At 67.3% G+C, this 112,354-nt stretch carries 106 protein-coding genes and 1 tRNA gene (1 of these 107 cut by a window edge); 52 read left to right on the top strand and 55 right to left on the bottom strand.

The annotated features are described in order from the left end of the window. Positions 1-1,116, top strand: partial view of a tetratricopeptide repeat protein gene (locus LZ005_RS18400; RefSeq protein WP_237809960.1) — the 3' portion only. It extends 501 nt beyond the left edge of the window; only the last 1,116 of its 1,617 coding nucleotides appear in the window; its start codon lies beyond the left edge, outside the window; it ends in the stop codon at positions 1,114-1,116. A 4-nt stretch (positions 1,117-1,120) separates the two neighbouring features. Here the strand turns inward: LZ005_RS18400 and LZ005_RS18395 are convergent, their stop codons facing one another. Both LZ005_RS18395 and LZ005_RS18390 read right to left on the bottom strand, forming a co-directional pair. Beyond that, positions 1,121-1,258, bottom strand: coding sequence for a hypothetical protein (locus LZ005_RS18395; protein ID WP_237809959.1), 138 nt, complete (start codon positions 1,256-1,258; stop codon positions 1,121-1,123). Positions 1,259-1,308: 50 nt separating this feature from the next. Then, entirely contained in the window at positions 1,309-1,575 is a 267-nt protein-coding gene (locus LZ005_RS18390) for a hypothetical protein (RefSeq protein ID WP_237809958.1), read from the bottom strand. A gap of 101 nt (positions 1,576-1,676) precedes the next feature. Here LZ005_RS18390 and LZ005_RS18385 point away from each other — a divergent pair, with 101 nt between their 5' ends. The 3 genes from LZ005_RS18385 (at position 1,677) to LZ005_RS18375 (ending at position 5,814) form a co-directional block, all read left to right on the top strand. Next, a complete protein-coding gene (locus LZ005_RS18385) occupies positions 1,677-3,176 on the top strand; it encodes an ATP-binding protein (protein ID WP_237809957.1) in 1,500 nt (499 codons plus the stop codon). Continuing rightward, positions 3,173-3,862 (top strand): response regulator, encoded by a 690-nt coding sequence (locus LZ005_RS18380; RefSeq protein WP_237809956.1) that lies wholly within the window; start codon positions 3,173-3,175, stop codon positions 3,860-3,862. The genes LZ005_RS18385 and LZ005_RS18380 overlap by 4 nt, the downstream gene beginning before the upstream one ends. 65 nt (positions 3,863-3,927) lie before the next feature. After that, the gene (locus LZ005_RS18375) at positions 3,928-5,814 is read left to right on the top strand and encodes a potassium transporter Kup (protein ID WP_237809955.1); all 1,887 of its coding nucleotides are present in this window, start codon (positions 3,928-3,930) and stop codon (positions 5,812-5,814) included. Positions 5,815-5,826: 12 nt separating this feature from the next. On the opposite strand, the gene LZ005_RS18370 is transcribed toward LZ005_RS18375, so the two are convergent. From LZ005_RS18370 to LZ005_RS18355, 4 genes are all read right to left on the bottom strand, one after another. Beyond that, positions 5,827-6,333 carry a hypothetical protein gene (locus tag LZ005_RS18370; RefSeq protein WP_237809954.1) on the bottom strand — a complete coding sequence of 169 codons (507 nt, stop codon included), beginning with the start codon at positions 6,331-6,333 and terminating at the stop codon, positions 5,827-5,829. A 30-nt stretch (positions 6,334-6,363) separates the two neighbouring features. Then, the gene (locus LZ005_RS18365; RefSeq protein ID WP_237809953.1) at positions 6,364-6,777 is read right to left on the bottom strand and encodes a hypothetical protein; all 414 of its coding nucleotides are present in this window, start codon (positions 6,775-6,777) and stop codon (positions 6,364-6,366) included. Between the two features lie 6 nt (positions 6,778-6,783). Continuing rightward, the gene (locus tag LZ005_RS18360) at positions 6,784-7,194 is read right to left on the bottom strand and encodes a hypothetical protein (protein ID WP_237809952.1); all 411 of its coding nucleotides are present in this window, start codon (positions 7,192-7,194) and stop codon (positions 6,784-6,786) included. Between the two features lie 220 nt (positions 7,195-7,414). Beyond that, positions 7,415-7,499, bottom strand: a tRNA-Leu gene (locus tag LZ005_RS18355). 215 nt (positions 7,500-7,714) lie between these two features. Between LZ005_RS18355 and LZ005_RS21810 the strand changes: the two genes are divergently transcribed. Both LZ005_RS21810 and LZ005_RS18340 read left to right on the top strand, forming a co-directional pair. Beyond that, a complete protein-coding gene (locus tag LZ005_RS21810) occupies positions 7,715-9,733 on the top strand; it encodes a Cache 3/Cache 2 fusion domain-containing protein (RefSeq protein ID WP_373889351.1) in 2,019 nt (672 codons plus the stop codon). A gap of 41 nt (positions 9,734-9,774) precedes the next feature. After that, on the top strand, positions 9,775-10,155 hold the full coding sequence (locus LZ005_RS18340) for a hypothetical protein (protein ID WP_237809951.1): 381 nt from the start codon (positions 9,775-9,777) through the stop codon (positions 10,153-10,155). A gap of 3 nt (positions 10,156-10,158) precedes the next feature. Here LZ005_RS18340 and LZ005_RS18335 read toward each other — a convergent pair whose 3' ends face one another. The 7 genes from LZ005_RS18335 to hutC form a co-directional block, all read right to left on the bottom strand. Continuing rightward, positions 10,159-11,883 carry a glycosyltransferase family 39 protein gene (locus tag LZ005_RS18335; protein WP_237809950.1) on the bottom strand — a complete coding sequence of 575 codons (1,725 nt, stop codon included), beginning with the start codon at positions 11,881-11,883 and terminating at the stop codon, positions 10,159-10,161. A gap of 89 nt (positions 11,884-11,972) precedes the next feature. Continuing rightward, positions 11,973-12,242 (bottom strand): type B 50S ribosomal protein L31, encoded by a 270-nt coding sequence (locus tag LZ005_RS18330; protein ID WP_237809949.1) that lies wholly within the window; start codon positions 12,240-12,242, stop codon positions 11,973-11,975. 191 nt (positions 12,243-12,433) lie between these two features. Then, on the bottom strand, positions 12,434-13,696 hold the full coding sequence (gene rho / locus LZ005_RS18325) for a transcription termination factor Rho (RefSeq protein ID WP_237809948.1): 1,263 nt from the start codon (positions 13,694-13,696) through the stop codon (positions 12,434-12,436). A gap of 77 nt (positions 13,697-13,773) precedes the next feature. Continuing rightward, positions 13,774-14,100, bottom strand: coding sequence for a thioredoxin TrxA (trxA, locus tag LZ005_RS18320; RefSeq protein ID WP_237809947.1), 327 nt, complete (start codon positions 14,098-14,100; stop codon positions 13,774-13,776). Positions 14,101-14,278: 178 nt separating this feature from the next. Beyond that, positions 14,279-14,647, bottom strand: coding sequence for a response regulator (locus LZ005_RS18315; RefSeq protein ID WP_237809946.1), 369 nt, complete (start codon positions 14,645-14,647; stop codon positions 14,279-14,281). A 44-nt stretch (positions 14,648-14,691) separates the two neighbouring features. Beyond that, positions 14,692-18,900: a PAS domain S-box protein gene (locus LZ005_RS18310; RefSeq protein ID WP_237809945.1), complete on the bottom strand. Its 4,209-nt coding sequence runs from the start codon at positions 18,898-18,900 to the stop codon at positions 14,692-14,694. Between the two features lie 78 nt (positions 18,901-18,978). Then, positions 18,979-19,692 carry a histidine utilization repressor gene (gene hutC, locus LZ005_RS18305; RefSeq protein ID WP_237809944.1) on the bottom strand — a complete coding sequence of 238 codons (714 nt, stop codon included), beginning with the start codon at positions 19,690-19,692 and terminating at the stop codon, positions 18,979-18,981. A gap of 112 nt (positions 19,693-19,804) precedes the next feature. On the opposite strand from hutC, the gene ada reads away from it, so the two are divergent. From ada to LZ005_RS18290, 3 genes are read left to right on the top strand one after another with little or no spacing between them, the layout of a single operon-like run. After that, positions 19,805-20,857 (top strand): bifunctional DNA-binding transcriptional regulator/O6-methylguanine-DNA methyltransferase Ada, encoded by a 1,053-nt coding sequence (ada, locus tag LZ005_RS18300; protein ID WP_237809943.1) that lies wholly within the window; start codon positions 19,805-19,807, stop codon positions 20,855-20,857. Continuing rightward, positions 20,857-21,534 carry a 2OG-Fe(II) oxygenase gene (locus tag LZ005_RS18295; RefSeq protein ID WP_237809942.1) on the top strand — a complete coding sequence of 226 codons (678 nt, stop codon included), beginning with the start codon at positions 20,857-20,859 and terminating at the stop codon, positions 21,532-21,534. Before ada ends, LZ005_RS18295 begins: the two co-directional genes overlap by 1 nt. Before the next feature lie 44 nt (positions 21,535-21,578). Continuing rightward, positions 21,579-23,234 carry an amidohydrolase gene (locus tag LZ005_RS18290; RefSeq protein WP_237809941.1) on the top strand — a complete coding sequence of 552 codons (1,656 nt, stop codon included), beginning with the start codon at positions 21,579-21,581 and terminating at the stop codon, positions 23,232-23,234. 6 nt (positions 23,235-23,240) lie between these two features. Here LZ005_RS18290 and LZ005_RS18285 read toward each other — a convergent pair whose 3' ends face one another. Beyond that, positions 23,241-24,257, bottom strand: a complete 1,017-nt coding sequence (locus LZ005_RS18285; RefSeq protein ID WP_237809940.1) for a LacI family DNA-binding transcriptional regulator — start codon at positions 24,255-24,257, stop codon at positions 23,241-23,243. 152 nt (positions 24,258-24,409) lie between these two features. Beyond that, complete coding sequence (locus LZ005_RS18280) at positions 24,410-25,927, bottom strand: tryptophan halogenase family protein (RefSeq protein ID WP_237809939.1); 1,518 nt, start codon at positions 25,925-25,927, stop codon at positions 24,410-24,412. A gap of 111 nt (positions 25,928-26,038) precedes the next feature. On the opposite strand from LZ005_RS18280, the gene LZ005_RS18275 reads away from it, so the two are divergent. Genes LZ005_RS18275 through LZ005_RS18255 form a run of 5 tightly spaced genes read left to right on the top strand, consistent with a single transcriptional unit; the run spans position 26,039 to position 33,750 of the window. Further along, positions 26,039-28,429, top strand: a complete 2,391-nt coding sequence (locus LZ005_RS18275; protein ID WP_237809938.1) for a TonB-dependent receptor — start codon at positions 26,039-26,041, stop codon at positions 28,427-28,429. A gap of 59 nt (positions 28,430-28,488) precedes the next feature. Next, a complete protein-coding gene (locus LZ005_RS18270; protein ID WP_237809937.1) occupies positions 28,489-29,805 on the top strand; it encodes a GH1 family beta-glucosidase in 1,317 nt (438 codons plus the stop codon). Positions 29,806-29,823: 18 nt separating this feature from the next. Then, positions 29,824-30,855, top strand: a complete 1,032-nt coding sequence (locus LZ005_RS18265) for a glucokinase (protein WP_237809936.1) — start codon at positions 29,824-29,826, stop codon at positions 30,853-30,855. After that, a complete protein-coding gene (locus tag LZ005_RS18260) occupies positions 30,836-32,146 on the top strand; it encodes an MFS transporter (RefSeq protein ID WP_237809935.1) in 1,311 nt (436 codons plus the stop codon). The genes LZ005_RS18265 and LZ005_RS18260 overlap by 20 nt, the downstream gene beginning before the upstream one ends. Beyond that, positions 32,143-33,750, top strand: a complete 1,608-nt coding sequence (locus LZ005_RS18255) for a glycoside hydrolase family 9 protein (RefSeq protein ID WP_237809934.1) — start codon at positions 32,143-32,145, stop codon at positions 33,748-33,750. Before LZ005_RS18260 ends, LZ005_RS18255 begins: the two co-directional genes overlap by 4 nt. A gap of 13 nt (positions 33,751-33,763) precedes the next feature. On the opposite strand, the gene LZ005_RS18250 is transcribed toward LZ005_RS18255, so the two are convergent. Both LZ005_RS18250 and LZ005_RS18245 read right to left on the bottom strand, forming a co-directional pair. Then, the gene (locus LZ005_RS18250) at positions 33,764-35,173 is read right to left on the bottom strand and encodes a pitrilysin family protein (RefSeq protein WP_237809933.1); all 1,410 of its coding nucleotides are present in this window, start codon (positions 35,171-35,173) and stop codon (positions 33,764-33,766) included. An 11-nt stretch (positions 35,174-35,184) separates the two neighbouring features. Then, entirely contained in the window at positions 35,185-36,555 is a 1,371-nt protein-coding gene (locus LZ005_RS18245; RefSeq protein WP_237809932.1) for a pitrilysin family protein, read from the bottom strand. A 181-nt stretch (positions 36,556-36,736) separates the two neighbouring features. Between LZ005_RS18245 and hutU the strand changes: the two genes are divergently transcribed. Genes hutU through hutI form a run of 6 tightly spaced genes read left to right on the top strand, consistent with a single transcriptional unit; the run spans position 36,737 to position 43,925 of the window. Further along, complete coding sequence (gene hutU / locus LZ005_RS18240; protein WP_237809931.1) at positions 36,737-38,431, top strand: urocanate hydratase; 1,695 nt, start codon at positions 36,737-36,739, stop codon at positions 38,429-38,431. Next, positions 38,431-39,969 carry a histidine ammonia-lyase gene (hutH, locus tag LZ005_RS18235; RefSeq protein ID WP_237809930.1) on the top strand — a complete coding sequence of 513 codons (1,539 nt, stop codon included), beginning with the start codon at positions 38,431-38,433 and terminating at the stop codon, positions 39,967-39,969. The genes hutU and hutH overlap by 1 nt, the downstream gene beginning before the upstream one ends. A gap of 17 nt (positions 39,970-39,986) precedes the next feature. Continuing rightward, the gene (hutG, locus tag LZ005_RS18230; protein WP_237809929.1) at positions 39,987-40,778 is read left to right on the top strand and encodes an N-formylglutamate deformylase; all 792 of its coding nucleotides are present in this window, start codon (positions 39,987-39,989) and stop codon (positions 40,776-40,778) included. Then, complete coding sequence (locus LZ005_RS18225; protein ID WP_237809928.1) at positions 40,775-42,133, top strand: formimidoylglutamate deiminase; 1,359 nt, start codon at positions 40,775-40,777, stop codon at positions 42,131-42,133. Before hutG ends, LZ005_RS18225 begins: the two co-directional genes overlap by 4 nt. Further along, positions 42,133-42,705 carry a HutD family protein gene (locus LZ005_RS18220; protein ID WP_237809927.1) on the top strand — a complete coding sequence of 191 codons (573 nt, stop codon included), beginning with the start codon at positions 42,133-42,135 and terminating at the stop codon, positions 42,703-42,705. Before LZ005_RS18225 ends, LZ005_RS18220 begins: the two co-directional genes overlap by 1 nt. A gap of 38 nt (positions 42,706-42,743) precedes the next feature. Beyond that, positions 42,744-43,925: an imidazolonepropionase gene (gene hutI, locus LZ005_RS18215; protein WP_237809967.1), complete on the top strand. Its 1,182-nt coding sequence runs from the start codon at positions 42,744-42,746 to the stop codon at positions 43,923-43,925. A 124-nt stretch (positions 43,926-44,049) separates the two neighbouring features. On the opposite strand, the gene LZ005_RS18210 is transcribed toward hutI, so the two are convergent. The 4 genes from LZ005_RS18210 to LZ005_RS18195 all read right to left on the bottom strand — a co-directional run bounded on the left by LZ005_RS18210 (position 44,050) and on the right by LZ005_RS18195 (position 46,566). Continuing rightward, the gene (locus tag LZ005_RS18210; RefSeq protein WP_237809926.1) at positions 44,050-44,532 is read right to left on the bottom strand and encodes a GNAT family N-acetyltransferase; all 483 of its coding nucleotides are present in this window, start codon (positions 44,530-44,532) and stop codon (positions 44,050-44,052) included. Continuing rightward, complete coding sequence (locus tag LZ005_RS18205) at positions 44,529-45,458, bottom strand: DMT family transporter (protein WP_237809925.1); 930 nt, start codon at positions 45,456-45,458, stop codon at positions 44,529-44,531. The genes LZ005_RS18210 and LZ005_RS18205 overlap by 4 nt, the downstream gene beginning before the upstream one ends. An 87-nt stretch (positions 45,459-45,545) precedes the next feature. Beyond that, a complete protein-coding gene (locus LZ005_RS18200) occupies positions 45,546-45,998 on the bottom strand; it encodes a glycine zipper 2TM domain-containing protein (RefSeq protein ID WP_237809924.1) in 453 nt (150 codons plus the stop codon). 130 nt (positions 45,999-46,128) lie between these two features. Continuing rightward, positions 46,129-46,566: a DUF962 domain-containing protein gene (locus LZ005_RS18195; RefSeq protein WP_237809923.1), complete on the bottom strand. Its 438-nt coding sequence runs from the start codon at positions 46,564-46,566 to the stop codon at positions 46,129-46,131. A gap of 123 nt (positions 46,567-46,689) precedes the next feature. On the opposite strand from LZ005_RS18195, the gene LZ005_RS18190 reads away from it, so the two are divergent. Continuing rightward, positions 46,690-47,187 carry a DNA-deoxyinosine glycosylase gene (locus tag LZ005_RS18190; RefSeq protein WP_237809922.1) on the top strand — a complete coding sequence of 166 codons (498 nt, stop codon included), beginning with the start codon at positions 46,690-46,692 and terminating at the stop codon, positions 47,185-47,187. Between the two features lie 16 nt (positions 47,188-47,203). Here the strand turns inward: LZ005_RS18190 and LZ005_RS18185 are convergent, their stop codons facing one another. The 7 genes from LZ005_RS18185 to LZ005_RS18155 form a co-directional block, all read right to left on the bottom strand. Then, a complete protein-coding gene (locus tag LZ005_RS18185; protein ID WP_237809921.1) occupies positions 47,204-47,557 on the bottom strand; it encodes a transcriptional regulator in 354 nt (117 codons plus the stop codon). Beyond that, a complete protein-coding gene (locus LZ005_RS18180) occupies positions 47,554-47,919 on the bottom strand; it encodes a DUF6516 family protein (RefSeq protein ID WP_237809920.1) in 366 nt (121 codons plus the stop codon). Before LZ005_RS18180 ends, LZ005_RS18185 begins: the two co-directional genes overlap by 4 nt. 277 nt (positions 47,920-48,196) lie before the next feature. Then, positions 48,197-48,451, bottom strand: coding sequence for a DUF3297 family protein (locus LZ005_RS18175; protein ID WP_237809919.1), 255 nt, complete (start codon positions 48,449-48,451; stop codon positions 48,197-48,199). 40 nt (positions 48,452-48,491) lie between these two features. Then, positions 48,492-49,589 (bottom strand): HAF repeat-containing protein, encoded by a 1,098-nt coding sequence (locus LZ005_RS18170; protein ID WP_237809918.1) that lies wholly within the window; start codon positions 49,587-49,589, stop codon positions 48,492-48,494. Positions 49,590-49,627: 38 nt separating this feature from the next. Beyond that, entirely contained in the window at positions 49,628-50,809 is a 1,182-nt protein-coding gene (locus LZ005_RS18165; RefSeq protein ID WP_237809917.1) for a tetratricopeptide repeat protein, read from the bottom strand. A gap of 98 nt (positions 50,810-50,907) precedes the next feature. Then, a complete protein-coding gene (locus LZ005_RS18160; protein WP_237809916.1) occupies positions 50,908-51,768 on the bottom strand; it encodes an HDOD domain-containing protein in 861 nt (286 codons plus the stop codon). Positions 51,769-51,850: 82 nt separating this feature from the next. Then, on the bottom strand, positions 51,851-52,279 hold the full coding sequence (locus LZ005_RS18155; RefSeq protein WP_237809915.1) for a cache domain-containing protein: 429 nt from the start codon (positions 52,277-52,279) through the stop codon (positions 51,851-51,853). A gap of 167 nt (positions 52,280-52,446) precedes the next feature. On the opposite strand from LZ005_RS18155, the gene LZ005_RS18150 reads away from it, so the two are divergent. Genes LZ005_RS18150 through LZ005_RS18140 form a run of 3 tightly spaced genes read left to right on the top strand, consistent with a single transcriptional unit; the run spans position 52,447 to position 55,928 of the window. Then, a complete protein-coding gene (locus LZ005_RS18150; protein ID WP_237809914.1) occupies positions 52,447-53,796 on the top strand; it encodes a KamA family radical SAM protein in 1,350 nt (449 codons plus the stop codon). A gap of 7 nt (positions 53,797-53,803) precedes the next feature. After that, positions 53,804-55,111, top strand: coding sequence for an MFS transporter (locus tag LZ005_RS18145; RefSeq protein ID WP_237809913.1), 1,308 nt, complete (start codon positions 53,804-53,806; stop codon positions 55,109-55,111). Next, positions 55,080-55,928 carry a fumarylacetoacetate hydrolase family protein gene (locus LZ005_RS18140; protein ID WP_237809912.1) on the top strand — a complete coding sequence of 283 codons (849 nt, stop codon included), beginning with the start codon at positions 55,080-55,082 and terminating at the stop codon, positions 55,926-55,928. The genes LZ005_RS18145 and LZ005_RS18140 overlap by 32 nt, the downstream gene beginning before the upstream one ends. Positions 55,929-55,931: 3 nt before the next feature. Here LZ005_RS18140 and LZ005_RS18135 read toward each other — a convergent pair whose 3' ends face one another. Continuing rightward, positions 55,932-57,245 (bottom strand): aspartate aminotransferase family protein, encoded by a 1,314-nt coding sequence (locus LZ005_RS18135; protein ID WP_237809911.1) that lies wholly within the window; start codon positions 57,243-57,245, stop codon positions 55,932-55,934. A gap of 113 nt (positions 57,246-57,358) precedes the next feature. Between LZ005_RS18135 and LZ005_RS18130 the strand changes: the two genes are divergently transcribed. Both LZ005_RS18130 and LZ005_RS18125 read left to right on the top strand, forming a co-directional pair. Next, positions 57,359-57,913, top strand: a complete 555-nt coding sequence (locus LZ005_RS18130; protein WP_237809910.1) for a carboxymuconolactone decarboxylase family protein — start codon at positions 57,359-57,361, stop codon at positions 57,911-57,913. A 33-nt stretch (positions 57,914-57,946) separates the two neighbouring features. Beyond that, a complete protein-coding gene (locus LZ005_RS18125; protein ID WP_237809909.1) occupies positions 57,947-59,482 on the top strand; it encodes a S1C family serine protease in 1,536 nt (511 codons plus the stop codon). A gap of 7 nt (positions 59,483-59,489) precedes the next feature. On the opposite strand, the gene LZ005_RS18120 is transcribed toward LZ005_RS18125, so the two are convergent. The 3 genes from LZ005_RS18120 to yjgA are packed head-to-tail and all read right to left on the bottom strand — an operon-like array spanning position 59,490 to position 61,358. Further along, positions 59,490-60,158 (bottom strand): alpha/beta hydrolase, encoded by a 669-nt coding sequence (locus LZ005_RS18120; RefSeq protein ID WP_237809908.1) that lies wholly within the window; start codon positions 60,156-60,158, stop codon positions 59,490-59,492. Continuing rightward, the gene (mog, locus tag LZ005_RS18115; protein WP_237809966.1) at positions 60,155-60,748 is read right to left on the bottom strand and encodes a molybdopterin adenylyltransferase; all 594 of its coding nucleotides are present in this window, start codon (positions 60,746-60,748) and stop codon (positions 60,155-60,157) included. Before mog ends, LZ005_RS18120 begins: the two co-directional genes overlap by 4 nt. Position 60,749: 1 nt before the next feature. Beyond that, the gene (yjgA, locus tag LZ005_RS18110) at positions 60,750-61,358 is read right to left on the bottom strand and encodes a ribosome biogenesis factor YjgA (RefSeq protein ID WP_237809907.1); all 609 of its coding nucleotides are present in this window, start codon (positions 61,356-61,358) and stop codon (positions 60,750-60,752) included. A 90-nt stretch (positions 61,359-61,448) separates the two neighbouring features. On the opposite strand from yjgA, the gene pmbA reads away from it, so the two are divergent. Continuing rightward, the gene (gene pmbA, locus LZ005_RS18105) at positions 61,449-62,801 is read left to right on the top strand and encodes a metalloprotease PmbA (RefSeq protein WP_237809906.1); all 1,353 of its coding nucleotides are present in this window, start codon (positions 61,449-61,451) and stop codon (positions 62,799-62,801) included. A 57-nt stretch (positions 62,802-62,858) separates the two neighbouring features. Beyond that, complete coding sequence (locus LZ005_RS18100) at positions 62,859-63,941, top strand: TRAP transporter substrate-binding protein (RefSeq protein WP_237809905.1); 1,083 nt, start codon at positions 62,859-62,861, stop codon at positions 63,939-63,941. 65 nt (positions 63,942-64,006) lie between these two features. Here LZ005_RS18100 and LZ005_RS18095 read toward each other — a convergent pair whose 3' ends face one another. Next, positions 64,007-65,131: a M14-type cytosolic carboxypeptidase gene (locus LZ005_RS18095; protein WP_237809904.1), complete on the bottom strand. Its 1,125-nt coding sequence runs from the start codon at positions 65,129-65,131 to the stop codon at positions 64,007-64,009. Positions 65,132-65,279: 148 nt separating this feature from the next. Here LZ005_RS18095 and LZ005_RS18090 point away from each other — a divergent pair, with 148 nt between their 5' ends. Further along, a complete protein-coding gene (locus LZ005_RS18090; protein ID WP_237809903.1) occupies positions 65,280-65,534 on the top strand; it encodes a hypothetical protein in 255 nt (84 codons plus the stop codon). Between the two features lie 31 nt (positions 65,535-65,565). After that, positions 65,566-66,342, top strand: a complete 777-nt coding sequence (locus LZ005_RS18085; RefSeq protein WP_237809902.1) for a hypothetical protein — start codon at positions 65,566-65,568, stop codon at positions 66,340-66,342. A gap of 6 nt (positions 66,343-66,348) precedes the next feature. Here the strand turns inward: LZ005_RS18085 and LZ005_RS18080 are convergent, their stop codons facing one another. Then, complete coding sequence (locus LZ005_RS18080; RefSeq protein ID WP_237809901.1) at positions 66,349-67,260, bottom strand: PaaX family transcriptional regulator C-terminal domain-containing protein; 912 nt, start codon at positions 67,258-67,260, stop codon at positions 66,349-66,351. Positions 67,261-67,391: 131 nt separating this feature from the next. On the opposite strand from LZ005_RS18080, the gene paaA reads away from it, so the two are divergent. From paaA to LZ005_RS18015, 13 genes are all read left to right on the top strand, one after another. Then, positions 67,392-68,378, top strand: coding sequence for a 1,2-phenylacetyl-CoA epoxidase subunit PaaA (gene paaA / locus LZ005_RS18075; RefSeq protein WP_237809900.1), 987 nt, complete (start codon positions 67,392-67,394; stop codon positions 68,376-68,378). Positions 68,379-68,532: 154 nt separating this feature from the next. Next, positions 68,533-68,817, top strand: coding sequence for a 1,2-phenylacetyl-CoA epoxidase subunit PaaB (gene paaB / locus LZ005_RS18070; RefSeq protein ID WP_237809899.1), 285 nt, complete (start codon positions 68,533-68,535; stop codon positions 68,815-68,817). Between the two features lie 8 nt (positions 68,818-68,825). Then, positions 68,826-69,578 (top strand): 1,2-phenylacetyl-CoA epoxidase subunit PaaC, encoded by a 753-nt coding sequence (gene paaC / locus LZ005_RS18065; RefSeq protein WP_237809898.1) that lies wholly within the window; start codon positions 68,826-68,828, stop codon positions 69,576-69,578. Then, complete coding sequence (gene paaD, locus LZ005_RS18060; protein ID WP_237809897.1) at positions 69,578-70,081, top strand: 1,2-phenylacetyl-CoA epoxidase subunit PaaD; 504 nt, start codon at positions 69,578-69,580, stop codon at positions 70,079-70,081. The genes paaC and paaD overlap by 1 nt, the downstream gene beginning before the upstream one ends. Before the next feature lies 1 nt (position 70,082). Next, positions 70,083-71,159: a 1,2-phenylacetyl-CoA epoxidase subunit PaaE gene (gene paaE / locus LZ005_RS18055; RefSeq protein ID WP_237809896.1), complete on the top strand. Its 1,077-nt coding sequence runs from the start codon at positions 70,083-70,085 to the stop codon at positions 71,157-71,159. Between the two features lie 11 nt (positions 71,160-71,170). Then, on the top strand, positions 71,171-71,962 hold the full coding sequence (gene paaG / locus LZ005_RS18050) for a 2-(1,2-epoxy-1,2-dihydrophenyl)acetyl-CoA isomerase PaaG (protein WP_237809895.1): 792 nt from the start codon (positions 71,171-71,173) through the stop codon (positions 71,960-71,962). A gap of 1 nt (position 71,963) precedes the next feature. Next, entirely contained in the window at positions 71,964-73,520 is a 1,557-nt protein-coding gene (gene paaH, locus LZ005_RS18045; RefSeq protein WP_237809894.1) for a 3-hydroxyacyl-CoA dehydrogenase PaaH, read from the top strand. After that, positions 73,513-73,947 carry a hydroxyphenylacetyl-CoA thioesterase PaaI gene (paaI, locus tag LZ005_RS18040; protein ID WP_237809893.1) on the top strand — a complete coding sequence of 145 codons (435 nt, stop codon included), beginning with the start codon at positions 73,513-73,515 and terminating at the stop codon, positions 73,945-73,947. The genes paaH and paaI overlap by 8 nt, the downstream gene beginning before the upstream one ends. A gap of 15 nt (positions 73,948-73,962) precedes the next feature. Next, positions 73,963-75,171 carry a 3-oxoadipyl-CoA thiolase gene (gene pcaF, locus LZ005_RS18035; protein ID WP_269106783.1) on the top strand — a complete coding sequence of 403 codons (1,209 nt, stop codon included), beginning with the start codon at positions 73,963-73,965 and terminating at the stop codon, positions 75,169-75,171. Further along, entirely contained in the window at positions 75,171-75,767 is a 597-nt protein-coding gene (gene paaY, locus LZ005_RS18030; RefSeq protein WP_237809892.1) for a phenylacetic acid degradation protein PaaY, read from the top strand. The genes pcaF and paaY overlap by 1 nt, the downstream gene beginning before the upstream one ends. Positions 75,768-75,783: 16 nt before the next feature. After that, positions 75,784-77,829, top strand: coding sequence for a phenylacetic acid degradation bifunctional protein PaaZ (gene paaZ, locus LZ005_RS18025; RefSeq protein WP_237809891.1), 2,046 nt, complete (start codon positions 75,784-75,786; stop codon positions 77,827-77,829). Positions 77,830-77,832: 3 nt separating this feature from the next. Further along, positions 77,833-78,342 (top strand): RNA 2',3'-cyclic phosphodiesterase, encoded by a 510-nt coding sequence (gene thpR, locus LZ005_RS18020; protein ID WP_237809890.1) that lies wholly within the window; start codon positions 77,833-77,835, stop codon positions 78,340-78,342. A gap of 7 nt (positions 78,343-78,349) precedes the next feature. Beyond that, positions 78,350-78,877 (top strand): GNAT family N-acetyltransferase, encoded by a 528-nt coding sequence (locus tag LZ005_RS18015; protein ID WP_237809889.1) that lies wholly within the window; start codon positions 78,350-78,352, stop codon positions 78,875-78,877. Positions 78,878-79,014: 137 nt separating this feature from the next. Here LZ005_RS18015 and LZ005_RS18010 read toward each other — a convergent pair whose 3' ends face one another. From LZ005_RS18010 to argH, 5 genes are all read right to left on the bottom strand, one after another. Beyond that, the gene (locus LZ005_RS18010; protein WP_237809888.1) at positions 79,015-80,340 is read right to left on the bottom strand and encodes a hypothetical protein; all 1,326 of its coding nucleotides are present in this window, start codon (positions 80,338-80,340) and stop codon (positions 79,015-79,017) included. 115 nt (positions 80,341-80,455) lie between these two features. Beyond that, positions 80,456-81,679 carry a Xaa-Pro peptidase family protein gene (locus LZ005_RS18005; RefSeq protein WP_237809887.1) on the bottom strand — a complete coding sequence of 408 codons (1,224 nt, stop codon included), beginning with the start codon at positions 81,677-81,679 and terminating at the stop codon, positions 80,456-80,458. A 10-nt stretch (positions 81,680-81,689) separates the two neighbouring features. Further along, complete coding sequence (locus tag LZ005_RS18000) at positions 81,690-83,444, bottom strand: TRAP transporter large permease subunit (protein WP_237809886.1); 1,755 nt, start codon at positions 83,442-83,444, stop codon at positions 81,690-81,692. Positions 83,445-83,456: 12 nt separating this feature from the next. Then, positions 83,457-84,029 carry a TRAP transporter small permease subunit gene (locus LZ005_RS17995; RefSeq protein WP_237809964.1) on the bottom strand — a complete coding sequence of 191 codons (573 nt, stop codon included), beginning with the start codon at positions 84,027-84,029 and terminating at the stop codon, positions 83,457-83,459. A gap of 101 nt (positions 84,030-84,130) precedes the next feature. After that, complete coding sequence (argH, locus tag LZ005_RS17990) at positions 84,131-85,528, bottom strand: argininosuccinate lyase (protein WP_237809885.1); 1,398 nt, start codon at positions 85,526-85,528, stop codon at positions 84,131-84,133. A 102-nt stretch (positions 85,529-85,630) separates the two neighbouring features. Between argH and LZ005_RS17985 the strand changes: the two genes are divergently transcribed. Both LZ005_RS17985 and LZ005_RS17980 read left to right on the top strand, forming a co-directional pair. Further along, on the top strand, positions 85,631-86,182 hold the full coding sequence (locus LZ005_RS17985) for a hypothetical protein (protein WP_237809884.1): 552 nt from the start codon (positions 85,631-85,633) through the stop codon (positions 86,180-86,182). Beyond that, positions 86,179-86,604: a GNAT family N-acetyltransferase gene (locus tag LZ005_RS17980; RefSeq protein ID WP_237809883.1), complete on the top strand. Its 426-nt coding sequence runs from the start codon at positions 86,179-86,181 to the stop codon at positions 86,602-86,604. Before LZ005_RS17985 ends, LZ005_RS17980 begins: the two co-directional genes overlap by 4 nt. On the opposite strand, the gene LZ005_RS17975 is transcribed toward LZ005_RS17980, so the two are convergent. From LZ005_RS17975 to LZ005_RS17935, 9 genes are all read right to left on the bottom strand, one after another. Beyond that, positions 86,573-87,208 (bottom strand): DUF2238 domain-containing protein, encoded by a 636-nt coding sequence (locus LZ005_RS17975; RefSeq protein WP_237809882.1) that lies wholly within the window; start codon positions 87,206-87,208, stop codon positions 86,573-86,575. The genes LZ005_RS17980 and LZ005_RS17975 overlap by 32 nt on opposite strands. Before the next feature lie 66 nt (positions 87,209-87,274). Beyond that, complete coding sequence (locus LZ005_RS17970; RefSeq protein ID WP_237809881.1) at positions 87,275-88,804, bottom strand: S10 family peptidase; 1,530 nt, start codon at positions 88,802-88,804, stop codon at positions 87,275-87,277. 124 nt (positions 88,805-88,928) lie between these two features. Then, entirely contained in the window at positions 88,929-89,777 is an 849-nt protein-coding gene (locus tag LZ005_RS17965; RefSeq protein WP_237809880.1) for a DUF817 domain-containing protein, read from the bottom strand. Between the two features lie 24 nt (positions 89,778-89,801). Continuing rightward, positions 89,802-90,008, bottom strand: a complete 207-nt coding sequence (locus LZ005_RS17960; protein WP_237809879.1) for a hypothetical protein — start codon at positions 90,006-90,008, stop codon at positions 89,802-89,804. Positions 90,009-90,032: 24 nt separating this feature from the next. Then, a complete protein-coding gene (locus LZ005_RS17955) occupies positions 90,033-90,473 on the bottom strand; it encodes a hypothetical protein (protein ID WP_237809878.1) in 441 nt (146 codons plus the stop codon). A gap of 50 nt (positions 90,474-90,523) precedes the next feature. After that, complete coding sequence (locus tag LZ005_RS17950) at positions 90,524-90,997, bottom strand: GNAT family N-acetyltransferase (protein WP_237809877.1); 474 nt, start codon at positions 90,995-90,997, stop codon at positions 90,524-90,526. 6 nt (positions 90,998-91,003) lie between these two features. Next, entirely contained in the window at positions 91,004-91,468 is a 465-nt protein-coding gene (locus tag LZ005_RS17945) for a cache domain-containing protein (RefSeq protein ID WP_237809876.1), read from the bottom strand. A gap of 114 nt (positions 91,469-91,582) precedes the next feature. Beyond that, positions 91,583-92,965, bottom strand: coding sequence for a YfcC family protein (locus LZ005_RS17940; protein ID WP_237809875.1), 1,383 nt, complete (start codon positions 92,963-92,965; stop codon positions 91,583-91,585). An 8-nt stretch (positions 92,966-92,973) separates the two neighbouring features. Continuing rightward, the gene (locus LZ005_RS17935) at positions 92,974-94,092 is read right to left on the bottom strand and encodes a succinylglutamate desuccinylase/aspartoacylase family protein (RefSeq protein ID WP_237809874.1); all 1,119 of its coding nucleotides are present in this window, start codon (positions 94,090-94,092) and stop codon (positions 92,974-92,976) included. A 193-nt stretch (positions 94,093-94,285) separates the two neighbouring features. Between LZ005_RS17935 and LZ005_RS17930 the strand changes: the two genes are divergently transcribed. Genes LZ005_RS17930 through LZ005_RS17920 form a run of 3 tightly spaced genes read left to right on the top strand, consistent with a single transcriptional unit; the run spans position 94,286 to position 99,140 of the window. Then, on the top strand, positions 94,286-95,197 hold the full coding sequence (locus tag LZ005_RS17930) for a MurR/RpiR family transcriptional regulator (RefSeq protein ID WP_237809873.1): 912 nt from the start codon (positions 94,286-94,288) through the stop codon (positions 95,195-95,197). Positions 95,198-95,220: 23 nt separating this feature from the next. Next, on the top strand, positions 95,221-97,953 hold the full coding sequence (locus LZ005_RS17925) for a TonB-dependent receptor (protein ID WP_237809872.1): 2,733 nt from the start codon (positions 95,221-95,223) through the stop codon (positions 97,951-97,953). After that, positions 97,953-99,140 (top strand): cyanophycinase, encoded by a 1,188-nt coding sequence (locus LZ005_RS17920; protein WP_237809963.1) that lies wholly within the window; start codon positions 97,953-97,955, stop codon positions 99,138-99,140. The genes LZ005_RS17925 and LZ005_RS17920 overlap by 1 nt, the downstream gene beginning before the upstream one ends. A 142-nt stretch (positions 99,141-99,282) precedes the next feature. Here LZ005_RS17920 and LZ005_RS17915 read toward each other — a convergent pair whose 3' ends face one another. Both LZ005_RS17915 and LZ005_RS17910 read right to left on the bottom strand, forming a co-directional pair. After that, positions 99,283-100,533 (bottom strand): amidohydrolase family protein, encoded by a 1,251-nt coding sequence (locus LZ005_RS17915; protein ID WP_237809871.1) that lies wholly within the window; start codon positions 100,531-100,533, stop codon positions 99,283-99,285. Between the two features lie 9 nt (positions 100,534-100,542). Further along, positions 100,543-101,922 (bottom strand): amidohydrolase, encoded by a 1,380-nt coding sequence (locus LZ005_RS17910; protein ID WP_237809870.1) that lies wholly within the window; start codon positions 101,920-101,922, stop codon positions 100,543-100,545. Between the two features lie 120 nt (positions 101,923-102,042). Between LZ005_RS17910 and LZ005_RS17905 the strand changes: the two genes are divergently transcribed. Further along, positions 102,043-103,419: an IgA Peptidase M64 gene (locus LZ005_RS17905; protein WP_237809869.1), complete on the top strand. Its 1,377-nt coding sequence runs from the start codon at positions 102,043-102,045 to the stop codon at positions 103,417-103,419. A gap of 96 nt (positions 103,420-103,515) precedes the next feature. Here the strand turns inward: LZ005_RS17905 and parC are convergent, their stop codons facing one another. Together parC and LZ005_RS17895 are read right to left on the bottom strand one after the other, a co-directional pair. After that, on the bottom strand, positions 103,516-105,828 hold the full coding sequence (gene parC / locus LZ005_RS17900) for a DNA topoisomerase IV subunit A (protein WP_237809868.1): 2,313 nt from the start codon (positions 105,826-105,828) through the stop codon (positions 103,516-103,518). Positions 105,829-105,837: 9 nt separating this feature from the next. Further along, positions 105,838-107,835, bottom strand: a complete 1,998-nt coding sequence (locus LZ005_RS17895) for a DNA topoisomerase IV subunit B (RefSeq protein WP_237809867.1) — start codon at positions 107,833-107,835, stop codon at positions 105,838-105,840. Between the two features lie 124 nt (positions 107,836-107,959). On the opposite strand from LZ005_RS17895, the gene LZ005_RS17890 reads away from it, so the two are divergent. After that, positions 107,960-108,781 carry a response regulator gene (locus LZ005_RS17890; RefSeq protein ID WP_237809866.1) on the top strand — a complete coding sequence of 274 codons (822 nt, stop codon included), beginning with the start codon at positions 107,960-107,962 and terminating at the stop codon, positions 108,779-108,781. Here the strand turns inward: LZ005_RS17890 and LZ005_RS17885 are convergent, their stop codons facing one another. From LZ005_RS17885 to LZ005_RS17875, 3 genes are read right to left on the bottom strand one after another with little or no spacing between them, the layout of a single operon-like run. After that, the gene (locus LZ005_RS17885) at positions 108,782-109,951 is read right to left on the bottom strand and encodes a VWA domain-containing protein (RefSeq protein ID WP_237809865.1); all 1,170 of its coding nucleotides are present in this window, start codon (positions 109,949-109,951) and stop codon (positions 108,782-108,784) included. Position 109,952: 1 nt separating this feature from the next. Beyond that, a complete protein-coding gene (locus LZ005_RS17880) occupies positions 109,953-110,537 on the bottom strand; it encodes a GNAT family N-acetyltransferase (protein WP_237809864.1) in 585 nt (194 codons plus the stop codon). Then, positions 110,537-111,391, bottom strand: coding sequence for a MoxR family ATPase (locus LZ005_RS17875; RefSeq protein ID WP_237809863.1), 855 nt, complete (start codon positions 111,389-111,391; stop codon positions 110,537-110,539). The genes LZ005_RS17880 and LZ005_RS17875 overlap by 1 nt, the downstream gene beginning before the upstream one ends. Before the next feature lie 157 nt (positions 111,392-111,548). On the opposite strand from LZ005_RS17875, the gene LZ005_RS17870 reads away from it, so the two are divergent. Together LZ005_RS17870 and LZ005_RS17865 are read left to right on the top strand one after the other, a co-directional pair. Continuing rightward, positions 111,549-111,875 carry a cytochrome c gene (locus LZ005_RS17870; protein WP_237809862.1) on the top strand — a complete coding sequence of 109 codons (327 nt, stop codon included), beginning with the start codon at positions 111,549-111,551 and terminating at the stop codon, positions 111,873-111,875. A 9-nt stretch (positions 111,876-111,884) separates the two neighbouring features. Continuing rightward, the gene (locus LZ005_RS17865; protein WP_237809861.1) at positions 111,885-112,229 is read left to right on the top strand and encodes a cytochrome c; all 345 of its coding nucleotides are present in this window, start codon (positions 111,885-111,887) and stop codon (positions 112,227-112,229) included. The last annotated feature ends 125 nt before the right edge of the window (positions 112,230-112,354 follow it).

Here is a 112,354-nt window from a genome sequence, read left to right as displayed (position 1 = left end):
TACGACCACGCGCTGCGCCTGAAACCCGATTATCCGGAGGCCCACTACAACCGCGCCATCGCGCTCGGCGAGCAGGCGCGCCCGGCCGAGGCCATCCCCGGCTATGCGCAGGCGCTGGCCCTGCGCCCCAGCTATGCCGATGCGGCCTTTGGCAAGTCGCTGGCGCTGCTGGCCGTCGGCGAGTATGAGGAAGGCTGGCAGCTGTACGAGGCGCGCTGGGCGTCCAAGGTCAGCGGCGGGCAGAAGCGCGTATTCGCCGAGCCGCAGTGGCTGGGCGAGGACGTGCAGGGCAAGACCGTGGTGCTGCACGCCGAGCAGGGACTGGGCGACTCGATCCAGTTCTGCCGCTACGCGCCGCTGCTGGCCGACCGCGGCGCCAAGGTCATCCTCGATGTGCCAAGCCCGCTGGTGCAGCTGATGCGCACCCTCGATCCGCGCGTGCTGGTGACGGAAAGCGGCGTCAAGCTGCCGCCGCGCGACTATCACAGCCCGCTACTGAGCCTGCCGCTGGCCTTCAAGTCCACGCTCGCGACGCTGCCGCGCCCGCGCGGCTATCTGCGCGCCGAAGCGAGCAAGGTGGCGCTCTGGCAGGAGCGTCTGGGCGCGCGCACGGCCAGCCGCATCGGCCTGGTCTGGAGCGGCTCGACCGCCCACAAGAGCGATCAGTGGCGCAGCCTGCGCCTGAAGGAGCTGCTGCGCTATCTGCCGCCTGGCTTCGATTACGTGTGCCTGCAAAAGGAAGTGCGCGAGGTGGACGCGCCGGTGCTGGCGGCCCATCCCGAGATCCGCGTGTTCTCGGAGCTGCTGACCGATTTCAGCGAGACGGCTGCGCTGGTCCAGTGCATGGACCTGGTGATCAGCGTCGACACCAGTGTGGCCCACCTGGCCGGCGCCCTGGCCCGACCGGTCTGGATTCTGGTGGCGCACCGGCCCGACTGGCGCTGGCTGCACAAGCGCACCGACAGCCCCTGGTATCCGACGGCCGGCATCATCCGTCAGCCGCAGGCGCACGACTGGCCGGGCGCGCTGCGCCAGCTGCAAACCGAACTGGCGGCCGCCTGTCGCAGCGGCCATCTGAAACCCGCCGCCAGCACGGTGCCGGCGGCGGGCGCTTAAGGCCTTACTGGCCGCAGCAGCTCAGCATCTGCAGACAGCACAGCAGGCTGTCGCAGCAGGCCGGGCTGGTGGCGGCGAAGGCTGCGGCGGAGGTGAACAGGGCGCCCACGACGAGGGCGATTTTGACGGTCGTGCGTTTCATGATGAACTCCTGAAAAAGTAAAAAGGGATGGAAGGCGGGGCGGACCGCGTTCAATCCGGTGGAGTCCAGATCGCGTAATAGGGTTGGGGCAGGGCCGTGTGCGGCGCCTGCGCAGGCTGGCGCTGCGGCGCGGCCGGGAGGGCCGGACGGCTGCTGTCGATGGCCACGGCCGGCAGGGCCGCCGGGGCGCAGCCCAGGTCCAGACACAGGGCGGTGTCGCAGTCGGTGCCGCAGCAGGTGCGCACCGACTCCGCCGCCTGCGCCGACAGGTGCAGGCAGAACAGCAGGGCCAACAGGGACAGGATCAGGCGACGCATGCGCCCATCCTACACTGTTTCGCCTGAAGCCAGCCTTAAGACAGATTGGGCCGATGCGATCCTGATGGGATCCTGATACGGACTGTGCTAGGGTGGCGGGCATGTTCAGTCCCTGGCAAGTTTTCGAGCGCCCGCAACGCTCCCTGCCCGTCGCCCTCAGCCTGTGGGCGGCCGGCTGGGCCGTGCTGGCCGTGCTCGACGCCCAGCTCGATCTGGCCAACAAGGCGCTGATTCTGGTGCTGGTGGCCGCCTGCGCCGCCATCTGGCTGTCGCCGCGCGCCTCGCTGCTGGTCAGCACCTTGGCCGTGCTGGCCTTCAATTTCAGCTTTGTGCCGCCGCGCGGCACCTTCGCGGTCGACCTGCGCCAGCACGCCTTTCTGCTCTTGACCCTGCTGGCCGTCAGCTGGACCGTCGCCCTGATGATGGCGCGCCAGCGCGAACTGGCAGCGCGCGAGCACCGCCACGCCGAACAGGCCGAGCAGCTGCGCCAGTTCGGCGAACGCCTGCGCGAGGCCGACGACCCGCGCCAGCTGGCCGCCTACCTGCAGCAGCTGCTGGCCGAACTGACGGGCGGCCCGGCCAGCCTGCTGTTTCTGGCCCCGCAAGAGCAGCTGGTCGGCGCGGCCAGCACCGACGAGCGGGCTGGCCTGCGCATCTGCGCGCGCAACCACCAGGCCATGGGCCCCGGCACCGGCCGCCACGACGAGCAGCCGGCCTGGTATCTGCCGCTGCGCGGGCGCAGCACCAATCTGGGCGCGGCCATCGCGCGCATGCCCGATCCGATCGGCGCGCGCGAAGACAACCGCCTGCACGCCCAGGCCCTGTGCGACCAGCTTGGCCTGGCGCTGGAACGGGCCGCCGCCATCGACCACGCCCAGCACGCGCGCGCGGCGGCCCAGCTGCAGGGCCTGCGCAATACCATGCTGGCCGCCATCGCCCACGACCACCGCACGCCGCTGGCCACCATCCTCGGCGCCGCCACCGCCCTGCACGATCAGGACGACCGGCTGGCGCCCGAGCAGCGCCTGCGCCTGGCCGCCACCATCGCCGACGAGGCGGGCCAGCTGATCCGCCTGACCGAGAACACCCTGCAGCTGGCGCGCCTGGACGCGCCCGGCCTGCAGCTGCGCACTGACTGGGAATCGGCCGAAGACCTGGTCGGCAGCGTGCTGCAGCGCCTGCGCCAGCGCCAGCCGCCACTGAGCCTGCGCGCGCGCATCGCGCCCGGCCTGCCGCTGCTGCGCTGCGACGCCATCCTGATCGTCCAGCTGCTCGATAACCTGGTCGACAACGCCCTCAAATACGGCGGCCCGCCCGAGGCCATCGAACTGCTGGTCGATACCGATGGCGATCAACTGCTGCTGGCCGTGCGCGACCGCGGACCGGGCGTGCCCTCGACCGAGCGCGAAGCCATCTTCGCGCCGTTTCAGCGCGCCGACCATCAGAGCGGGCGCGGCGCCGGTGTCGGCCTGGCCCTGTGCCGCGCCATCGCACGCGTGCACGGCGGCGAGCTGCGTCTGCGCATGCGCCGCCACGGCGGCAGCGCCTTCGAGGTGCGCTTGCCGCTGCCGCCCCAGCCCGCGCCCGGAGGCGATGCATGAGCCTGAGCGTGCTGCTGGTCGAAGACGACCGCGAACTGCGCCGCACCCTGCGCGACGCCCTGCTGGTGGAGGGCTATCAGGTGCATGCCGCCGCCAGCCTGGCCGATGCGCGCGCGCTGGCCGCCCACAACACGCTCGACCTGGTGCTGCTCGACCTCGGCCTACCCGACGGCGACGGCGCCAGCCTGCTGGCCGAACTGCGTCAGCGCAGCAGCGCGCCGCTGCTGGTGATCTCGGCCCGCCACGACGAAGGACAGAAAATTAGCCTGCTGGATGCCGGCGCCGACGACTACCTGGTCAAACCCTTCAGCCTGAGCGAACTGCTGGCGCGCATGCGCGTGGCCCTGCGCCACCGCGGCACCGTGCTGGCGGCCGCCATCACCCAGTACCGCGCGGCCGGCGTGGCGGTCGACCTGAGTGCGCGCCGCGTGACGCGCGACGGCGCCGAGGTGCATCTGACGCCGACCGAATTCGCCCTGCTGGCGCGCCTGGTGCGCAGCGCCGGCCAGGTGGTGACCCACCGCCAGCTACTCAGCGACGTCTGGGGCCCCGAGTACGTCGAGCACACCCACTACCTGCGCCTGTATCTGGGCCAGCTGCGCGCCAAGCTCGAAGCCGTACCGGCCGACCCGCGCCTGCTGCTGACCGAACCGGGCGTCGGCTACCGCCTGGCCGAGCCGAACTAGCATCCATATGCTTTCCTGATGCGGCCCGCGCGAGGATGGCTGCCTCGCACACTTCCGCTATTGGTATGAGCACTTCGAGCACCCACGCATCGGCCCGCCCCGGCCTGGCCGCACTGACCCTCGGCGCCATCGGCGTCGTCTACGGCGACATCGGCACCAGCCCCCTGTACACGATGAAGGAGATCTTCGGCGGCGGCGCGCTGGCGCGCACCGAGGCCAATCTGGTCGGCGCCGTCTCCGCCATCTTCTGGGCCCTGATGCTGGTGGTGACGCTCAAGTACGTGATCCTGATTCTGCGCGCCGACAACCGCGGCGAAGGCGGCGGCCTGGCCCTGACGGCGCTGGCCGCGCAGGCGGTTGGCCAGCGTCCGGTGCTGCGCCAGTTCCTGCTGCTGCTGGGCGTGTTCGGCGCCACCCTGTTCTACGGCGACTCCGTCATCACGCCGGCTATTTCCGTGCTCGGCGCGATCGAAGGGCTGGAGCTGCTGACCCCCGCGCTGCAGCCCTACGTGGTGCCGGCCACCATCGCCATTCTGGTCGGCCTGTTTCTCGTGCAGCGCTTCGGCACCAGCTTTGTCGGGCGCTTTTTTGGCCCGGTGATTCTGCTCTGGTTCGGCGTGCTGGGCGTGGCCGGCGTGGTGCACATCGCGCAGCAGCCGGCGATCCTGGCCGCCCTCAATCCGCTGCAGGCCGTGAGCTTCCTCGCGGGCCGCGGCTGGCATGTGTTCGCGACCTTGGGCGCTATCGTGCTGGCCCTGACCGGGGCCGAAGCCCTGTACGCCGACATGGGCCACTTCGGACGCCGCCCGATCCAGCTGGCCTGGTGCGGCCTGGTGCTGCCGGCGCTGGCGCTGAACTATCTGGGTCAGGGCGCGCTGCTGATGCGCGACCCCGGCGCGATCGACAATCCCTTCTACCGCCTGTTCCCCGCCAGCTGGGTGCTGCCGGCGCTGGTACTGGCCACGCTGGCCGCCATCATCGCCTCGCAGGCCGTGATCTCGGGCGCGTATTCGATGACCAAGCAGGCCATCCAACTCGGCTACCTGCCGCGCATGACGGTGCGCTTCACCTCCGCGGCCGAGATGGGCCAGATCTACCTGCCGGCCGTGAACTGGATGCTGCTGGCCGGTGTGGTGGCTGTGGTGGCCGCCTTCGGTTCCTCGTCCGCGCTGGCCAGCGCCTACGGCATCGCTGTCACGCTGACCATGATGATCACCACCGCGCTGACCTTCTTCGTGGTGCGCGACGGCTGGCGCCTGCCGCCCGCGCTGGCGCTCGGCGCCACCGGCTTTTTCCTGGTGATCGATGCGCTGCTGGTGGCCGGCTGCGCCGTCAAGATCGTCGATGGCGGCTGGTTCCCGCTGGCCCTCGGCCTCGGCCTGTTCCTGGTGATGAGCACCTGGGCGCGCGGCCGCGCCATGCTGCTCGAATCGATCCGCAAGGACGGCCTGGTCCTGCAGGCCTTCATCGACCAGCTCGACCCCGAGGGCATGCAGCGCGCCGAGCGCACCGCCGTCTATCCGGTGGCCGATCCGAGCACGGTGCCGCAGGCCCTGCTGCACAATCTGAAGCACAACCAGGTCCTGCATGCGAAGAACGTGATTTTGACCGTGCAGTTCCGCGATGTGCCGCAGGTGGCTGAGGGCGAGCGCGTGCTGCTGGAGGAATTGGGCCACAGCTTCTGGCGCGTGACCCTGCGCTTCGGCTTCATGGAAGTGCCCGACGTACCGCGCGCGCTGGCCCTGACCGAAGCCATGGGCCTGCACATTCCCCTGTTCGAGACCAGCTACTTCCTCTCGCGCGAGACCGTGGTGCCCAATCCGTCCGGCGCCATGGCCCACTGGCGCGCGCGCCTGTTCGTGGCCATGAGCCGCAATGCCAGCGGCGTGGTGGACTTCTTCCGCCTGCCGAGTAATTCGGTGGTGGAGCTGGGCACGCGCATCCAGCTCTGAGGCGGGCGGCGCTTACTTCTCGGTGGCTGGCTGGTGGTTGTAGCTGTAGATGCGCGCCACCTTCCAGACACCGTCCTTCACCAGCATCAGATGGGTGAACGACGCGCGCAGCGTGCGTTTGCCGATCTGGCCGTTCTCCGTTCTGAAGAAGTCGTGGTCGCCCATCACAATGGCGCCGTAGAGGTCCGGGCCGCGCCGCATCGGGAACATGCGCAGCGAACCCGGCACCAGCACGCGGCGAGCGCGGTCCTTGGTCTTGTCCATCCCTGCATTCACCTTGGCCAGCGCGTCGTAGCCGATCACGCTGCCGCCCAGGTCGTGATAGAACTCCACGTCGGCCGACAGGTGCGCATTCAGCGCGGCCGAGGTGCCGAAATTGAAGTCGTGCCAGTAGACCTCGTCGGCCTTCCTGACCTGGGCCTCCCAGTCCGCATTCGGCTCTGCGGCCATGACCGGGGTGAGGGCGCTGATGAAGCTCAGGCAGAGAGCGGCGAGGGCGAAACGGAAAAGTTTTCTCATCTTGGCAGGCTCGGTTGTGGAGTGGATGGTTCAGGATTTGGCGGCATCAAACTGCACGCACTTGGGCGGAACGGCAAGCGCCGCTTCGTCGGCGCGCCAGTCGGCGCTGGCCTCGGCGAAGTGGAGCGCATATGTGTTCGAGGATCTGTAGGTCCCCGATTTGATCGTGTTTTCGACCGAGATCTTATTCGGCCCGAGGATTTTCAGCGTCCACACATCATCGCCATTATCGACAGTCAGCTCCGTGGCCGTCTTTTTGACGATCTGCGCGGGTAAGAAGTAGTCCTTCAAATAGCTCTGGCAGAAGTACTGCAGCCTGGGGCTGAAGGAGCTATGAATGCTGCGCATATTGAAGCGCTCGTAAAGCGCATCCGTCGTCAGCTGCGGCGCGGCGGTCGAGGCATTTGCGATGAGAAGCAGAAGCGAGGCGAACAGACGATGCATGGGGTCCTAGGGATAAGCGCTTGGGAATCTGGCGTTTCTCACTTTGCCATACCCAGCCAGAAATTCCTGCAATCCAACGCAGAGGTCGCGCCCGTTTCTGGGCGACCTGGCCTCGTAGATCTTCACCAAAAGCCCATCGTCGCGAGGAGTGATGGACTCGATGAGCAGACCTTGCTCAGGCATCCAGTTCGTCACCGAGAAATCGTCGAGCCGGATGTGCAGCACCATGCAGGCATCGTGAATGAACAGCGATCGCGTGGCGTCCGCGTAGACGGCTTTGCCATTCGTCGTGAAGAATTCGCGCTGGCCATCGAGTTCAAACGGCAACGACACGACAATGGTCGACGCGCCCATGTGGTGCTCGCCGCGGTCTTCAACCATCACCTTTCCGACGGCGTCAATGTCGATCGTTTTCACAAGGGGCAGTGTGTTAGGGCTGGGAATGGATGAGCGTTATTTGCGCTGGTGGAGGGGGGCACATTCCAGTCGCACCTCTGAACACGAGCCCCAGATCGTCGAAAAGAATGGCAAATAGTTAAAGCAATTTAGCACACACCCAATCCGGGCGGCAAACTTAGCTGAGTAACAGCCGAGTAGTCCTTGGGGATTGGTGCTGGGGATGCCGATACAAGGAGGATGGTGCCCGAGGCCGGAATCGAACCGGCACGCCTTGCGGCGGCGGATTTTGAGTCCGCTGCGTCTACCAATTTCACCACTCGGGCAGGAGGGAGCCGCATTATCACTGATTTGCCAGAATCGGGCAAGGCAGGGGAATTCCGGCCAATGTTGATCTAAATCAATTGTAATTGTTCATTTACCAAAGTCGCGGGCGTACACTTTCGTTTTTCCAATTGGCAAAAATAGACAGGCCCATGCAGGGGGCTGTCAGCTTGGGCCGGCTGGCTTGACCAAGCAATATTGTTGAAAGGAGTGCCCCGTGTTCCTGCGTTTTCGAAATACCAATATCGGTGCCAAGCTGGCGCTGGCCGTGTTCGGCCTCGTCAGCCTCGGCGTGTTACTGCTGGTCGTGCTGATCGGCCACTGGACCACCCAGCAGGCTGAGCGCGACGCCCAGCGCGAGGTGAGCGACAAGACCCATCTGCTGGCGACCACCATCGACATCGTCGATACCGACCTGCGCAAACAGGTCGCCACCTATGGCCGGGTGTTCGCCAGCTTCTTCCCTGGCGGGCTGACCCTGGACAGCCAGCGCAGCATGCAGGTCGGCGCGCAAAGCGTGCCGGTGCTCCTGCACAGCACCAGCCCGGTGAACAATGACTTCGCCATCCCCGACCGCTTCATGCAGCTGACCGGCGTGCACGCCACCGTGTTCGTGCGACGCGGGGATGACTTCATCCGCATCAGCACCTCACACAAAAAAGAGGACGGCAGCCGCGCCGTCGGCACGCCGCTCGACCACGCCCACCCCGCCTATCCACGCCTGCTGGCCGGCGACAGCTATACCGGCCCGGCCTACCTGTTCGGCGGCGTCTACATGACGGAGTACCAGCCGATCAAGGATGATGCGGGCCGCGTGATCGGCATTCTGTATGTCGGCAAGGGCTTCAGCGACGCCATGCAGACCCTGAAGGAGCGCGTCAAGGCGCAGCGCCTGGGCGAGACGGGCGGCTTCTTCGCGCTCGACGCGCGCGCTGGGGCCGAGCGCGGCAAGCTGCTGATCAGCCGCAGCGGCGAGGGCAGCAATCTGCTGGGCGCGCGCGATGCCGACGGCCAGCCCTATATCGCCAACATCCTCCAGCAGCGCAATGGCAGCCTGCGCTACCGCCTCGCCGATGCGGACGGGGTGGTGCGCGCCCACCTGGTGTCCTTCAACTTCATCCCCAGCTGGGATATGGTGGTTGCGGGTGACACGGTGGTCGATGAAATCACGGCGCCGGCGGTCGCGCTGCGCAACCGCATCGCGCTCATCGGCCTGGTGTTTGTGGTGGCGGTGGCGGCCTTGCTGGTGCCGCTGGCGCGCCGTCTGGTTGGCCAGCCGCTGGCGCGCGCGGTGGAAGTGGCGCGTACCGTGGCGGCGGGCGACCTGTCGAGCGAGATCAAGGTGGAGCGGGCCGACGAAACCGGCCAGCTGCTGGCGGCTATGGCGGAGATGAACGCGGGCCTGGCGCGCATCGTCGGCGATGTGCGTCAGGGGACGGTGACGATCGAAGCGGCCGCGCGCCAGATCGAATCGGGTAACCGCGACCTGCAGGCGCGCACCGAAGCGCAGGCCAGCGCGCTCGAAGAGACGGCGGCCTCGATGGTGGAACTGACCACCACCGTGCGCCAGAACGCCGAGCACGCGCGCGAAGCCAGCAACCTGGCTGCCAATGCGGAGCAGGTGGCGCGCCATGGCGGCGAGGTGGTCGGCGGCGTGGTTGCGACCATGGCCGGCATCAAGGCCTCGGCCGAACGCATCGCCGATATCATCGGCGTCATCGACGGCATCGCCTTCCAGACCAATATCCTTGCCCTCAATGCGGCGGTGGAGGCGGCGCGCGCCGGCGAGGCGGGACGCGGCTTTGCGGTGGTGGCGAGCGAAGTGCGCGCCCTGGCCCAGCGCTCGGCCGGCGCCGCGCGCGAGATCAAGGACCTGATCCAGGACTCGGTGAGCCAGGTCGAATCGGGCAATGCGCAGGTGGCCGAAGCCGGCCACACGATGCATGACATCGTCGATGCCGTGCAGCGCGTGGCGCGCTTCATGGGCGAGATCCAGCTGGCCAGCGCGGAGCAGAGCGCCGGGATCGAGCAGGTCAATCAGGCGGTCAGCGAAATGGACCACAGCACCCAGCGCAATGCCGTGCTGGTGGAGGAGGCCACCACGGCGGCCCAGGCGCTGGCAGACCAGGCGGCCCAGTTGGCCCATACGGTCAGCGTGTTCCGTCTGGCCCATGGGCCGGCGCTGGCCGAAGTGCACACCCTGCCGCAACGTCCGCGCTTGCGCCACGCGGCCTGAATGTGGGAAGCTGGGGCCTTTCCTTCAGCAAGGATCGGCCCATGCCCCGCTTCCAGTCCGTCTGCGGCTATGCCGCCGCCCTGATACTGCTGCTCTCGAGCGTCGCCCACAGCCTGGCCGGCTGGCCCGCCATGCGTGAGCAGCTGCTGCGCAGTGGCGCCCAGCCCGAGCTGATTCAGGGCCTGCACATGGCCTGGCAGTTCGGCGGGATGGTGATGCTGGTGCTGGCGCTGGTGGTGTTCCTGGTGCTGCGTGCACAGGCGAGCGGGCGCGGCGCGCCGGCGCAGATTTTGCCCATCATCGGGGCCGGCTACGCGGCCTTTGGCCTGGCCGAATTCGCCCTCACCCAGGCCGGCTTCACCTTCGTGTTCACGGTGCCCGGCCTGCTGCTGCTGGCAGCGGCCTGGCCGCGCCGCAGCTAAGCCTCAGCCGCCCACGCGGCGGTACAGGCGGAAGCGCTCGTCGCGGTCGGACGGGCGCCGTCCTTCCCAGATCAGGCGCCAGTCGCGCGGGGCGTGGCCCATCAGGTTCTCGTGCTCGTCGCGGATTTTCACGCTGTCCTGCAGCAGCAGGATATTGCAGTGCTCGCGGTTGACGCCGGCGAAAGGCAGCGGCCCGAAATACGCGAAGCTGGCGCGCTGGGCCGGCCCCACATTCGATTCCAGGCAGTCGGTATCGGCCGGCAGGCGGGCGGCGATCTGCACGGCCACCTGGGCGTAGCTGCGGCTGTAGTTAATCTCGGGCAGGAACAGGGTCATCAGCAGCACCCAGACCAGAATCAGGCCGCCCGAGGACAGCACCACGGCGCGCCACAGCACCGGCGGGCGGCGCGAAATGCGCCAGTGCACGAGCAGGAACCAGCCGACGGTCGCGATGACGGCCACGGCAAACGCCAGCATGCCGAACTGCGGATGGAAGCCGGGCACCAGCTTGAGCACGTTCTTGGCGAACTGGGCGGGCCAGCCCGTCATCGTGCCCATGTAGAACAGCCAGATCACGCCGGCCAGCATCGACAGCACCAGCACCGAGAACCAGTCGATCGCATTGATGGTGCTGCGCTTCATGGTCGGCAGGCCGAAGGCGGCCATCACGGCCAGCGGCGGCAGCAGCAGCGACAGGCTGCTCTGCTCGGGTTCGGGGTCGCAGATGGCCAGCGCCGACAGGGCCAGCACGGCCGCCAGCGGCAGCACGATGTGCAGCAGATGGCGCTGGCGGCGCCAGGCCCAGGCGCACCACAGGGCGAACGGCCAGGCCGGCCAGAAGAACCAGATGCCGGCCCGCACATACAGTTTCAGGGCCGCCCAGCCGGGCAGGCCGAGCTGGCCCGACAGCGCACCCAGCCAGGCATCCTCGACGCCGCGCCCATACGGCCGCAGCAGCAGGCTCGGGACCACCCACAGGCCGACCACGGCGGCCGCGGCCAGGATGGTCACGCCGACGTCGCGCGCGGTGCGTACCGGCGCCAGGCGCAGATACTGGCTGGCCAGCAGCAGCGCCAGGATCAGCAGCACGGCCGGCACCAGGTCGCGGCTCAGGGTCAGCGCGCCGAGCGCCACGCCGAGCAGGGCCGCATGGCCGAGGCTGGGCGCATCGACATAGCGCACCACGCGGTACAGATAGAAGGCCACCAGGCTGACCTGCAGGGCCACGCTGTTCGTTTCGTGGCTGTGCAGCAGCAGGCCGAGCGAGCCCAGATAGATCAGCACGGCCGTATCGGCCAGGGTGCGGCCGTAGTCGTCCGGTTCCGGCTGGCCGCCAAAGGCCAGGCGCAGCGGCTGCACTTCGGCGCGCCGCCCCAGATAGAAGGCGGTACACCAGACCGAGACGGTGCCGCCGAGGAAAAAGCCGAGGCTGGCCACGCGCGCGGCATGCACATCGCCGAGCAGCCAGCCGAACAGCTTGATGCACAGGGCGCCCAGCCAGAAGGCCAGCGGCCCCTCGTCGTGGAAGGGCAGGCCGGCCACGTTCGGGTACAGCCAGTCGGCCAGGCTGCCCTGGGCCATGGTCCACATCACGCCGAAGCTGGCGGCGTCGGCCTTCCACGGGTCGCGCCCGATCAGACCGGGCAGGATGTACAGCAAACCGAGTGCGAACAGCGCCCAGCGGGGCAAGGCCAGGGTGGCGGCTGCGGGCAGGCGGACAGGCTTCATCGACGGCAAAATCTTATGGTGGAGTCAAGACGCAAGTATCAACGAAAAAAGGCAGCCGTAGCTGCCTTTTTTGTGGGTGCGGCGAAAAATCAGCCAGCAGCGACCGAGGTTTTCGAACCAACCGAACCGAACTTCTGGCGGAATTTTTCCACGCGGCCGGCGGTGTCGACGATCTTGTGCTTGCCGGTGTAGAAGGGGTGCGATTCTGCCGAGACTTCAATCTTCACCAGCGGGTAGTCCTTGCCTTCGAAGTTGATGGTTTCTTTGGTCTGAATGGTCGAACGGGTGATGAATTTGAAGTCGCACGACAGGTCGTGGAACACAACTTCACGGTAATCCGGATGGATATCAGCTTTCATGATGGCCTCTTCAGTTTGGTAGCCAAACAGCACTTCGTCGGTCCTACTGCTTCTCGACCCGATTGCCGCCCACTTGCCAGGGGTTAAAAATTCAGGAACCGGCGAGTATACCGGAAAACCGGCTCGGCCGCAAAAAAATCGGGGCCAGACCCCATGCTGGGAGTCTGGCCCCGTTCGACCGGACGGACGGCTTAGCCGCCGCGGCGCATCATCTCGAAGAACTCGAGATTGGTCTTGGTCGCCTTCATCTTGTCGAGGATGAACTCCATCGCCTCGATCTCGTCCATCCCGTACAGCAGCTTGCGCAGGATCCAGATCTTCTGCAGATGCTCGGGCTTGATCAGCAGCTCTTCGCGGCGCGTGCCCGATTTGTTCAGGTTGATGGCCGGGTAGACGCGCTTCTCGGCCAGACGGCGCTCGAGGTGCACTTCCATATTGCCGGTGCCCTTGAACTCTTCATAGATCACGTCGTCCATGCGCGAGCCGGTTTCGATCAGGGCGGTGGCGACGATGGTCAGCGAACCGCCTTCTTCGATATTGCGGGCGGCGCCGAAGAAGCGCTTCGGACGCTGCAGGGCATTGGCGTCGACACCGCCGGTCAGCACCTTGCCCGAGGCCGGGATCACGGTGTTGTAGGCGCGTGCCAGACGGGTGATCGAGTCGAGCAGAATCACCACGTCCTTCTTCATTTCGACCAGGCGCTTGGCTTTTTCCAGCACCATCTCGGCCACCTGCACGTGGCGCGTGGCCGGTTCGTCGAAGGTGGAGGCGACCACTTCGCCGCGCACCGAGCGCTGCATTTCGGTCACTTCCTCGGGGCGTTCGTCGATCAGCAGCACGATCAGGGTCACGTCCGGGTGATTGGCCGTGATCGCATGGGCGAGGTGCTGCAGCATCACCGATTTACCCGACTTGGGCGAGGCCACCAGCAGACCGCGCTGGCCCTTGCCGATCGGGGCGATCATGTCGATGATGCGGCCGGTGATGTTTTCGTCGCCGCGCATTTCGCGTTCGAGGCGCAGCGGCACGTTCGGGTGCAGCGGCGTCAGGTTCTCGAACAGGATGCGGTGCTTGGAGGCCTCGGGCGATTCGCCATTGACCTTGTCGACCTTGACCAGGGCGAAATAGCGCTCGCCATCCTTGGGCGTGCGCACTTCGCCTTCGATCGAGTCGCCGGTGTGCAGATTGAAACGGCGGATCTGCGAGGGCGAGATATAGATGTCGTCGGTCGAGGCCATATAGGACGCGTCCGGCGAGCGCAGGAAGCCGAAGCCGTCGGGCAGCACTTCCAGGGCGCCATCGCCGAAGATCTGCTCGCCTTGCTTGGCTTTCTTTTTCAGAATCGCGAACATCAGTTCCTGCTTGCGCAGGCGGGCCGCGTTGTCGATATCGAGGGCGATGGCCATTTCCAGCAAAGCGGAAACGTGCATGGCCTTCAGTTCAGAGAGATGCATGTGTTCAGTCCCCAGAGGGGTTCAGCACGGGAGGTGGGAAGGAAAGCGGCCGCGCGAACGGCGGCCGCGGGACGGAATCAGATATTGCTGTCGATGAAGGCGGTCAGCTGGCCCTTGGCCATGGCGCCGACTTTCTGGGCCGCGGCTGCGCCGTTCTTGAACAGGATCAGGGTCGGGATGCCGCGGATGCCGAACTTGGCCGGCACGGCCTGGTTGGCGTCCACATCCATCTTGGCGACGGTCAGCTTGCCATCATATTCCTTGGCCACTTCTTCGAGGATCGGGGCGATCGCCTTGCAGGGACCGCACCATTCGGCCCAGAAATCGACCAGCACGGGGCGGTCCGATTTGAGCACGTCGGTCTCGAACGACTGGTCGGAAATGTGTTTGATGTGTTCGCTCATTGTGTTCTCTTTGGGTCAGTGGGAAAGCGCCTGGGTCCGGGCAACAGGCCACAGATCATGCCGTTTTCTAAAAACTCAAGTTTCAGGGGGATACAACGAGGACGGCAGGCGGGATTAAGGGCGCATCATACATGATTTTTTTCGCTTGTGCCGTTTTTGCTGCAAGGTATGCATATGCTCAGGCCAGCGCGGCTTTCAACTCCTCCAGACCGAGCGGTTTGCAGAAGGCGCCGACCAGGCGCAGGCCCTGGGCGCGCGCCAGCCGTTCGGCCGCGCGGCGCACCCCGGCGTCGACCCCGGACAGCAGCAGCACGCGGCCGCGGTACTGGCTTTCGGCAGCCGCCTGCAGGAATTCGATGCCGTCCATATCGGGCATCGACAGGTCGCAAACGAGCACATCGGGAGCCTGGGCGCGCAGCGTGGCCAGGGCGCGGCGCGCATCCGATTCGGTCGCCACACTATAGCCGCCCAGTTCGCTGAACATGTCCTGCAGCAGTGCGAGCGTGAAGGGATCGTCGTCGAGCAACATCACGCTTTGCGGCGTCATGGCGGGTCCTCAGGTCTGATGATCGGCCTATTATAGCGGCAGGCTCAGTCTTCGCTGGCGAAGGTCGTGTGCTGCATGATCTGGGCCGTCACCTGCTCGAGCAGGGGCCACAGCTGGGCCAGAATGGCCTGGGCGGCGGCCGCCTCCTCCTCCGCGCTGGCGCGCGCCAGCTTCTCCATCTGGTAGCACAGTTCGGCCATGCCGAGCGCGCCCACGGTGCGCGCGGCCGACTTGATGCGGTGGCCCAGTTCGCGGCATTGCTGGATGTCGCCGGCGGCCAGCGCGCGTTCCATGTCGCTGAAGCCTTCCTGGGTCGACTGCAGGAACTTGAAGGCGAATTTGCGGATCTTGTCCTGGTTGTAGTTGAGCAGCTTGCCCAGCACGGACAGGTCGATGATGGCCGGGTCGCCGACCAGCGCATGGAAGGGCGTGGCGCTGCGCGCGGGCGCGGCCGGCGCCGGGCTCGGGCTGCGCTGGGGCAGCCAGCGCGCCACCGTTTCGCACAGCGAGGTCGGCTGGACCGGCTTGGTGATGAAGTCGTCCATGCCGGCCGCCAGGCAGCGCGCCCGGTCGTCGAGGGTGGCGGTGGCCGTCATGGCCAGCACGCGCAGGCCGGCCAGGCTGGCGTCGGCGCGGATGCGGCGCGTCGCTTCGAGCCCGTCCATGATGGGCATCTGCATGTCCATCAGCACGCAGTCGAACTGGGCCTGGCGCAGCAGGTCGAGCGCCTCCACCCCATTATTGGCCAGCACCACGGTGGCCCCGGCTTCCTCCAGCATCTCGAGCGCGATCTGCTGGTTGAAGGCATTGTCCTCCACCAGCAGGATGCGCGCGCCCTGCATCGCGGCGCGCACGGCCGCGCTCTGTTCGGGCAGGGGCGCGGCGGCCGGCGGCAGAGCCGCGCTGGCATGGGCGGCCGCCTTGCCGACCCGCGCCGTGAACCAGAAGCAGCTGCCATAGCCGGGCATCGAGTCGACCCCGACCTCGCCCTGCATCAGCTGGGCCAGTTGCTTGCAGATGGCCAGCCCGAGGCCGGTGCCGCCGTAAGCGCGCGTGGTCGAGGTGTCGGCCTGTTCGAAGGACTGGAACAGGCGCGCCTGCTGTTCGGGCGTCAGGCCGATGCCGTTGTCCAGCACTTCAAAGCGCAGCAGGCAGTCGCTGGCGCTCTCTTCCAGCAGGTGGATGCGCACGCTGATCTTGCCGTGTTCGCTGAACTTGATGGCGTTATTCGTGTAGTTGATCAGCACCTGGCCGAGGCGCAGCGGATCGCCGACCATCAGCGGCGGCAGGCCGGGGCCGACCTCGAAGTCGAGCGCCAGGTTCTTGCTCTGTGCCTTGGAGGCGACCACCGTGCTCAGGGTCTGCAGCACATGGTCGAGCGAGAACACGATGCGTTCGATCTCCAGCCGGCCGGCTTCGATCTTCGAGAAGTCGAGAATATCGTCGATGATGCCGAGCAGGTGTTCGCCGGCGAAGCGGATCTTCTCCAGATAGTCGCGCTGGCGCGGATTGAGCTCGGTCTTCAGGGCCAGGTAGGCCATGCCGATCACCCCGTTCATCGGCGTGCGGATCTCGTGGCTCATATTGGCCAGGAACTGGCCCTTGGCCTTGGACGCCTCCTCGGCCACCTGCTTGGCCAGGTCGAGCTGCTCGGTGCGCTGCTGGACGCGCTCCTCCAGGTGTTCGTTCAGTTCGCGCAGCTCGCGCTCGACCCGGCGCGCGGCCGTGATATCGATGGTCATGCAGATCAGGTATTCGGGCTCGCCGCGCGCATTGAACACCGGCTTTTTCAGGGTGCGCAGATACAGGTCCTGGCCCAGCTCGGGCTGGTGCAGGGTCTCGGTGTAGTCGATCAGGCGGCGCTCCTCGAAGGCCTGCTGGTCGCGCCGGCGCAGGGCCGCGATCTGGGCCGGCGTCAGGCGGCTGGGGGCGTCGCGGTTCAGGTCTTCCATGCGCACCCCGAGCTGCTGCTCGCAGGCGGAGTTCATCAGCACCACGCGCCCGCCCGGCTCCTTGATGAACAGGCCGATCGGCAGCATCTGGATGATCTCCTGCAGGCGCTGTTCGGCCGCGCGCCGGCTGCTGACATCGGTCAGCATCGACAGATTTCCGGTGAAGCGGCCGTGCTCGACGATCGGTGCGGTCGACACCTGGGCCCACAGCACGCTGCCGTCGCTGTGGCGGAAGCGGAAGTCGGCCTGGCCCGGCCCGGCCTCGGCGCGCGCGGCCAGATAGGCCTGCAGGGCGTCGGCGTCGTCGGGGTCGATGTAGTCGGCCATCGGCTTGCCCTGCATGGCCACTTCCTCGTGTCCGAGCATCTGCGCCAGGCGCGGGTTGCTGAAGGCGGTCAGGCCGGCGGCATCGGTGATCCAGATGCCCTCGGCCGCCGTCTCCACGATGCGCCGGTAGCGCTCGGCGCTGGCGCGCAGGGCTTCCTCGCTGCGCTGGCGCTCGCTGGTGTCGCGCAGCGAGACGATCGTCATCGGCTGCTCCTGCACCATCAGCGGGGTGTGGTTGATCTCGGCCGGGAAGGGCCGGCCGTCGCGCCGGTAGGCCGTCACCGCCTGGTTCGGATGGGCCACGGCCTGGATGCCGGGCGCCAGGCGCGTGGCCAGCATGCCGCTCAGGTCCGTCAGGCGGTAGCCGAAGCTGCGCGCACAATGCTGGTTGGCGTAGCGGATGCGGCCCTCGGCGTCGATCACCAGCATCGCCTCGGGCGAGGCTTCGAGCACGGCGCGGATACGGTCTTCCTCGGCCTGTTTGCGGTGGCTGATGTCGGACAGGGTGCCGGCCAGCTGGCGCATGCGCCCGTCGGGGTCGAGCCGCAGCACCATGCCGCGCACCAGCACCCAGCGCCAGCTGCCGTTGCGGCAGACCATCCGCAGTTCGCTTTCAAAGCGGCGCGCGGCGCCCTGGCTGCCCGGCTGCAGGAAGGCGTCGACTTCGCCCTTCACGCGCGCCTGGTCTTCGGGGTGCACATGCAGCAGCCAGTCGTCGGCGCGCAGCACCAGTTCCCCCTCGTTGTAGCCGAGGATCTGCTGGTAGCGCGGCGACAGCACCAGTTCGGCCGCTCCGCGCGTCCACTGCCAGATGCCCTCGCCCGAGCTTTCGAGCACGAAGCCGTGCAGGTGTTCGGTCGAGGACAGGCGCTGCTGGGTCTCGTGCAGGGCCGCGCGTTCGGCGCGCAGGGCCGCGTTCAGACGGGCGAAGCGCCAGGCCACCACGGCCGCCGCCAGCAGCAGCACGGTGGCCAGGCCCAGGGCCACGTGCAGCATGCGGTTGTCCGGTTCGGGCGGCTCGTACAGAAAACCATCGAGCTTGAAATTGGCCGGCACCAGGCCTAGTTCGGCGTAGGCATCGGCGATCTGGCGCCAGCGCTCGGGATTCGAGTAGCCCAGTTCGACGATACCGCTTTCGAGCAGGGGCAGCATGCGTTCGGCCTCGAAGCGCAGCTGTTCGGCGCTGGGCGCGTTCGGGTAGCGCGCGCGGATCAGATCGACCATTTCGTCCGGATGGCTGATCGCATACTTCCAGCCGCGCAGCGTGGCCTCGCGCACGGCGGCCGCGCGCACCGGGTGTTCGCGCAGTTCGGTCTCGCTGGTAAACAGCACGCCGCCATAGAAATCGATGCCGGAGGCGCGCGGGCTGATCGCGTCATAGCCCTTGCCCAGCTTTTCGAACTGGTAGGGCAGGGCGCCGACATAGGAGGACATCAGGTCGACCTTGCCGGACAGGAGATCGTCCGGGTCCTGGCTATGTTCGATGCGGCGCAGGCTCGAGACGGGCACGCCGTTGCGCGCCAACAGGGCCTGCAGCTCCACGCTGTAAGGGAAGATCATGATGCTGGCGCCGCGCCGCAGCGCGCGCGCCGATTCGCCCTTGCGCGCCAGCAGAATCGCCGGCGAATGCTGGAAGATCGTCGACAGCACCACCAGCGGGAAGCCCTGGGCGCGCTGGATCAGCAGATTGGTGTTGGAGATGCCGTACTCGGCGCGCCCGTGCAGCACTTCGGCGGCCGGGTCTTCGGTGCTGGAGCCCTCGACCAGACTGACATCGAGGCCGGCCTCACGGTAATAGCCTTGTTCGAGCGCCGCGTAGAAGCCGGCGAACTGCCACTCGTGCAGCCACTTGAGCTGGATGCGCAGCTTCTCCGGGGCCGCCGCACGCGCCGGCGCGGCCGCCAGCAGACTGGCGGCGCAGATCAGCGCAGTCAGGCACGCGGTGCAGCAGGCGGCGAGGCGGTGGCGCAGCAAGGGGGACCCTCCCTGTTTCCATTTTGTCTAGCCCATGGTAGCGAAAATCGGGCCTTTTTTCAGGAAATTCTTGGTCGTTCAGCCGAGCTGACCGGTGAACTGGTAGCGCGCGCCCGGATGCCACATCGTCGCCACCGAGGCCACCTGCCCGTGCGAGCGCGTGCAGCGGTGCAGCACCAGGCAGGGCTGGCGCGCTTCGATCGCCAGCAGCTCGGCGATTTCGCGCGGCGCGGCCAGGGCTTCGATGCGGTAGCTGGCGTCCTGCAGCGGCGCGGCCGCCATCAGATACACGTTCGGGGTGATGCGCGTGAAGTCCTGGGCCAGATAGTCGGGCGCGAGGGCCGGATTGACCCAGCGGTCCTCGACCTGGATCGGCTGGCCGTTCTCGAAATGGACGATGCGCGAGTGGTACAGCGCCGCGCCGGGCGCGAGGCCGAATTCGGCGGCCAGAGCCTCGCTGGCGCGCGTGCCTTCCAGGCGCAGGGGCTGGGCCTGGTGGCTGTGGCCGCGCGCGGCGATTTCGTCGGCGATATTGCGGATCTCGACCAGCGTGGCCTGCACCTTGTGCGGCGCCACATAGGTGCCCGAGCCCTGGCGCCGGGTCAGCACGCCGGCGGCCGTCAGTTCGCGCACGGCGCGGTTGACCGTCATGCGCGAGACGCCGAACTGCTTGACCAGGGCCTGTTCGGACGGGATGACGTCGCCTTCCTGCCAGCGGCCGGCGGCGATTTCGCCGGTCAGGTAGTCTTTGATCTGCTGGAAGATGGGGGGCGTGTCCAAACGGTTCTCCATGGCGACGGGTCGCAGCCGATTCTAACCGAGCCGGATTTGAAAGCAAGACCCGGAGTGCGAACGCGCAGCCGACTGCTTACAGTGGGGGCAAATCCGCTACCATGGAGTGATCATGACCCGCTATGCCACCGATGCCGCCCGCTGGGAGGCCGTCCGCAGCCGCGACAAGGCGGCCGACGGCCAGTTCGTGTATGCCGTGCGCAGCACCGGCGTGTACTGCCAGCCGTCCTGCCCCTCGCGCCCGGCGCGCCCCGAGAACGTGTGCTTCTATCCGGACTGCGCGGCCGCCGAGGCGGCCGGTTTTCGGCCCTGCCTGCGCTGCAAGCCGCAGGCCGGCAGCCAGCTGGCGCAGCAGGCCGCCGTGGTGGCGCGCGCCTGCCGCCTGCTCGACGCCGCCGAGACCGAGCCGACCCTGGCCGCACTGGCCAGCGCCTGCGATTTCTCGCCCTACCATTTCCACCGCCTGTTCAAGCAGCACACGGGCCTGACGCCGAAAGCCTATTACAAGGGGCGGCGCGCGGCGCGCGTGCAGCAGGAGCTGGGCCAGGCCGCCAGCGTGACGGCCGCCATCTACGAGGCCGGCTACCAGTCGAGCGGGCGCTTCTACGCCGAGGCGGCCGGGCATCTGGGCATGAGCCCGCGCCGCTTCCGCGCCGGTGGCAGCGGCGAGCAGATTCACTTCGCCATCGCCCAGTGTTCGCTCGGCGCGCTACTGGTGGCGGCCACCGCCAAGGGCATCTGCGCGATCTTGCTCGGCGACGAGCCGGAACCGCTGCTGCGCGACCTGCAGGACCGCTTTCCCAAGGCCGAACTGCGCGGCGCCGAGCCGGATTTCGAGGCCACGGTGGCCGCCGTGGTTGGCCTGGTCGAGGCGCCGCGCCAGGGCCTCGACCTGCCGCTCGACGTGCGCGGCACCGCCTTCCAGCAGCGCGTGTGGCAGGCCCTGCGCGCGATCCCGCCCGGCCAGACCGTCAGCTATGCCGAACTGGCCGAACGGGTCGGCATCAAGGACGGCGCGCGCGCCGTGGCCGGCGCCTGCGCCGCCAATGCGCTGGCGGTGGCGATTCCCTGCCACCGCGTGGTGCGCAACGACGGCGCGCTGTCCGGCTACCGCTGGGGCGTGGCGCGCAAGGAGGCCCTGCTGGTGCGCGAAGGGAGTCGCTGATGGACCTCGACGCCAAGGCGCTCGGGGCGGCGCTCGACGCCCACGGTTATGCCGTGCTGCCTGGCCTGCTGGCGCCGGAAGCGTGCGCCGAGGTGGCGGCCTGGTATGCCGAGCCGGCGCGCTTTCGCAGCAAGGTGGTGATGGCGCGCCACGGCTTCGGGCGTGGCGAGTACCAGTATTTCGCCTATCCGCTGCCGCCGCTGGTGCAGGCGCTGCGCAGCCAGCTCTACGCGCCGCTGGCCGAGATTGCCAACCGCTGGCAGCGCGCCCTCGGCAGCGAGCTGCGCTACCCGGCCGCGCATGCGGACTATCTGGCGCGCTGCCATGCGGCCGGCCAGACCCGGCCCACGCCCCTGCTGCTGCAGTATGGGCCCGGCGACGAGAACTGCCTGCATCAGGACCTGTACGGTGAACTGGTGTTCCCGCTGCAGGTGGCGGTGCTGCTGTCGGAGGGCTTCAGCGGCGGCGAATTCGTGCTCACCGAGCAGCGCCCGCGCATGCAGTCGCGCGTCGAAGTGGTGCCGCTGCGTCAGGGCGACGCCGTGGTCTTCCCGGTCAACGAAAGGCCGCAGCAGGGCGTGCGCGGCGTCTACCGCACCTATATGCGGCACGGCGTCAGCCGCGTGCGCAGCGGCACGCGCCACACCCTCGGACTGATTTTCCACGACGCGCGCTAAGTTCGCTACACTCTCTGCTTGCTTTCACATTCAAGGAGAGATGGATGCGCGCTGCCCCCACCCTGCTCGCCGCCGCCCTGATGGCGGCCCTGAGCGCCCACGCCGATGTCATCATCGACGACGCCAATGGCTACACCCTCAATGCCAAGAACGCCCTGGTCAAATTCAGTTCGCTCGGCTTCGATGACAAGGGCCGCATCGTGGCGGTCGGCAGCGCGGCCGAGGTGGCGGCGCGCATGCCGCGCGCCCAGCACATCAGCGTGGGCGGCAAGACCGTGCTGCCCGGCCTGATCGACGCGCACGGCCACGTGTTCGGCCTGGGCGAGATGCTCAGCCAGCTCGATCTGACCAGCAGCACCAGCCTCGATGGCGCGCTCAAGGCGATTGGCGACTATGCCCGCAAGGAGCAGGGCGCCTGGCTGCGCGGGCGCGGCTGGAATCAGGAGATCTGGAAGCTGGGCCGCTTCCCCACCGCCCAGGAGCTGGACCGCGTGACGGGCAGCCGTCCGGCCGTGCTGGAGCGCGTCGACGGCCACGCCGTTTGGGTCAATAGCGCCGTGCTGAAGCTGGCCGGCATCGACGACAAGACGCCCGATCCGACCGGCGGCAAAATCGTGCGCGACGCCGACGGCCACGCGACCGGCATCCTGGTCGACCGCGCGGCCGACCTGATCGAAAAGGTGATGCCCAAGACCAGCGAAGAGCAGGCGCGCGCCTACCTCGACGCGGCCCTGGGCGAGATGGCGCGCCAGGGTCTGACCAGCGTGCATGACGCCGGCGTCAGCGCCAGCCAGGACCGCCTGTACCGCTACTATGCCGACCACGGCAAGCTCAGTGCGCGCATCTACGGCATGATCGGCGGCGTCGGCGCCGATTTCGACAGCATCGTCAAAGGCGGCGGCCCGCTCAACAGCTACGGCGACGACATGTATGCGCTGCGCGCCGTGAAGCTGTATTCGGACGGTGCGCTGGGCAGCCGCGGCGCGGCCCTGCTGGCGCCCTATTCGGACGAGCCGAAATCCAAGGGCCTGCTGTTTAACTCGAACGCCGAGATGACGCGCCTGATCGGCAAGGCCATGAAGGCCGGCTATCAGGTCAATGTGCACGCCATCGGCGACGCCGGCAACCGCCAGGTGATCGACATCTACGGCAAATTGATCAAGGAGACCCGGTCGGTCGGCCAGCGCCACCGCATCGAGCACGCGCAGGTGGTGGCCCTGGCCGACATCCCGCGCTTCCAGGCGATCGGCATCATCCCCTCGATGCAGCCGACCCACGCCACCAGCGACATGAACATGGCCGAAAACCGCGTCGGCCCGGAGCGCATCAAGGGCGCCTATGCCTGGCGCAGCTATCTGCATCAGGGCTCGCGCATCGCCTGCGGTTCCGACTTCCCGGTCGAATCGCCGAATCCCTTCTATGGTCTGCACGCAGCCGTGACGCGCCAGGACCAGAACGGCGGCCCGGCCGGCGGCTGGTACGCCAACCAGGCCATGTCGCTGAAGGAGGCCTTCCGCTGCTTCACTCTGGATGCGGCCTATGCCGGCCATCAGGAGGACAAGATCGGTTCTCTCGAACCGGGCAAATACGCCGACTTCATCGTCATCGACCGCGACCTGTTCACGATGCCGACCTACGACATCTATCAGGTCAAGGTGCTGCAGACCTGGGTGGCCGGGCGCCAGGTCTTCAAGCGCTGAGCGGCGCTAGGGGTGCAGGCGGCGCGTGGTCTCGCGCACGATCAGCTCGACCGGCGGAATATCTCTGCTGAGCTCTTCGCCGTTGATCAGGCTGAGCAGCGCGCTCACGGCCGTCTGCCCGATCACATACAGGGGCTGGCGGATCGTCGTCAGCGGCGGCGTCGTGTAGGCCGAGCCGGGCAGATCGTCGAAGCCGACCAGTGAGACGTCGTCCGGCACGCGGATGCCTTTGCGGTACAGGCACAGGCGCGCGCCGTACGCGGTCTGGTCGTTGACGGCGAAGACGGCGGTGAACGGCTGCTGGGTGTCGAACAGGCGGTTCATGGCCAGCAGGCCGCCGCCTTCATGCAGATCGCCCTCGACCACCAGACGCGGATCGAAGCCGATGCCGGCCTCGTCGAGCGCGCGCCGGTAGCCGGCCAGACGTTCGACCGCGTCGCGGTTGTCGGCCGGGCCGGACAGGTGGGCGATGCGGCGGTGGCCCAGGTCGATCAGATGGCGCACCGCCATCCAGGCCCCGTATTCGTTATCGAGCTTGAAGCCGACCGCGCGCCGCGTGTGCAGCACGCGCCCGGTCGACACGATCGGCCGCTGCGCCGAAAAATTCAGCACGTTGGCGTCCGAGATGCGGCCCGAGAGCAGGATGATGCCGTCCACCTTACGCGCCAGCAGCAGGCGGATGCGCTCGGCCTCTTCGTCGGCGTTCCAGTGGCCGCTGACGATCACCGAGGCATAGCCGGTGCCTTTGAGGCCGTCGTCGACGCCATGCAGCAGCTCGTCGAAGAAGGGCGAGGCGATGTCCTGCACCACGATCCCGATCGTCATCGTGCGCCCGTGCTTGAGGCTCTGCGCCATCTGGTTGGGGGCGAAATTGAGGGCGGCGATGGCCGCCATCACGGCGGCGCGCTTGTCGTCGGCCACCTTGGCGGTGCCATTCAGGATGCGCGACACGGTACTCGGCGAGACGCCGGCGCGGCGCGCGACGTCGGTCAGGGTGGCGGGGGGCGCGATGTGCTCAGTCAAGGGGTGTCCTGCCTGGGTTCGCCGGCGCGGATAGCGGCCGGCTTGTTTGTGAAAACCTTTTCATCCCGAGATTACCATAGATTTTCACAAATTCTTGCCACCGCCACCATTCTGTTGCTCAAAAGCCAGGAAATCCGTTTCTGAAAGCGTTTTCAGACGGCCCGCGCGCACAGGGCGGCGACCAGTTCGCGGTGCGCCGGCAGGCCCGCGGCCGCGTGCGGGGCCAGCTTGGCCAGGTTGGCGAATTCGGCTTGCGCAGCTGCGGCCTGGGCGGCCAGGCCCGGGCTGTCCGGCATGGCGCGCGGGAAGCCCATCCCGTACAGGACGAACTGCCAGCTGCTGGGCGGGTACATCTCGACGTCGGTCAGAAAATCGAGCCGCTGCGGCGGGCGGCAGCGCCACATGGCCAGCTTGTCGCGCAGCGCCGGGGTCCAGCTGGCCGGGTCGGCGTTGTCGCTCCAGAAGGCGCTGTCGCGCCGCTGGCTCAGACAGTAGTGCAGCTTGAGGAAGTCGACGATGCCGGCGTAGCGCGCGGTCATGAAGGCATTGAAGTGGCGCGCCGCCGGCGCCATCTCGCCATTGTGCGGGAACAGCGCGGCCAGCATCTGCACGGCCGTTTCGACCAGGCCGATGCCCGAGGCTTCGAGCGGTTCGACGAAGCCGCCGGCCAGGCCGATGGCCACGCAATTGCCGATCCACTGCTGGCGGCGGTAGCCGAGCCGCATCGGGATCTTGCGCAGCGCGAGATCCTCGGCCGCGCTGCCGGCATAGCTGCGCAGCACGCGCGCGGCGGCTTCGTCATCGGTGTGGCGGCTCGAGTAGACGTAACCGATGCCGCGCCGCTCCTGCAGGCCGATGTCCCAGATCCAGCCGGCCGTGCGCGCGCTCGAGATGGTGGCCGAGGCGATCGGCGCGTCCGGCTGCGGGTAGGGCACCTGCACGGCCAGGGCGCTGTCGCAGAACAGGGTGTCGGCCACGCTGTGAAACGGCGCCTGCAGGGCGGCGCCGATCAGCAGGGCGCGAAAGCCGCTGCAGTCGATGTACAGGTCGGCCTCGAGCGCGCCGTGCTGGCGCGTGTGGACGCAGGCAATCTGGCCGGCCGCATCCAGCTGCGCGCCCTCGACATGGTCCTGCAGGTGGGTGACGCCGAGCGCACGCGCGTGTGCGGCCAGCAGAGCCGCGAAGCGCGCCGCGTCGAAATGGTAGGCGTAATTCAGGGCGCCCTGGTAGGGCGGATCGCCGGCATGCTTGGGCCCGCGCGCGGCCGCCACCACGGCCGCCTGCAGCGTCACCGCCTCGGCGAACGGGGTGTCGCCGGCCAGGCCGCGCAGCCAGTAGGGCAGCAGTTCCGGCGCGCCCGGGCGCTGGCTGGGCAGGCTGAAGGGGTGGAGGTAGGCATCGTCGCCGCGCACCCAGTCGCGAAACACGATGCCCTGCTTGAAGGTGGCGCCGCAATCGCGCACGAAGCGCGCCTCGCTGATGCCGAGCGCCGCCAGGGTGCTGCGCAGCGAGGGGAAGCTGCCTTCGCCGACGCCGATGGCGCCGACCTCGGGCGCCTCGACCAGGCGGATCTGCACCCCGCCCAGGGCCTTGGCCAGGTAGGCCGCGCATAACCAGCCGGCGCTGCCGCCGCCCACAATCAAGATCCGTTTGACGCCAGCCGTGGCCATGGTGCGGGGTCTCCTTGAAAAAAACTGTTGACTTTTTATTTCGTCAAAATGTAGCATGAAAACGTTTTCACGGCAAAAGAAAACGTTTTCAACAAAAATATCGGAGACAACATGCGCTTTTCCGCACCGCCCGCCCGGCGCCGCGCCGGCACCCCCATTCAAGTGGCCATCCTTACCCTGCTGGCCGGCATGCACGCGGCCCATGCCCAGCAAACCGGCGCGCCGGCGGCGAAAGCCGACCCCAACGCCATTCCCGAGGTGGTGGTGACCGGCACCAAGGTCGCCACCTCGCTGCAGAAAACGCCGGTGGCCATCACGGCCCTGAACGCGGCGGCCCTCGACGACGCCCATGTCCAGACCATCCAGGACGTGGTGGCCCTGGTGCCGAGCTTCCAGGCCACCGGCCAGGGCGACCATGGCGTGATCACGATGACCATGCGCGGCATCGGCAATGACAGCGCCAAGACCGAATACGCCGACCCCGAAGTCGCGATCTTCGTCGACGGCGTCTACGCGCCGCGTCCGGAAGGCGCGACCGCGCTGCTGTTCGACCTGGAGGCGATCGAAGTCATGCGCGGGCCGCAGGGCACGCTGTGGGGCCGCAATTCCACCGTCGGCGCCGTGAACATGCAGACCGTGAAGCCGGTGCTCGGCCAGACCACGGCCAGCCTGCAGGGCGGCATGGGCGACTACGCGCGCTTTGGCGTGCGCGCCGCGATGAACATCCCGACCGGCGACAGCTCGGCCCTGCGCATCGCCCTGGTCCACGAACAGCACGATGGCTACGTCAAGTACCAGACCTTCAATGCGCCCTCGCTCGACGCCCAGAAGGCGGCCTATCTGGCCTCGGGCGGAACGGCGGCCAGCTTCCAGCCGATCAATCCGAACCAGTTCGTCACCAATGGCCCGCGCTACAACGCCCAGGACCAGAGCGGCGTGCGTCTGAGTTGGCTGTACCAGCCCAACCCGGGCCTGAAGTGGAATATCTCGTATGAGCGCTTCCAGGACCGCGGCACCCCGAGCATGAACCTGATGCAGACCCCGCGCGCCGGCCAGGATGCCTGGTCGGCCCTGATCGACACCGCGCCGGCCCTGCACCGCGACGTCAATGCGATCCGCAGCCGCGTCGATTACGCGCTCAGCCCCGATGTGGCCCTGGCCTATGTGGCCGGCATCTCGCGCTTCAGCGGCTCGTCCACCTATGACCAGGACGGCGGGCGCGAAGCGCCGACCAGTTTCAGCAGCGGCGCCACCTTCCAGGCCAATAACACCGTCTACTCGCACTACGCGAGCCAGAGCCATGAGCTGAACCTGAACTCGGTCGGCCAGCGCGAGATCGACTGGCAGCTGGGCCTCTACTACGCGGCCGAAAAGAACGACATCCGCTTCGACATCCCGATCATGAATGGCACCCAGCAGGGCAGCGTGGCCTGGCAGGGTTCCTTCATCCAGCCGAAGGAGACCGTCGATTCGCGCGCCGTGTTCGGCCAGGCCACCTGGAACCTGAGCCGCGATAGCCACCTGACCGGCGGCCTGCGCTACACCTCGGACAAGCGCACCAATGAAGGCGGCAATGGCTACACCTGGAACTACGACAGCAAGGTGCCGCAGGTGCCGCTGAGCGCCTCGATCGATCCGACCAAGCCGGGCCAGGGCTACAACCCGGGCAAGCCGTCCAACGACGGCCGCTATTCGGGCTCGAAGATGACCGGCCTGCTGCGCTTCAGCCAGGACCTGGACCGCAACAACATGATCTACGCCTCGGTGTCGACCGGCTTCAAGGCCGGCGGCCTGCAGGATGGCGGCCGCACCTACGGCGCCGAGACCCTGACCAACTACGAGATCGGCAGCAAGAGCACCCTGCTCGGCGGCGCCCTGCGCATCAACACCGCGCTCTACTCGGAGAACTTCAAGGACTTCCAGTTCAGCGCGCCGGTGACCAATCCGGATGGCTCGCACAGCTTCGTCACCAGTAACGTCGATGGCGCCAAGGTGCACGGCGTGGAGGCGGAGATCGCGGCCAAACTGAGTGCGGAGGACAAGCTGCAGCTGGCCCTGTCCTACACCCACTCGCGTCTGGGCGCCCTGATCGCCGGCTCGAACGACTATGCGCTGCCGTTCTGCCCGGCCCTGAACATCAACTGCGTCGACGTCACCGGCCACACCATGCCGCACGCGCCGACCTTCTCGGCCCAGATCCTGTACCAGCACACCTTCCGCCTCGGCGACGGCAGCAGCCTGACCCCGCGCATCTCGACCCACTACGAGACCAAGTCGGAGCTGTCGGTCTTCAACCTCGGGCCGAACGACCAGCAGGCCGCCTACACGCGCACCGATATCGGCCTGCGCTATCAGGGCGCCAAGCAGTTCTGGATCGACGCCTATGTGCGCAACGTCGGCGACGGCCGCGTGAAGACCAGCGCCATGAACGGCAGTAACGTGTGGGTGGCCCAGTATCTGCCGCCGCGCACGATCGGCATCAACGCCGGTATCGATTTCTGATCGCTACCGCCACGGGCGGGCCATCCGGTCCGCCCCGTTTTCAACCCTGAGCACACAGCATGAACGACATTCGCCTGCCGCCCGATTTCTTGTGGGGCGTCGCTACCAGCGCTTTTCAGATCGAAGGAGCGCAGCGTGAGGACGGCAAGGGCCTCTCAATCTGGGACACCTTCTGCAGCCAGCCGGGCCGGATCAAGGACGGCAGCGACGGCAGCGTAGCCTGCGACCACTACCACCGCTACCGCGAAGACGTGGACATCATCGACAGCCTGGGGGTGGACGCCTACCGCTTCTCGATGGCCTGGGCGCGGGTGCAGCCGGATGGCCGCGGCGCCTGGAACGAGGCCGGCTTCGGTTTTTATGACCGCCTGATCGACGCCCTGCTGGAGAAGGGCAAGCAGCCCCACCTGACGCTCTACCACTGGGACCTGCCGCAGGCCCTGCAGGATGAAGGCGGCTGGCTCAATCGCGATACCTGCCAGCGCTTTGCCGACTACGCACAGGAGGCGGCGCACCGCTTCGGCACGCGTGTGGCCAGTATCGCCACCCACAATGAACCCTGGTGCACGGCCAATCTCGGCCACGGCACCGGCCAGTTCGCGCCCGGCCTGCGCGATCCGGCGGCGGCGGTGCAGGTGTCGCACCATCTGCTGCTGTCGCACGGGCTGGCCATGCGCGCCATGCGCGCCCAGAACCAGCCGGCCGCGCTGGGCATCGTGCTCAATCAGTGGACGGCCGACCCGGCCACCGACAGCGCCGCCGACCATGCGCTCGCCGCGCTCGAATACGCGCGCTCGGTGCAGTGGTTCATGGACCCGATTTTCAAGGGCCGCTATCCGGAGCTGGCGCTGCGCCATCATGGCGCGCATGCTCCGCGCATCGGCGCCGGCGACCTGGAAGTGATCCATCAGCCGCTCGACTTCCTCGGTGTGAACTACTACTTCCGCGCCTACTGCAGCGCCGAGCAGCCGCCGCGCCAGGCCCCGTGCGCGCTGGGCCGCACCGACATGGGCTGGGAGATTTATCCGCAAGGCCTGAGCGAGCTGCTGCTGGCCCTGCACGCCGAGTACACGCTGCCGCCGATCTACATCACCGAGAACGGCATGGCCAGCGCCACCCCGCGCCATGACCGCGAACGCATCGACTATGTGCGCGCCCACCTCGCCGCGCTGGCCACGGCGATCGCCGGCGGTGTCGACGTGCGCGGCTACTTCCTCTGGAGCCTGCTCGACAACTTCGAGTGGGACTCCGGCTACGCCAAGCGCTTCGGCATCGTGCATGTCGATTACGCGACCCAGCAACGCACGCTGAAGGACAGCGCGCTCTGGTACCGCGACTGGATCGCCGCCCAGCGCGCCGGCCGCGCCGCTGCCTGAACTGACAAGGAGTCTGCCATGCCAAGCACTGCCTATGCCGATGGACCGCGTCTGGTGGCCGACATCGGCGGAACGCACGCGCGCTTCGCGCTCGAATCGGCGCCCGGTATCCTGAGCCAGGCCGCGACCCTGCCGTGCGCGCGCTACCAGCGCTTCGAGGACGCCGTCACCAGCTATCTGGCCTGCTTTCCCGAGCTGACGGTGCGCCACGCGGTGGTGGCCATTGCCAACCCGGTGCATGGCGACAGCATCCGCATGACCAACCACCACTGGGGCTTTTCGGTGCGCGCGGCCGCTGCCGCCCTGGGCTTCGATACCCTGCTGGTGGTGAATGATTTTGCGGCCCTGGCCATGGCCGTGCCGCAGCTGCAGGCCGCCGACCTCGAACAGGTGGGGCAGGGCAGCCGCTGCGCCGGTGCGGTGATCGGCCTGCTGGGCGCCGGCACGGGCCTGGGCGTGGCCGGGCTGGTGGAGGCGGGCGGGCGCCACTACGCGCTGCAAAGCGAAGGCGGGCACGTGGCCTTTTCGCCGCGCGACGAGCGCGAGATGCAGATCCTGCGCTACTGCTGGCGCTTTCACGAGCATGTATCGGCCGAGCGCCTGGTGTCCGGCCCCGGCCTGAAGCTGATCTACGCGGCCCTGGCCGACGCCAGCGGCGACATCCAGCCGGCGCGCCCGACGCCCGAGCAGATCATCGCGGCCGGCCTCGATGGCAGCGACCATCTGGCCCGCGCCACGCTCGATGCCTTCTGCGCCATGCTGGGCACCGTGGCGGGCGACCTGGCCGTCACCCTGAATGCCCATGGCGGCGTGTATATCGGCGGCGGCGTGGTGCCGCGCCTGGGCGGCTTCTTCGCTGCCTCCGGCTTTCGCCGCCGCTTCGAGAGCAAGGGCCGCTTCAGCGACTTCAATGCCCAGATTCCCACCTACGTGATCCGCGCCCCCTATCCAGCCCTGGCGGGAGCGGCTACCATGCTGCGAGCCCACCTGCGCCAGGAACCGGCGCGTCCGCCCATGCAAAGCGCTGCCAATGACTACCTCCATCACTAAGTCCGCCCCGCCGCCCCTGCTGTGGGTCCCCACTGGTTATTTTGCGATGGCGATGGGCTATGTGATGCTCACCAGCGTCACGGCCATCATGTTTAAGAATCTGGGCATGGACAATGGCCGCGCCGCCCAGTATTCGAGCATGCTGATACTGGCCTACACGATCAAGCCCCTGTTCGCGCCCGTGGTGGAGATGTACCGCACCAAGAAGTTCTTCGTGCTGCTGACCCAGGTGGCGCTGGCGCTGGGCTTCGCCGGCGTCGCCCTGGCCATGGGCATGCCCGATGCGATGGCCCTGATGATGGGGCTCTTCTGGATCATGTCCTTCGTCGGCGCCACCATGGACATCGCCAGCGACGGCGTCTACGTCACCTCGCTCGACACGCGCAGCCAGTCGCTGTACTGCGGCGTGCAAAGCCTGAGCTGGAATATCGGCCCGGTGTTTGCCTCGGGCGTGCTGGTCTACCTGAGCGGACGCCTGCATGCCGACGTCTTCCACCACGACCGCCACGCCTTCGGGCCGGACTGGATCGCGTCCTGGCGCGTGATCTTTCTGATCGTGGCGGTGCTGTTGCTGCTGCTGTCGCTGTGGCATGCGCGCGCCATGCCGGAAGGAGCGCGCGCGGCAGACACCCCGGCCTCGCTGGGCCAGGCCGGGCGTATCCTGCGCAATGCCTTCACCAGCTTCTTCGACAAGCCGGGCGTGTGGCGCATGGTCGCCTTTGCGCTGCTGTACCGCGTGTCGATCGGCCTGCTCGAAAAGATCGGCCCCTTCTTCATGGTCGACCCGGTCGAGAAGGGCGGGCTGGGCATGTCGAATGAGCTGCTCGGCATCGTCTACGGCACCTATGGGCTGCTGGCCGTGCTGGCCGGTTCGCTGTTGGGTGGCTGGTATGTGGCGCGGCGTGGTCTGCGCCCGGTGCTGTTCACGCTGTGCTGCACGCTGAATATCCCGATCGCCACCTTCCTCGCCATGGCCATTTATCAGCCAAGCGACTTGTACGTGATCGGCGCCGGCGTCGTGATAGAAAAATTCGCCTTCGGTTTCGGCTCCGTCGGCTTCATGATCTACCTGATGCAGCAGCTGGCGCCGGGCCGCTTCGCCACCACCCACTACGCATTCGGCACCGGCCTGATGGGCATGTGCGGCATGCTGACCGGGATGGCCAGCGGCTACCTGCAGGAGGCGCTCGGCTACGTCAATTACTTCTGGCTGGTGATGGCCGCCACCATCCCGTCCTTCATCGCCACCTGGTACGCGCCCTTCCACCATGCCGAGGAGGGCGGCGCGTGAAGTGGCTGCTGCTGGCCTGCGTGGCGCTGGCGCCCTTGGCCGGCGCCCAGAGCATCAAGCTCAATACGGTCGGCTATGCGCCGGATGCGGCCAAGCTGGCCGTGGTGCCGCGCACAGCGGCCGCTAGTTTCAGCGTGGTCGATGCGGCCAGCGGCCAGACCGTGTGGCGCGGGCCCCTGCAGGCGGCGGGCGTGTGGGATGCCTCGGGCGAGGACCTGCAGCTGGCCGATTTTTCGGCCTGGCGTCAGCCCGGCCGCTACCGCCTGCAGGTGGCCGGCCTGCCCGCCAGCGCGCCCTTTGTGCTGCAGCCGCGGCCTTACGACGCCTTGTATACGGCGGCTCTCAAGGCCTTCTACTACAACCGCGCCGGTATGGCCATCGCGGGGCCGTATGCGCGCCCGGCCGGTCATCCGGATACCGAAGTGCGCGTGCACGCCTCGGCCGCCTCGCCCGGGCGGCCCGCCGGTACGCTGATCTCCAGTCCCAAGGGCTGGTACGACGCGGGCGACTACAACAAATACATCGTCAATTCCGGCATCGCCACCTACACCCTGCTGGCCGCGCACGAGCATCTGCGCGCGCCCGGCGTGCTGGAGGAGGCGCGCTGGAATCTCGACTGGATGCTCAGCATGCAGGACCCGGCCGATGGCGGCGTCTATCACAAGCTGACCAACCTGGAATTCGACGGCATGGTGATGCCGCATCAGGCCACCACGCCGCGTTACGTGGTGCAGAAGTCGACCGCGGCGACCCTCGATTTCGCCGCCGTGATGGCGGTCGCCAGCCGCGTCTATCCGCAGCCGGCGTCGGCGCGCATGCTGCAGGCAGCGCGCGCCGCCTGGGCCTGGGCGCAGGCCCACCCGCACCAGATCTATGTGCAGCCGGCCGACGTCAAGACGGGCGAATATGGCGACGACCAGCTGCGCGACGAATTCGCCTGGGCGGCGGCGGAGCTGTTCATCACGACCGGGGAGCCGGCCTTCTACCGCGCCATCGGCCTGGAGACCCTGCCAGCCCGCGTGGCCGACTGGCAGGACGTGAGCGGGCTGGTCTACCTGTCGCTGTCGCACCACCGGCGCGCCCTGGCGCCGCCGGCCGATGTGGCCCGGATCGAAGCCGGCCTGGAGGCGCTGGCGCAAAGCCTGCTGGCGCAGTGGCGCGCTTCGCCCTACCGCATCAGCATGCGGGCCGGGGAGTTCGTCTGGGGGAGTAATGCGGTGCTGCTGAATCAGGCCATGACCCTGCTGGTGGCGAACGCGCAGCGCCCGCATCCGGACTATGTGCGCGCGGCCCAGTCGGCGCTCGACTACGTCTTGGGCCGCAATGCGCTGGGCCGCAGTCTGGTCACGGGGCAGGGCTGGAATCCGCCGCGCCATCCGCACCACCGCCCGTCCCAAGCCGACGGCATCGCCGACCCGGTGCCGGGCTTTGTGGTGGGCGGCCCGCAGCCGGGCCAGCAGGATGCGGCCCACTGCAGGCAGGCCTACCCGAGCGCCTTGCCAGCTCTGTCCTACCTCGATGACGTGTGCAGCTACGCGAGCAACGAGGTGGCGATCAACTGGAACGCGCCCCTGGTCTACGTGGCCGCCGCCCTGAACCGCTAGCGGCGGCGCGCGCTTACTTCGGCTGGATGCTGAAGTCGCCGTAGGTCTTCAGCTGCTCGAGGATGGCCTTGTCGCCGACCACCACGATCGACTGCGCTTCGGGGCTGAAGTACTTCTTGCCCATCGCGCGCACCTGCTCCGGCGTCACCTTCTGCACCAGCGGCACATACTGGCCGAGGAAGTCGGCCGGCAGGCCGATCAGCCAGTTATTGGCCAGGGTGTTGGCCACGGCGCGCTGCAGCTGATTGGTCAGCAGATAGGTGCCGGCCACATAGCGCCGGTTCATCTGCATTTCGGCGTCGCTGACCAGCTCCGTGCCGAGGCGCCGGTACTCCTTGAAGAATTCGCCCAGGGCCGCACCGGCCACCTCGTTGCGCACATCGGCCGCGCCGGACATGCGGCCGCCGAGGCGGTAGTTGATGGTGCCGGCCGAGGCGCCATAGGTATAGCCTTTTTCCTCGCGCAGATTCATGTTGACCCGGCTGCTGAAACCGCCGCCGAGGATGGTGCTGGCCATGCGCAGCGGGACATAGTCGGCCGCGGTGGCGGCGATGCCCGGCGCGCCGATGCGCAGCGTGGCCTGCACGCTGCCCGGCCGCTCCAGCATCACGAAGGCCGGCTTGGCGGCCGGCTGCACGGCCGGCGCATCGGGCGCGGCGGCGCCGTTGGCCTGCCAGTCGCCGAATGCGGCCTTGGCCAGCTTGAGCGCCTCGGCCGGGGTGATGCGGCCGCTGACCACCAGCAGGCTGCGGTCCGGGCGGAAGCGCTTGGCGTGTTCGGCGCGCAGCAGCTCCTCGCTCACCGACTGGATCGATTCCACGCTCGGGTCGACCGCGCCATACGGGTGCTCGCCGAACATCAGCTTGTTCATGGCGCGGGTAGCGCGAAAGCCCGGCTGGGCTTCCTGCACCTTCAGCGATTGCAGGGCATTGCCCTTGGCCAGGGCGACTTCCTTGGCCGGGAACACGGGCGTGCGCGCCACTTCGGCCAGCAGCGCCATCATCGGCGCGGCCTGCGAGGCGAGGGCGTTGGCGCTGACGCTGATGCCGTCATGGCTGGCGCTGGCGCCGATGGCGCCGCCCATGCCCTGGGCCAGTTCGGCCAGCGCGCGCGAATCGTGCTTGGCGCTGCCTTCATTGAGCAGGCCGGCCAGCATATTCGCAAAGCCGGGATGGGTGGCGTCGTCGGCGCTGAAGCCGGCGCCGCGCACGGCCAGCACGAAGTCCACGCGCGGCAGGCCCTGGCGCGGCACCACCCAGACTTCCAGGCCGTTGGCCAGGGTCTGGCGCGTGATCTTCGGCGCGGGGATCGGTTTGTCCTTGCCGTAGGCGGGCAGGGCGGCGGGCAGCGGCGTGTCGGCGGCGACGGCGCCCAGGGGGCCGGCCAGCAGGGCCAGGCTCACGGCGAGCATCAGTGGTTTCATCCTTGGGCTCCTCATTTCTTGTCGGCGGCCGGGGCTTTCGGGGCCGGCTTTCGGTCGATCACGGTGCGGTTGGCGCGCGTCAGATAGGTGGCGGCCACGCGCTTGATGTCGGCCGCGCTGACGCCGTCGATCCAGGCCGGAATCTGGTTCACCACCTTGGCGTCGCCCCACAGGGTCTGCAGCTTGGCCAGGGTGTCGGCGCGGTTGATGAAGCTTTCCAGCTTGTTGTTCCAGTTGGCCAGCATGCGCGTCTTCACGCGCTTGAGGGTGGCGTCGTCCACGCCGTCCTTGCTGACGCGGGCGATGTCTTCGTCCATCGCCTTGAGCACGGTGTCGGCGTCGGTATTCGGCTTGTACAGGGCGAACACGGTGAACAGGGTCGGGCCGTCGAACTCCCAGGGGCTGGTCAGACCCCACAGGCCGCTGACGTTCAGGGCCAGCTCACGGCCCTTGACCAGGCCCTGATAGAACAGCGAGGCGTCGCCGCTGGCCAGCAGTTCGCTCAGCACGGCCATGGCCGGCAGGTCCTTGCTGGTCCGCGCCGGCATCTTCCAGGCGGCGGCAATCGCCGGCACCTGGGCCAGCGCGTCGGTCTGCGACACGCGTTTTTCTTCGGTGTTCAGGCCTTCCTGGAAGTCGGTGCCGGCCGGGACCGGGCGCTTGGCGATGCCGCCGAAGTACTTCTGCGCCAGCGCGAAGCCCTGCGCCGGCGTGACGTCGCCGGCAATCGCCAGCACGGCGTTATTCGGGCCGTAGTAGTCGCGGTGGAAGGCGCGCACGTCCTCCAGGCTGGCCGATTCCAGGTCCTGGAAGCTGCCATAGCCATCGTGGTTGTTCTCCCATTTCTGGAAGGCGTGCTGGCCGATGTCGATCCACATGAAGCCGCCGTAGGGCTGGTTCTTCACGTTCACGCGGATCTCCTCCTTCACCACGTCCTGCTGGTTCTTCAGCGTCTTCTCGTTGAAGTCCAGGGTCTTCATGCGGTCCGCTTCCATCCACAGGATCGGTTCGAGCGCGGAGGCGGGCGCGGTCTCGATGTAGTTGGTGAAGTCGGCGCGGGTGGAGCCGTTGTTATTGCCGCCGCCGCCCGTGATCACCTTGTCGAACACGCCCTTGGGCGCATTCGGCGTCCCCTGGAACATCAGGTGCTCGAACAGGTGGGCGAAGCCGGTGCGGTTCTTCGGCTCGAGCCGCATGCCGACGTGGTAGACCACGCTGACGCCGACTGTCGGCGAGCTGTGGTCTTCGGTGACGACGACGGTCAGGCCGTTGTCGAGTTTTTTGACGCTGACCGGCAGCTGCCAGCGGTCGCTGTCGGCCGCGTTGGCGGCGCAGGACAGGGCCAGCCCCGCCGCCAGGGCGGTGATGCGGAATGCACGCATGGGTTCCTCGGATTCGGATTGGGTTGCACAAGGCCGCCCGGTGGGCGACGCCTGCTGCATCATAGCGAAGCGGCCCGGCTTTGGTAATAAATTGCAAATGCATATGTGGCGCCGGGACCGCGCTTGACTAAGTTGTATAGACAACATAGACTGGTCCTATCGTTCATCGAGGAGACCCAGCATGTCCGAGCACGATCCGCGTTTTGACGCCAGCCGTGAAATCCGCGCCCCGCGCGGCAGCACCCTGAGCTGCAAGAGCTGGCTGACCGAGGCCGCCTACCGCATGCTCCAGAATAATCTGGACGCGGAAGTAGCGGAGAACCCCAAGCACCTGGTCGTGTACGGCGGGATCGGCCGCGCCGCGCGCAACTGGGCCTGCTTCGACCAGATTCTGGCCTCGCTGCGCACGCTCGAGGACGACCAGACCCTCTTGATCCAGTCGGGCAAGCCGGTCGGCGTGTTCCAGACCCATCCCGATGCGCCGCGCGTGCTGCTGGCGAACTCCAATCTGGTGCCCAAGTGGGCCACCTGGGAGCACTTCAATGAACTCGACCGCAAGGGCCTGTTCATGTACGGCCAGATGACGGCCGGTTCCTGGATCTACATCGGCACCCAGGGCATCGTGCAGGGCACCTACGAGACCTTTGCCGAAGCCGGGCGCCAGCACTTTGGCGGCGACTGGGGCGGGCGCTGGATTCTGACGGCGGGCCTGGGCGGCATGGGCGGCGCGCAGCCGCTGGCGGCCACGTTTGCCGGTGCGGTGTCGCTGAATATCGAATGCCAGCAAAGCTCGATCGACTTCCGTCTGCGCACGCGCTACCTGGACAAGCAGGCGCGCGACCTCGATCACGCGCTGGCCCTGGTGCAGGAGCACTGCGCGCGGCGCGAGGCGGTGTCGATCGGCCTGCTCGGCAACGCGGCCGACATCCTGCCCGAGCTGGTGAAGCGCGCCCGCGCCGGCGGCATCAAGCCCGATCTGGTCACCGACCAGACCTCGGCCCATGATCTGATCAACGGCTACCTGCCGCAAGGCTGGAGCGTGGCCCAGTGGAAGGCCGCCCAGCAGGACCCGGCCCAGCACGCGCAGCTGAAGGCGGCCGCCGCCCGCTCGGCCGCCGTGCATGTGCAGGCCATCCTCGACTTCCACGCGATGGGCGTGCACGCTGTCGACTACGGCAACAACATCCGCCAGGTGGCGTTTGACCAGGGCGTGCAGAACGCCTTCGATTTCCCCGGCTTCGTGCCGGCCTATATCCGCCCGCAGTTCTGCGAAGGGCGCGGCCCGTTCCGCTGGGTGGCCCTGTCGGGCGACCCGGAAGACATCTACAAGACCGACGCCAAGATCAAGCAGCTGTTCCCGCAGCACGCGCGCGTGCACCGCTGGCTCGACATGGCGCGCGAGCGCATCCAGTTCCAGGGCCTGCCGGCGCGGATCTGCTGGCTGGGCCTGGGCGAGCGCCATATCGCCGGCCTGGCCTTCAACGAGATGGTGCGCAGCGGCGAACTGAAAGCGCCGATCGTGATCGGCCGCGACCACCTCGATACGGGCTCGGTGGCCAGCCCGAACCGCGAGACCGAAGCCATGCGCGACGCGACCGATGCGGTGTCCGACTGGCCGCTGCTGAACGCCATGCTCAATACGGCCGGCGGCGCCACCTGGGTCTCGCTGCACCATGGCGGCGGCGTCGGCATGGGCTATTCCCAGCATTCCGGCGTGGTGATCGTGGCCGATGGCAGCGCCGCCGCCGAGAAGCGCCTGGCGCGCGTGCTGGTCAACGACTGCGCCAGCGGCGTGATGCGCCATGCCGACGCAGGCTATGATCTGGCCATTGCCTGCGCCAAGCGTTTCGGCCTCCAACTCCCGATGGTGAAGTGATGACGACTTTTGTGCTCCAACCCGGCGCGATGACGCTGGACGACCTGCGCGCGGTGTGGCGCGCGCCCGTGCAGGTGCGCCTGGCCGCCGATGCCTACGCGGCCATCGACGCTGCCGCCGCGGCCGTGCAGGCCATCGTCGCCAAGGGCGATGCGGCGTATGGCATCAACACCGGGTTCGGCCTGCTGGCCAAGACGCGCATCCCGGACGACAAGCTGGAACAGCTGCAGCGCAACCTGATCCTCTCGCATTCGGTCGGCACCGGTGAGCTGATGAGCGAGGCCGTCACGCGCCTGGTGATGGTGATGAAGATCGCCTCGCTGGCGCGCGGCTTCTCGGGCGTGCGCCGCATCATCGTCGATACCCTGATCGCCGCGCTCAACGCCGATATTCTGCCGGCCATTCCGGTCAAGGGCTCGGTCGGCGCCTCGGGCGACCTGGCGCCGCTGTCGCACATGACGCTGGCGATTCTGGGCGAAGGCATGGTGCGCGTGCGCGGCCAGCTGCTGCCGGCGCGCCAGGCGCTGGAAGCGGCCGGCATCGCGCCGGTGGTGCTGGCCGCCAAAGAGGGGCTGGCCCTGATCAACGGCACCCAGGCCTCGACCGCGCTGGCCCTGCATGGCCTGTTCATGGCCGAACGTCTGCTGGAGGCGGGCGTGATCGCCGGTTCGCTGTCGCTCGACGCGGCCAAGGGCAGTGATGCGCCCTTCGACGCGCGCGTGCACGCCGTGCGCGGCCAGCCCGGCCAGATCGCCCTGGCTGCCATCTACCGCAAGCTGATGGAAGACAGCGCGATCCGCGCCTCCCATCTGGTGGGCGACGAGCGCGTGCAGGACCCTTACTGCCTGCGCTGCCAGCCGCAGGTGATGGGCGCCTGCCACGATCAGATCCGCCATGCGGCGCGCGTGCTGCTGACCGAGGCGAATGCCGTCACCGACAATCCGCTGATCTTCAGCGACGGCAGCGTGGCCGTGGTCTCGGGTGGTAACTTCCATGCCGAGCCGGTCGCCTTCGCGGCCGATAATCTGGCGCTGGCGATTTCCGAAATCGGCGCCATCGCCGAACGCCGCATCGCCCTGCTGATCGACGCCACCCTGTCCGGACTGCCGCCCTTCCTGGTGCGCGACCCGGGCGTGAACTCGGGCTTCATGATCGCCCATGTGACGGCGGCCGCGCTGGCCTCGGAAAACAAGTCGCTGGCCCACCCGGGCAGTGTGGACAGCCTGCCCACTTCGGCCAATCAGGAAGACCATGTGAGCATGGCCACCTATGCCGCGCGCCGGCTCGACGAGATGGCCCAGAACACGGCCACCATTCTCGCCATCGAGACGCTGGCCGCCTGCCAGGGCATCGATTTCCACCGGCCGCTCACCAGTTCACCCCAGCTCGAACACGTGCACGCCGCGCTGCGCAGCCGCGTGGCGCGTTATGATGAGGACCGTTTCTTCGCCCCCGATATCGAGGCGGCGCGCCAGATGGTGGTGGACGGCACCCTGTCGGCGGCCTGCCCGGCCTTGTTCGCGGGGCTCTACGACTGAGCACTCTGGAGGACGCGATGGATTACCAGTTCCGTTCCGGCCGCATTCCGCTGCTGGTGTCGATGCCCCATGTGGGCACCGACATCCCGGATGCGATCGCCGTGCGCATGACGCCGGCCGCCATGCGGCGCGCCGACACCGACTGGCATCTGGTGCAGCTGTATGATTTTCTTGAGGACCTGGGGGCGTCGAGCATCAGCGCGCGCTGGTCGCGCTATGTGATCGATCTGAACCGCCCGCCCGAGGACACCAATCTGTATCCGGGCCTGGATACCACCGGTCTGTGCCCGCTCGATACCTTTCACCGCGAGCCGCTTTACCAGTCGGGCCAGGCGCCCGACACGGCCGATGTGCGCGAACGCCTGGAGCGCTTCTGGCGACCCTACCACAACGCGCTGCGCCAGGAGCTGCAGCGCCTGCTCGATCTGCATGGGCGCGTGGTGCTGTGGGATGCGCACTCGATCGCCTCGGTGGTGCCGCGCTTCTTCGAGGGCAAACTGCCGGACCTGAACTTCGGCACGGCCGAGGGCAAATCCTGCGCGGCCGAACTGCAGGCCGCCGTGGTCGATGTCGCGCGCCGCCAGGACCGCTACAGCCTGGCCGTGAATGGCCGCTTCAAGGGCGGCCACATCACGCGCGTGTACGGCCAGCCGCAGGCCAATGTGCATGCGATCCAGCTGGAGATGTGCCAGTCCACCTACATGGACGAACAGGCGCCGTTTGCCTACCGTCCCGACCTGGCCGGCCAGGTGCAGCCGCTGCTGCGCCAGCTGCTGCAGGCCGCCGCCGACTGGGCCCAGCGCCGATGACACGCCTGCTGGCCCGCCATGCCCTGCTGCCCGACGGCTGGCAGCGCGACGTGCTGCTCGAATGGGACGAGGGCGGCAGCCTGACGGCCGTGCGCCCCGCAGCCGACGATGCCCATGCCGCGCGCGCCCAGTGGGTGGTGCCGGGCATGATCAACCTGCATTCGCATGCGTTTCAGCGCGCCCTGGCCGGGCTGACCGAAGTGGCGGGGGACACGCCCGACAGCTTCTGGTCCTGGCGCGAACTGATGTACCGCTTCGCCCAGCGCATCACGCCCGAGCAGATGCAGACCATCGCCGCGCAGCTGTATGTGGAGTGCCTGCGCCATGGCTATACGGCCGTATGCGAATTCCACTACCTGCAGCGCGATCCGGATGGCGCCCTGTATGCCGATCCGGCCGAGACGGCGCGCCGCGTAATCGCTGCCGCGCGCGAGACGGGCATCGGCATCAGCATGCTGCCGGTGCTGTATGCCTATGCCGGTTTTGGCGAACAGGCCTTGCGCCCGGAGCAGCGCCGCTTTCGCACCGATGCTGGCGACGTGCTGCGCATCGTCGCGGCGCTGGAGAACGAACGTGATGCGCAGGTCGAAGTGGGCGCCGCGCCGCACTCGCTGCGCGCGGCCTCGGTGGCGCAGATCCGCACGCTGATCGACGGCCTGCCGGCCGCACGCCCGCTGCACATTCACATTGCGGAGCAGATGGCCGAAGTCGAGCAGTGCCTGGCCTATGCGGCGCGCCGCCCGGTCCAGTACCTGATGGAGCAGCTGTCCATCGACGCCCGCTGGTGCCTGGTGCACGCCACCCACCTGAGCGCCGACGAATGTACGGCCATCGCGCGCAGCGGCGCCGTGGCCGGCCTGTGCCCGACGACCGAGGCGAATCTGGGTGACGGCCTGTTCCCGCTGGTTGATTTCCTGGCGCAGGGCGGGCGCTTCGGTGTCGGCAGCGACAGCCACGTGTCGCAAAGCCCGGTGGAGGAGCTGCGCTGGCTCGAATACGGCCAGCGCCTGCGCCACCAAAGCCGCAATGTGGCGGCCCAGCCGCAGCAGCGCCGGGTGGGCGATTTTCTGTGGCAGGCCGCGCTGGCGGGTGGCGCGCAGGCGGCCGGCCGGCCGCTCGGGCAGCTGGCGCCGGGCGCGCGCGCCGATCTGCTGGTGCTCGATGCCGGCCATCCGAACCTGGCGGGCGCCGCCCCCGAGCATGTGCTGGGCAGCTTGGTCTTCAGCGGGAACGACAATCTGGTGCGCGATGTGCTGTGTGGCGGGCGCTGGGTGGTGCGTGGCGGCCGCCATGCGCGCCAGGAGGAGATCGGCGCGCGCTTCAAGGCCGCCTGCGCGGCGCTGCGGAGCGCCTGATGCGGATTCTGCGTTTTGACCAGCTGACCCTGACCCCGTGGAAGAACGGCGGCGGCACCACGCGCGAGCTGCTGTGCTTTCCCGAAGGCGCCGGCACCGACCGTTTCGACTACCGCATCAGCCTCGCCACCATTTCGCGCGATGGCCCCTTCTCCAGTTTTCCGGGCGTGGACCGCACGCTGGCCCTGGTCGAAGGCGAGGGCGTGACCTTGCATGTCGGGGCCGACCAGCGTGTCGTCATCAACGAAGATACGCCGGTCTTCCAGTTCCCGGGCGAGCTGCCCGTGCATGCGGTGGTCAATGCCGGCACCACGATGGACTTCAATGTGATGACGCGGCGCGGCCATTGCCGCCACCAGTTCCGCATCCATTACGGCGAGCTGCTGCCATTCGAGTGCGAGGCCGATCTGACCCTGGTGTTCTGCGCCGATATCGACTTCGGCCTGCATGCGCCGGGGCCGGTGCGCCAGTTCGACAGCATGGTGGCCGGGCCGGGCGAGACGGTCGGCGTGTCCTGCTACAGCGGCTGCTTCTTCATCGTCGACATCAACCTGGAGGATGGCGTGCTGTGACTGCCGATCTCGTGATCACCAATGCGCATCTGGCCACCATGACCGACGGCTACGGCGAGCTGCGCGACGCCGCCCTGGCCGTGCGCGACGGCCGCATCGCCTGGCTCGGCCCGCGCGCCGAGGCCCCGCGCGCGGCGCGCACGCTCGATGCGGGCGGCGCCTGGCTGACGCCCGGGCTGATCGACTGCCATACCCACATCGTCCACGCCGGCAACCGCTCGAATGAATTCGAGGCGCGCCTCAACGGCGCCAGCTACGAGGAGATCGCGCGCGCCGGCGGCGGCATCATGTCGACCGTGCGCGCGACCCGCGCCGCCAGCGAGGACGCGCTGCTGGCCGAGAGCCTGCCGCGCGTGCGCGCGCTGCTGCGCGAAGGCGTGACCACGCTTGAAATCAAATCCGGCTATGGACTGGAGCTGGAGAGCGAGGCGCGCATGCTGCGCGTGGCGCGCCGTATCGGCACGCTGCTGCCGGTGCGGGTGCGCACCAGCTTCCTCGGCGCCCACGCGGTGCCGGCCGAACTGGCCGGCCAGGCCGATGCCTATATTGACGCCGTGCTGGCCATGCTGGCGCCGCTGCAGGCGCAGGGTCTGGTCGATGCGGTCGATGCCTTCTGCGAAAAGATCGGCTTCAGCCCGGCCCAGACCGAGCGCGTGTTCGCCGCCGCCCAGGCCCTGGGCCTGCCCGTCAAGCTGCATGCGGAGCAGCTGTCCGATCAGGGCGGGGCGCAGCTGGTGGCGCGCTACCGCGGCCTGTCGGCCGACCATGTCGAATACCTGAGCGAGGACGGCGTCCGCGCGATGGCCGAGGCCGGTACCGTGGCCGTGCTGCTGCCCGGCGCCTACTACTTTCTGCGCGAGACCCAGGCGCCGCCGCTGGCGGCCCTGCGCGCGGCCGGCGTGCCGCTGGCGTTGGCAACCGACTGCAATCCCGGCACCTCGCCGCTGACATCGCTGCTGCTGACAATGAACCTGGCCTGCACGCTGTGGCGCATGACGCCGCAGGAAGCTCTGGCCGGCTGCACGCGTGTGGCCGCACGTGCGCTCGGGCTGGCCGATGAGATCGGCACGCTGGAAGTGGGCAAACGCGCCGACCTGGCGCTGTGGCGCATCGCCCGTCCGGCCGATCTGGCGTACGCGATCGGCTTTAACCCCTGCTGGGCAGTGGTCTTTGGCGGCGAGCTGCAGACGTTTGAGGAAACGCAAACGCTACAGAAGTAAGGGAATGTAAAGTTGGGGGAGTTCGCGCAGGCATTCGCGTAGAGTGAATGTGTCGAATCAATCTCCCCTCCCCATTCACATGGGTTCACCCACGGAACGCAAGTCCCGTGGGTTTTTTATTGGCTCAGGACTTGGCCAGGCGGGTCAGGGCATCGCCGGTTACGCGGCAGATGCGCCAGTCGGGCAGCAGCTCGGCGCCCATGCCCTTGTAGAACTGGATGGCTGGCTCGTTCCAGTCGAGCACCGACCACTCGAAGCGGCCGCAGTTGCGCTCCACCGCCAGCTGGGCCAGGGTCACCAGCATCTGGCGGCCATAGCCTTTGCCGCGGTGGGCCTGTTTCACATACAGGTCTTCCAGGTACAGGCCCTTCTTGGTGAGGAAGGTCGAGAAATTGTGGAAGAACAGGGCAAAGGCCACGACCTCGCCGTCCTCGACGCCGACGATGGCTTCGCAGACGGGATGGTCGCCGAACAGGCCTTCATGCAGGCGGGCCTCGGTGGCCACCACCAGATGCTCGAGCTTTTCGAACACGGCCAGCTCGATGATCATGCCGTAAATATCAACAACGTCGCCCGGTTCGGCGGGGCGGATGGAGAAGGAACTCATGCCGCTTTCTTAAGTGCAGTAGGTTGAACGGAAGGCGCAGCGGGCGTACGCAAAGCCCAGGCCACGCTGGCCAGACACAATACCATGCCCAGCCACTCGCTGGCTCCAGGCCGGAAATTTTCAAGCTGCATCGACAGCAGCACCGAGATCACCGGCGTCACCACGCCGATGTAGACGGCCTTCTGCGAGCCGATGCGTGCGATCAGCGTGAAATAGCAGTGGAAGGCGATCACCGAGCCGAACAGCGACGGATACAGCAGGCCGCCCCAGTAGGGCAAGCCGTGCGGCATGCTGAAGTGCTGGCCCGTCAGCAGGGCAAACAGGGCGACCATCATGGTGCCCCACAGCATTGACCAGGCCATGGTCAGCATCACATTGCCCGAATGTTCGCGCACCTTGATCACCACCACATTCCCGGCCGAGGACGCGAGCGTGGCCACCAGGGCCAGCACCAGGCCGAGCAGGAAGTGGCCCTGGCCGCCGGCCAGGATATCGGTCCAGGCCTGCTGGATCGAATGGAAGAACAGCAGCACCGTGCCGAAGACGGCCACGGCCCCGGCCGCCCACACGCGCCAGGTGATGCGCTGGCCAAAGGCAAGGCGGTTGAAGATCGGATTCCAGAACACCATCAGCGAGAACAGCACGGCCACCAGGGCCGACACCAGATACTGCTCGGAGTTATAGGTGCAGACGTAGGACAGGCCGAAGGTGAAGAAGCCCTGCAGCATCATCCAGCGCTGGACTTTCCAGCCGAGCAGCAGCTTCTGCCCCTTGAGCGCGCACAGCAGGAAGAGCGTGGCGGCCGCCAGGCCAAAGCGGTAGACGACGGACACCGCGGGCGCCACCTCGCCGAGCTGCAGCGTAATGGCATAGAAGGTCGAGCCCCAGATCAGCGAGGCGATGACAAACAGAATCGGGGAGGACATGGCGAAAGTATAGGGGCTTTCGCACTTTTCTGCCGGAAACTTCCGGTGGGGATGGGGCGGACCGGCAGGCCCGCCCCGGGGAGAGACTTAGTGGGTCACGCGGGTGGTGCGGCCGTTCGACAGCAGGCGCACGCGCTCGCCCGGACGGAAGGCTTCGTCGGCTTCCTGGACGACGGCTTTCAGTTCGCCGTTGTCGAGCTTGATGGTGATTTCGAGGCCGGGGCGGTCATTCGCCGAGGCTTCGATCTTCTGGCCGATCACACCGCCGAGCACGGCGCCGGCGACGGCGGCGGCTGCCGAACCATTGCCATTGCCGATGTTCGAGCCGGCGGCGATGCCGCCCAGGGCCGCGCCGGTGGCGGCGCCGACACCGGTGGTGCGGTTCGAGATGTTGACAGTGCGCACCGATTCAACCGTGCCCATGCGAACGGTCTGTTCGTTCTGGGTTTCGTAGCCGCGGTAGTTGCTGCCCGAGTGGGTGGCAACGACACAGCCCGACAGGGCGGCAGCGGCGAGGACGATGGCGACGAGAGATTTCATAGTGTGGCTCCGTGAGGTGATTTTATTTGTCATGTCATTTCCGGTCCGGCGTTCAGAGGAGCAGGACTCGGGCAAGCTGAAGACTAAAGGAAACGGGCGGCGCCAGCCATTCATTTTTGGTAAGAATCTGTTACCAGGCAAGGTGCAGGCGCTTGTACAGGAAGCTCAGCACGAACAGCGGGCCGATCAGCAAGAAGCGCAGATCGTCGAAGAACGAGGGCTTCTTGCCTTCGATCTTGTGGCCGATGAATTGGCCGATCCAGGCCAGCACGAAAATCGCCAGCGACACGGGCAGCACGGTCAGGGCCGGCATGGCCGCGAGGATGCCGAGCGACAGCAGGGAGGCCAGCAGCATGCCCATTGCAAACGGGCGCGACAGCTTGAGGTAGTAGGCCATCGCGCCGCCGACCACGAGCAGGGCCAGCACCGGATGCAGGGCCCAGACCAGGCCCAGCAGCGAGAACACGATCAACGGGATGCAGACGCAATGAATCAGCTCATTGGTCGGATGCATGTGGCTCTCGCGGTAGGTGGCGAGCAGGCTGTCGATGGCGCGTTGCTGTTCCATGCGGGTCTCCGTCGAAGAATGTGGCGATGATTGTAACTCAGGCCGGCGCCGGCCAGACCACCGGCGGCGCGCGCCTGTGCTAAGGTGCAGGCCCATCGGATTTTCCGCCACGCCCTGCACGCCATGCACCGCAAACGCTGTTTCGATCCCGTCGTCAACGCGCACACGCGCGTGCTCATCCTGGGCAGCCTGCCCGGCGACAAATCGCTGGCCCTGCAGCAGTACTATGGGCATCCGCAGAATGCTTTCTGGCGTTTGATGTCGGACGTTTTGGCGCTCGACCTGCAAACTTTGCCTTACTCGGCGCGCTTGGATGCTTTGCTCCAGCATGGTGTCGGCTTATGGGATGTCGTGGCCGATGCGCAGCGAGCGGGGAGTCTGGACAGTGATATTCGAAACCGCGCTGACAATGATTTGTTGGCGCTGTTGGCACAACACGCGCAGATCGGCGCGCTGGCTTTTAACGGGAATCTGGCGCGGGATATTGGTTTGCGCTGCTTGGGTGGGCGGGCGAAGGACTTCAGCATTGTGGCCTTGCCCTCAAGTAGCCCGGCTCACACGATGCCGTATGCGCAAAAACTTGTGCAGTGGAAGGCGCTCCAAAAACTTCTTGATCGCTAAAGCTTGGGGTCAGCAATCAGGTGGCAAGGATGCGAAATTCTGTTGCCTTTGCAATGGGACGAACCAGGTTGCGCTCGCGCCGTAGTTCAATGATGCCGTAATTTGACATGGTTTTGAGCGTGCGCGACAAATTACTGGGCTTGCGACCTGTCTGCTCCGCCAAAGCAGAAATCGATTCCGGCTTGGTTTGCATGATGATGTGCAGCAGGCGGCGATTTTCGTCGCTCAGCACTTCAGCGAGTGATTTCATTGACGTGAACCAGATTTTTGGTTCCTTGGGCTGCGGCCTGTAATCGCCGCGGGCGATGGCCAAGACGCGGGCGCGAATGGCCTCTTGAGACATAATTCCGATTGTGATGGTTTTTCTCATCTCGTCACCTCTTGAAGCACTCGGTCCACATCTGCAAAGAAGTCCTTGATGAGCTGCTGCGCATCCTTGAAGGCATAGGGCATACCTTGATCAGAAGCACTCCTGTGCTTATGGTCATACGCCAGAATGCGCCCCGCAAATTTGAACTTCTTGGGCGGCTTGACTGCATGGGCGTTGTCGTAACCGAGGATGCGCTTGCCGTATGGCTCATGCAAGGTCAGGCTATATCGGATCCCGTGTGGGACGGCAACTGAAGGGATCACCTGCCAAGCCTCAATCTTGATCCAGTAGCCGCCACCCTGATCGAGAATCGATCCGTGTAAGTCCAGCAAAGTGGCAATGGCCGGGTCCGTACGCATCATCTAATATATCATCAGATGATATGTTGCGCCGCTTGGCTGATGACTGATCTGAGCTGCGTTGCCATGCTTAATCTCCAGTCGGGCTAACGCGACGGAGGTCAGAATTCCATGAGAGCAAGCTTCAGATGTTGATCATGCTCAGAGGCAATGTATTCGTTCCCAGATCCTCCGGTTTGATACGGCCGTGCTCGCTTTGGATCTGGTGGCGCTGCTGGACAAGGGCGTCGGCTGATGGGGCGGGGTGGCCGCGGCCCACCACAGCAGCAGCCAGGCGCGCTCAGGGCGCGTCGGCGTAGAAGGCCTCGACCGTGCCCTTCAGTTTGATGAGCATGGGACGGCCTTTGCGGTCCAGGGTGCGGCCAGCGGCGACCTTGATCCAGCCTTCGCTGATGCAGTATTCCTCGACGTCATTGCGTTCTTTGCCGTTGAAGCGGATGCCGACGTTGTGCTGAAACACAGCGGCAACGTGGTGCGGGCTGCGCGGGTCGATCGACAGATGGTCGGGCAGGGGAGGGCGTTGGGTATCGTTCATAGCCCGCTATTATTTGCCAGTTCGGCGCTTTGCACAAGGTTCAGCGCCGTTCGCGCAGGCTGCGCCAGGACAGGCCGCGGTAGCGTTTGCGCCAGACGATGATGGCGCCGGCCAGCAGCATGGCGCCGGCCAGAACCGGCGCCAGGGTCGGCACCAGCCCGGCCGCTTCCATCGGCACAGCGTCGACGGCCATGGTGGCGGCCTCGAAATGGGTGCCGCGGATGGCGCCGATCACCAGGCCCTGGTCGTTGACGGCGTTAATCAGAAACAGGCCCTGGCCGCCGCGGTAGACCGTCAGCTTGCCGGCCTGCCAGACGAAGCTGCGGCGCTCGTCCTTCAGCTGCCAGCTGCCGGCCACCTGGCCGGCGTTGTTGATGCCATTGGCGAAGCTGTCGCCCTCGCCGAGCAGGGCGCCGATGTCGATCATGCGCTGGCCGTCGAACACGAAGGCATGCCAGGCGCCGCGCGCCGTTTCGGCCGCGCCGACCACCATCCCGGCGTCGTTGATGGCGGCCGCCGCGCTCGAGCCGCCGCCCAGGGTGCCGAGGTCGCGCATGCCGCTGCGCGGGTCGTACAGGAAGGCGTGGCGCTGGTCGCGTCCGACGGCCGAGGTGCCGGTCACCTGACCGTGGCGGTTGATGCCGCTGGCCTGACTGAGGCTGCCGCCGAGCGTGCCCAGGTCCATCAGGTTGCGGCCGTCGTAGAGAAAAGCGTGGTAGCCGCCGCCCGGGGTGTCGGCAAACCCGACCACCTGGCCGGCCGCATTGATGGCGGTGCCGTAGCTGCTCTTGCCGCCCAGCGTGCCCAGTTCGCGCATGCCGTCCGCACGCGTGTACAGGTAGGCGCGCCAGTGGCCGTTGGCGTCCTTGGCCGAGCCGACCACCTGGCCGGCGTCATTGATGGCGTGGACTTCGCTCTCGTTCCCGCCCGGGAGCAGCAGTTCGGTGATGCGCGCGCCTTCGATCAGCACGCCGCGCTGGCGGCCCTTGGGGGTTTCGAGCACGGCCACGGCCTGGCCACGCGCATTGATGTCGTAGGCGACGCTGGCGGTGCCAACCGGCGCGCGGATGCCGAGCGTGGTCGCGGCCTGGGCCAGGCCGGCCAGTACGAGGGTCAGGATCAGAGCGCTGCGCTTCATGGGCCGAGACTATACACGGCCCGCGCGCCGAGCCGCGCTCAGCGCAGCCGCATCTGGCGCAGCGCGGCCAGCTTGCCCTCGTACAGGGCGCTGTCGCGGCGCGTGGTGCTGGTCTGGACGGCCAGGTCCATCTCCTCGCGCGCGGTATCGAGCTCGCCGAGCTTGTAGCTGGCCATCGCCAGCCAGAAGTGGAACTCGTGGTAGTAGGGCGCGCGCCGCACTTCGCGCCGGAAGTAGTCGCGCGCTTCGGCCCAGGCGCCGCGCCGGGCCGCCTCCATGCCCTTGTCGAAGAATTCGAAAGGCGGGTGCGGATCGAGCCGGGCGACCCGTTCGCGCAGCTGCCCGGCCTCGCCGTCCTTGCCCTGTTTGGCCAGCACCGGCACCAGATTCGACAGAATCAGGCGGTTGTCGGGATCGACCAGCAGGGCGTAGCGCAGCGTGGTTTCGGCCTGGTCGAGCAGGCCGCGGCGCGAATAGATGACGCCCAGGGTGTTGTAGGTGTTGACGAAGCCCGGATACTGGCGCACCCCGGCCGCGGCCCAGGCATAGGCGTTGTTCAGATCGCCGGCGGCCAGGCTCTCGGCCGCGCGGTTATTCATGTACATGGCCAGCACGGTGTTCTCGTCGATGGCCAGCGAGCGCAGCGCGCGCGCGTCCGGCGGCGGCAGGAAGTCGATCGTGATGGCGCTGGCCGTGTACAGGCTGGCCTCGTCGTCGCGCGCGGTGATCACCGTGCCGCCATAGGGGCGCAGCTTGCCCAGCGTGATGTTGACATGGTGGCTGGCGAACACCAGATTGCCGCTGCGGCTGAAAGTCTCGTCGACCAGCACATTCTGGTAGGTGATGTCGAGCCCCAGTTCCTTGGCAAACGCGGCCGTCAGCAGCACCAGCGACAGACAGTTGCCGGCCTTCTGCTCAAACGTCTCGGCCGGCAGGCGGGTCTTGCTGGCGTCATACTCGACCAGCAGCTGGCCCTTGGCGTACAGGGCATTGAACAGGCGCCGCTGCGGATTGCTGCCGGGTGCCGTGCGCACCGTCTGCTGCAGATAGTCGCGCATGGCGGGGCTGAGCGTGAACGCCTGCTGCACGCCGATGGGTTCGGTCGGCGGCGCGAAGGCCTGGTCGGCAAAGATGCTGGCCGGCGCGGCGCCGACTTGGGCTTGCATACTGGCGCAGCCGCTCAGCACGAGCGCGCACAGTAGGATGGCAATGCGTTTCATGTCCCCTCCAAGGATTGGGGCGGGATCGCTCTGCGGCATCCCTCCCCCAAACCAGTATCGGCGCAGCAGGGCGCCAAGTCAACCTGGGGAGGGCGCGCTTACTGGTCGCCGTGGAAGGCTTCGATCAGGTCGGCCACCAGGTCGGCCACTTCCTCGTGCGACAGGCCGAGGTGGGCGCGCGCCAGATCGCCGCCCTTGTGCCATTCGAGCGAATCGGAATGGCCCTGGTATTTCTGGATCGCCGCTTCGGCCACCAGGGACAGGGCCACGAGCGAGCGCAGCAGCTCCGCCGTGCCCTGGTCTTCGATGACGCGGTAGTCGTGGTGGTGCAGGATGCCCCAGCAGATGTCCTCGGCCAGGCCCCAGTTGCGCGCCAGCAGGCAGCCGATGGCGGCGTGGTGGGTGCTGAAGGCCTCTTCTTCGATGGCCGTGATCGGGCGTTCCGGATCGGTCACGGCGCGCGCATACACGGCCTCGTACTCGGGGAAGCGCGCGGTCAGCAGCGGCACGCCCATGTCGGCGAACAGGCCGAAGGTGTGGGCCACGTCCGGCTCGCCCACGCGCAGGGCGCGCGACAGGTGGACCATGGCCTGGGCGCGGCGGTCGGACACGTCCCAGAACGCGACCAGGGAACGGCCGCCGGCGCGGATCGCCTTGCGCGCCAGCAGGCCGGCCATCAGCGAGGCGACCTGGTTGATGCCCAGGAACAGAATCGCCTGTTCGATCGAGTTCGACTTGTGGCCGCCGCCCCAGATCGCCGAGTTGGCCAGTTTGAGCAGGGCGCCCGACATGCCGACGTCGCTCGAAATGATGCGGGCGATGTTTTCCGGCGCCGGTTGCGGCTGGGACAGCTCCTTCTGCAAGGCCATCAGCAGGCTGGGGCGGGGCGGGATGCGGATCGATTTGATCAGCGCATCAACGGCGTCGGTTCCATTCGCAGGGGAAGCAATATTGCTCATTTGACTAGCGTTGTGGCGGCGGGCACAAAAGCCAACACTGTACACGATTCACCGTGACGCCGCGATGACAGGCTGGCATCTTCTATTTCTTGTAGATGCCGGCCTCCAACACGATGTCGCCCAGCCGCAGGATATAGGTCGTCTTCGGCTCGACCTTGCCCGAGACCGGATTCTTGTAGTGGTAGTCGACCCAGCCCTTGCCCTTGTCCTTGGCCACGGCCAGGATTTCCTTGCGGTACAGCTTGCCCGAGGCGTCGGGCACATTCACCAGGTCCTTGCCGACCAGCTGGGGATTGACCGGGTGGGCCAGCACCACGCCGCTGTGGATGTCGCGCGCGTCGACATACAGGCTGCCCTGGATGAAGTCGGGGTCCTTGGCGGCAATTTTCTCGAGCAGGGCTTGCTGGCCGTGCGCGCGCCCGTAGGCGGCCGCCTTCTCGGCCATGGCAATCGCATCGGCGGCGGTGGGATCGACGGCGGCCAGCAGGGTGGCCCAAAGCAGGCTGTGCATGGTTGGCTCCTTTCCAGTGGTTAATTCGACGCGCCATTCTGGCTTGCCCACAGGCTGGTCCAGTTGCGTTGGCGCAAGCATTTGCCCGGCCCCGCCATTGACGTGTGGCAATTCGGCCGGCCCCGCCCTGCCTATGCTGGACCCATTCTCACCCACCAGGAGTTCGCATGAGCCTTGCCGATCTGCCCACCAAATTCCAGGCCTACACCCGCACCAGCATCCGCAGCGCGCGCCAGTGGGACTGGATGGCGCCCGAGCTGCAGGAAGCCGTCACCGTGCTGTCGACCGTCCTGCCGTTTCGCACCAATGCCTATGTGCTCGACCAGCTGATCGACTGGAACCGGGTGCCCGACGATCCGATCTGGCGCCTGGTCTTCCCGCACCGCGACATGCTGCCGCCCGAAGACTATGCGCGCCTGAAGCAGCTGGTACTCGGCCAGCCCGACCCGGACCGCCTGGCCACCTATGTGACGGCGCTGCGCCTGCGCATGAATCCGCACCCGGCCGGGCAGATGACCCATAATGTGCCCAGTTTCGAGGGCGCCCAGCTGCGCGGCATCCAGCACAAATACCGCGAGACCGTACTGTTCTTTCCGGGCGCCGGCCAGACCTGCCACGCCTACTGCACCTTCTGCTTCCGCTGGCCGCAGTTCGTCGGCATGGACGACTACAAGTTCGACGCGCGCGCCTCGCACGAGCTGGTGGCCTATCTGCGCGCCCACCCGCATGTCAGCGATGTGCTGATCACCGGCGGCGATCCGATGATCATGAATGCGCGCGCCCTGGCCGCCGTGATCGAGCCGCTGCTGGTGCCGGAGCTGGGCCATGTGCAGAACATCCGCATCGGCACCAAGTCGCTCGCCTACTGGCCGCAGCGCTTCGTCACCGACCGCGACGCCGACGAGGTGCTGCAGCTGTTCGAGAAGGTGGTCGCCAGCGGCCGCCAGCTGGCCATCATGGGCCACTACTCGCATGCGGCCGAACTGCGTCCGGCCGTGGCCCAGCGCGCCGTGCGCCGCATCCTCGGCACCGGCGCCACCGTGCGCATGCAGGCCCCGCTGATCCGCCACGTGAACGAAGACCCGGCCAGCTGGGTCGAGCTGTGGACCACGGGCGTGCGCTTGGGGGCCATCCCCTACTACATGTTCGTCGAGCGCGACACCGGCCCGCGCGAGTATTTCGCGCTGCCGCTGGCGCGCGCCTACGAGGTGTTCAGCGAGGCCTACCGCCAGGTGTCGGGGCTGGCGCGCACGGTGCGCGGCCCCTCGATGAGCGCCTTCCCCGGCAAGGTGCTGATCGACGGCCTGCCCACCATCGGCGGCGAAAAGGTGTTCGCGCTGCAGTTCCTGCAGGCGCGCGACGCCAGCCTGGTGCGCCAGCCCTTCTACGCGCGCTTCGATCCGCAGGCCACCTGGCTCGATCAGCTCAAGCCCGCCTTCGGCGCCGAGCGCTTCCCCTTCGAGCTGGCGGCGCCGCGCATCGTGCCGCTGCACCCGACGTCGGCGCTGGCGGCCTGAGGGCGTCATGGCCGGCGCACCGCTCCACAGCGAAGCCCTGCCGGGCCAGGCGCCGCTGGGCGCCTTGCGCCTGGCCGGCTGCGTGTTCCTGCCGTATGCGCTCGGCCACTTCCTGTCCTCGGCCCTGCGCACGGTGAATGCGGTGCTGGCGCCCGAGATGATGGCCAGCCTGGGGCTGGACGCCACCGGCCTGGGCTGGCTGACCAGCGTGTTCTTCTTCAGCTTCGCGCTGGTGCAGCTGCCGATCGGGCTGGCGCTGGACCGCTTCGGCCCGCGCCGCGTGCAGCCCGTGCTGCTGGCGCTGGCGGCCTGCGGGGCCTGGCTGTTCGCCCGGGCCGAGTCGCTGATGCTGCTGGCGCTGGCGCGCGCCCTGCTCGGGGTGGGCCTGGGCGGCTGCTTCATGTCGGCCGTGAAGGCCCTGGCCACCTGGGTGGCGCCGGCGCGCCTGCCCTCGGTGCAGGGCTATCTGATCGCCGCCGGTGGCCTGGGCGCGGCCAGCGCCACCCTGCCGGCGCGCGCCTTGCTGCCGGCCTGCGGCTGGCGCGGCGTGTTTCTGCTGCTGGCCTGCGCAGCCTTGCTGGTGGCCCTGGCCATCTGGCTGCTGGCGCCGCGCGCCCATGCGCGTCCGGCCGGTACGCCGCCGGCCGTGGCGGCGGTGCTGCGCACCCCGGCCTTCTGGCGCACGGCGCGCCTGATGCTGCTGCCGCATGCGGTCTTCTTCGGCATCCAGGGCCTGTGGATCGGGCGCTGGCTCAGCGACGTGGCGCACCTGAGCGACCAGCACGTGGCCTGGCTGCTGTATCTGGGCATGGCCGGCGTGATCTTCGGCGCCATCGGGGTCGGCATGCTGACCGAGTGGGCGGCGCGGCGCGGCATCGCCGCGCTCGACCTGGCGGCGGCCGGCGTGGCCCTGTTCGTGCTCGTGCAGCTGGCGATGGTGGCCGGCTATGTGCCGGCGATGCCGCTGCTGTCGGTCGCCTTCACCCTGCTTGGCACCTTCACCGGCATGGACTATGCGATCGTGGCGGCGGCCATGCCGCGCAGCCTGACCGGGCGCGCCGCCACCTGTCTGAATCTGCTGATCTTCAGCGTCGCCTTCCTGGTGCAGGCCGGCTTCGGCCAGCTGCTTGGCTTGTGGCGCCCGCTCGGCGGACATGCGCCGGAGACGGCCTGGCGCGTCGCCCTGGCCTGCCTGGTGGCGCTGCAGCTGCCAGGCCTGCTCGTGTACCTGCGCGAACGCAGGGTAGAATCGGGGTCTTTCATCCATCACTGCAAGGAAGACCATGAGACTGCTGCGTTACGGCCGCCCCGGTAAGGAAAAGCCGGGCATGCTCGACGACGAAGGCCGCATCCGCGACCTGTCCGCCATCCTCCCCGATATCGACCCGAGCGCGCTGGCGCCGAAAGCCTTGCGCCAGCTGGCCAAGCTCGATCCGCGCAGCCTGCCGCTGGTGCGCGGCACGCCGCGCATGGGCGTGCCGGTCAAGGGCGTGGGCAAATTCATCGGGATCGGCCTCAATTACGCCGACCATGCAGCCGAAATGGGTTCGCCGATTCCGAGCGATCCGGTGATCTTCCTGAAGGCCACCAGCTGCCTGTCCGGGGCTGACGATCCGATCATGCTGCCGCGCGGCTCCAAGCGCACCGACTGGGAAGTCGAGCTGGGTGTGGTGATCGGCACGCGCGCCCGCTATGTCGAGGAGAAGGACGCGCTGCGCCACGTGGCCGGCTACTGCGTCGTCAACGATCTGTCCGAGCGCGAGTTCCAGAAGGACCGCGGCCCGCAGTGGGACAAGGGCAAGGGCTGCGACACCTTCGGCCCGGTCGGCCCCTGGCTGGTGACGCCCGACGAAATCTACGACGAACAGGACCTCGACCTCTACCTGGACCTGAACGGCAAGCGCATGCAGACCGGGAATACCAAGACCATGATCTTCAGCGTGGCCACCCTGATCGCGCGCGTCTCCACCTACATGACGCTGGAGCCGGGCGACATCATCGCCACCGGCACCCCGCCCGGCGTGGGCATGGGCCGCAAGCCGCAGCGCTATCTGAAGGCCGGCGACCAGGTCCGCCTCGGCATCCCCGGCCTGGGCGAGCAGCAGCACGAGGTCGTGGCCTTCAAACTCTGAGGCCTAGACGGTGAGCGCGACCTCGAGCCGCGCCACCAGTTCTTCGAGTTCGGCCTCGCTGATGATGAAGGGCGGGGCCAGCAGCACATGGTCGCCGCTGCGGCCATCGACGGTGCCGCCCATCGGATACACCATCAGCCCGGCCGCCATGGCCTGGGCCTTGACCTGGGCGTGAATCTGGCGCTCGGGCGCGAACGGGCGCGCGCTGGCGCGGTCCTCGACCAGCTCCAGAGCCAGCAGCAGGCCGCGCCCGCGGATCTCGCCCACATGCGGATGCTGACCGAAGCGCGCCTCGAGCAGATGGCGCAGCTGGGCGCCGCGCAGGCGCACTTTGTCGAGCAGCTTGTCGCGCGCGATGGTCTGCTGCACGGCCAGGGCGGCGGCCGCCGCCACCGGGTGGCCCAGATAGGTATGCCCATGCTGGAAGCTGCCGCTGCCCGCGCGCAGCACGTCCACAAGCGCGCCGCGCGCCAGCATCGCGCCGATCGGCTGATAGCCGGCGCCCAGGCCCTTGGCCACGGCCACGATATCGGGCAGCACCTGCTCCTGCTCGAAGGCGTACAGGCTGCCGCAGCGGCCCATGCCGCACATGACTTCATCGAGAATCAAGAGCAGGCCGTATTTGTCGCATAGCGCACGCACGCCGGCGAAATAGCCGGGTGTCGGTGTCAGCGCGCCGGCCGTGGCGCCGCCCACGGTTTCGGCCACAAAGCCGATCAGGGTCTCGGGCCCGGCGTCGATGATGGCCGCTTCCAGTTCGGCCAGCAGGCCGTCGGTGTAGTCCTGCAGGCTCTGGCCCGGCGCCCGTCCGCGATAGGGATAGCAGGGCGAGACGTGGATGGCGTCGGCCAGCAGCGGCGCGAACGGCGCGCGCCGCCAGGCATTGCCGCCGACGCCGAGCGCGCCCAGGGTGTTGCCATGGTAGCTCTGGCGGCGCGCGATGAAGCGGCGGCGCGTGCTTTCGCCTTTCTCCAGACAGACCTGGCGCGCGAACTTGAGCGCCGCCTCCATCGCCTCCGAGCCGCCCGACACCAGGTAGACCTGATCGAGGTCGCCCGGCGCACCACTAGCCAGCACTTCGCCCAGGGCCTCGGCCGCGATACTGGTGAAAAAGCCCGTGTGGGCATAGGCCAGCTGGTCGATCTGCGCATGCATGGCGGCCAGCACGGCCGGATGCGCATGCCCGAGCGAGGACACGGCCGCGCCGCCGCTGGCATCCAGATAGCGGCGCCCGCTATGGTCGGTGATCCAGCAGCCGGCGGCCTGGATGGCCAGCGGCGGGGTGCTGCGCAGACTGCGGTGCATCAGGTGGCTCATGGTGCGGCTCCTTGAGGGGACAATCGCGCCATGCTAGCCCGATTTGCGCGCCTGTGCCTTGATCCGCGCCGCGCAGGCTTCTCATTTACGTGCCGCTGTGCCAGACTGCGCGCATGAGCGAACGCCTTGGTCCCATTCCCCCCGAGCAGATGAACGACGCCCAGCGGCGCGTGGCCCAGGCCATCATCGACGGCCCGCGCGGCGCCCTGTACGGCCCCTTCGTGCCGCTGCTGCGCAGCCCGGAGCTGATGGACTGCGCCCAGACCATGGGCGAGTACCTGCGCTACCGCAGCGCGATCGGCACCCGCCTGTCCGAGCTGGCCATCCTGGTCACCGCGCGCGTCTGGAACCAGCCGGTCGAATGGGCCATCCACGCGCCGATCGCCCTGCAGGCCGGCATCGGCCAGGACCTGATCGACGCCATCGGCGCGCGCCAGCGCCCGGCCGCCATGGCCGAGGATGAAGCGGCCGTGTATGACTTCTGCCACGAACTGCATACGACCCGCCAGGTCAGCGATGCCACCTATGCGCGCGCGCTGGCCCTGTTCGGCGAAGCCGGCGTGGTCGACCTGATGGGACTGAACGGCTACTACACCCTGCTGGCCATGGTGATGAATGCCGCCCGCACCAGCGTACCGCCGGGCAGCGCAGCCGCGCTGCCGGACTGAGCTAGAATGAATTTTTTTGTATCGTCGCCACCCATGATCCTGCGTTCCCTGCTGCTTGCCTGCTGCCTCGCGCTGCCCGTGCTGTCCCCCGCCTTTGCCGCCGATGCCGACGACGCCAGCGTCCAGGCCCCGACCCGGCTCGATGCCTCGGTGGTCAAGATCCTGTCCTCGCTGCGCCCGCCCAACCACTTCCAGCCCTGGAACAAGTCGAATACCCAGGAGATCAGCGGCTCCGGCGTCATCATCGAGGGCAAGCGGATTCTGACCAATGCCCACGTGGTCAACTACGCTAGCCAGATCCAGGTGCAGGGCCACCAGGGCGGCGACAAGTACCCGGCGCGCGTGGTCGCGATCGCGCGCGGCATGGACCTGGCCCTGCTCAAGCTCGACGACGAATCCTTCTTCGACAAGCGCCCGCCGATGCCGCGCGCCGACAAGCTGCCGGCTGTGCGCGATGCCGTCTTCGCGATGGGCTTTCCGATGTCCGTGAATTCGCTCTCGATCACCAAGGGCATCGTCTCGCGCGTCGAGTTCACCAATCTGGGCGCGGGCGTGTCCGGCCTGCGTCTGCAGGTCGATGCCGCCATCAACCCCGGCAACAGCGGTGGCCCGGCGGTGGCCGACAACAAGATGATCGGCATCGCCTATGCGACCCAGGGCAATGCCCAGAACATCGGCTACATCATCCCGAATGCCGAGATCGACCTGTTCCTGGCCGACGTCGCCGACGGCCGCTACGACGGCAAGCCGGCCCTGTGGGATGTATTCCAGGCGCTCGAAAGCCCGGCCCTGCGCAGCTTCCTGCAGGTCGGGCGCGAAGTGCAGGGCGTGGTCGTGCACAAGCCCTACCGCACCGATGCCGACTACCCGCTGAAAGAGATGGACGTGGTCACCCACATCGGCGACACCCCGATCGACAACCAGGGCATGATCGCGCTGGACGCGAATACGCGCGTGATCTTCCGCTACCGCGTGCAGCAGATCGCCAGGAACGGCAAGGTCCCGCTGACCGTGCTGCGCGGCGGGAAGACGCTGAAGGTGGAGGTGCCGGTCACCAGCGAGCGCCCGGCCCTGATCACGGACCTGAAGGGCGAATACCCGTCCTACTTCATTTACGGGCCGATCGTGTTCGGCCGCGCGACCACGGAATTCCTGAATAATCTGAGCGGCTCGCAAAGCTGGTGGCAGCTGTCGACCTATGACGCCAGCCCGCTGGTCACGCGCCGCATGGCCATGCCGGACGCGAACCGGCAGGAACTGGTGGTGGTGTGCTCGTCCTTCTTCCCGCACAAGCTGGTGCGCGGCTACGGCAACCGCTTCACCTCGGTGGTCTATTCGATCAATGAGGTGCCGGTAAAGAGCCTGCGCCACCTGGTCGAACTGCTGCGCGACGCCAAGGACGAGATGATCGTGATCCGCTTCGATCAGCGCGAGGGCGAGACCATCGTGCTGCCGCGGCGCGAAGTGCTGGCATCGACCGACGCCATCCTCGCCGAAAACGGCATCCGCGCCCAGGCCTCGGCCGACATGCTGGCCGTGTGGCAGGCCAAGGCCGCGGCCGGGCGCTGAGGCGCAATCAGGCCAGGACTTTTTTCAGCCAGGCGCTGATGTCGCGCACTTCTTCCATGCAGGCCGAGTGCTCCATCATGTACTCGTGCCACTCGACCTGATAGCCAAGCTGCGCGAGCAGGGCGCGCGAAGCTTCGGCGCGCGCCAGCGGAATCACCGGGTCCATGCGTCCGTGCGCCATGAAGATCGGGGTCTCCAGGCCGGCCGGCGCGCGCTCGGCGGCCAGCTTGTCGGCCAGCGGCGCATAGCCGGACAGGCACATCAGCCCGGCCAGCTTTTCCGGATAGCGCAGGCCGGTCTGCAGTGTCATCGCGCAGCCCTGCGAGAAGCCGGCCAGCACGATGCGGTTGGCCGGTACGCCGCGCGCCCGTTCGCGCGCGATCAGGTCTTCCACCAGCTTTTGCGAGGCGCGCAGGCCGGCCTCGTCCTCGCGCCGCACCAGATCGGTGCCGAGGATGTCGTACCAGGCGCGCATCACATAGCCGCCATTGATCGTCACCGGCATCTCCGGCGCGTGCGGGAAGATGAAACGGATGGCGGGCAGGCCGCGCAGATCGAGTTCGCGCGGGATGGTCGACCAGCCATGGCCGCTGTCGCCCAGGCCGTGCAGCCAGATCACCGAGATGCTCGGCATCGGGCCGGTGTCGAATTGGATATGGTCGATTACCTCAGTCATGCGGATTCCTTGGGTTGGAGGGCCGATTTCGGGCGGAAGGCCGCGCACACCTCGGGGCGCGTCTCCATCCAGGGCGCGCCGATCAGGTCCAGGCAATAGGGCACGGCGGCGAACACACCGCGCACCACCGGCTTGCCGTCGGCGTCCTTCAGGCCTTCGAGCGTTTCCTTGATCGCCTTGGGCTGGCCCGGCAGGTTGATGATCAGGGCCGCGTGATCGGGCGTCTCGCGGATCACGGCGGTCTGGCGCGACAGGATCGCGGTCGGCACGAAATGCAGCGAGACCTGGCGCATCTGCTCGCCGAAGCCCGGCATCTCCTTGGTGCCGACGGCGCGCGTGGCCTCGGGCGTGACGTCGCGCCGCGCCGGGCCGGTGCCGCCCGTGGTCAGCACCAGATGGCAGCGCGCCACGTCGACCAGCTCGCGCAGCGTGGCTTCGATCTGCGCCTGCTCGTCGGCGATCAGGCGCTGCTCGAGCACGAAGGGCGTGCTGACGGCGGCCGCGAGCCACTCGGCCAGGGCCGGCAGGCCCTTGTCCTGATACACGCCGCTGCTGGCCCGGTCGGAAATCGAGACCAGGCCGATCTTCATCTCATTCATCCGCGTCCTCGTCGGGCGCATCGGCGTCGGCATCGGCCGCGTCCCCGGCGGCGGCGGCCTTGGCCGCCTCCAGATCCTTCAGCACCTGGAAGATTTCACGGAAGGCCTTGGGCGGCTTGTTCTCGGACTGCTCCTTGCGCGCATTGCGGATCAGGGTGCGCAGGTGCTGCACGTCGAGCTCCGGGTATTCCTCGGTCAGGGCGGTCAGGGCCTTGTCGTCGGCCAGCAGCTTCTCGCGCTTGCGTTCGAGCGCGTGCAGGGCGGCCGCATCGGCCTTGGAGGCGCCGCGCCAGCCCTCGATGGTGCGCCGGATCACGGCCACTTCCTCGGGCTCGAGCTCGCGCATCTTCTTGCCGACGAATTGCAGCTGGCGCTTGCGCCCGCCGAAGTCCTTGATGCCCTGGCAGACCAGAATGGCTTCGAGCAAGCCTTCCGGCATCGGCACGCGCTTCACGCGGTCGCGCGGCTGGTCGACCAGTTCCTTGCCCAGATCGGCGAGCTCTTGCACTTCGCGCTTCTGCGCGGATTTGGACGGACGTTCGTATTCTTGTTCGAACTCGGAGGACTTGAAGCCCACCGAGCCGCGATTGGCATTAGGCATAGTCGGTGTCCCGCTTGCGCGGGCCCTTTCAGTAAAAACGGTAAACGGCTGCTATGATACCGCCTTGGCCGTTTGACCACGATTTTTCCCATGACCGATTCTGTTTTCATCCACACCCAAGCCCAGCTCCAGGAACTGGCGCAGGCCGCCCTGGCCTATGCGCGCCAGCTGGGCGCCAGCGATGCCGCCGTCGAGATCAGCGAGGGCAGCGGGCTGGCCGTGACCGTGCGCCGCGGCAAGGTGGAGACGATCGAGCAGAACAAAGACAAGGGCATGGGCATCACCGTCTATGTCGGCCAGAAACGCGGCAATGCCTCGACTTCGGATTTTTCCCAGGCCGCGCTGCGCGCCACGGTCGATGCCGCCTACAACATCGCGCGCTTCACGGCCGACGACCCCTGCGCCGGCCTGGCCGACGCCGACATGCTCGAACTGGCCCCGCGCGACCTGGCCCTGTGCTACCCCTGGCTGATTTCGAGCGAGGACGCGGTGGCCCTGGCCCAGCGCTGCGAGGCGGCCGCCTTCGCCGTCGATCCGCGCATCAGCAATAGCGAAGGCGCCAGCGTGTACGTGCAGCAATCGCATTTCGTCGCGGCCAATACGCGCGGCTTCATGGGCGGCTATCCGTATTCGCGCCACACGCTGTCGGTCGCCCCGATCGCCGGCAAGGGCGCCAAGATGCAGCGCGACGACTGGTATTCCTCGGTGCGCGACCCGCGCAAGCTTGCCGATCCCGAGGCCGTCGGCCGCTACGCTGCCGAGCGCGCGCTGGCGCGCCTGAACGCGCGCAAGCTCGACACGCGCCAGTGCCCGGTGCTGTTCGAGGCGCCGCTGGCGGCCGGCCTGCTGGGCGCCTTCGTCCAGGCCACCTCGGGCGGCGCCCTGTACCGCAAATCGAGTTTCCTGCTCGACTCCCTGGGCCAGCAGGTCTTCCCCAAGCACATCCGCATCAGCGAGGACCCGCACATCGTCGGCGGGGTCGGCTCGGCCCCGTTCGACGAAGAAGGCGTGCGCACCCAGAAGCGCGACGTCGTCAGCAAGGGCGTGGTGCAGGGTTATTTCCTGTCCTCGTATTCGGCGCGCAAGCTCGGCATGCAAACGACGGGCAATGCGGGCGGCTCGCACAATCTGGCCCTCACCTCGAGCAAGACGCGCGCCGAGGACGACTTCGCCGGCATGCTGCGCAAGATGGACCGCGGCCTGCTCGTCACCGAGCTCATGGGCCAGGGCACCAATTACGTCACCGGCGACTACTCGCGCGGCGCGGCCGGCTACTGGGTCGAGAACGGCGTGATCCAGTACCCGGTCGAGGAAATCACCATCGCCGGCAATATGAAACAGATGTTCGCCAACATCGTGGCGGTCGGTAACGACGTGCTCGTGCGTGGTACCAAGCAGACGGGTTCCATCCTGATCGACAACATGGTGGTGGCCGGAAGCTAAGAATCGGCTACACTTGGCGGTGGAGTTCCCTGAAACCAAAATTAGGAGACACACCCCATGGAACGTCGTTCCTTTCTGAAGAAAGCCGCCGTCGGCGGCGCGGCCGGCGCTCTGGCGGCTCCGGCCATTGCCCAGTCCCTGCCATCGATCAACTGGCGCCTGGCATCCAGTTTCCCCAAATCCCTCGACACCATCTACGGCGCGGCGGACACCTTCGTCAAACGCGTGTCGCAGCTGACCGGCGGGAAGTTCAATATCCGCGTGTTTGCCGCCGGCGAGATCGTGCCGGGCCTGCAGGTCATGGACGCGGTCCAGGCCGGCACGGTCGAGTGCGGCCACTCGGCCTCCTACTACTACTTCGGCAAGGACCCGACTTTCGCCTTCGACTGCGCCGTGCCCTTCGGCCTCACTTCGCGCCAGCATGCCGCCTGGTACGACCAGGGTGGCGGGCGCGAACTGCTGCGCGAGTTCTTCCGCGGCTACGGCATCGTCAACTTCATGGGCGGTAACTCGGGCACCCAGATGGGCGGCTGGTACCGCAAGGAAGTCAAGACCGTGGCCGACCTCAAGGGCCTGAAATTCCGTTGTGGCGGCTATGCCGGCCGCGTGCTCGAGCGCCTGGGTGTGGTGCCGCAGCAGCTGGCTGGCGGCGACATCTACCCGGCCCTGGAAAAAGGCACGATCGATGCGGCCGAGTGGGTCGGCCCCTACGACGACGAGAAGCTCGGCTTCTACAAGGTGGCGCCTTACTACTACGCGCCGGGCTGGTGGGAAGCGGGCGCGGCCTTCTCCTTCTACGTCAACATCAAGGAATGGGAAAAGCTGCCCAAGGAATACCAGGCGGCGATCGAAGCGGCTTCGTATGAATCGCACGTGGTGATGCAGGCCGAATACGACGCCAAGAACCCGGCGGCGCTGGCGCGCCTGATCAAGAACGGCGTCAAGCTGCGCTATTTCGACAATGCGATGGTCGAGGCCTGCCACAAGGCCGCGGTCGACGTGATGGAAGAAGAAGCGGCCAAGAACGCCAAGTTCAAGAAGATCTACGAACCCTGGAAGCGCTTCCGCCACGACCAGAACCTGTGGAACTCGGTGGCCGAGCTGCGCATGCAGGAATATCTGGTGAAAATCGTTAAGTAAAAGAAAAACGGGGTCAGACCCCGTTTTTCCGAACAGAACAACCGGGGCCTGGCCCCGGTTTTTTTTTAGCCGCGCAGGCTGCGCAGCATCGGTTGCAGCACTGCTTCGCCGAGCTTGGACGAACGGGCGCCGTCCCAGCCGCTGAGCTCGTCCGGATCGTTGGCATTGTCCTTGAACGGCAGTTCCAGCGTCAGCGACACGCAGCCGAACTGGTGGGTGACCCAGGGCGAACCCATGGTCAGCACCTCGTCGGTGTAGGGCGCGGGCGGGTAGCCGTGCACGTCCTGGAAGTCGGGGCTGGCGATCTTGAAGTCCTCGATGAACTTCTGCTGGGCCGCGGCCTGGGCCGGGGTGAAGCTGGGCAGGGCCTCGCTGCCGGCCACGAACACATAGGGCAGGCCTTCGTCGCCGTGGACGTCGAGGAACAGGTCGACGCCGGTGGCCAGCATCTTCTGGCGCACCAGATACACCTCGGGGCTGCGCTCCAGGCTCGGGTGCAGCCATTCACGGTTGAGGTTAGCGCCGGCCGCATTCGTGCGCAGATTGCCGCGCACCGAACCGTCCGGATTCATATTCGGCACCACATAGAACACGGCGTCCTGCAGCAGCTGGCGGGCGAAGGGATTGGCCTTGTCGAGCAGGGCATCGAGCATGCCTTCAACAAACCATTCGGCCATGGTCTCGCCCGGGTGCTGGCGGGCGATCACCCAGACCTTCTTGGCGGCGTCCGGGTTGCCGATCACCAGCAGATTGAGGTCGCGCCCGTCGAGCGTCGTGCCCAGGTCTTCCAGCGCCACCCAGGGCGAGCTCTGGGCATGGGCCAGCAGGTCCTGGTGGCGTTCCCACGAATACGGCTCGAAATAGGCGTAGTAGACGCTGTCTTCCTCGGGCGTGTGGCTGATGGTCAGCACCTGGCCGTCGAAGTTGGTCGGCACGCGGAACCAGTTGACGCGGTCGTAGCTGGCCATTGCGCGGTAGCCTTCCCAGCCGGCCGGATAGGCGGCCTGGCCGGCATTGAGCAGGCGGATCGTGCAGTCCTGGTCCTTGCCGCCCTGCAGGCGGAAGTGGAACCACTGGATGATGTCGGCCGCACTGTCTTTGCGGATGTTCAAATCGATGGCGTCGGCGCTTGTGGCGCTCACGACCTCGATGGCGCCAGCGTCAAACTGGCTGCTGATTTTGATGGACATGGTGTGTTCAAAGTGGCTGGAAAACCCGCGATTGTACCGCGAAGCCTTTGCGCGCCCGCAAATTCGCGGCCGGCGCGCGCTGCTAGGGTGGCGGGGCCTGCGTCTGAGCCCGCGCCGGCCCCTGATCGCGGCTCAGCCTGGAGTAAGCATGCACGTGGCACGTCCCCATATCGACCAGCTCGAACACAAAATCACCGATCTCGCCCTGGCCCTGGCCCAACTGGCCGAGAGCCGCGAGCTGCACGAGTTGCAGCGCCTGATCCACTTTCCCGGCTGGACCACGCCGGCCGAACTGGGCTTCGTCCACAGCCTGCTCGACGCCATGCTGAGCCAGGCCGCCCTGCTGCGCCGTCTGCAGGGCGAACTGTTGCAGAACGGTAGAAAAGTGGCCCCACGCGATTAATTGCGGCGCGCCGGCGGGCTACAATGCAGGCATGTCCTTACGCCTGCTGTCCGCCCTGTTCCTGTGTCTGCTCACCGGCCTGGCCGGGGCTGTGCCCTTGCGCCTGTGCCAGGATGTGCGCGGCCATCTGCCGCTCGAAGGACCGGACGGCACGGGTGTGCTGGACCGCCTGCTGCGTGAGGCCGCGCGCGAGGCCGGTATTGAACTGCAGGTGTATGCGGCCCCGGTGGCGCGCTGCCGCGAGGAGATGCGCGCCGGCCTGGCCGATGCCTATCCGCTGGCGCCGTTCAGCGCCGAGTTGACCGGCTATATGATCTATCCCGAAAAGCAGGGCCAGCCCGATGCGGCGCGCGCCCTGCTGACGACGCGGGTGGTGGCCGTGCGCCGCCTGCATGGCCCGCAGCAGTGGGATGGCAAGCATTTCAGCCAGCTCGACGGTCCGGTGCTGGCCATGGCCGGCACGCTGACGCCGGGCGCGGTGGCGCGCGCCCATGGCCTGCCCTTCGACAATGCCGCGCCCAGTGTCGAACAGAATCTGGAAAAGCTGCTGGCCGGACGCGGTTCCCTGTTCCTCGTGGTCGAGCCGCATGTGCTGCCCTTCATGGCGCGCCCGCAATTTGCCGGCAAGCTCGAGATCATCGACAAGCCGGTGGTCGAGCAGCGCATGTACATCGCGCTGACGCGGCGTTTCTACGCGCGCTATCCGCAACAGGCCGAGCATTTCTGGGCGGCGGCCGCGCGCCTGGCCCACGGTCCGCAGTACAGGGAGGCGCTGGCCGAAGCCCTGCGCGCGTCCCGCAACGACTAGGCGGGCCTACTCAAAACGTTTGTGGAAGGCGGCGTCGGCCTCGGGCGTGTCCGGGTCTTCGCGCCGCATCGCCGCCAGCACATGGGCCTGTGCCGGCTGTGCCAGCTGGCGGTACAGGGTGCGCGCCAGCGCATAGGCCTGGGCGCCGGGCCAGGGATCGGGCAGCAGCTCGACCGGCAGATACGGATCATGCAGCTGCACGCGCCGGTAGGCGTGAATCAGCAGGCTGCGCAGCAGATAGGCGTGGGCCGGATCGGGCCGGCCTTCCGCCGCCAGCAGGGCCGGCAGCGGGGCAAAGCGTTCGAGGAATTCGGCATACCCGGCCGTCACGGCGCGCAGGTCCCAGCCGCTCGCGACCAGCTCGGCCAGCGGGCGTGCCGCCATGCCGTCCTGGGCCGCCGCGCTCCAGACGAACACCTGATCGCCCAGCTGCAGGCGCGCCAGCGTGGCCGCCAGCAGGGCCGGTTCGGCCGCCGCATGGCCGAACAGATGCGGGGCCAGCTGGCCAAAGCCCAGCCATTCCAGTTCCTTGCGCAGCTGGCTGCGCCGGGCCGGATCGAGATGGGCGGCCTGCACCATCGTCCAGCGCCCGTCCCAGTGCAGCACCAGCGGCGCGTAGATGCGCCGGTTGGCCCGTTCCAGATGGGGCAGGGCGCCGGGCAGCAGCGCGTAGGCCGCGCGCCGGCCGTCGCGCGTGGCGCCCAGCCAGCCTTCCTGGGCCAGACGGAACACGCTGGTGCGCACCAGCCGGTCGTTGACGCCGAACGGCGCCATCAGTTCAATCAGACTGCCGAGCCAGACGGCGCCGCCGTGCGGGGCGATGGCATCGCCGAACACGGTCATCACCAGGGATTTGGCGCGCGGCGGCGCGTCGGCCAGGAAGCGCGCGGCCCAGTCGTGGCTTGTCAGAGTTTTCATTCAGAAAGAATTGTAGTGGATTTTGCCTATCGTCGGCCGCTACGAGATACAGAATCTAAATATGAGTCATAAAATATGTGTACAACGTATATTGTGTATCGTATCATCAGCGCTCCCCGAGGAGGACCCACATGTACGCACAAATGGTGGACACCGGCCTGACGCAAGTGCGCACGGCCGCAGACATGGATGAACAGGAAGCGGCCTTCCAGGCGCGCATCGACGCCGGCGTGAAGATCGAGCCCAAGGACTGGATGCCCGAGGCCTACCGCAAGACCCTGATCCGACAGATTTCGCAGCACGCGCACAGCGAGATCGTCGGTCAGCTGCCGGAAGGGAACTGGGTCACGCGCGCGCCCACGCTCAAGCGCAAGTCGATCCTGCTGGCCAAGATCCAAGATGAAGCCGGCCACGGCCTCTACCTGTACAGTGCGGCCGAGACCCTGGGCGTCTCGCGCGACGAGCTGCTCGAGGCCCTGCACAGCGGCAAGGCCAAGTATTCGAGCATCTTCAATTACCCGACCCTGAGCTGGGCCGACATGGGCGCGATCGGCTGGCTGGTCGACGGCTCGGCCATCATCAACCAGATTCCCCTGTGCCGCTGCTCGTACGGCCCGTATTCGCGCGCCATGATCCGCGTCTGCAAGGAAGAGAGCTTCCATGCGCGCCAGGGCTACGACATCATGCTGGCCCTGTGCCGCGGCACGCCCGAACAGAAGGCCATGGCCCAGGATGCGCTGAACCGCTGGTGGTGGCCCTCGCTGATGATGTTCGGCCCGCCCGACACCGAGTCGGTCAACAGTGCCCAGTCGGCCAAGTGGAAGATCAAGCTGTTCTCGAATGACGAACTGCGTCAGCGCATGGTCGACCAGACCGTGCCCCAGGCCGAATTCCTCGGCCTGACGATTCCCGATCCCTCGCTCAAATGGAATGCCGAGCGCGGCCACTACGACTTCGGCGAGCTCGACTGGGACGAATTCCACAACGTCCTGAAGGGCAACGGCCCCTGCAACAAGGAGCGTCTGGCCACCCGCGTCAAGGCCTGGGAAGACGGTCAGTGGTTCCGCGACGGCCTGAGCGCCTACGCCGAGAAGAAGGCCAAACAACAAGCCGCGTAGGCCCGGTCGTATGCCGGGTCGTCGTGCGGGTCGTACGGCGGGTCGTAGGGCGGGTCGTCGGGTCGTAGGGCGGGTCGTAGGGCGGGTCGTAGGGCGGGTCGTAGGGCGGGTCTTCAGACCCGCGCGCAAAGCAAAGCAAAAAAAGGAGCAAACCATGAGCAAAGAATGGCCCCTGTGGGAAGTCTTCATCCGCAGCCAGCACGGCCTGTCGCACAAACACGTAGGCAGCCTGCACGCGCCGGACGCCGAAATGGCGATCAACAACGCGCGCGACGTCTACACGCGCCGTAACGAAGGCGTGTCGATCTGGGTGGTCAAGGCCAATGACATCGTCGCCTCCAGCCCGGGCGACAAGGCCCCGCTGTTCGAGCCGGCCAACAGCAAGGTATACCGCCACCCGACCTTCTTCCCGATGCCGGAAGAAGTGAAGAACCTGTGAGCGCGCCGATGGATGCCAAGCTCGCCTATCTGCTGCGCCAGGGCGACAATGCCCTGGTGCTGTCGCAGCGCCTGTCGCAGTGGTGCGGCAAGGGCCCGGCCCTGGAAGAAGACATGGCCCTGACCAATGTCGCGCTCGACCTGCTCGGCCAGACCCGCATGTGGCTCAGCTACGCCGCCGAACTCGAAGGCCAGGGCCGTGACGAGGACGACCTGGCCTACCTGCGCGACGCCCACCAATTCCACAACTGCCTGCTGGTCGAGCAGCCGAACGGCGACTACGCGATGACGCTGGCGCGCCAGTTCTACTTCGACAGCTGGCACTACTTCCTGCTGCAAGGCCTGTGCGGCGCGGCCGACACGCGCATCGCCCAGATCGCCGAAAAATCGGTCAAGGAAGTCAGCTACCACCTGCGCCGCAGCGGCGATCTGGTGGTGCGCCTGGGCGACGGCACGGCCGAATCGCACACGCGCATGCAGGCCGCGCTCGACTACCTGTGGCCCTACACCGGCGAATGCTTCCGCTACGACGCCGTGGACGAAGCCATGCAGGCGGCCGGCATCGCACCCGACGCCGACGCCCTGCGCGCCGCCTGGCTCGCCCATGTGAGTGAGATTCTGGCCGAAGCCACGCTCAGCATGCGCGACCCCGGCGTGTGGATGCACAGCGGCGGCAAACAGGGCCGCCACAGCGAGCACCTCGGCTACCTGCTGGCCGAGATGCAGTTCCTGCAGCGCGCCTATCCCGGCACCGAATGGTGATGGACACCGACGCGGTGCGCGCCTGGCTGGGCGAAGTGCCCGATCCCGAGATCCCGGTGATTTCGATCGTGGATCTCGGCATCGTGCGCGAGATCGCCTTCGACGGTCCCGAGTGCATTGTCACGATCACGCCGACCTACTCGGGCTGCCCGGCGATGGACGTTATCGCCGACGCGATCCGCACGCACCTGCAGGCCAAGGGCATCGACCGCCTGCGCCTGGAAACGCGCCTGACCCCGCCCTGGACCACCGACTGGATGAGCCCCGCCGCGCGCAGCGCCCTGCGCGACTACGGCATCGCACCGCCGGCCCAACAGGTGGTCGACATCAGCGCGCTGAAACACGGGGTCAAACGCAGCGCCATCAGCGCGCCCGTGGTGGCCTGCCCGCGCTGCGGCTCGACCCACACCGAGGTCACCAGCCAGTTCGGTTCCACGCCCTGCAAGGCCCTGTACAAATGCCTCGATTGCCGCGAACCCTTCGACTACTTCAAGTGCCACTGAGATGAGCCAATTCTATCCCCTGAGCGTCGCCGACCTGCGCCAGGAAACGCGCGACTGCGTGTCGATCACCTTTGCCGTGCCGCCCGAGCTGGAAGGCGCCTTCCGCTACCAGCAGGGCCAGCACCTGACCCTGCGCACCACCATCGACGGCGAGGAGGTGCGCCGTTCGTATTCGATCTGCGCGGCCGTGCAGGAGCAGCGCCTGCGCGTGGCCGTCAAGCGCGTGGCGGGCGGCCTGTTTTCGGGCTGGGCCAACGAGAGCCTGCGCGTCGGCGACGTGGTCGAGGTGATGCCGCCGATGGGCCACTTCCATGTGCCGCTCGACCCGGCCAACCGCAAGCACTACCTGGCCTTCGCGGCCGGCAGCGGCATCACCCCCATCCTCTCGATCATCAAGACCACGCTGCTGGCCGAACCGCACAGCCGCTTCACGCTGGTGTACGGTAACCGCGCTTCGTCGAGCGTGATCTTCAAGGAGGAGATCGCCGACCTGAAAGACCAGTACCTCGAACGTCTGAACCTGGCCTTCGTAATGAGCCGCGAGCAGCAGGACATCGAGCTGTTCAACGGCCGCATCACGCACGACAAGGCGGCCCAGATTCTGCGCCACTGGGTCAAACCCGAGGACGTCGACGTGGCCTTCATCTGCGGGCCGGAAGACATGATGCTGGGCGTCTCGGCCGCGCTGCAGGAAGCCGGCGTCCCGAAGGCGAACATCAAGATCGAACTGTTCGCCGCTGCTGCGCCCAAGCAGGCGCACAAGGCGCGCAGCCAGGACGCGCGCGCGCACCACCAGACCGAGGTCACCGTCATCATGGACGGCCACCACAGCCACTTCGTGATGGACCAGGACAAGGAGTCGGTGCTCGACGCCGGCATCAAGGCCGGCATCGACATGCGCTACTCGTGCAAGGGCGGCGTGTGTTCGACCTGCCGCTGCAAGGTGGTCGAAGGGCAGGTCGACATGGACGTCAACTACGCGCTCGAGGACTACGAGATCGCGCGCGGCTTCGTCCTGAGCTGCCAGAGCTTCCCGACCACCGGCAAACTGATTCTCGACTTCGACAGCGCTGAATAAGGCCTACACGCATGGACTACCAGAATATCCTCTTCACCGTCAGCGAAGGCGTGGCCGTGCTGACCCTGAACCGCCCCGACAAGCTGAATAGCTTCACCGAGGCCATGCACCTGGAAGTGCGCGCGGCCCTCGACAGCCTGGCCACGGACCGCAGCGTGCGCGTGCTGCTGCTCACCGGCGCCGGGCGCGGCTTCTGCGCCGGCCAGGATCTGGGCGACCGCGCCGTCGCGCCGGGCGGCGAGAAGGTCGACCTGGGCGCCTCGGTCGAGCGCTTCTACGCGCCGCTGGTGCTCACCCTGCGCAATCTGCCGATGCCCGTGATCTGCGCCGTCAACGGCGTGGCGGCCGGCGCCGGCGCCAATCTGGCGCTGGCCTGCGACATCGTGCTGGCGGCCGAATCGGCCAGCTTCATCGAAGCCTTCTGCAAGCTCGGGCTGATTCCGGATACCGGCGGCACCTGGCATCTGCCGCGCCTGATCGGCCATGCGCGCGCCACCGGCCTGGCCATGCTAGGCGAGAAGCTGAGCGCGGCCAAGGCCGAACAGTGGGGCCTGATCTGGAAGTGCGTGCCCGACGCCGAACTGATGGACCAGGCGCTGGCGATGGCGCGCCACTTCGCCAGCGCGCCGACCAAGGGCCTGGCCTTCACCAAGCGCGCCCTCCAGGCCAGCTGGGGCAATGACCTGGCCAGCCAGCTGCGCCTCGAAGGCGACATGATGCGCGAACTGGGCTACAGTCACGACTATCAGGAGGGCGTGGCCGCCTTCCTCGCCAAACGTCCCCCTCAATTCAAAGGAGAGTGAGATGAGCAAGGCTCTGGCAGCAGGCAGCGTCGTCGCCGTGATCGGCAGCGGCGCCATGGGTTCCGGCATCGCCCAGGTGGCGGCCGCTTCGGGCTACCGCGTGCGCCTGTACGACGCGCGCGCCGGCCAGGTGGACAAGGCCATCGCCGACCTGGGCAAGGTGTACGGCAGCCTGGTCGAAAAGGGCCGCATGACGGGCGAAGCCGCCGCCGCCGCGCGTGCCAATCTGCTGCCCGCCGCCAGTCTGGACGAGGTGGCCGATGCGGCGCTGGTGGTGGAAGCCATCGTCGAAGACCTGGGCGCCAAGCGCGCGCTGTTCCAGTCACTGGAGGCCATCGTCGGCGCCGACACCATCCTCGCCACCAACACCTCCTCGATTTCCGTCACCGCCATCGGCGCGCCGCTGCAGCGGCCGCAGCGCCTGGTGGGCATGCACTTCTTTAATCCAGTGCCGCTGATGGCTCTCGTGGAAGTGGTCAGCGGCCTGGCCACCGAGCGCGCCGTGGCCGACGTCGTGTTCGACACGGCTCTGGCCTGGGGCAAGAACCCGGTGCATGCCAAGTCCACGCCGGGCTTCATCGTCAACCGCGTGGCGCGTCCCTTCTATGCCGAAGCCCTGCGCCTGCTGAACGAGCAGGCGGCCGATCCGGCCACGCTGGACGCCGTGCTGCGCGAAGGCGGCGGCTTCCGCATGGGGCCTTTCGAGCTGATGGACCTGATCGGCCACGACGTCAACTTCTCGGTCACCAGTTCGGTGCATGCCGCTTACTTCGGCGATCCGCGCTACACGCCCTCGGTGATCCAGCAGGAGCTGGTCAATGCCGGCTTCCTCGGCCGTAAAAGCGGGCGCGGTTTCTACCACTACGGCCCGGATGCCGTGCGTCCGGTTGCCGCCACCGAGCCTGCCGCCGAGCGCCCCGAGTGGGTCTCGATCAGCATCGAGCCGGGCCTCAAGCAGGCCGTCACCGACGGTCTGGAAGCGCGTCTGCGCAAGGCCGGCTTTGAAGTGAGCCACCGCAAGCCGCTGCCGCATGCGGGCGAGCGCGAGGCGCCGGCCTTCCACACCAATGGCGCGGCGGTGTTCCTGACCGACGGCCGCAGCGCCACCGAGCGCGCGCGCGCCAACCAGCATCCGGACACCGTGCTGTTCGATCTGGTCGGCGACTGGGACAAGGCCAGCCGCATCGCCGTGGCGCGCGCCGACCAGTGCAGCGAAAAAGCCTATCAGGCCGTGGTCGGCATGTTCCAGGCCGCCGGTTTCGCCGTCACCCGTATCGACGACGTCCCCGGCATGGCCGTGATGCGCACCGTGGCCATGCTGGCCAACGAGGCGGCCGACGCCGTCAACCAGGGCGTGTGCAGCGCGGCCGGGGTCGACATCGCCATGCAGAAGGGCGTGAACTATCCGCGCGGCCCGCTCGCCTGGGCCGAAGCGATCGGCCTGGCCCAGGTGGTCGGCGTGCTCGAGCACCTGGCCCAGACCTATGGCGAGGACCGCTACCGCGTGTCGCCGCTGCTGCGCCGCCACCTGGCCAACGGGAAGCGCTTCCATGTCTGAGGGCGCGCAGCAGCTGGCCGAACGCGCGGCCGCCGCCATGTACCAGCGCGACGCCGCCACCCAGGCCCTGGGCATCCGGCTCGAGGCCGTCGGCCCCGGCTACGCGCGCATGAGCATGCGCGTGCGCGCCGACATGCTCAACGGGCACCAGACCTGCCACGGCGGCTTCATTTTCGCGCTGGCCGACAGCGCCTTCGCATTCAGCTGCAATTCGCATAATCAGGTGACCGTGGCCGCCGGCTGCAGCATCGAGTACCTGGCGCCGGGTCGCGCCGACGACCTGTTGACGGCCGAAGCCGTGGAGCAGACCGTGAGCGGCAAGACCGGCGTCTACGACGTCACCATCACCAACCAGGACGGGCGCAAGATCGCCCTGTTCCGCGGGAAGAGCCACCGCCTCGGCGGCGCCGTGGCCGATCCGGCTTGATACACGGAGTTTCGAATGATCCAGGAAGCCTATATCTGCGACGCCACGCGCACCCCCTTTGGCCGCTACGGCGGCGCCCTGGCCGGCGTGCGCGCCGACGACCTGGCTGCGATGCCGATCGCCGCCCTGATGGCGCGTAACACCGGCGTCGATTGGGAAGCGCTCGACGACATCCACTTCGGCTGCGCCAACCAGGCCGGCGAAGACAACCGCAACGTCGGCCGCATGGCCGCCCTGCTGGCCGGTCTGCCGATGACGGTGCCGGCCAATACCATCAACCGCCTGTGCGGCTCCAGCCTGGACGCGGTCGGCATCGGCGCACGCGCGATCAAGGCCGGCGAGGCCAGCCTGGTGCTGGCCGGCGGCGTCGAGAGCATGACGCGCGCGCCCTTCGTGATGGGCAAGGCCGACAGCGCCTTCGCCCGCGCCGCCAAGCTGGAAGACACCACCATCGGCTGGCGCTTCGTGAACGCCCTGATCAAGGAAAAATACGGCATCGACTCGATGCCCGAGACGGCCGAAAACGTGGCCGCCCAATTCGGCATCTCGCGCGCCGACCAGGACGCATTTGCCCTGCGCAGCCAGCAGCGCTGGGCGCTGGCCCAGGCCGAGGGCCTGTTCGCCGACGAGATCACCCCGGTGGTGCTGCCGCAGAAGAAAGGCGAGCCGCGCGTGTTCGGCGTGGACGAACATCCGCGTCCCGAAACGACCCTCGAGATGCTGGCCAAGCTCAAGCCCGTGGTGCGCGCCGACGGCAGCGTCACGGCGGGTAACGCCAGCGGCGTCAATGACGGTGCCTGCGCCATTTTGCTGGCCACCGAGACGGCGGCCGCGCGCCACGGCCTGGTGCCGCGCGCGCGCGTGCTGGGCATGGCCACGGTCGGCCTGGAGCCGCGCATCATGGGCTTCGGCCCGGCCCCGGCCACGCGCAAGGTGCTCGAGCAGGTCGGCCTGAGCCTGAGCCAGATGGACGTGATCGAACTGAACGAAGCCTTCGCCGCCCAGGGCCTGGCCGTGACGCGCGCGCTCGGCCTGCCGGACGACGCCGGCCACGTCAACCCGAACGGCGGCGCGATCGCCATCGGCCACCCGCTCGGCGCCTCGGGCGCGCGCCTGGTGCTCACCGCCGTCAACCAGCTGCACCGCATCGGCGGCCGCTACGCGCTGTGCACGATGTGCATCGGCGTCGGCCAGGGCATCGCCATGGTGATCGAGCGCGTGTGATGGCCCAGGTCTACGAAATCGACGGTCTGCGCCCCGTGGTCCACCCCACGGCCTTTGTCCATCCGAGCGCGGTGCTGATCGGCGACGTCATCATCGGCGCGCGCTGCTACATCGGCCCGTGCGCCTGCCTGCGCGGCGACTTCGGCCGCCTGATCGTGGAGGAGGGCGCGAATATCCAGGACACCTGCGTGCTGCACGGCTTTATCGGCTGCGACACCGTGGTCGAACAGGATGGCCACATCGGCCACGGCGCCGTGCTGCACGGCTGCCGCATCGGCCGCAATGCGATGGTCGGCATGAACGCCGTCGTCATGGACCGCGCCGTGATCGGGGCCGAATCGATCGTCGCCGCCGCCGCCTTCGTCAAGGCCGGCATGGAGGTCCCGCCGCGCAGCATGGTGATGGGCACCCCGGCGCGCGTGACGCGCAGCCTGAGCGACGAGGAAGTCGCCTGGAAGTCGCGCGGCACGGCCGAATACCACCAGCTGGTCCAGCGTTCCCAGCGCAGCATGCGCGCCTGCGAGCCGCTGGCCGAACCCGAACCCGGGCGCCGCCGCTTCGACGCCGGCGTCGATCCGCACACGCACAAAAACTGACATCCGGAGACACCGCATGACCGCCACCCTGCAATCCCTGATCGCCGGCCGCTGGATCGGCCAGGCCGCCGCCGCGCCGCTGCGCAGCGCCCTGACCAACCAGGTGATCTACCACACCCACGCCGAGGCGATCGACTTCGCCGAAGCGACCGACTACGCGCGCCGCACCGGCATCCCCGGCCTGATGGCGCTCGACTTCCAGCAGCGCGCGCTGCGCCTGAAAGAGCTGGCCCTGTACCTAATGGAGCGCAAGGAGCAGCTGTACGCCATCAGCCACCAGACCGGCGCCACCCGTCCCGACAGCTGGGTCGACATCGAAGGCGGCATCGGCACCCTGTTCGCGTATGCGAGCATGGGCCGCAACGAACTGCCCTCGTCGAATGTGCTGCACGAAGGCCCGGCCCTGTCCCTGTCCAAGGGCGGCAGCTTCGCCGGCACCCACATCCTGGTGCCGCGCGGCGGCATCGCGGTGCACATCAATGCCTTCAATTTCCCGATCTGGGGCCTGCTCGAAAAATTCGCGCCGACCTTCCTGGCCGCCATGCCCTGCATCGCCAAGCCGGCCACCGCCACCAGCTACCTGACCGAGGCGCTGGTGCGCCTGATCGCCGATTCCGGCCTGATTCCGGCCGGCGCGCTGCAGCTGGTGATCGGCGCCACCGGCGACCTGCTCGACCGTCTGAACGGGCACGACGTGGTCACCTTCACCGGCTCGGCCGACACCGCCAACAAGCTGCGCGCCAACCGCAATATCCTCAACCAGTCGATCCCCTTCAATGCCGAAGCGGACTCGCTCAACTGCGCGATTCTGGCGCCCGAGATCACGCCCGACGATCCCGAGTTCGACCTGTTCGTGAAAGAGGTGGCGCGCGAGATCACCACCAAGGCCGGCCAGAAGTGCACCGCCGTGCGCCGCATCATCGTGCCGCGCCAGCAGCTCGACGCCGTCGCCAGCCGCCTCAAGGAGCGTCTGGCCAAGGTGGTCGTGGGCGACCCCTCCGTGGACGGCGTGCGCATGGGCGCCCTGGCCTCGAAGGACCAGCAGCGCGACGTGGCCGAACGCGTGGCCCTGCTGGCCGAAGGGAACGAGATCGTCTACGGCGCCCACGCCGGCTTCAAGCCGCTCGGCGACGGCGTCGAGGAGGGCGCCTTCTTCTGCCCGACCCTGCTGCTGTGCCGCGACGCCACCCGCAACGACGCCGTGCACGATGTCGAAGCCTTCGGCCCCGTCTCCACCATGATGGCCTACGAAGACCTCGACGAGGCCCTGGCCCTGGCCGCGCGCGGCAAGGGCAGCCTCGTGAGCACCCTGGTCACCAAGGACCCCGCCGTCGCCGCCTACGCGGTGCCGGTGGCCGCCGCCTCGCACGGGCGCGTGCACATTCTCGACCGCGAATCGGCCGGCGAATCGACCGGCCACGGCTCGCCCCTGCCGCAGCTCAAGCACGGCGGTCCGGGCCGCGCCGGCGGCGGCGAAGAACTGGGCGGCGTGCGCGCCGTGCGCCACTATCTGCAGCGCGCCGCCGTGCAGGGTTCGCCCAGCATGCTGGCCGCCGTCACGCGCGAATACGTGCGCGGTGCGCGCGTGACCGAAAGCGGCGAGCACCCCTTCCGCAAGCATTTCGAGGACATCCAGCCGGGCGACTCGCTGCTGACCCACCGCCGCACCGTGAGCGAAGCCGATATCGTCAACTTCGGCGGCATCTCGGGCGACTACTTCTACATGCACTTCGACGAGATCGCCGCGCGCGAATCGCAGTTCGGCAAACGCATCGCGCACGGCTACTTTGTGCTGTCGGCGGCGGCCGGCCTGTTCGTGTCCCCGGCCGAGGGTCCGGTGCTGGCCAACTACGGCCTCGATAATCTGCGTTTCGTGAAGCCGGTCGGCATCGGCGACACCATCCGCGCGCGCCTGACCTGCAAGCGCAAGGTCGACCGCAACCGCAAGGACGAACGCGGCATCGGCCAGGGCGTGGTGGCGTGGGACGTGCAGGTGACGAATCAGGATAACGAGCTGGTGGCCAGCTACGACATCCTGACCCTGGTGGCCAAGCGGACCTGAGCCATGGACGGCGTCGAGCGCCTGTTCCTCGCGCTGTGGCCCGATCCGGCCACGCGCGCGGCGCTGGACGCCTGGCGCCAGGCCTGGCCGTGGAATGCCAAGTCCAACCCCGTGCAGCCCGAGTCGCTGCACGTGACCCTGCATTTTTTCGGCGACGTCGAGCGCGAGCGCCAGCATGCGCTGCGCGCCCTGCTGCCGCCCACCTTCGAGCGTTTCAGCCTGCGCTTTTCCCAGGCCACGCTGTGGGAGCACGGCATCGCCGTCCTCGAACCCGAGAGCGTACCGCCGGCGCTGCAGGCGCTGCATGCCGCCACCGGCCGCGTGGCCGCCCAGTTAGGCCTGCCGCCCGACCAGTTCCCCGTGTACCGCCCGCACGTCACGCTCGGGCGGCGCGCCGCCAACACCAGCGTGCCGCAGGGCGTGCCCCCGGTGAGCTGGCAGGTCGACCGCTATGCGCTGGTCGCCTCGCGGCCCGAGGGCTACGTCGTCCTGCACGGCTGGAGTGCGCTATGATCGAGGCATGAGCACGATCCGCACCGCCACCTACGACGACATCCCGGCCATGCAAGCGCTGATCGCCCTGTCGGGCATACAGCTGTCGGCCGGCTTTTACACACCCGAGCAGGCCGCAGCCATCACGCGCGAAGTCTTCGGCGTCGACACCCAGCTGGTAGACGACGCCACCTATTTCGCGGTGGAGCAGGACGGCCGCCTGGTCGCCTGCGGCGGCTGGAGCAAGCGCGTGACGCCGTTCGGCGGCGACCAGCACAAGCGCGGCGTCGACCGCCTGCTCGACCCGGCCACCGAGGCCGCGCGCATCCGCGCCTTCTTCGTCCATCCCGACATGGCGCGGCGCGGCATCGGCCGCCGCCTGCTCGAGCACTGCGCCACGGCGGCGCGCGCGGCCGGTTTCCACCAGCTCGAGCTGACCGCCACCATGCCCGGCGTGCCCCTGTACGAGGCCTGCGGTTTCGAAAAGCGCGAGCCGGTCGCGCTGAACCTCAGCGGCGTCGCCGTCCCCCTGGTGCGCATGGTGCGCGCCGCCTAGCCGAAAAGAAAAATCGGGGTCAGACCCCAAATATCCGGGCGGCCACTTTAACCGGTGTAAGTTGCTGAACACCCGGATGGTTTGGCCTAAGGGAAAATCGGGGTCTGACCCCGATTTGTTTGGCGGGCAACTTGGGCTCAGCGTTTCTGGATGTCGGCGGTGATGGCCTCGAGCGCGGGGTCGCGCCCGGCCAGCCAGTCGCTGGCGCGCACCGGGGCCTTGAGCTGCGGGCTCAGGTCGGCCACGCGGGCGTCGAATTTGTCGCCGTAGCAGTGGCTCTCGCCGGCGCAGCCTTTTTGCAGGTCCCACAGGCCGGTCGAGTAGCGCAGATACTGGCCGGAGTTGGGCAGCTTGACGTCCACCCCCTCGGACCACCAGCGCAGATAATCGCCCACCGGGGAGCCGACCACTACCGCCTTGGCGCCCGCATGGCGCTTGACCAGCGCGCTCGAGACGATCCCGGCCGAGAAGGTGTACTGGCTGGTCAGGATGTAGACCTTCTCGCGCACCTGCTGGCCGATCACGCGCATCAGCTCCATCGTCAGATCGCTGTTGCCGCCGGTGTTGAAGCGCTCGTCGAGGATGATGCGGCGCGGCGGCTTGGCGGCGATGGCCTTGGCCCACTGTTCGGCGAAGGCGCTCAGGGTCTTGCCGTTATCGCGGTCGTAGTTGGCGCGGAACTGCAGGTAGAGGGCGTCCAGCTCGGGCAGCTCGCGCGCGCGGAACCACTGGTCCGGCTCCTGCAGGTACAGGGGCTCGGGCGCGTCGGCATTGGCCACGCGCCAGCCGTGCTCCTGTTCGAGCGCGCTCAGGCTCTTGGACTGCATGACGTTGACCATGCCGCCCGGGACCAGCTTGCGGTCGACCGTCGCCACCGTGCGTTCGACCTGACGGCCGTCGCGCAGGGTCAGGCGCAGACGCAGGCGGTCGGGCGCGGCGGCGAAACCGAGGGCATGCAGCATCTCCGGATTCTCATACAGCCAGGCGGCGTTCCAGCGCGCATAGCGTTCCGGCCCGCCGCTATGCTGGGCCAGCAGCGTGGACAGGGCGCGCAGCGGCTTGCCTTCCACCGCCGTGATGCGCGCGCCCAGCAGCTCGGCCTGTTCCGGCGCGGTGCGCGTCACCAGCAGCGCGTCCTCGAACCAGACGGTACGCAGCGGCAGGCGCTGGGCCGGCGACCAGGCGATCGTCATGAAGGTCTCGTGGCCATTGCCGGAGATGGCCGCGAGGCGCGCCATCAGGGCCGCAAACTGGGCGGGACTGAGCTCGCCGGCGCGCGCCTTGGCCTGATCGAGCAGGGCCAGGGCCTTGAGCCGGGCCGGCATGCTGTAGGCCTGGCTGCGCAGGACGAAGTCGGTGCGCGCCACGGCCAGATCGGCCAGCTGCTGGTCTTTGAGCGAGGGTTCGGCCTGGACGGCCAGGGGCAGCGCCAGCACGGCGCAGGCGAGGAATCGGTGCAGCATCGGGTGTCTCCCGCGGGGTGTGAAACGGCGCTGACGGTGGGGCGGATCGTGGTCCGCCGCTGTAGTGGGCCCGATTATGCCCGCAACGGCGGCGGGCGTCGAGCTGCGGAGCGGGTCAGGCGCGCTCGCCGAAGGGGTCGTCGATGCTGTGCGCCGGCTGGGTGAACCAGCGCGGGCCGTCCTCGCTCATGTAGAAGTGGTCCTCATGGCGGATGCCGAATTCGCCGGGCACGCAGATCATCGGCTCGTTCGAGAAGCACATGCCGGGCGCCAGCGGGGTGGCGTCGCTGCCGACCAGGTAGGGCCATTCGTGGATGTCCATGCCGATGCCGTGGCCGGTGCGGTGCGGCAGGCCGGGCAGCTTGTAGCCGGGGCCGAAGCCGTGCTTTTCCAGCACGCGGCGGGCGGCGGCGTCGACCTCGCGGCAGGGCACGCCCAGCTGGGCGGCGGCGAAGGCGGCGGCCTGCGCTTCCTTCTCGACGTTCCAGACGAAGCGCTGGCGCTCGGTCGGCTCGCCGAACACATAGGTGCGCGTGATGTCGGAGATATAGCCGTGCATCTGGCAGCCGGTGTCGATCAGGACCATGTCGCCGCGCTTGAGCGTCTGCTCGTAGCTGACCCCATGCGGGAAGGCGGTGGCTTCGCCGAACAGCACGATGCAGAAGTAATTGCCGGGCGCGCCCACCTTGCGGTGCGCCTGCTGGATGAAGGCGGTGACGTCGGCCGTGGTCATGCCCTCCTTGAGGATGCTGGCGGCGGCCTTGTGCACTTCCAGCGTCATGTCCTTCACGCGCTGCATCAGCGCCAGTTCATTGGCCGATTTGCGCGTGCGGCAGTGGGCCGTGACGGGGCGTGCGTTCTCCAGCTGGTAGCCGTCCGCCAGCGGGCGGATGCCGTCGAAGATGAAGAAGGCGGCGCTTTCGTCGATGCCGATGCGCGCCGGCGCGCTGGCATTGGGCGCAATGCCCATGCCCTTGAGGATGGCGATGAACAGCGCATACGGGCTTTCGTGCTCGTCCCAGCAGTGCACCTTGCCCTGGACTTTCATGAAGTCCTTGATCGTGCCTTCCTCGAAGGCGGGGCCGATGTATTCGAGCGCGCCGCTGGCCGGCAGCACCGCGCCCACCATGCGCTCACTCGGATGCCATTTGGTGCCGGTGAAGTAGGTGAGGTTGGTGCCGGCGTTGAGGTAGACGGCGGCGATGCCCTCGGCCTGCATATAGGCCTGGGCCTTGGCGATGCGCGCCTGGTGTTCGTCGAGGGTGATCGGGCGCATCCCGGCCGTCATGTCGTGCAGGCCGGCCAGGGCCTCCTCAAAGCTTTTACCGCCAATGCTCATGCTGGTCTTCCTATTTCTTTTTCGGGGGTTCATCGGTCGAGAAGTTCAGCTGCGGCTCCTCTTCCTGTTTGGGTTGGTCCTTCTTCGGTTCGTCCTTGCGCGGCGCGTCGCCGTCGGTCGAGAAATTCAGCTGCGGTTCATCGCTCGCCGGCGCCGAGGCGGCGGGCGCGGACGCCGCTGGCGCGGAAGCCGGGCCGGCATCGAGTTTGAGCTCGACCTGCTCCTTCAGATTATCGGCCTTGTCCACCTGGACCAGGCTGGGGAAGCCGATGATCAGGCAGACCATCACCACCTGGATGACGACAAACGGAATCGCGCCCCAGTAGATGTCCGAGGTCTTGACCTCTTTGCTGGCCACCGAGCGCAGATAGAACAGGGCGAAGCCGAACGGCGGGTGCATGAACGAGGTCTGCATGTTCACGCCGAGCAGCACGCCGAACCAGATCAGATCGATGCCGAGTTTGTCGGCCACCGGGCCGACCAGCGGCACCAGGATGAAGGCCAGCTCGAAGAAATCGAGGAAGAAGGCGAGCGCGAAGAACAGGATGTTCACCACGATCAGGAAGCCGGTGGTACCGCCCGGGAGGCTGGACAGCAGATGCTCGACCCACAGGTCGCCGTTCACGCCGCGGAACACCAGCGAGAACACGGTCGAGCCGATCAGGATGAAGATCACGAAGCAGGACAGGCGCGTGGTCGATTCGATCGCCTGGCGCAGCAGGCCCAGATTCAGGCGCCGGTTGATCATCGCCAGCAGGATGGCGCCCATCGCGCCCATGCCGCCGCCCTCGGTCGGGGTGGCCATGCCGATGAAGATCGTGCCCAGCACGAGGAAGATCAGGGCCAGCGGCGGGATCAGCACGAACACCACCTTTTCGGCCATGCGCGAGAGCAGGCCAAGCTTCATCTGGCGGTTGATGCTGGCGGCGATGAAGGCAAACGCGATGCCGACGGTGCCGGCGCCGATGCCCAGCTTGTCGGTGTCGACCTCCGGATGGCCGCCCAGGTAGAACTTGTAGAAGCCGAAGGCCACGGCCACGCTGGCGGCCACCAGCACGGCCAGCGAGCGCACGCCGCTGTCGCCATTCGGCTCGGTCAGATTGCGCGCCTCGGGCGGCAGGGCCGGCACCGCCTGCGGCTTGAAGATCGAGACGGCCAGCACATAGCCGGCGTACATCGCCGTCAGCAGCAGGCCGGGCACGAAGGCGGCCTTGTACATGTCGCCCACCGAGCGCCCCAGCTGGTCGGCCATCACGATCAGCACCAGCGAGGGCGGGATGATCTGGGCCAGGGTGCCGCTGGCGGCGATGACGCCGGTGGCGATCCGTTTGTCGTACCCGTAGCGCAGCATCACCGGCAGCGAGATCAGGCCCATCGAGATGACCGAGGCGGCCACCACGCCAGTGGTGGCGGCCAGCAGCGCGCCGACGAAGATCACGGCGTAGGCGACGCCGCCGCGGATCGGGCCGAATAGCTGGCCAATCGTGTCGAGCAGGTCCTCGGCCATGCCGGAGCGTTCCAGCACCAGGCCCATGAAGGTGAAGAAGGGGATCGCCAGCAGGGTGTCATTGCCCATGATGCCGAAGATCCGGTTGGGCAGGGCCTGCAGCAGTTCCGGGCGCAGCAGCCCGAGTTCGATGCCGACGATGCCGAAGAACAGACCGTTGGCGGCCAGCGCAAACGCCACCGGAAAGCCGGACAGCAGGAAGATGACCAGGGCGGCGAACATGATCGGCGCCATATTCGCGATGATGAATTGTTCCATGGCGTCCGGTCCTCAGTTCAGGTGGTTGGCTTCTTTGATGGCGGCGATTTCGTCTTCCGGCGTGCTGGCGTGCTTGGCGAAGTCACTGCCGTCGCTGCGGCCGCTGAGGAAGGCGAGGCGCTTGATCAGTTCCGAGAGACCCTGCAGCACCAGTTGCAGAAAGCCGATCACGATCAGCAGCTTGGCCGGCCAGATAATCAGGCCGCCCGCATTCGAGGACACTTCCTGGCTTTGAATCGAGGTCAGGGCATACGGAATCGCGTACCACAGGATCAGCGAGCACACCGGCAGCAGGAACAGCAGGAAGCCGACCACGTCGATCCAGACCTGGGTGCGGCGCGAGAAGCGCCCGGCCACCACGTCGATGCGCACATGCTCGTCGCGCCGCAGCGTGTGCGAGCTGGCCAGCATGACGACGGCCCCGAACAGATACCACTGCACTTCCAGCCAGGCGTTCGAGCTCTGGTTGAAGGCATAGCGGATCAGCGCATTGCCGGTGCAGATGACGACGGCGGCGAGCAGGGCCCAGCCGACCAGATTGGCGATCTTCGCATTCAGGGCGTCGATCGCCCGCGACAGCGACATGAACATGGTGTCTCCTCCTTGTTCCCAGCGATGGTGTGGCATTGTGACAGGTCTTGACGCCTGTTTGCTCATTTTTTGCGGCGTCTGCGCCGCCGGTTGTATCAGCCGGCCAGTTGGGCGCGCACGCGGGCGATGGCGGCGCGCACCTGGTTGGGCGCGGTGCCGCCGACGTGGTCGCGCGCGGCCACCGAACCTTCGAGCGTGAGGACGGCATACACGTCCTCGCCGATCAGGTCGGAGAACTCGCGCAGGCGTTCGAGCGGCAGTTCGGCCAGGTCGCAGCCGGCGCTGTCGCAGGCGCGCACCGCGCGCGCCACGGCCTCGTGGGCGTCGCGGAAGGGCAGGCCTTTTTTCACCAGGTAGTCGGCCAGGTCGGTGGCGGTGGCGTAGCCCTGCAGGGCGGCGGCGCGCATGGCGGCCGGCTTGACGCTGATCCCGGTGGCCATGTCGGCGAAGATGCGCAGGGTGTCGATCACGGTGTCGATCGTGTCGAACAGCGGTTCCTTGTCTTCCTGGTTGTCCTTGTTGTAGGCGAGCGGCTGGCCCTTCATCAGGGTCAGCAGGCCGGTCAGGTGGCCGAACACGCGGCCGGTCTTGCCGCGCGCGAGTTCGGGGACGTCCGGGTTTTTCTTCTGCGGCATGATCGAGGAGCCGGTGCAGAAGCGGTCGGCGATGTCGATGAAGCCGACCCGCGGCGACATCCACAGGATCAGTTCTTCCGACATGCGCGAGACGTGCATCATCAGCAGCGAGCAGGCGGCCGTGACTTCGATCGCGAAGTCGCGGTCGGAGACGGCGTCGAGCGAGTTGTGGCAGACGTCTTCGAAGCCGAGCGTGCGCGCCACGCGCTCACGGTCGATCGGGAAGGTGGTGCCGGCTAGGGCGGCGGCGCCCAGCGGCAGCCGGTTGACGCGGCGGCGCGCATCGAGCAGGCGCTCGGCGTCGCGGCCGAACATCTCGACATAGGCCAGCATGTGGTGGCCAAAGGTGATCGGCTGGGCCACCTGCAGGTGGGTGAAGCCGGGCAGGATGGTGTCGGCATGGCGCTCGGCCAGGTCGACCAGGGCGCTGCGCAGCGCCTTCAGCTGGACCAGGATGTCGTCGATGGCGGCGCGCACGTACAGGCGGATGTCGGTGGCCACCTGGTCGTTGCGCGAGCGGCCCGTGTGCAGGCGCTTGCCGGCGTCGCCCACCAGTTCGGTCAGGCGTTTTTCGATATTCAGGTGGACGTCCTCGAGATCGAGCAGCCATTCGAACTGGCCGGCTTCGATTTCGGCGCGGATCTGGGCCATGCCGCGTTCGATGTCGGCCAGGTCCTGGGCGCTGATGATGCCCTGGGCGGCCAGCATGTCGGCGTGGGCGAGCGAGCCCTGAATGTCGAACATCGCCAGGCGCTTGTCGAAGAAAACGGAGGCCGTGTAGCGCTTGACGAGGTCGGAAACGGGTTCGGAAAAGCGCGCGGACCAGGCCTCGCCCTTCTTGGAGAATTGATCGGTCATGGTATGCATATCCTGTGGAATCAGACGATTATAGCGAAGGATGGGCCCCCACGGGCGGACGCGCCCTGCTAGACTGCCTGCTCCCCCATCACGGAGACCTGCATGAAACAGACCCTGTGCGCGGCCCTGGCCGCCCTCAGCTTCGCCGCCGCCCCGGCGCTGGCGGCCGATCCCGCCCCGGCCGCCCCGGCCGCAATCCAGGCCACGCCGGCCGATGTGGCCAGCGTGGACGCGATCCTGGCGGCCCTGTACGGCACCATTTCCGGCCCGGCCGGCCAGCCGCGCGACTGGAACCGCCTGCGCTCCCTGTTCATGCCCGAGGGGCGCATGGCCGTGGTGGGCCCGCGCCCGAACAACGCCTTCGGCATCCGCCTGATGTCGGTGGACGATTACATCGCCCGGGTCGGCCCCTTCTTCGCCAAGGAAGGCTTCTATGAAAGCGAGGCCGCGCGCCGCACCGAGCAGTTTGGCCAGCTTGTGCACGTGTTCAGCACCTACGAGTCGCGCCACGCCACCAGCGAGGCCAAGCCCTTCCAGCGCGGGATCAACAGCATCCAGCTGTATCACGACGGCAGCCGCTGGTACATCGTCAGCCTGGTCTGGCGCGGCGAGGACGACAAACTGAGCCTGCCCGCGGCCTATCTGGCGAAATGAACACCGAGATCAGCACCGACAAGGGGCGGCTCGACGTCGCCCTGATTCACCGCTTTCTGAGCGAGCAGTCGAGCTGGGCGCGCGGCATCCCGCGCGCCACCGTGGAGCGCGCCATTGCGCAGTCGCTGTGCTTTGGCCTGTACCAGGACGGCGCCCAGATCGGCTTTGCGCGCGTGATCAGCGATTTCGCCACCTTCGCCTATCTGGTCGACGTGTTCGTGCTGCCCGAACTGCGCGGCCAGGGCCACAGCCGCACGCTGATGGACGCCGTCATGGCCCACCCGCAGCTGCAGGGCCTGCGCCGTTTTCTGCTGGCCACCAGCACGGCCGGCTGGCTGTATGCGAAGTACGGCTTCGGGCCGGCGGCCAAGCCGCAGGCCTTCATGGAGATTAACGATCCGGAGATTTATAGCCGGGCATAGGGCCAAGCTGGGCGTCGTGCAGACGCCCCAGCCCGAGCTGGGCCAGGATGGCGCCGATCATCGCGAACAGCATGTCGGACTGGGTATCCCATTCGTCGCCCTGCAGGCCGAGGAATTCGTCGGCGCCCTGGCCCATCGCCAGCGCCGACCACCACTCGATGAATTCGTAGCAGGCGCTGATGGCCAGCACGATGCAGACCACGATAAAGGCCAGCATGCGGCGCGTGCGCACATAGGCGCCGCGCAGCAGAATCTCGCGCGCGGCGATGGCCGGCACGATGCCCTGCATCAGATGGCCGACCTTGTCGTAGGGGTTGCGCACGGTGCCCAGCAGCTCCTGCAGCCAGAAGCCAAACGGCACCCGCGCATAGGTGTAGGCGCCGCCGGCCATCAGCACGATGGCGTGCAGCAGAATCAGCCAGTACAGCAGGCGCGTGAGCGGGTAGCGCGGATAGGTGGCGATCAAAAGCGGCGCCACGATCAGGGCCGGCAGCACTTCCATCAGCCAGGTGACGCGGTCGTACGGATGCCAGCCCGACAGCGCCAGGCAGACGGCGGCGATGGCCAGCATCGCCCACAGCATCGGGGGAGAGTAGGTGCGCATGGTGGAGCCCTCGGATGAGAGCCCCACCTTACTTGGGGCGCGCGCCCCGGTCAAGGGCGCGGCGGGTCAGTACTTGGCGCTCTGGCCCGGCGCCGGGGTGGTGGCCTTGATGAAGTCGCGCAGGTCGTTATTCGCCTTCACCAGGTCCGGCGCGCGCAGATACATCATGTGGCCGGAACGGTAGCCTTCGAAGCGCAGGCGGTCCTTCAGCTGGCCGCTCGGATCGAGCTGCCACATCGTGTACTTGGCGTCGAAGTAGGTGGTGGCGCCGTCGTAGTAGCCGCTCTGGATCATCACCTTCATGTAGGGATTCTCGGCCATCGCCTGGCGCAGGTTCTCGCCGGTGGCGTCGCCGCTGTTATCCCACGGATGGACCGGCCCGAACATGTTGTACTTGAGGTCAGTCTTATACCCGAGCACATCGCGCAGATAGTAGTTGATGGCCGGCGTGAACGAGTGCAGCCAGGCGGTCAGTTCGGCGTTGTAATCGACCCGGCTGCCGGCGTCCTGACGGTCCAGGCCCAGGTAGCGCGAGTCGAGGCGGCCGATGGTCAGGTGCTTCTCGCGCAGCAGGTCCTTCCAGAAGTAGCCGACCGGGACGGCCAGATTGTGCTGCAGGACGGTGCGCTCGGACAGGCCGCTGTAGCGTGCGATCCTGGCCGCCAGCTGCTGGCGCTTGTCGGCCGCCAGGAAGCCGCCGCGCGACAGGGCCGGAATCAGCTCGTCGATCGTGAAGGCTTCGACTTCGGGCAGCACCTTGTCCAGGTCCTTGGCCTGCAGGTCGGCCGGCAGGGCTTTCTGGTACCAGGCGGCGGCCGCGTAGTAGGGCAGCGACAGGGCATTGCCGACCGGGCCGTCACGCTTGATGCCAAGCGGCGTGGGCGAGACCAGGATCACGCCATTCAGGTACATCCAGTGCTTCTCCTGCAGTTCCAGCGCCAGGCCGGACACGCGCCCGGTGCCATAGCTTTCGCCGATCAGGTATTTGGGCGAGGTCCAGCGGCCTTCGCGCGCGGTGAAGGCGTTGACCCACTCGGCCAGGTAGGCGATGTCCTGGTTCACGCCGAAGAACTGCTTGCTGTCGGCCTTGGCGTCGAGGATGCGCGAGAAGCCGGTGTTGACCGGGTCGATGTAGACGATGTCGGCCACGTCGAGGATGGTGTGCGGGTTGTCCTTGACGCCGTAGGGCTGGACCGGATAGCCCTCGTCATCGATGTTGAGCACTTTCGGGCCGGTGTAGGCGATGTGCATCCACACCGAGGCCGAACCGGGGCCGCCGTTGAACGAGTAGACCAGCGGACGGCGGCTCTTGTCGCTGACGTCGCTGCGCTGGTAGTAGGTGTAGAACAGGGAAGCGATCACTTTGCCGTCCTTGTCCCAGACGGGCAGGGTGCCGGCGGTGACCTTGTAGGGCACCTTCTTGCCGCCGATGGTGATCTCCGCCGTCTTGGTGACCGACGATTCGGCCTTGAGCACGCGCTCGAAGCTCTTGTTGGCGTCGGGCGCGGGCTTGGGCGCGTCGGCCGGTTTGTCCTGGGCCAGGGCCAGATTGGCGGCCAGGCTCATGGCGGTAAACACGTGGAGAAGTTTGCTCATGGTCGCTTCCAGAAAAAATGACGAGGCATGGTAGTTCAAATCGCTTCGGGCTGCATGGCCTGTGCAGAAATCGTCATGCGCGATGCCGAAATGTGCGCACTGCTTTTCGGCGCGGCGCCAGCGCTCACGCGGGAATATGTATGCGCGCCTTGATGTGTTTGAGGTTGGTGACGATGGTGAAGCTCAGGATCGTCAGCAGCGACCACGAACTCCATTTGCCGACGTGGACCACCGACCACGCGCCCATCTGCGACGGATAGCGCCAGATGCCGAAGAAGGTGCTGATGTTCTCGGCCAGCCAGATGAAAAAGCCGATCAGCACGAAGGCCAGCACCAGCGGCATGCGCCGTTCGCGGTCATACGGCCGGTAGACGACCGTGGTGCGCGCGTACAGGCCGAGCACCGCCGCCGCGATATACCAGCGCAGGTCGCCGATGAAGTGGTGGCTGAAGAAATTGGCATAGATGGCCAGGGCCACCAGCCAGGCGGCCCAGTAGGGCGGATGGTGCTGCACGCGCAGCTCCAGCATGCGCCAGGACTGGATGATGTAGCTGCCGACAGCCGCGTACATGAAGCCGGAGAACAGCGGCACCCCGAACAGCTTGGTGTAAGCGAAGTCGGGATAGGACCAGGAGCCGATGCCGCTCGAGGTCTTGAAGGCTTCGAGCGCGAAGCCGGCCAGGTGGAACACGCCGATGGTGCGTGCTTCGTCCGCCGTTTCGATCCCGCTGCGCAGCAGCCACCACTGCATGGCCAGGGCGAACAGCAGCAGCAGGTCGTAGCGCGGCACGCCGAACAGGCCGCTGCGCGGACAGAGGAAGACGGCGGCGAAAAACAGGCCGGCGAACAGGCAGGCGCGCGCCTGCTTCACGCCGAAGAACAGGAATTCGGTGGCAAAGCGGCGCAGCCCCGTCAGCCGGCTGCCATCGGGCTGGCGCAGCAGGTAGGCGTCGAGGCGGAGCAGCGGCTGCACGGCTTCAGCGGCGCGAGGCGCGCATCAGGGCGCGTCGCCTTCCTTGTGCTGGCGCTTGAGTTTCATGCGCGCGCCGATCGAGGTAGCCACCGCGCCCACCGTCATGCAGGTGCCGACGCCGGCCGCGATATTGCCGATGATGTAGCCAGCCACCAGGCCGACCAGGGCGCCCAGCACCAGGCCGGCGGCGATGGCGCGTGCGCGCAGTTGCAGATCGTGTTCGTCGTTCATGCGCGCAGTATGCCGCGAAAGCGCTTACTTGACGAGGCTCTCGAATTTCTCGCGTTCGAGCATGCTGGTGTAGGCGATGCTGGCCATGGCCACGTCCGGGTTGGACATCAGTTCGCGCATGGCCATGGCGCCCAGCGGCTGGAAGGCCTGCTGCATGGCGGCCGGGCCGCCGCTTTTCAGCAGGGCGCTGGTCTCGGCGCGGCAGGCCTCGGTCAGCAGGCGGGTGACGGTGGCCGCCATGGCGCGGTTGGCGCGCTCGGTTTCCTCGGGCGCAACCTTGGCCTTGGCCTTCAGTTCAGGGTGGACGGCGATCAGATCGAAGACCCAGTGGATCAGCTCTTTGCGCTCGGCCGGGCTGCTCTTGGTTTGCAGGCAGGCGGACAGGGCCTCGACATCGGACGCGGCCTGGGCGACGCCAGCGGTGGCCAACAGGACGGACAGCAGGGCGGAGCGCAGCACGGACATGATCGGACCTCAATAATGAAAGAAGATTCATTATCGCCGCGCGGCCGTGTTTACTCAATGGCGCGAGCGTTCCTGCGCATGAAAGCGACATCGGCGCTGCTGTGCGCCGCTTCTTCGCGAAAGCCGAGCGCCTGGTACAGGGCCAGCGCCGGCGTGTTGTTGCGGTAGACGCGCAGGGTGATGCTGGCGGCGCCCGTGGCCTGCACGGCGGCCGGCATCAGGTGGGTGAGCAGGCTGCGGCCCAGGCCCTGGCCGCGCCGCGCCGGGTCGATCAGCAGGCGCCCCAGGTGCACGGCGCCCGGCTCCCACACCCAGTACTGGCCGAAGCCGAGCATGTGCCCGCCCGCATCGGCCAGCACGCAGCTGGCGCCGCGCGGCTGGTGCAGGCGTTCGGCCAGCTGGTCCGGGTCGAACGGCCAGGCCAGCTGCGGGCCGGCCCAGCGCAGGCAGGCGGCGGCGTCAGGGATCCAGCTGCACAGCAGCGGATAGTCGTCGGCGCGCGGCGCGCGCAGGGCTGGCTGCATGGGGACCTATTTTTTCGGTTGATAGACGCCGGCCGAGACGATCACGCCCTCGTAGGCTTCGAAGTACATCTTCTTCGGCTCCAGTTCCTTGTTCACCGGGTTGAGGAAGATGTAGTCCTGCCAGCCCTTGCCGCTTTTCTTGGCGACGCTCAGGCGCTCCTGCACATACAGCTTGCCATTGGCGTCCTTGTAGTCGTGCAGATTCTGGCCCTGCATCTTCTTGTTGGCGCCGTGGGCCAGCACTTTGCCGTTCATGTCCATGATGGTCACGTACAGGTCGCGGTCCTTGTACTTCGGGCTGAAGTTGTTGATCTCGCTGAAGACGGCGTCCTTGCCATTGGCCTTCATGTCCTTGATGGCCTTCTGGACCATGGCCACCGCTTCATCGGCAGTGGCGCGCGATTCCTGGGCACTGGCGGGAAGCAGGAGGAAGCTGAGGGCTGCAAGTAGGGCGGTGAACAGGCGCTGCATAATCATCTCCTTGTTGTAGTGTGGGACCGCATTGGGGGCGCAAATACAGCGCGCCCGGCCCCAGTCTATGCGCGTCCGCGCTGTAAAGATAGCCCAGCCAAACAACACAACCGTCTACCAGTCCATCAGGCAGGGCGGCACCAGCAGGGCCAGCGCCAGCACCAGGTACATCAGCTGCAGCGGAATCATCCAGCGCGCCCAGGTCGCCCAGGGAATGCGCGCCAGGGCCAGCACGCCGACCGTGATGCCCGAGGTCGGGATCATCGGCGTGGTGAATTCGCCGAACTGGAAAGCGAGGATGGCGGTCTGGCGGCTGACGCCCACCAGATCGGCCAGCGGCGCCATGATCGGCATTGTCAGCGCGGCCTGGCCGCTGCCCGAGTGGATGAAGAAGTTGATGACCGACTGGATGGCGAACATCTTCTGGGCCGCGAACACCGGGCTGCTGGAGGCCACCAGCGGCATCAGGCCGTGCAGCATGGTGTCGATGATGTGGGCGTCGCGCGCCAGCACCATGGTGGCGCGCGCCAGCGCGATCACCAGCGCGGTGCCGACCAGGTCGCGCGCACCCTGCAGAAAGGCGGCCACGATCTCGTCCGACGACAGGCGCGCCACCAGCCCGACGCTGACGGCCATCACCAGAAACAGGGCGGCAATCTCCTCGATGAACCAGCCGTAGCGCACCACCCCGAACACCATCGCGCCGAGGGTGGCGGCAAACAGGGCCAGCACCAGCTTGTGGGCCGGGCGCATGCCCGCGAAGTCGCTCAGGGCCGGGCTGCCCTCGGCGCGGCGCGCCTGGTCCAGTGCATAGGTGGGGCTGCGCGTGGGATCGCGCCGTACGCGCGCCGCGTACCACATCAGAAAGCCGATGGTCACGCCGGTGGCCAGTGCCCACACCAGCAGGCGGTAGCCCATCCCGGAGAACACCGGCACGCCGGCGATGCCCTGGGCGATGCCGACATTGAAGGGGTTGAGGAAGGCCGCCGCGAAGCCGACCTGGGAGCCGAGGAAAGGGATCGAGACGCCGACCACGCTGTCGTAGCCGAGCGCCAGCGCGAGCGGTATGAAGATCAGCACGAAGGGAATCGCCTCCTCGTTCATGCCGAAGGTGGCGCCGCCGAGCGAGAACAGGGTAACGAACAGCGGAATGACCGTGGCCCGCACCAGGGCCGAACGCGCATGGGCCTGGGCGATGGCCTTGATCATGGCGTCGATGGCTTCGGTCTTCTGCAGCACGGCGAAGGCGCCGCCGACGATCAGCACGAAGCCGATGATCAGGGCCGCCTCGACAAAGCCTTTGATCGGCGCCATCAGCAGCGCCACCGGCCCTTGCGGATTGCTGGCCACGTAGTGAAACGAGGCCGGGTCCACCAGCTGGCGGCCGTTGACCAGCTGGGTCTCGTACTTCCCGCCCGGGACCAGCCAGGTGGCGGCGGCGATCAGGGCCAGGATGGCAAACAGCAGCACAAAGGTATTGGGCAGGCGCAGGCGCATGGCAGACCTCACTGAGACAGCAGCTTGCCCTGGCGGTAGGCGCGCGCCCCGGCGATTTTGCCGATCGCCCAGCCGCGCAGCAGGTGGCGGTGCGCGGTGCGGGCGAAGAACACGCCATCGACGCCGGCGCGCACGCAGGTGGTGGCCCCGCTGACGGGGTCGATCAGATCGGCGATCGCGTCGCCGGCCTGCACCGTCTCGCCCAGCTGGCGCACAAAGACCACGATGCCATTGTGCGGTGCGAGCAGCGGTTCCACCCCTTCCAGCGGGGTGGGCGCGCAGCGCATCGGCGGCAGCGGCGCGGGCGGCAGATCGAGCAGGCCCTCGTGGGCCAGGAAGGCCAGCACGGCATCGGCGTCGGCCTGGCCGTAGGCGTAGTTCACGTCCATCTCGCCGCGCAGCTCCAGCGTCACGGCCAGGCAGGCGGGCGGAATCGGCAGGGCCGGACCGAAATGCTCGGCCAGCTCCCACCACAGGCGCGAGCAGGCTTCGTCGAAGGGTTCGTCGCCGGCCTCCTTGGCCAGCAGCAGGGCGCGCGCCCCGCTCAGGGCGGCCAGCGGGGCGGCGCGCTCGGCCAGCGGCGTGCCCGCGTACAGGTGGACCACGGCCTCGTTATCGCAATGCAGGTCGAGCACCACGTCGGCGTCGATGGCGAGGCTGAGCAGGATTTTTTTCATCGCCTGGGCGTCGCTGTGCACGGTCCAGCGGGCGATGGCGGCGCGCGCATGGGCGCGCACCAGGGCCACGTTGGCGGCGGCATCGGGCCCGAGCAGGCCGGCCAGCGAGGTTTTCAGTTCGTCGGCCACATGCTTGTAGGCGCGGTTGAAGTTAATGCCGCTGCCCAGGTCGAAGCGGCCGAAGGGCGCGCCCTGGATGGCCTGGCCCAGCCCGATCGGATTGGCGCTCGGGACGAGGATGATTTCGCCGCGCACGCGGCCCTCGCGTTCAAGCTGCTCCAGGCGCGGGCGCAGCAGGGTGGCGGCCAGCATGCCGGGGATTTCGTCGGCGTGCAGGCCGCCCTGGATATAGGCCTTGGGCCCGTTGCCGGCGGCGCCGAAGTGAAAGGCGGTCAGGCGCTGCTGGCTATTGCCGTCGCCCAGGGTAATCGGATGGTGGGTGGTACGCATGGTGTCTCGTCTTCTGATCTGGCGGGGAGTATCGCACGCCGCCATTATGCATAAAAATTTACACAAAATACGACAGTGAAAAAAAATTTTCAGAAAACGCTTGAGTTCAAGGCGGCTTGTGTCTACATTGCGAACTGAGCGAAAATTTACACATGCAGTTTCCGTGTAAAAAATTTTCGACCACGAGGACATCATGACCAAATCCGGTTCCGCCGCATCGCCCGATATCGCTTTCGCCGAGTCCAGCCTCGGCCAGCGCCTGCTGAAGGTGCTGGCCGAGGGCTCGAACTCGCAGCGCCATATCGCCGATTACCTGCTGCGCCATCAGATGCGCGTGACGGCGATCGGCATCGAGGAGCTGGCCGAGGCCTGCCAGGTGTCCACCGCCACCATCAGCCGCTTTGCACGCGACATCGGCTACCGCAACTACTCGGCCATGCGCAGCGCCGTGGCCGAGACCCTGCAGGCCGTGCTGCAGCCGGTCGACAAGCTGCGCAGCACCATCGAGCGCGGGCAGGGCGATGGCACCCCGGCCGCCCAGAGTCTGGCCTATGCGGGCGCGAACATCAGCAGCGCGGCCCAGGCCATGGACCAGAAGGAGCTGGACAAGGTGGTGGCCAAGCTGACCAAGGCGCGCGCCGTGTATGTGATGGGCTTCGGCCTGTCGGCCCATCTGGCCGGGCTGCTCACCCTGCATCTGCAGCCCTTCTGCAGCCAGGTGGTGGAGGTGGTCAGTTATGGCGGCACCGAAGTGGCGGCCGGCCACCTGGCCAGCATCGGCCCGCGCGACGTGCTGCTGACGGTCTCCTTCCCGCGCTATGCGCTCGACGTGATCCGCCTGAGCACCTTTGCGCGCGACCGCAAGGCCTGCGTGGTGGCGCTGACCGACGCCCCGGCCTCGCCGCTGGCGGCCCTGTCCGACCACGTGCTGTACGCGCACAGCACCCATCCGATTCTGCCATCCAGTGCTTCGGCCGCGGTCGCCGTGATCGAAGCGCTGGTGGCGACGCTCATGGTCTCGAACAAGGCCAATGTAGCGAAAGCGACCCGCCTGACGGAGGCGATTTCCGCCTACCTGTATGGCTCCGATCTCAGCAAACCATAGCGAAAAACACCAAGGGGGATTTCATGAGACAGCATTACCGCGCACCGCAACTGACCGTGTTGGCACTGGCCCTGGGGGCCGCCTTCGCCGCCCCGGTGCTGGCCCAGGAGGCCAGCGCGCCGCTCCAGCGCGTGGAGATTACCGGTTCGTCGATCAAGCGCATCGACGCCGAGACGGCCCTGCCGGTGCAGGTGGTCAAGCGCGAGGACATCGACAAGAGCGGTGTCACCACGGCCGCCGAGCTGCTCAAGAATATCGCCGCCAATACGGCCCCCCTGTCCGATGGCATGAGCATCACCGACGGCACCAGCGGCCAGCGCGGCTTCAATGGGGCCAACCTGCGCGGCATCGGCGTGTCGTCCACGCTGGTGCTGCTCAATGGCCGCCGCCTGGCCAATTTCGCCTCGCCCGGGGATAACGCCGGTGTCGACCTGAATAACATCCCGGCCGGCGCCATCCAGCGCGTCGAAATCCTCAAGGACGGCGCCTCCGCCATCTACGGCACCGACGCCATCGGCGGCGTGATCAACTTCATCACCCGCAAGGACTACCAGGGCGCCGACATCACCGCCTCGGCCGCGGCCACCCACGAAGGCGGCGCCGGCAAGCGCACGCTGTCGCTGTCCGGCGGCCACGGCGATCTGGCCAAGGACGGCTTCAATGTGTTCGGCGTGATCGACGTCCAGCAGCTCGACGCGCTGCGCTCCTCGCAGCGCCAGTTCATCAAGGACCGCCCGCTGGCCGGCCTGCTGCCGGCGCTGATGTCCTCGAACACCTATCCGGCCAATATCGACATCTCCTCGGCCCAGCGCAATGCCCTGATCGCGGCCGGCGTGCTGCCGGCCGGCGCCACCCGCAACCGCATCAATCCAAGCTCGCCGGCCTGTAATCCGCCGGCCACCGTGTATGCCGCCGCCGGCCCGGGCGGTCCGCTGGCCTGCTCCTACGACTACATGGAGGACACCGAGATCTATCCGGATTCGCGCAAGCTCGGTTTCGTCGGCCGCGCCACCGTGCAGGTCAACGCCGACAACCAGCTGTATGCCGAGCTGACCGAGTCCGAAGCGCGCAGCCGCTATGTGCTCAGCCCGAACCCGCAGCGCATCCGCAATCTGCCGGTGTCGATCCTGCCGGCCAAGTACCGGAGCGTGCTGTCGGCGGCCGGTCTGCCGACCACCTTCAGCGGCATCCGCTACCGCATGACGGAGGCGGGCAACCGCACCAATGAAGTCACGTCCACCGGCACCCGCCTGGTGCTGGGCGCGACCGGCAATGTGGCCGGCTGGGACTACGACCTGGGCCTGTCGCGCGCCGAGAACAAGGCGGTCGACAAATACGTGGACGGCTACGTCCTGTATGACAAATTCGTGGCCGGCGTCCAGAGCGGCATCATCAACCCCTGGGGCGCCTCGTCCCAGGCCGGGCTCGATCTGATCAAGTCGATCAAGGTCAATGACGAAGCGCGCAAGTCGAAGGGCAGCACCAGCGCCATCGACGGCAAGCTGTCCAAGGCCATCGGCCAGCTCGAAGGCGGCGAACTGGCGCTGGCCGTCGGCGCCGAACTGCGCTACGAGAACACCACGTTCACGCCCTCGGCCCTGCTGCTGTCGAATAATATCGCCGGCGACCGCGATACCGGCCTGGCCGCCGGTTCCACCACCGACCTCAAGGCCACCGACGACAGCCGCCACGTGTCCTCGGTCTACGCCGAACTGAATGCGCCCTTCAGCAAGCAGCTGGAGATGCAGTTCGCGGTCCGCTACGACAAATACAGCCAGGTCGGCTCGACCACCAATCCCAAGCTGGGCCTGCGCTGGCAGCCCGCCAAGCAGCTGCTGGTGCGCGCCTCGGCCGGCACCGGCTTCCGCGCGCCCTCGCTGGCCGATCTGAAGCGCCCGACCACCTATGGCAGCGCCTCGTCCTTCCTGACCGATCCGCAGTGCGCCAAGCAGGAAGGCTCGATTGACCTGTGTACCGACCAGTGGCCGGTGGAGCGCCGCTCCAACCCGAACTTGAAGCCGGAGAAGTCGCAGCAGTTTTCGTTCGGCGCCGTGGTCGAGATGGGCAAGCAGTTCACGTTCTCGGTCGACTACTGGGACATCCGCAAGAAGGACGTGATTTCCACCCTCGGCGAGCAGATCATCGTCGACAATCCGGCCAAGTACAACGGCAAGTACATCCAGCGCGACAGCGACGGCTTCATCACCAATATCCTGCTGGTGAAGGAGAACCAGGGGCGCCTGAAGACCAATGGCCTCGACATCGCCGCCGACTGGCGCAGCGAGGCCTCGCCGCTGGGGCGCTTCTCGGCCGGTATCAGCGGCACCCTGGTGCTGACCTACGACCGCCAGTTTGGCCCGCTCGAGCCCTACCGCTCGAACCTCGGCGTGTTCCTGAATGACCAGGTGATCCAGAAGTGGCGCCACCGGATCAACTTCGGCTGGGATCAAGGCCCGCTGAATGTCACGCTGGCGAACCAGTACTCGTCCGGCTACACCGACCAGAACACGACCTATGACCCGGTCTCGGACAAGCTGCTGCCTTCGCGCTCGGTCAAGGCCTATTCGCTGTGGGATCTGAGCGCCAGCTACGCCGTCAACAAGCAGATGAAGCTGCGCGCCGGCGTGCTGAACCTGGCCGACACGGCGCCGCCGTTCTCGAATCAGGCCTACTACTTCCTGGCCGGCTACGATCCGACCTACGCCGACCCGCGCGGCCGCAGCGCCTTCGTCCAGGCCAGCTACAGCTTCAAGTGATGCGCTGGAGCGCCCTGCTGCTGGTATTCGCCTGCGCCTGGGCGCAGGCGGCCGGTTCGCTGCTGATCATCGGCGGCGCCCTGCGCGACAGTAACAGCGCCGTGTGGGATGCCGTCGTCAGTCAGGCCGGCGGGCGCGGCGCGCGCGTGGCCGTGTTCCCGACCGCATCCGCCGATCCCCAGGGCGCGGGCGCGGCGGCCGCGGCCCGCCTGCGCGCGGCCGGCGCCGAGGCCTTTGTGGTGCCAGTGGCGCCGCGCCTGCCCGGCGATGCACGCCAGGCCGCCGACGATGCCGCCCTGGCCGCACGCGTAGCGGCAGCGGGCGGCGCCTACTTCGTGGGCGGGGATCAGAACCGCATCGTGCAGGCGCTGCGCCATGCCGATGGCAGCGCCACGCGCGTGCTGGACGCCGTCTGGCGCCTGTACCAGCGCGGCGGCGTGGTGGCCGGCAGTTCGGCGGGCGCGGCCATCATGAGCCGCACCATGTTCACCGAGCCGCGCGGCCTGCTGGCCATGCTGGGCGAAGGGGCCAAGGTCGGCGCCGACATCGGCCCCGGCCTCGGTTTCATCGGCGAGCAGGTCTTCATCGACCAGCATTTTCTGGTGCGCGGACGCGTAGCCCGGCTGATACCGGCCATGCTGGCCAGCGGCCAGCGCATCGGCGTCGGCATCGACGAGGACACCGCCATGCTCGTGCAGGATGGGCAGGCGCGCGTGCTGGGCTACAAAGGCGTGCTGCGGGTCGACCTGAGCGAGGCCATGGCGGCTGGCGGCGGCGCACTGCGCCAGGCGCGCCTGTCCTACTACGAGAGCGGCGACGGCTTCGACCTGCTCACGGGCGCCATCACGAGCGCGGCGCACCCGCTCGAGCACGGCCAGCCTACCCATACGGGCCGCCTGTTCAGCTCCGCGATCCTGGCCAATGGCGCGCTGACCGAGCTGATGGCCGCCCTGGCCGACAGTGACCAGGACAGCGCCACCGGCCTCGCCTTCGAGGCCGGAGTGGCGCGCGGCTTCCTGTTCACCCTGCGCCGCCTGCCCACGACGCGCGCCTACGCCCGGCCCGGCGCCGACAGCGGCAGCGTGCTGAATATCGGCCTCGACATTCAACCCGTGCGCATGGCCGACCCGCTCTACCGCGACGAGCCCCAAAAAATGGGGTCAGACCCCATTTTTCCATCCAGATAAATCGGGGTCAGACCCCATTTATCTGGCGGGCAAGAAAAGCGGGGGCCTTACCTCGGCTGCCAGAGCTGCATGGAAAAAAGGGGTCTGACCCCATTTTTTCTGGGGGTAAAAAAACCGGGGCGCTGGGCCCCGGTCGGTTTGCTTACTTCAGCTTCCACATCCGCATGTAGCGGTCGCGCAGTTCGGTCTGGCGGGTCGTGGTCGGCATCAGCTTGCCGTCGATGTAGACCGCGGCCGGATGGCTGGTCAGCTCGAGCGGCTCGCCGTCCCACAGCACCAGGTCGGCCTGCTTGCCCGGCGCGATCGAGCCGAGCTGCTTGTCGACCCCGTACAGGCGCGCCGGATTGATCGTCACGGCGGCCAGCGCGGCCTGCGGATCGAGCCCGCCATTGACCGCATTCCCGGCCAGCTGGCGCAGCACGCGCGGGTTGTAGGTCTCGGTGGCGTCGGACGAGAAGGCCACCATCACGCCGGCCTGCTGCAGCAGCTTGGCGTTGTCGGCGCGCGCGCCCAGATCTTCGAAATGGCTGGGCAGGACCGAGAGCGGATTGAGAATCACCGGCACCTTGGCCTTGGCCAGCTGCTCGGCCACCATCCAGGCCTCGCTGCCGCCGTCGATCACGAGCTTGAGCTTGTACTCGCGCGCCAGCGCCAGTGCCGCCTCGATGTCGGAAGCGCGGTTCACGCTCATCACCAGCGGCACCTGGCCGGCCAGCACCGGCTTCAGGGCCGCCACGTCGAGCGCGGACAGCAGATCGTCCATCTGCGGCTTGGCCTTGGCCGTGCCCTTGACCTGTTCGAAGGCTTCGCGCAGCGCCAGCACGGCGCTGGCGCGGGTGCCCGACAGGGCCGCGCCCTGTTCGCCGAATTCGGCAAACATGGCCGCATGCGGCTTGACCATCCAGCGCTTGGCGTCGCCCAGATTGACCACCATGCCCTGGCCGGCGATCAGGCTGCCGCCTCGCTTGGTGCCCGGGTAGACCATGGCGCGCGTGACCCCGTCGACATAGGCGATCGGGATGCGCGTGCTGTGCGGGTTGTAGGCGTCGGCCATGTCGAGGGCGGCGCTGTAACGCTTGCTGGCCACGGCGTGGTCATTGGTCTCGTTCACGCCTTCGATCTCCACCACGCCCAGATTCGACAGCGGCGCGAAGAAGCCCGGTGTCAGCACGCGGCCCTTGGCGTCGATGACGGTGGCGCCTTCCGGCAGCTTGACGCTGGTGCCGACGGCGACGATGCGCTCGTCCTTCACCAGCACGGTGCCGTTCTTGATGATGCCGGCGCTGTCGGCCGTGTAGATGGTGGCATTGGTGATGGCCACGGTGCCGGCCGCGGCGTACTGGGCGCAGGCCAGGCCGACGGCGGCGATCAGGGTCTTGAAAGTCGTCTGCATGCTGGGCTCCTAGCGCTGGGTGGTGCCGACGCTGAAGTCGGACGTCAGGCCGTCGTTGGGACGGCGGCGGTCAAAGCGGGCAATCCCGTCGATGAAGACCAGATCGGCCTTGGCGAAGATCGAGAAGGGATTGGCGCTCCACAGCACCACGTCGGCGTTCTTGCCCACATCCAGGCTGCCGATCTGGCCGTCCATGCCGATCGCGCGGGCCGGGTTCAGCGTGATCCAGCTGATCGCCTTCTCCGGCGCCACGCCGATGCCGGCGCGCTGCCCGGCCGCCATGGCCTTGGCCGCCTCCTGGTTCAGATGCTGGATGTCGACCGCGCTGTCCGAGTGCAGGGTGGCGCAGGCGCCCACCGCATCGACGATGGCGATGTTCTCGCGGATGCCGTCGAAGGACTCCATCTTGAAGCCATACCAGTCGGCCCACATCACGGCGCAGGTGTTCGTCTCGCGCAGCAGCGGGGCGATCTTGTAGGCTTCCACGGCGTGGTGGAAGGCCGAGATCTTGAAGTTGAATTCCTTGGCCACGTCGAGCATGGTGGCCATCTGGTCGGCGCGGTAGCAGTGCATCTCCACCAGGATCTTCCCATCGAGGACCTCGACCAGGGTCTCCATGCCGATGTCACGATCGGGCGGGGCGCCCTTCTTCTCCTTGTCCCAGGCGCGCCGCTTCTCGCGGTAGTTGACGGCCTTGGTGAAGGCTTCGCGGTAGCCTGCCACATTCCCCATCAGGGTCATCGGCGCCTGCTTGCGGCCTTCGCCGTAGACGCGCTTGGGGTTCTCGCCGCAGGCCATCTTCAGCACCTGGGGCGCCCCCGGGAACTTCATGCCCTGGTAGGTGGTGGCCGGCACGTTCTTCAGCAGCACACCGCGCCCGCCGATCAGATTGCCCGAGCCGGGCAGGATCACCATCGAGGTCACGCCACCGGCACGCGCGGCCAGGAAGCCCGGGTCCTGCGGCCACACCGCGTGTTCGGCCCAGACCTGAGGCGTGGTCGGGCTGGTCATCTCATTGCCGTCCGCATGGGCCCACACGCCCGGCGAGGCATAGTCGCCCAGGTGCGAGTGCGGGTCGATCAGGCCCGGCGTGATCCAGCGCCCGCTGGCGTCGATCACCTGGGCCCCGGCCGGCGCGCTCAGACCTTTGCCGATCGCGGCCACTTTGCCGTCGGCCAGCAGCAGGTCGGCGCCGTCCAGACGCGCGCCGCTGCCGGTCAGAATGGTGGCGTTCTTCAGCAGGACCGGGGCCGCACTGGGAGCCGCATAGGTCGAGAAGTACGAGGGACGGAACAGGGGTTCCGGATCGGCCGCGAGGGCCGGCAGGGTCGCTGCCGCCGCGACGGCCAGGCAAAGTCGGGTGAGCCAACCCGCCAGTGGTCTTTGCATGATGCCTCCTTGGTTGAAATGACAGGCAAGTATGCCGTCTTTCCTGTGAGAAGTGTTGGCCCAAGGGCTACAATGCACGCACTTACAACAGGGAGGGGCGCCATGTGGCGAGGTGTATGTATGAGTGCGCTGCTGCTGGCGGCGCCGCTGGCCTGGGGCGCGCAGCCAGGCACGATGCGGGTCGACGTCAGCCATAGCGGAAATGCGCTGAGCGACAGCTATGCGCTGGCGCGCGTGCTGATCGAGCCGCTGCCCTGGCCCGGCGGCGCGCAGCAGGCGATCGACCGCACCGAGCGTGGCAACAACAAGTTCGAAGTGGTCGATGCCAAGACCGGCAAGCTGCTGTACTCACGCGGCTTTTCCACCGTGTTCGCCGAGTGGCGCACGACCGAGGAGGCGGGGCGCATGTCGCGCGCCTTCGAGGAATCGCTGCGCTTTCCGCTGCCCGAGCATCCGGTGCGCGTGCGCCTGCTCAAGCGCGACGAGCGCAACCAGTTTTCGCTTGTGTGGAGCGCCGACATCGACCCGCAGGCGCAGGACGTGATCCGCCGCCAGGGCCCGGCGCCGGCGCAGCCGATTGCGCTGCAGATCAGCGGCCCCTCGCCCGAGAAAGTTGATCTGCTGATCCTCGGGGACGGCTACACGCGGGCCGAGCTGGGCAAGTTCGAGGCCGACGCGCGCCGCCTGGTCGCCCAGCTGTTTACCGTCTCGCCCTATAAGGAGCGGCGCCAGGACTTCAATGTCTGGGGCCTGGCCGTGCCGACCGAGGAAAGCGGCGTGTCGCGTCCGTCGACCGGCAGCTACAAGGCCTCCGCCCTGGGCACGCGCTACGACATCTTCGGCAGCGAGCGTTACGTGCTGGCGCTGGACAACCGCGCGCTGCGCGACATCGCCATGTACGCGCCCTACGAGTTCATCGAAATCCTCGTCAACAACGAGACCTATGGCGGTGGCGGCATCTACGGCCAGTTCTCGACGGCGGCGGCCAGCAACGACTGGGCCAATTATCTGTTCGTGCACGAATTCGGCCACCACTTCGCCGGCCTGGCCGACGAGTACTACACCTCGCCCGTGGCCTACCAGTCGAGCGGCGAGCGGCCCGAGCCCTGGGAGCCGAACGTGACGGCCCTGCACGATCCGGCGCAGCTGAAGTGGAAAGCCCTGGTCAAGCCCGGCACGCCGCTGCCGACGCCCTGGCCCAAGGCCCAGTACGAAGAGGCCGCGCGCGTCTACCAGAAAAAGCGCCAGGCGCTGCGCGCGGCGAACCGGCCCGAGTCCGAGATGAGCGCCCTGTTCAAGGAAGACCTGGCGGCCACGCACCAGCTGTTCGCCGACGCCGCACAGCGCCACACGATCGGCGCATTCGAAGGCGCGAACTACGAAGCAAGCGGCTACTACCGTTCCGAGATGCAGTGTCTGATGTTCGACCGCAGCGAGAAATTCTGCCAGGTCTGCCAGGACGCCATCCGCGCCACCATCGACCAATACAGCAGATAAAGAACGGTGTCAGGTCCGGCGATCGGACATCGGGGAACTTTCGCTGTCGCGAAAAGTTCCCCGATGTCCGATCGCCGGACCTGACACCGTTTGGGATCAGGCGGGGCGCAGGGTCTGGGGCTTGAGCTTGGCGAGCAGGGCCTTGCCTTTGCGGGCGCGCTTGCCGAAATGGTGGGCCAGGCCGGAATTGGCCAGCGCTACTTCCTGCGCCTTGCCGCCGCGCCCGGTGCCGAGCACCTGCACGCCCTTCTGGGTGATCGGCTGGGCCGCCAGCAGACTTTCCTTGTCCTCGAGCTCCATCAGGGTCACGCCGCGCCCGCCATTGGCCAGCACCTTCATTTCGTCCAGACCGAACACCAGCAGGCGTCCGTGCTCGGACAGGCAGGCCAGCGCGCCCATGTCCTCGCCGATCAGGCGCGGGGCCAGCGGCTGGGCGCCCTCGTCGAGGGTGATGAAGGACTTGCCGCCCTTCAGACGCGACACCATGTCGCCGGCGCTGGCGATGAAGCCGTAGCCGGCGCTGCTGGCCAGCAGCAGGCGCGCGCTGGCCGGGCCGGCGTAGTAGTGCAGCACGCGCACGCCGCCGGACAGGTCGATCAGGGTGGTGATCGGCACGCCGTCGCCGCGCGCGCCGGGCAGGGCCGCCACCGGCACCGAGTAGATCTTGCCGTTGTCGCCGAAGCACAGCAGGGTGTCGACCGTGCGGCACTCGAACGCGCTGTGCAGGCTGTCGCCGGCCTTGAAGGTGAACTGGCCGACGTCGTGGCCGATGCCGGTGCGCGCCCGCACCCAGCCTTTTTCGGAGACGATCACGGTCACCGGCTCGTCCACCACCTTCTGCTCGACCACGGCCTTCTGGGCTTCTTCGATCAGGGTGCGGCGCGCGTCGCCAAAGGCCTTGGCGTCGGCCTCGATCTCCTTGATCACCTGGCGCTTGAGCGAGGACGGATTGGCCAGCAGGTCTTCCAGCTGCTCCTTCTCCTTGCGCAGTTCGGCCAGCTCCTGTTCGATCTTGATCGCTTCCAGGCGCGCCAGCTGGCGCAGGCGGATCTCGAGGATGTCCTCGGCCTGGCGGTCGGACAGGGCGAAGCGGGCGATCAGGGCGGCCTTCGGTTCGTCGCTGTTACGGATGATGGCGATGACTTCGTCGATATTCAGCAGGACGGTCTGGCGCCCTTCGAGAATATGGATGCGGTCATTGACCTTGCCCAGACGGTGCTCGGTACGGCGGCGTACGGTGCTGAAGCGGTAGTCGATCCATTCGCCGAGAATCTCGGCCAGGCCTTTCTGGCGCGGGCGGCCATCATTGCCGATCATGACCAGGTTGATCGAGGCGCTGGTCTCGAGCGAGGTGTGGGCCAGCATCAGGTTCATGAATTCGGCCGCGTCCTGGTTCTTCGACTTCGGCTCGAACACCAGGCGCACCGGCGCATCGCGCCCGGCTTCGTCGCGAATCGTGTCGAGCGCGCCGAGAATCAGCTGCTTGAGCGCGCTCTGCTCGGGCGTCAGCGACTTCTTGCCGGCCTTGACCTTGGGATTGGTCAGCTCTTCGATCTCTTCGAGCACCTTCTGGGCCGAGGTCCCGGGCGGCAGCTCGGTCACCACGGCCTGCCACTGGCCGCGCGCCAGTTCTTCGATCTTCCAGCGCGCGCGCACCTTCATCGAGCCGCGCCCGGTCGCATACATCTCGGCGATCTGGGCCGGCGGGGTGATGATCTGGCCGCCGCCGGGGAAGTCGGGGCCGGGAATCAGCTGCATCAGCTCGGCGTGGGGCAGATCGCGGTTGCGGATCATGGCCACGGCGGCCGCCGCCACTTCCTTCAGATTGTGCGAGGGGATCTCGGTGGCCAGGCCGACCGCGATGCCGCTGGCGCCATTGAGCAGCACCATCGGCAGGCGCGCCGGCAGCGTGCACGGCTCTTCGGTCGAGCCGTCGTAATTGGGCTGGAAGTCGACCGTGCCTTCGTCGATTTCGTCGAGCAGCAGGCGCGAGATCGGGGTCAGGCGCGCTTCCGTGTAACGCATGGCGGCGGCGCCGTCGCCATCGCGCGAGCCGAAATTGCCCTGGCCGTCGATCAGCGGGTAGCGCAGCGAGAAGTCCTGGGCCATGCGCACCAGGGCGTCATACACGGACTGGTCGCCGTGCGGGTGCAGCTTGCCGAGCACTTCGCCGACCACGGTGGCCGATTTGCGCGGCTTGGCCGTGGCGCCCAGGCCCAGTTCGTTCATCGCGTACAGGATGCGGCGCTGGACCGGCTTCTGGCCGTCCGACACATCGGGCAGGGCGCGGCCCTTGACGACCGAGATCGCGTAGTCGAGATAGGCGCGCTCGGCAAACGTGGACAGGGTCAGCGATTCGCCGTCGTCCGGCACATTCTGTTGTTCAAAGAGGCTGGCTTGATTACTCATGGTGCGGTCTTAAATATCGGCTTCGGCTTCGTTGCCATGTTCTTCGATCCAGGCGCGGCGTGCGGCCGCTTCGCCCTTGCCCATCAACATATTGAAGCGGGCCGCCGCTTCCTGCGGCGTGTATTCGTTGAAGGCGACCGGCAGCAGGCGGCGCGTGTCCGGGTTCATCGTGGTTTCCCACAGCTGCTCGGCATTCATCTCGCCCAGACCCTTGAAGCGGCTGATGGTCCAGGAGCCGTCCTTCAGGCCGTCCTTCTTCAGCTTGTCTTCGATGGCCGTCAGTTCCTGGTCGTCGAGCGCATACAGCTTCTGGATCGGCTTCTTGCCGCGCGCCGGGGCGTCGACCCGGTACAGCGGCGGACGGGCGATGTAGATGTGGCCGCGCCGGATCAGGGCCGGGAAGTGGCGGAAGAACAGGGTCAGCAGCAGCACCTGGATGTGCGAGCCGTCGACGTCGGCATCGGACAGCACGCAGATTTTGCCGTAGCGCAGACCCGACAGATCGGGCTCGTCGTGTTCCCCATGCGGGTCGACGCCGACGGCCACGGCGATGTCGTGGATCTCGTTGTTGGCGAACAGGCGGTCGCGCTCCGTTTCCCAGGCATTCAGCACCTTGCCGCGCAGGGGCAGGATGGCCTGGAATTCCTTGTCGCGCCCCATCTTGGCGGAGCCGCCGGCCGAGTCGCCCTCGACCAGGAAGATCTCGTTGCGCGTGATGTCGGAGGATTCGCAGTCGGTCAGCTTACCGGGCAGCACGGCCACGCCCGAGGATTTCTTCTTCTCGACTTTCTGGGCCGAGCGCAGGCGCGACTGGGCCTGCTTGATGACCAGCTCGGCTAGCTTCTTGCCATACTCGACATGCTGGTTCAGCCACAGTTCGAGGGCCGGCTTGGAGAAGGAGGAGACCAGGCGCACGGCGTCGCGCGAATTGAGCTTCTCCTTGATCTGGCCTTGGAATTGCGGATCGAGCACCTTGGCGCTGAGCACGAAGGAGACGCGGTTGAACACGTCTTCGGGCAGCAGCTTGACGCCTTTGGGCAGCAGGGAATGCATTTCGCAGAAGCCCTTGACGGCGCCGAACAGGCCTTCGCGCAGGCCCGACTCGTGGGTGCCGCCGTTCGGCGTCGGGATCAGGTTGACATAGGATTCGCGCACCACGGCGCCGTCCTCGGTCCAGGCCACCACCCAGCTGGCGCCTTCGCCTTCGGCAAAGCCTTCCGACTCGCTGCTGGCGAACTGCTCGCCTTCGAACAGGGGGATCAGGGTTTCGCCATTGGCGTGCTGGCCCAGCATCTCGACCAGATAGCCGCGCAGGCCGTCCTTGTACTGCCAGGTCTGGACCTCACCGTTCTTGGCATTGGTCAGGGTCACGGTCACGCCAGGCAGCAGCACGGCCTTCGAGCGCAGCAGGCGCTGCAGCTCGGTGTGCGAGATCGCGGGCGAATCGAAATACTTGGCGTCGGGCCAGGCCGTCACGCGGGTGCCGGACTTCTTGCCGTCGCGCGGGGCCGGCTGCGAGCGCAGCGGCTCGACCAGATCGCCATGTTCAAACGCCAGCGTGTGGAAGCCATTGCCGTCCGGCTCCTTGCGCCAGACATGGATCTCGAGGCGCTTGGACAGGGCATTCGTGACCGAGACGCCGACCCCGTGCAGTCCGCCGGAGAAGGCGTAGGCGCCGCCCGAGCCTTTGTCGAACTTGCCGCCGGCGTGCAGGCGCGTGAACACGATCTCGACGGTGGGCACGCCCTCGTCGGGATGCAGGCCGACCGGAATGCCGCGCCCGTCGTCCTCGACGGTCACGGAACCATCGGTATTGAGGGTGACGGCGATGTTCTTGCAAAAGCCGGCCAGCGCCTCGTCCGAGGCATTGTCGATGACCTCCTGGATGATGTGGAGCGGATTTTCGGTCCGGGTGTACATGCCCGGACGCTGCTTGACGGGCTCCAGGCCCTTGAGAACGCGGATGGAAGCTTCGCTGTAATCGGATGCGGGTTTCTTTGTTGCCATTATCTCAATGAGGCTGACCTTGGACGGGAAAAACCGGCGTATTGTACCTAAACCCCGGCGAGGATCGGCTTGCCACGCCGCTAACAGCTGCTTACCATAGCCGGATCGACCTGCATTTGCCCCCATGCTCGCTACCGCCTACCCCCATGCCGTGCGCCTGCTGGGCTTCTCGCCCGAGGACACCGACGAAATCGCCACCGTGCTGGCCGACGCGCCGCTGCCGGGGGCCGGCTATTTCTGCCTGAGCGAGGACAGCCTGCAGGAACCCGATCTGGTGATCGCCAACGGCGCCGACCTGCAGGCCCTGGCCCTGCTGGCGGCCGCCCAGCCCGGCCCGCTGCTGCCGGCCGTCGTGGTCGGCGAGGCGAGCAGCCTGCTGGCGGTGCCGCATCTGCCGCTGCCGGTCGATCCGGACGAACTGTTCGCCCTGCTCGACGCCCTGATGGCGCGCCGCGCCCAGGCCCTGGCCGGCGGCGCCGCGGCCCCGGCCCTGCCCGAGCGGCGCCGCCGGCCGCGCCTCGACTACGACCTGACCGATCCGAGCGAATACCTGGCCCTGCGCAAGGCGCCGCCGACCGGGGCGGTGCTGCTGGTCGACACCGATGGTCAGCTGCGCGAGCACATCGTCCCGCTGCTGGCGCCGCGCCGCGTGTCGGTCGAGTGGACCGACAGCGCGGCCCTGGCCGTCAGCCTGTGCGAGGAGACGCCGGTCGCGCTGGTGCTGGTGAATACGGCCACGCCCGGGCTCGATCCGTATCAGCTGTGCGCCGAGATCAAGGCCACGCCCAAGGGCCTGCGCATCGCCGTGGTGCTGCTGGCCGCGGCCGATTTCACGTTCGACCGCGAACGCGCGCGCTCGGCCGGCGTGCGCGGCTATCTGGACAAGCCGGTGTCCGACCGCAATCTGCTGGCCCTGCTGCAAAAGATGCTCTCGCTCGGCGCCTGATTATTTGCTCAGCATGCGCATGGCGCGGTCGAGGCCTTCGAGGGTGACCGGGTACATGCGGTTATTCATGATCTGGCGGATGATGCTGATCGACTGGCGGTACTGCCAGACGCCTTCGGGCTCGGGATTGAGCCAGACGAAATGGGGGAAGGTGGTGACGCAGCGCGCCAGCCATTCGGCCCCGGCTTCGGCGTTGTTGTATTCGACCGAGCCGCCCGGCTGCAGCACCTCGTAGGGGCTCATGGTGGCGTCGCCAACGAAGATCAGCTTGGTGTCGGCCTGGTATTTGCGCAGCACGTCCCAGGTCGGGAAACGCTCGGCATTGCGGCGCCGGTTGTTCTTCCACAGGTAGTCGTAGACGCAGTTGTGGAAGTAGAAGAATTCCATGTTCTTGAACTCGCTCTTGGCGGCCGAGAACAATTCCTCCGTGCGTTCGATGTGCTCGTCCATCGTGCCGCCGACGTCGAGCAGCATCAGCACCTTGACCTTGTTGCGCCGCTCGGGCTGCATCTTGATGTCGAGGTAGCCGGCATTGTTGGCGGTGGCGCGGATGGTGGCGTCGAGCGCCAGTTCCTCCTCGGCGCCCTCGCGCGCGAAACGGCGCAGGCGGCGCAGCGCCACCTTGATATTGCGCGTGCCCAGTTCGCGCTCGGCGTCGTAGTCGCGGTAGCTGCGCTGCTCCCAGACCTTGACGGCGCTGCGCTGGCCGCCCTTGCCGCCGATGCGGATGCCTTCTGGATTGGCGCCGCCATTGCCAAACGGCGAAGTGCCGCCCGTGCCGATCCATTTATTGCCGCCTTCGTGGCGTTCCTTCTGTTCCTTCAGCAGCTCTTGCAGGCGCTCCATCAGCTTGTCGTAGCCGAATTTCTCGAGCGCCGCCAGCTGCTCGGGCGTCAGTTCGCGCCGCATGCGTTGCAGCAGCCAGTCGGGCGGGATGCCTTGCGCGTTGTCGAAGACCGCCGCCACGCCCTTGAAATAGGCGCCGAATGCACGGTCGAACTTGTCGAAATGGGCTTCGTCCTTCACCAGGGTCAGGCGCGCGAGGAAATAGAACTCGTCGAGCGAGGGCGCGATCACCTGCTGCTGCAGGGCTTCGAGCAGGGTCAGGAATTCCTTGATCGACACCGGAATCTTGGCGTCGCGCAGGGTGAAGAAGAAGTCGATCAACATCTCAGTCGCGTCGTAGCTTGTCGCGCAGGTGGGCGGCGATCTCCGGCCATTCGCCCTTGACGATGCTGTACATCACGGTGTCGCGCACGCTGCCGTCGCGGCGCGGGTGGTGGTGGCGGATCACGCCATCCTTCTTGGCGCCGAGGCGTTCGATTGCGCGCTGCGAGGCGAAGTTGAAATTATCGGTGCGCAGGCCGACCACGGCCGCGCCCAGGGTATCGAAGGCATGGCTGAGCAGCATCAGCTTGCAGCTGGTGTTCACATGGGTGCGCTGCCAGCGCCGCGCATACCAGGTGTAGCCGATTTCCACCCGCTCCACGGCCGGCAGGATGTCGTGGTAGCTGGTGCTGCCGATCACGGCGCCGCTGGCCTGGTCGATCACGGCCCAGGCCATGCGCGTCGGGCGCATGGCGATGGCGCTGGCGATGTAGTCGTCGACCTCGTGCGGGGCCGGCACCGAGGTCACGCGCAGCGTCCACAGCTGGCCGTCGCTGGCGGCGGCGCGCAGACCGGCGGCGTGCTCGGGGCCGAGTGGCTCCAGGCGCACGCCATTGAATTCGAGCACGGTGGCTTGAACGGGCAGCATCAGCGGTTCGTACGCGACATGTAGACCAGACGTTCGAACAGGTGGATGTCCTGTTCGTTCTTGAGCAGGGCCCCGTGCAGCGGCGGCACGATGGTCTTGCGGTCCTGGCTGCGCAGGGCTTCGGGCGGGATGTCCTCGGCCAGCAGCAGCTTCAGCCAGTCGAGGAATTCCGAGGTCGACGGCTTCTTCTTCAGGCCGGCGACCTCGCGCACCTCGTAGAAGGCCTGCAGCGCATTGGCCAGCAGCTCCTGCTTGAGCGTGGGGAAGTGGACGCGCACGATGTCGGCCATCGTCTCCTTGTCCGGGAACTTAATGTAGTGGAAGAAGCAGCGGCGCAGGAAGGCGTCCGGCAATTCCTTCTCGTTGTTGGAGGTGATGATCACCAGCGGGCGGTGGCGCGCCGTGACCATTTCGCGCGTCTCGTAGACGTAGAACTCCATGCGGTCGAGTTCGCGCAGCAGGTCGTTCGGGAACTCGATGTCGGCCTTGTCGATTTCGTCGATCAGCAGCACCACCGGCTCGGGCGCCGTGAAGGCCTGCCACAGCACCCCCTTGATGATGTAGTTGTGGATGTCGCGCACGCGCTCGTCGCCGAGCTGGGAATCGCGCAGGCGCGAGACGGCGTCGTATTCGTACAGGCCCTGCTGGGCTTTGGTTGTCGATTTGATATGCCACTGCAGCAGCGGCCGGTCGAGGGCGCTGGCCACTTCTTCGGCCAGCATGGTCTTGCCGGTGCCGGGCTCGCCCTTGATCAGCAGCGGGCGCTGGAGCGTGAGGGCCGCATTCACGGCCAGTTTCAGGTCGTCCGTGGCGACATAGCCGGCGGTGCCTTCAAAGCGCGGAGGAGCTTGCATAAAGACGCGATCGGTGTAGGGGAAATACAGCGAGTATATGCGATATCACTGAGGCGGTGGACTGGCATTCAGGAATCAGATAAGATGTAAGGCTGATGGTGCAAAAGATAAGGTCTTTGCACGCGAAGCTAACGAATCCACACCACTCATCGCCACCATGAAAAAAATCTTCGCACTCTGCGTACTCGCTGGCCTCGCCCAGGGCGCGCTGGCTGCCGACATCGTCGGCAACGCCAAAGCTGGTCAAGCCAAAATTGAGCTGTGCATCGGTTGCCACGGTATCCCCGGCTACAAGGCGACCTTCCCCGAAGTGTTCCAGGTGCCGATGATCGGTGGCCAGTCGGCCAAGTACATCGAGAATGCGCTCAAGGCCTACCAGAAAGGCGAGCGCAAGAACCCGTCGATGCGCGGCATCGCCGGTTCGCTGAGCGACCAGGATATGGCTGACGTCGCCGCCTTCTACGCCCAACAGAAACAGAAATAAGGACCCGTCATGAAGAAGACCCTGATCGCCCTGAGCGCGGCCCTCGTGTCCCTGTCCGCTGTTGCCGGTGGCAATGTGGAAAACGGCGCCGCCCTCGCCAAGAAATACAACTGCGCCTCCTGCCATGGCGACAAGTTCACCAACCCGATCGACCCCAGCTATCCGAAGCTGGCCGGCCAGCACCAGGATTACCTGGAGCATGCGCTGACCGCCTATCGCCGCGGTGGCGACGCTGCCAACGGCCGTGCCAACGCCATCATGGGCGCCCAGGCCAAGCCGCTGACCACGCAGGAAATCAAAGACCTGGCCGCCTATCTGCACAGCCTGCCGGGTGAGATGACCGCGCACCGTTAATCCGGCGCCGCATCCGAACCAAAGCCACGCCGCCGCGTGGCTTTTTTTTCGGAAAAATCGGGGTCAGACCCCATTTATCCGGGCAGAAAAATGGGGTCTGACCCCTTTTTTCTGTGAGGATAAAT

It is taken from the genome of Massilia sp. TS11 (assembly GCF_022012445.1).
Classification (GTDB): Bacteria; Pseudomonadota; Gammaproteobacteria; order Burkholderiales; family Burkholderiaceae_D; genus Telluria.
Note: the sequence above shows the minus strand (reverse complement) of the source record. Positions and strands in the feature narration are given on the sequence as shown.

Coding starts and splice junctions, on each gene's coding strand:
- mog (WP_237809966.1), bottom strand. CDS start 60,748: ATGAAGATCGGCCTGGTCTCGATTTCCGACCGGGCCAGCAGCGGCGTG.
- paaY (WP_237809892.1), top strand. CDS start 75,171: ATGGCCCAGGTCTACGAAATCGACGGTCTGCGCCCCGTGGTCCACCCC.
- LZ005_RS18130 (WP_237809910.1), top strand. CDS start 57,359: ATGAGCGAACGCCTTGGTCCCATTCCCCCCGAGCAGATGAACGACGCC.
- paaG (WP_237809895.1), top strand. CDS start 71,171: ATGGACTACCAGAATATCCTCTTCACCGTCAGCGAAGGCGTGGCCGTG.
- LZ005_RS18270 (WP_237809937.1), top strand. CDS start 28,489: ATGAACGACATTCGCCTGCCGCCCGATTTCTTGTGGGGCGTCGCTACC.
- paaD (WP_237809897.1), top strand. CDS start 69,578: ATGGACACCGACGCGGTGCGCGCCTGGCTGGGCGAAGTGCCCGATCCC.
- LZ005_RS18220 (WP_237809927.1), top strand. CDS start 42,133: ATGCGGATTCTGCGTTTTGACCAGCTGACCCTGACCCCGTGGAAGAAC.
- LZ005_RS18185 (WP_237809921.1), bottom strand. CDS start 47,557: ATGAGAAAAACCATCACAATCGGAATTATGTCTCAAGAGGCCATTCGC.
- pmbA (WP_237809906.1), top strand. CDS start 61,449: ATGACCGATTCTGTTTTCATCCACACCCAAGCCCAGCTCCAGGAACTG.
- hutH (WP_237809930.1), top strand. CDS start 38,431: ATGACGACTTTTGTGCTCCAACCCGGCGCGATGACGCTGGACGACCTG.
- LZ005_RS18080 (WP_237809901.1), bottom strand. CDS start 67,260: ATGAAAACTCTGACAAGCCACGACTGGGCCGCGCGCTTCCTGGCCGAC.
- parC (WP_237809868.1), bottom strand. CDS start 105,828: ATGAGTAATCAAGCCAGCCTCTTTGAACAACAGAATGTGCCGGACGAC.
- LZ005_RS17880 (WP_237809864.1), bottom strand. CDS start 110,537: ATGCTGCCCGTTCAAGCCACCGTGCTCGAATTCAATGGCGTGCGCCTG.
- LZ005_RS17915 (WP_237809871.1), bottom strand. CDS start 100,533: ATGCAGACGACTTTCAAGACCCTGATCGCCGCCGTCGGCCTGGCCTGC.
- LZ005_RS18225 (WP_237809928.1), top strand. CDS start 40,775: ATGACACGCCTGCTGGCCCGCCATGCCCTGCTGCCCGACGGCTGGCAG.
- LZ005_RS18380 (WP_237809956.1), top strand. CDS start 3,173: ATGAGCCTGAGCGTGCTGCTGGTCGAAGACGACCGCGAACTGCGCCGC.
- ada (WP_237809943.1), top strand. CDS start 19,805: ATGACCCGCTATGCCACCGATGCCGCCCGCTGGGAGGCCGTCCGCAGC.
- LZ005_RS18275 (WP_237809938.1), top strand. CDS start 26,039: ATGCGCTTTTCCGCACCGCCCGCCCGGCGCCGCGCCGGCACCCCCATT.
- LZ005_RS17945 (WP_237809876.1), bottom strand. CDS start 91,468: ATGCAGCGCCTGTTCACCGCCCTACTTGCAGCCCTCAGCTTCCTCCTG.
- LZ005_RS17890 (WP_237809866.1), top strand. CDS start 107,960: ATGCTCGCTACCGCCTACCCCCATGCCGTGCGCCTGCTGGGCTTCTCG.
- paaA (WP_237809900.1), top strand. CDS start 67,392: ATGTACGCACAAATGGTGGACACCGGCCTGACGCAAGTGCGCACGGCC.
- LZ005_RS18090 (WP_237809903.1), top strand. CDS start 65,280: ATGCACGTGGCACGTCCCCATATCGACCAGCTCGAACACAAAATCACC.
- LZ005_RS18000 (WP_237809886.1), bottom strand. CDS start 83,444: ATGGAACAATTCATCATCGCGAATATGGCGCCGATCATGTTCGCCGCC.
- LZ005_RS18155 (WP_237809915.1), bottom strand. CDS start 52,279: ATGCACAGCCTGCTTTGGGCCACCCTGCTGGCCGCCGTCGATCCCACC.
- LZ005_RS17870 (WP_237809862.1), top strand. CDS start 111,549: ATGAAAAAAATCTTCGCACTCTGCGTACTCGCTGGCCTCGCCCAGGGC.
- LZ005_RS18095 (WP_237809904.1), bottom strand. CDS start 65,131: ATGTCCATCAAAATCAGCAGCCAGTTTGACGCTGGCGCCATCGAGGTC.
- LZ005_RS17865 (WP_237809861.1), top strand. CDS start 111,885: ATGAAGAAGACCCTGATCGCCCTGAGCGCGGCCCTCGTGTCCCTGTCC.
- pcaF (WP_269106783.1), top strand. CDS start 73,963: ATGATCCAGGAAGCCTATATCTGCGACGCCACGCGCACCCCCTTTGGC.
- trxA (WP_237809947.1), bottom strand. CDS start 14,100: ATGAGCGAACACATCAAACACATTTCCGACCAGTCGTTCGAGACCGAC.
- LZ005_RS17925 (WP_237809872.1), top strand. CDS start 95,221: ATGAGACAGCATTACCGCGCACCGCAACTGACCGTGTTGGCACTGGCC.
- LZ005_RS18125 (WP_237809909.1), top strand. CDS start 57,947: ATGATCCTGCGTTCCCTGCTGCTTGCCTGCTGCCTCGCGCTGCCCGTG.
- LZ005_RS18250 (WP_237809933.1), bottom strand. CDS start 35,173: ATGAAACCACTGATGCTCGCCGTGAGCCTGGCCCTGCTGGCCGGCCCC.
- LZ005_RS17895 (WP_237809867.1), bottom strand. CDS start 107,835: ATGGCAACAAAGAAACCCGCATCCGATTACAGCGAAGCTTCCATCCGC.
- paaZ (WP_237809891.1), top strand. CDS start 75,784: ATGACCGCCACCCTGCAATCCCTGATCGCCGGCCGCTGGATCGGCCAG.
- LZ005_RS18260 (WP_237809935.1), top strand. CDS start 30,836: ATGACTACCTCCATCACTAAGTCCGCCCCGCCGCCCCTGCTGTGGGTC.
- LZ005_RS17970 (WP_237809881.1), bottom strand. CDS start 88,804: ATGAGCAAACTTCTCCACGTGTTTACCGCCATGAGCCTGGCCGCCAAT.
- hutI (WP_237809967.1), top strand. CDS start 42,744: ATGACCGACGGCTACGGCGAGCTGCGCGACGCCGCCCTGGCCGTGCGC.
- LZ005_RS18290 (WP_237809941.1), top strand. CDS start 21,579: ATGCGCGCTGCCCCCACCCTGCTCGCCGCCGCCCTGATGGCGGCCCTG.
- LZ005_RS18330 (WP_237809949.1), bottom strand. CDS start 12,242: ATGAAAGCTGATATCCATCCGGATTACCGTGAAGTTGTGTTCCACGAC.
- LZ005_RS17930 (WP_237809873.1), top strand. CDS start 94,286: ATGACCAAATCCGGTTCCGCCGCATCGCCCGATATCGCTTTCGCCGAG.
- LZ005_RS18280 (WP_237809939.1), bottom strand. CDS start 25,927: ATGGCCACGGCTGGCGTCAAACGGATCTTGATTGTGGGCGGCGGCAGC.
- paaI (WP_237809893.1), top strand. CDS start 73,513: ATGTCTGAGGGCGCGCAGCAGCTGGCCGAACGCGCGGCCGCCGCCATG.
- LZ005_RS18140 (WP_237809912.1), top strand. CDS start 55,080: ATGAGACTGCTGCGTTACGGCCGCCCCGGTAAGGAAAAGCCGGGCATG.
- LZ005_RS17935 (WP_237809874.1), bottom strand. CDS start 94,092: ATGCGTACCACCCACCATCCGATTACCCTGGGCGACGGCAATAGCCAG.
- LZ005_RS18195 (WP_237809923.1), bottom strand. CDS start 46,566: ATGGAACAGCAACGCGCCATCGACAGCCTGCTCGCCACCTACCGCGAG.
- LZ005_RS17950 (WP_237809877.1), bottom strand. CDS start 90,997: ATGCAGCCAGCCCTGCGCGCGCCGCGCGCCGACGACTATCCGCTGCTG.
- paaH (WP_237809894.1), top strand. CDS start 71,964: ATGAGCAAGGCTCTGGCAGCAGGCAGCGTCGTCGCCGTGATCGGCAGC.
- LZ005_RS18135 (WP_237809911.1), bottom strand. CDS start 57,245: ATGAGCCACCTGATGCACCGCAGTCTGCGCAGCACCCCGCCGCTGGCC.
- LZ005_RS17975 (WP_237809882.1), bottom strand. CDS start 87,208: ATGCGCACCTACTCTCCCCCGATGCTGTGGGCGATGCTGGCCATCGCC.
- LZ005_RS18370 (WP_237809954.1), bottom strand. CDS start 6,333: ATGAGAAAACTTTTCCGTTTCGCCCTCGCCGCTCTCTGCCTGAGCTTC.
- LZ005_RS17920 (WP_237809963.1), top strand. CDS start 97,953: ATGCGCTGGAGCGCCCTGCTGCTGGTATTCGCCTGCGCCTGGGCGCAG.
- LZ005_RS18015 (WP_237809889.1), top strand. CDS start 78,350: ATGAGCACGATCCGCACCGCCACCTACGACGACATCCCGGCCATGCAA.
- LZ005_RS18245 (WP_237809932.1), bottom strand. CDS start 36,555: ATGCGTGCATTCCGCATCACCGCCCTGGCGGCGGGGCTGGCCCTGTCC.
- hutG (WP_237809929.1), top strand. CDS start 39,987: ATGGATTACCAGTTCCGTTCCGGCCGCATTCCGCTGCTGGTGTCGATG.
- LZ005_RS17875 (WP_237809863.1), bottom strand. CDS start 111,391: ATGCAAGCTCCTCCGCGCTTTGAAGGCACCGCCGGCTATGTCGCCACG.
- LZ005_RS18335 (WP_237809950.1), bottom strand. CDS start 11,883: ATGAAGCCTGTCCGCCTGCCCGCAGCCGCCACCCTGGCCTTGCCCCGC.
- LZ005_RS17995 (WP_237809964.1), bottom strand. CDS start 84,029: ATGTCGCTGTCGCGGGCGATCGACGCCCTGAATGCGAAGATCGCCAAT.
- hutC (WP_237809944.1), bottom strand. CDS start 19,692: ATGGAGAACCGTTTGGACACGCCCCCCATCTTCCAGCAGATCAAAGAC.
- LZ005_RS18210 (WP_237809926.1), bottom strand. CDS start 44,532: ATGAGTTCCTTCTCCATCCGCCCCGCCGAACCGGGCGACGTTGTTGAT.
- LZ005_RS18265 (WP_237809936.1), top strand. CDS start 29,824: ATGCCAAGCACTGCCTATGCCGATGGACCGCGTCTGGTGGCCGACATC.
- LZ005_RS18200 (WP_237809924.1), bottom strand. CDS start 45,998: ATGAAATCTCTCGTCGCCATCGTCCTCGCCGCTGCCGCCCTGTCGGGC.
- LZ005_RS18005 (WP_237809887.1), bottom strand. CDS start 81,679: ATGAGCATTGGCGGTAAAAGCTTTGAGGAGGCCCTGGCCGGCCTGCAC.
- LZ005_RS18365 (WP_237809953.1), bottom strand. CDS start 6,777: ATGCATCGTCTGTTCGCCTCGCTTCTGCTTCTCATCGCAAATGCCTCG.
- LZ005_RS17960 (WP_237809879.1), bottom strand. CDS start 90,008: ATGAACGACGAACACGATCTGCAACTGCGCGCACGCGCCATCGCCGCC.
- LZ005_RS17955 (WP_237809878.1), bottom strand. CDS start 90,473: ATGTCCGTGCTGCGCTCCGCCCTGCTGTCCGTCCTGTTGGCCACCGCT.
- LZ005_RS18395 (WP_237809959.1), bottom strand. CDS start 1,258: ATGAAACGCACGACCGTCAAAATCGCCCTCGTCGTGGGCGCCCTGTTC.
- LZ005_RS18145 (WP_237809913.1), top strand. CDS start 53,804: ATGGCCGGCGCACCGCTCCACAGCGAAGCCCTGCCGGGCCAGGCGCCG.
- LZ005_RS18010 (WP_237809888.1), bottom strand. CDS start 80,340: ATGCTGCACCGATTCCTCGCCTGCGCCGTGCTGGCGCTGCCCCTGGCC.
- argH (WP_237809885.1), bottom strand. CDS start 85,528: ATGACCGATCAATTCTCCAAGAAGGGCGAGGCCTGGTCCGCGCGCTTT.
- LZ005_RS18120 (WP_237809908.1), bottom strand. CDS start 60,158: ATGACTGAGGTAATCGACCATATCCAATTCGACACCGGCCCGATGCCG.
- LZ005_RS18295 (WP_237809942.1), top strand. CDS start 20,857: ATGGACCTCGACGCCAAGGCGCTCGGGGCGGCGCTCGACGCCCACGGT.
- hutU (WP_237809931.1), top strand. CDS start 36,737: ATGTCCGAGCACGATCCGCGTTTTGACGCCAGCCGTGAAATCCGCGCC.
- LZ005_RS17940 (WP_237809875.1), bottom strand. CDS start 92,965: ATGCGCCTGCGCCTGCCCAATACCTTTGTGCTGCTGTTTGCCATCCTG.
- thpR (WP_237809890.1), top strand. CDS start 77,833: ATGGACGGCGTCGAGCGCCTGTTCCTCGCGCTGTGGCCCGATCCGGCC.
- LZ005_RS18085 (WP_237809902.1), top strand. CDS start 65,566: ATGTCCTTACGCCTGCTGTCCGCCCTGTTCCTGTGTCTGCTCACCGGC.
- LZ005_RS18170 (WP_237809918.1), bottom strand. CDS start 49,589: ATGAAGCGCAGCGCTCTGATCCTGACCCTCGTACTGGCCGGCCTGGCC.
- LZ005_RS18315 (WP_237809946.1), bottom strand. CDS start 14,647: ATGACGCCGCAAAGCGTGATGTTGCTCGACGACGATCCCTTCACGCTC.
- LZ005_RS18205 (WP_237809925.1), bottom strand. CDS start 45,458: ATGTCCTCCCCGATTCTGTTTGTCATCGCCTCGCTGATCTGGGGCTCG.
- rho (WP_237809948.1), bottom strand. CDS start 13,696: ATGCATCTCTCTGAACTGAAGGCCATGCACGTTTCCGCTTTGCTGGAA.
- LZ005_RS18375 (WP_237809955.1), top strand. CDS start 3,928: ATGAGCACTTCGAGCACCCACGCATCGGCCCGCCCCGGCCTGGCCGCA.
- LZ005_RS18390 (WP_237809958.1), bottom strand. CDS start 1,575: ATGCGTCGCCTGATCCTGTCCCTGTTGGCCCTGCTGTTCTGCCTGCAC.
- paaC (WP_237809898.1), top strand. CDS start 68,826: ATGGATGCCAAGCTCGCCTATCTGCTGCGCCAGGGCGACAATGCCCTG.
- LZ005_RS18165 (WP_237809917.1), bottom strand. CDS start 50,809: ATGAAACGCATTGCCATCCTACTGTGCGCGCTCGTGCTGAGCGGCTGC.
- LZ005_RS17905 (WP_237809869.1), top strand. CDS start 102,043: ATGAGTGCGCTGCTGCTGGCGGCGCCGCTGGCCTGGGGCGCGCAGCCA.
- LZ005_RS18190 (WP_237809922.1), top strand. CDS start 46,690: ATGCACCGCAAACGCTGTTTCGATCCCGTCGTCAACGCGCACACGCGC.
- yjgA (WP_237809907.1), bottom strand. CDS start 61,358: ATGCCTAATGCCAATCGCGGCTCGGTGGGCTTCAAGTCCTCCGAGTTC.
- LZ005_RS18385 (WP_237809957.1), top strand. CDS start 1,677: ATGTTCAGTCCCTGGCAAGTTTTCGAGCGCCCGCAACGCTCCCTGCCC.
- LZ005_RS18160 (WP_237809916.1), bottom strand. CDS start 51,768: ATGAGCAATATTGCTTCCCCTGCGAATGGAACCGACGCCGTTGATGCG.
- LZ005_RS18175 (WP_237809919.1), bottom strand. CDS start 48,451: ATGAACGATACCCAACGCCCTCCCCTGCCCGACCATCTGTCGATCGAC.
- LZ005_RS17985 (WP_237809884.1), top strand. CDS start 85,631: ATGAAACAGACCCTGTGCGCGGCCCTGGCCGCCCTCAGCTTCGCCGCC.
- LZ005_RS18180 (WP_237809920.1), bottom strand. CDS start 47,919: ATGATGCGTACGGACCCGGCCATTGCCACTTTGCTGGACTTACACGGA.
- LZ005_RS18100 (WP_237809905.1), top strand. CDS start 62,859: ATGGAACGTCGTTCCTTTCTGAAGAAAGCCGCCGTCGGCGGCGCGGCC.
- LZ005_RS17885 (WP_237809865.1), bottom strand. CDS start 109,951: ATGTTGATCGACTTCTTCTTCACCCTGCGCGACGCCAAGATTCCGGTG.
- LZ005_RS18150 (WP_237809914.1), top strand. CDS start 52,447: ATGAGCCTTGCCGATCTGCCCACCAAATTCCAGGCCTACACCCGCACC.
- LZ005_RS18340 (WP_237809951.1), top strand. CDS start 9,775: ATGCCCCGCTTCCAGTCCGTCTGCGGCTATGCCGCCGCCCTGATACTG.
- paaB (WP_237809899.1), top strand. CDS start 68,533: ATGAGCAAAGAATGGCCCCTGTGGGAAGTCTTCATCCGCAGCCAGCAC.
- LZ005_RS17910 (WP_237809870.1), bottom strand. CDS start 101,922: ATGCAAAGACCACTGGCGGGTTGGCTCACCCGACTTTGCCTGGCCGTC.
- paaE (WP_237809896.1), top strand. CDS start 70,083: ATGAGCCAATTCTATCCCCTGAGCGTCGCCGACCTGCGCCAGGAAACG.
- LZ005_RS17980 (WP_237809883.1), top strand. CDS start 86,179: ATGAACACCGAGATCAGCACCGACAAGGGGCGGCTCGACGTCGCCCTG.